This is a genomic window from Streptomyces sp. NPDC101132, from assembly GCF_044759225.1.
GTDB lineage: Bacteria > Actinomycetota > Actinomycetes > Streptomycetales > Streptomycetaceae > Streptomyces.
This window is the reverse complement of the sequence record NZ_JBIVYX010000014.1, coordinates 1-112833: the sequence shown is the minus strand read 5'-3', so window position 1 is coordinate 112833 and position 112833 is coordinate 1. Positions and strand designations below refer to the sequence as shown.

Here is a 112833-nt window from a genome sequence, read left to right as displayed (position 1 = left end):
TGCGCGGCCTCAGCCTGGACACCCACTGGTACGAGCGCAGCACCTGGCTGTGCATCATCAGCTTCGGCAGCGACTGCTACCCGAGCGACGTGTACCTGTGCCACGGCGACTGCAAGACCTTCGCCGGAGCCACGTACGCCCTGCCCCGGCAGTCGTTCCACGGCACCATGCAGACGGTGGTGGACTTCCTCGCCACCCACCCCCAGGAGGTCGTGACCGTCTTCCTGGAGGACTACGTCAGCGCCGGGCAGCTGCAGAACTCGCTCGGCCGGGTCCGCGGGCTGAACGAGCTGCTGTTCCGGGCCGACGACTGGGGCGTACGGGAGAGGGGCTGGCCCAGGGTCGCCGACCTTGTCACGGCGGGCAAGCGGCTGCTGGTCTTCTCGGACCGCCCCGACCGCGAGCACCTGGGCGTCATGTACGACAGGTCGTGGACGGTCAGCAACTACTGGAGCCTCGGCGACCTCGGCAACGACCTGGCCTGCGTCACCCGCTGGGCCGACGTGCCGCTGGACCGCCGGGAGCCGGGCTTCCGGCGGCTGTTCACGATGAGCCACCACCGCAACGTGCCCACCGTCCTCACGGCCGCCCTCGACAACGGGGCGAAGCTGCGGGACCGCATCGCCGGGCAGTGCCGGACCGCCACCGGGGGCCGCGACCCGAACTACGTCTCGGTCGACTTCCACCGGCTGTCGGACAACAGCGGGCACACGCCCGCCTCGATCGTGGCGGAGCTCAACGCGGGCCCCTGAGCCCGGGCGGTCAGAAGTGGTGGAGCTGCCAGGTGAACTTGCCCCCTCCCACCCAGCGGACGGTCTCCAGGTCGTCGAGGTCGTGGATGTGGACCCCCGCCTCCGCGGCGATGAGGATCACGTCCGTCATGGACCTGGCCGTCCCCACCACCTCTCCGTCGACCTCGACGATGCGGAAGGGCGGGTCACCGCTCTGCACTCCCAGAACGGTGACCCTCGGGCTTGAGATGAACGGGCTCGCACCTTCGGTCATGCAGTGACGGGTTCCACGCGGCGGCCTCCGCCAATCGCGTTGCGGAAAGAGACCGTCCGGTCACGCGGCGGACCCGCCCGGGATCCCCGGCGGATCCGCCCGCCGCCGTGCCCTTTCCCCCCGCCCGGCCGGGCGGGCGCGCGGTCAGGTCGGGGTGAGCGCGGCGGCTGCGGCGAAGAGGCGGGCGCAGCGCGCGGCCATGGCCTCGGAGGACTCCTCGGGGTGCTTGACCCACCAGCGCACCAGGGTGGCGACCAGGTCGCGCCAGACGTACTTGAGGGCGTCGGCGTCCAGCGGGTCCGCCGATCCGGTGGCGCGCAGCAGGTCGGCCGTACCGCCGGCGGCCATGGCGTCGACGGCGGACCAGTACGCGGCGGCCCGGCGGGCGGCCTCGCCGCCGGGCGGCAGCGTGGTGTCGTACAGCACGAACCACGCCTCCCGCTGCCCTTCGAGGGCGTCGAAGATCCCGCGCAGCACGCGCAGGGGCGTGCCCGGCCCCGTCCCGCGGTCGCCCATGCCGGTGCGGATCGCCGCCACGAGGCGGTCGCCGACCGGCGTCAGGCAGGCGACGTACAGGTCCTCCTTGGTCCCGAAGTACTGGTGCAGCAGCGTCTTGGTGACCCCCACGCGGGCGGCGATCGCGGCGAGTGACGCCGCCGCGTAGCCGTGCGTGCCGAACTCCTGCGTGGCGGCCGCGAGGATCTGCTGTTCGCGGTCCCGGCGGGGGACGCCCTTGGTGCCGGCTCTGGATCGGGGGGTTGCCATGCGGCGATATTATCAGTAGGTAATTTACCGCTAGGTAAGTTACTGCTATCCCTGGAGCGACAGCCATGGCAGGCACCGCGACGCAGCCCACCTCACGCACCCGTTCCTGGTGGGGCTGGGGGTGGACGGACGCCCACCCGGACGACGCCGAGTGCGTCGCGATGGGCGCCTTGCTCCCGGGCACGCTGGCCCGGCCGCTGCCGGTGCCGCGCGTGGCGGACCTGCGCATCGGGGCCCCCGCCGTCGAGCCGCCCGCCGCCCTGGCGCACGTGGTCCGCACGGACCCCGGGGACCGCGCGGCCCACGCCATGGGGAAGGCCTACCGCGACGTCGTCCGCGCCCTCCGCGGCCGGCCCGGGCGCGTCCCGGACCTCGTGGCCCGCCCGCGGGACGAGCGGGAGGTGGCGGACCTGCTCGACTGGGCCGCGGAACGCGAGGTCGCGGTGGTGCCGTACGGGGGCGGGTCCTCGGTGACCGGTGGCGTGGAGTACCGCGGTGACGCCCACCGCGCCGTGCTGTCCCTCGACCTGACCGCGATGGACCGGGTCCTGGAGGTGGACGAGCTCGGCCGGGCGGCCCGTATCCAGGCCGGCACGCTCGGCCCGGCCCTGGAGGCCCAGCTGCGGCCCCACGGGCTGACGCTCCGGCACTTCCCGCAGAGCTTCGAGTTCTCCACGCTGGGCGGCTGGCTCGCCACCCGGGCGGGCGGGCACTACGCCACCGGGCCCACGCACATCGACGACTTCGTCCAGTCGCTGCGGGTGGTCACCCCGGCCGGCGTGAGCGAGTCGTGGCGGCTGCCCGGCTCGGGGGCGGGTCCGTCGCCCGACCGGCTGTTCCTGGGTTCCGAGGGCGCGCTCGGGGTGATCACGGAAGCGTGGGTGCGGCTCCAGGAACGCCCCGTCCACAAGGCCTCCGCGGCGGTGGACTTCGCCGACTTCCACGCCGCGCTGGAGGCCGTACGGCTGATCGCCCAGTCCGGTCTGATGCCGGCCAACTGCCGCCTGCTGGACGCCGGCGAGGCGGCCCTGTCGGGCGCCTCTCACGACGGCAGCGCCGTACTGGTCCTGGGCTTCGAGTCGGCCCACTCACCGGTCACGTCCCGGCTGGCCCAGGCACTCGACCTGGCCCGCTCCCAGGGCGGCCGGGCGGACGGCACGCCGGGGGGCGGGGCGTCCGTGGCGGGGGGCGGGGCGTCGCCGGCGGGCGGAGGCGGGGCGGGAGGCGGGAGCCGGGCGGGGGCCGGGAGCGGCACGGCGGGCGGGAGCCGGGCGAGGGCCGGGGAACGGAATCCGGACGGAACCGGTGACGGGGCGGTGGACGCCTGGCGCTCGGCGTTCCTCCGGATGCCGTACCTGCGGGACGGGCTGGCCCGGATGGGCGCCGTCGCGGAGACCTTCGAGACGGCGGCCACCTGGGACCGGATCCCGGGGCTGATCGAGGCGGTCCGCACCGAGGTCGGCGCGGCGGCCCGGAAGGCCACGGGCCACCCGGCGACCGTCAACTGCCGCCTCACGCACGTCTACCCCGACGGGGCGGCCCCGTACTTCACCGTGCTGGCAGCGGGGCGGCCCGGCGACGAGGTGGCCCTCTGGGACGACCTCAAGGCGGTGGCGAACGACGTGCTGCACCGGCACCGGGCCACCATCACCCACCACCACGCGGTCGGCCGCGACCACCGCCCGGCGTACGACCTCCAGCGCCCGGCCCCCTTCGCCACCGCCCTGCGCGCCGCCAAACACGCCCTGGACCCGGCGGGCATCCTCAACCCGGGCATCCTGATCGACTGACCACCGCCCGGGACAGCGAGGCTCGTCAGCACGGGCCGACCGCCTTCGGCGGGCGCCGAACGCCGACCATGCAGGGGCAGCGGACGCCAAGGCTGCGGGCCCGCACACCGGCCGCAGCCGCCAACGGCCGGCCACCTCGGCCGGCAACGGCCAGGGTCACTCCCCCGGGCCCAGGCCGCGCCTGTTGCCGCTCGGCCGACGACCTTTGCACGGCGACGGCCAGGTCCCGTACAGGACACCGGGCCCACGACGGTGGCTCGGGCAGCCACGAGACCCAGGCCGTGGGCAGATTGCAAGGCAACCGAAGGGGGCGCGACTCGACGGCCGAGTGGCGGCGGCCAGCCGGCCTCGGGACGCGGCCTCTGACCGGGGCGATTCCGGCCGCCAGCCGGCCACGGCCGACCGCCGGCCGGGCGACGCGTGACAGTCAGGCTCCCGCTGACAGCCGGCGGGCGCCTGGGTCCCTCCTGCGTTCAGGTCTGCCCGCGTGCCTGCAGGCGGGCGAGGGTGCGGGCCGCCTTGTCCGCCTCCTTCCGTGCGGTGCGGGCGGTGCGGGCGGCTTCGCGGTGCTGGGTCGCGGCGCGGTCCGCCGTGGTGCGGGCTTCCGCGAGGTGGCGCTCCGCCTCTGCCAGTTGTTCCTGGCGTTCCCTGAGCGCCGTACTGGTCCGGCGGAGTTCCTCTTCCGCGTCGCGAAGCTCCTGCCGGCCGCGTTCGGCCTCCCGGGCTGCCGCGTCGGCAGCCTCCTGCGCCTGCTCAAGGGCACGCACATGCGCGGGGTCGGGGGCGGACGCGGGGGCCTCCGGCTCAGGGACAGGCTCAGCCGAGCGGCGGGCCCGTGCCGGGGCCGGCTTCCGCTCCGAGGCGGATTCGGGCTTTGCCCGGCGGGTGGCCGAGGGGCCTCCGGGCTGTACCGCAGCAGCATCCGGTTCCGTCGGCTGGGCGGGCTTCGGTCGCTGGCGGGGGCGTGCCGCGGCCGTGTCCGGATCTGTCCGCGGGGCTTGCTCCAGCGGGCCTGAGCTGGCCGCGGCAGGATGCGGGGCCGTCGGCTGGGCGGGGCTCGGCGGGCGGCGGGGGCGTACCGCAGCCCCCGGCTCCGCCGCCGAGGCCGCGGCGGGGTCGGGCTCGGGCTCGGGCTCGGGCGGGCGGAGGGCTCGTACCGCCGTGGGGTCCGGTTCGATGCCGAAGCCTGCCGGCGGGGGCGGGGTTCTGGCCAGGCGGGCGGCCAGCCACTCCCGGGCGACCTCCGGGTCGGCCAGGGCCGCGTGGAGGGTCTGCTCGATCTCCCGCAGGCCCGGCTCCGAGACCGGCCGGCCCTCCTCCGCGGCCAGCGCGGCGGCGTCCCGCGCGAGGGCGGTGACCAGTACGTGCCGCTGGTGGGACAGCTCCCGCAGCTCCTGCCCCGCCAGCGTCCGCTGCGCCTCGCCCAGGGCGCGGCCCAGCTCGACCAGCCGCTCCGCCTCGCCAGGCCTGCGGCGGGCGAGGAGGTTCGCGGCCCACGCCGCCGCCGTCGGCCTGCGCAGGGCGGCGATCCGCTTGGCCAGGGCGCGGTCGCCCTCCTGCCGCGCCCGGGCGGCCATCGCGTCCCGGGCGGCGGTGAACCCGGCCGGGTCCAGCCCGTACAGTTCGGCGGCCGCCGACTCCAGTTCCACTCCCCCACTCTCGCGCACTCCCGCGTGCGGGGGCGGGGTCCGGCGGCCACCGGAGCGGGCGGGTCCTCCGTACGGGGCAGGGACCCGGACGGAGGACCCGTATGGGGCAGGGACCCGGACCGGTCGGGGACCGGTCCGTCAGGGACCGGTCCGGTCAGGGCTTCACGGCGATGCGGCCCTCGTCCATGCGGGTCAGCAGCAGCCGGGCGCCCGTCTCCTCCAGGAACTCGTCCACGGCCTGGCGGGAGCCCTGCCAGTACCCGTAGTCGTCCAGCAGCAGGACGCCGCCCGGAACGAGCCGGTCGTAGAGGTGCTCCAGCTCGTGCTTGGTCGAGGTGTACCAGTCGGTGTCCAGGCGGAGGATCGCGATCTGCTCCGGCGCCTGCTCGGGGATCGTGTCCTCGACCTTGCCCTGGACGTAGTGCAGCCGCTCCGCCGGGTAGTCGATCCGGGAGAAGCCGTCCTGTACGTCGTCCAGCGTGGCCAGCGCCCAGATCGGCCGGTCCTTGCCCTGGGTGGCCAGCAGGTCGGCGGCGCTGGCGCCGTCGACGCGCTTGTCCTCCTCGGTGGGCTCGGTCATGCCCTCGAAGGTGTCGAAGAGGTACAGCTCGCGGTCGGTGACGTCCAGGGACAGCAGGGTGCGGGCCACGGCCTGCATGCTGCCGCCGCGCCAGACTCCGCACTCGACGATGTCACCGGGCAGCTCGTGCCGGGTGATGTAACGGACGGACTGCACCAGCGCGTTCAGGCGCTCGACCGAGGTCATCGTCCACGGCTTGACCGCGGTGATGATCTCCTTGGCCCCGTCGTCGTAGTCCGCCGGGAAGCGGAGTCCGGCCGGCTTCGGAGCCGCCGGCTTCGGGGCCGCCTTGGGGGTCGGGGTCGCCTTCCCCGCGGGGCGGGCCTTGCGCAGCTCATAACCGGTGAGCTGCGCCAACTTCTGGTTCACACTCGAACGCCACGTCATGCCGCCCGAGCGTACGTTCCAATCCCGCGCCTGTCTGCCGTTCGGACCAAGATCGGTCCGCGGGTGTGCGGCCGGGCCGGCGTGCCGTCGTTCGCGGGGTCGGCAGAGGAGGAACTGCCGGGCGGCGCGGGTGCCTTCACCGGTGCGGCTCCGCGGCTGTACGGCTACGCGGCTCGGCGGCTCTGGGCGAAGCGTCCGGCGCCGGGTACGCCGACCGGCCCCCCGCCCGCGGAGCGTGCCCGACCTCGCCCGCGCCTGCTTCCGGGGCCACAGCCGGCGCTCCCGGCGAGCAGCAGCACGGGCACGGGCACGGGCAGGATGCGGTGAGGGGCAGCCGGGAGGCCGGGGAAAAGCCAGGGCAGGCAGGGGCGCGACGCCCTGGGCGTCGGCGGTCTCAGGGGAAACGGCACAACGCCGGTCAGCCGGATGCGCCGCACCGCGATCCGCGCGCGACCGCCACGGCGCCGGACCGGTTTCCTCGGTGGGGCGACACCGCCGGAGGTCGCGGCCCGTCCGGGCTGCGGCCTCGGTGGGGCGACACCGCCGGAGGTCGCGGCCCGTCCGGGCTGCGGGTGTGCCCGCGCACACCGCGACCCGTTCCCGGGCCGGCCCGGAGCACCAGCACCGCTCGCCGGGGCCGGCAACCGCACGAAGGCCGCGGATCGCGGCAACGGTAGCGCCCAAGACACCCGGGGAGCGGCCCGGGCCGCCGCGTGCGGCCATCGCCCCTCCCCCCTGCCGAGCCTGGCTCAGGCTCGGGATGGGCCCGGGGCAGGTCAGGCAGCGCCTGCCGGGCCGGTGTCGCCGTCGGGGAAGTCCTGGCCCCAGCCGTCCGGGGACGCGTCGGCGGTGCGCATGGTGCCCCACCTGCCGCCGTCCTCGGACGAGGCCGGCTGGACGTCGATGCAGTTCGGGCAGACGGGCATGGGACGGGCCTGGGCCACGGGGAGGGTCAGGGCGGTGACCGCGGCGGCCAGCGTGAGGGCGACAGCGGTACGGGTGAGGAACCTGGTCATGGCCGGATGGTCGCAGGGGACGGGAGGCGGACGACAGAGTTCAGCCGGGTGCGGTGGCGGGGGCGTGGCGGAACCCGTGTGGACGCGGGGCTCGCCCAACGCACCTGCTGCCGGCCGGCGACGGGTGGGGCCACGCCGGCACGGCGTACTCGTCCGCCCGGCGGGCAGGCGAGAACGGCGGACGCCGCCGGACCCGCGCCTCTGCCCAGCACGGGCCAGCAGGCCGCAGGCGCAACGGCGGTGCGGCGGTGCGGCGGTGCGGCGGGGAGGGTCCCGCTCGCGGGTGCCGGGGGGCGCCGAGGCGCGCGGTGCTGGGCAGGTGGGGGGCTCGGGGGCGGCGGTGGGGTGGGGGTGGTGCCATCCCGGTGGGGCGTGGGGCGCTGTGCCCGGGTGGCCGGTGCCTACGCCCCGTACCGCCGCCTCCTTTGCCGGGAGCCGCGCGGCGGGGAGGGGCGTTGGCGGAGGATGGGGGGATGCGACGCATCGTTCTTCTCGACGCCCCGTCCAACCTCGGGCTCCGGCCGCCCGTGCCCGGGGCCGTGCCCGGTGTGTACAAGCTGGCCGGCGCGCTGCGCGAGCAGGGGCTGCTGCGGCGGCTCGGTGCCGTCGAGGGCGGGGTGGTCGTGCCGCCGCGCTACGACCGGGGTGACTGGCGGGAGGGGGACGGCGTGTTCCACGCCGGGCCCCTCGCCGCGTACACCGTCACGCTCGCCGACCGGATCGAGGCGCTGCTGCGGGCGACTTCCCCGTGGTCCTCGGCGGCGACTGCTCGATCCAGCTCGGCGCGTCCCTCGCCATGCGCCGGCTCGGCCGGTACGGGCTGGCGGCGATCGACGGCTCCGCGGACTTCCGCCACCCGGGCAACGAGGCGGTCAACGGCCCCGTCGGCGCGGCCGGCGGCGAGGAGCTGGCCCTCGCCACCGGCCGCGGTCAGTCCGACCTCTCGGACCTGGAGGGCCTCGGCCCGTACCTGCGCGACGAGGACGTACGCCTCTTCGGCCTGCGCGACGGTGACGGGGACCTGCCGGAGCTGCGCGCCGCGGGCATCACCGCGGCCACGGTCGGGGAGATCAGGGAGCGCGGGGCGGCGGCGGTGGCCGAGGCCGCGCTGAACGGGCTGCACCCGCCCGTGACCGACGGGTTCTGGGTGCACCTGGACGCGGACGTGCTGGATCCGGCCGTCATGCCGGCCGTCGACAGCCCCGATCCGGGCGGCCTGCTGCCGGCCGAACTCGCCGGCCTGCTGCGGGTGCTGGTCGGTTCACCGCGGTGCGTGGGCCTGAACGTGACCATCTACGATCCCGACCTCGACCCGGACGCGAAGGCGGGCGCGCTGCTGGCCGACCTGGTCGTCGAGGCCTTCGCCTGACCTGTCCTGACGTACCGTCAAGCCGTGCCGGCGGGCGGGTGGTGCCGGAAGTGGGCGTGGGCGGTCGGCAGGTGGAGCGGTACGACGGCGGCCGCGCCGAGCAGGTCGGGGAGGGCGGCGAGCAAGGCCCAGCCGCCGGGCACCGTCCCGGCCATGCCGAGGTCGGTGGCCCGGGCCGACAGGGCGACGGCCGCCGCGGCGGTGAGCACGATCCTGGCCCAGGCCCGGCCCGCCCGTACGTACGCGGCCACGGTGATCCAGGCGGCCAGGAGTACGCCCGACACCGCGCCGGACAGGGCCAGCTGCCGGGCGGCGGCACCGGCCCCGACGGCCGCGGTCATGTCGTCCAGCCCGGTCGGCTCGACCACGAACGCGCCCAGCACCCACACCACCGCCTCACCGGCGCACGCCGCGAGGGTCAGCCGCCAGGCCGCCTCGACCGGCCGGGGCCGCCGCCCCGCACCGCGCCAGCTCCCGCTCCCCGTACCAGACATCCGTCCATCCCTCGCGTGGCTCGTGTGCGACGCCTTGTCAGATGGGCTGACCGGCCTGCCGGTTCCTCGTGCGGGGCGCGAAACCGGCCGCGCGGATCCGGTGGCCGGTCCGACCGTGGAATTCAGGCGAACCACGGAACGCGGCAGGCGTGTGGTTCCGTGGCCGGCGGGCACATCGTGCGGAGCACGGTCGTGCGGATGGCGCGCCAGGTGCGCAGCGAGCAGACGAGCCGGACCCGCAGCTCCACCGGCTCACGGGTGCCCGGGTCCTGGCCGGGGTGCTCCCAGGCCCACTGGTCCGCCAGGACGTCGTACATCTCGGCCGTCGTCACCTGGCCCCCGGGCAGCGTGTGGGCGACCGTCGTGTCGACGAGCCGGGCGGTCCGCGCGCGTACCGCGTCCTCGACGAGGCCGACGGTCCACTCCAGTCCTTCGGCGTCGGCGTACAGGCCGAGGCGCAGCGTACGGGTCCTCAACGGCATGGGCGGGTCCTCAGGGGGAACGGGCGGGTCGTCAGTGGCATGGGCGGGTCCTCAGGCGGCATGGGCGGGTCCTCAGTGGCACGGGCGGGTCTCCCGGTCGGGTGGTGCGTCGCGGCCGTCGCGCGGGCCGAAGGCCGCGAGCGCGGCCGCGTCGGTCGGTGGGGTGCGGAGGTACGCGTCCGCCCAGCCGGCGATGCCGGGGTACGCGGAGTCCCCGGTCAGCCTCGCCACGGCGGCGTCGGCGTCGAAGTCCGTGGTGCGCAGCGCGACGCCGGGGCCCAGCAGGGCCCAGTGGGCGCCGGTGCGGCCGTACGGCATGCCGACGCTGCCGGGGTTGACGACGAGCCGGCCGTGGGCGAGGCGTACGTACGGCATGTGGGTGTGGCCGAGTACGACGGTCCGCACGGCGGGATCGACACCCGCGAGGACCTCCCGCCAGCGGTCCGGGCGGGAGTCCACCAGCACCGTCTCCTCGTCGTCGCGCGGCGTGGCGTGGCAGAAGAGCACCTCGCCCAGGCCGTCCAGCGGGAGGGTCAGCGAGCGGGGCAGGGCGGCCAGCAGGGTGAGGTGGTCCTCGCGCAGCTGCTCCGCCGCCCAGGGGGCGATCGGGTCGGGGATGGTGTCGCGCTGCCCGCGGCGATACTCGACGAGTTCGCGGTCGGCGTTGCCGGCGATCCGGAGCGCGCGGTCGCCGAGACCGGTCAGCAGGTCGAGGACCTCGGCGGGCTGCGGGCCCGCCGCGATGTCGCCGGTGAGCACGATGCGGTCGGCGGCCCGTACGTCCGGCTCGTCGAGCACCGCCTCCAGGGCGGGCAGCACGCCGTGGACGTCGGAGAGGACCGCGACGGTCCGGATCTTCGGCATGATCACCACTGTGGTGGGGGACGCGGCCGGGGGAAAGGGTGTTCGCTCGCCGCTGAGCGGCGGGTAGGGTGGCGATCTTCGGCCGGCGGCAGCCCGCCGGAGTCCTGAGAAGGCGTGACGCCGATGAACCCCCCGTCCACTCCCCCGCCGCCGCCCTCCCTCGGCCGTGCGCTGGACCGCGTCGCCGAAACGTTCCGGGGGATGACCGCCCGGGCCGACGAGACCCAGTGCGACTGCCACTGGGGCAGCGCGGAGGAACTCGCGCTGCTGAAGGTGCCGGACGTGGAGCTCGACGGCGACCTCCTGGACCGGACCTGGTGCGCGCCGGACTGGGACGACCACGGCGCGGTGCTGCGGCGCATCCTGCCCCAGCTGGCGCGGGAGCTCGCCGCGGGACGGGTCGACCTCGTCGGCCGGCAGAACGTCGGCACGTCCTTCGCGCGCGGCGGGTGGCGGGACTGGCCCGCCGGGCAGGCGACGGTGGTGTGGGAGTTCCTGCACGCGTGGTGGGCCCGGGTGCTGACCGACCCGGAGTCCCCGTACCCGGCGCACGAGGCGCTGGTCGTGTGCGCCCAGGCGTCCGGCACCCTCACCCCGTGGCTCGCGGCCTGGGAGGCGCTGGACGGCCCCGTGGCGGACCGTCACCTGGCGGAGGTGGTGCGGGGGTGGGACTGGGACCTGCTGCGTGACGAACTCCCCTGGCGGCCCTGGGAGGACGAGGAGGAGGACGCGCTGCGCACCGAACTCCGCGGCTGGCTCGTCCGGCACGTGCCCGCCCGGCTGCGCGGCACGCCCGGCCACGAGGAGGTGCTCCACCGCGCCCGGCTGCTCGGGCTGACGGGTCCGGCCCGCTGGGAGGATCCGCACTGGCCGGCCGACCTCGGCTGAGCCGGCGGTCGGCGGGACATCCGGGTCCGGGTGCGGGGCGGGGTCCGTAGGCTGCCGTCCGCACCCCGAGGGCGGGTGCGAGCAGGCGTACGGACGGACGGAGGGCGCGCATGGGCGACGACGAGACGGTGTACGCGGAACTGGACCGGCGGGCCGCGGAGGCGGCCGCGGACGTGGTCGCCTGGCGGCACCACCTGCACCGGCACCCCGAGCTGCCCAACCGGGAGGCCGGCACCGCCCGGTACGTCGCCGACCACCTGCGCGCGCTCGGGCTCGACGAGGTGCGGACCGGGATCGCCGGGCACGGCGTGGTCGGCGTGCTGCGCGGCGGGCTCCCCGGGGAGCGGGTGGCCGCGCTGCGGGCCGACATGGACGCCCTGCCGGTGAAGGACCTCAGCGGGGTGGAGTTCGCGTCGGCCGTGGTCGACCCGGACTACCCCGGCGGCCCCTTCCCCGTCTCGCACGCGTGCGGGCACGACTGCCACACCGCCATGCTGATGGGCGCGGCGACCGTGCTGGCCGGGATGCGCGAACGGCTCCCCGGCACCACCCTGTTCGTCTTCCAGCCCGCCGAGGAGGGGCCCGCCCGTCACCGAGCCGGGCGGGGCGCGGCAGATGGTGGCGGAGGGCGCGTTCGCGGATCCGGAGCCGACCATGGCCTTCGGGATGCACGTCACGCCCTATCCGAAGGGGTACGTGGGGTACCGGGTGGGCAACCAGTACGCCGCGTCCTGCCTGGTCAGGATCGTGATCACCGGCCGGCAGGTGCACGGGTCCACCCCCTGGCAGGGCATCGACCCGATGCCGGCGGCCGGCGCGGTCCTGACCGGGATCGGGCAGCTCTACCGGCAGGTGCGCGCCTTCGACGCCGTCACGGTCACGATCGGGCACGTCGAGGACGTCGGCCGGTTCAACATCATCGGCGAGACCGTCACCCTGTGGGGCACGATCCGCTGCGCCGTGGAGTCCGACATGGGCGCCGTGCGGGAGCGGCTCACCCGGCTCGTCGAGCACTCCGCGGCCGCCTACTCCTGCACCGCGACGGTGGACTACCTCCAGGACGTGCCGCCCGTGCACAACACCGAGGGGTGGATGACGGCCGCGCTGCCGACGCTGCGGCGCGTCGTCGGGCCCGGGCGGGTGCGGGAGACCTCGCCGACGATGGGCTACGACGACGTGTCCGAGCTGGTCGGACGGTACGGCGGGCTGTACGTGATGCTCGGCGTCCAGGACGCCGAACTGGACGCGCAGGGCACGCCCGTCCCGGTACCCGGCGGCCGGGGCCTGGTCACCAACCACCACCCCGGCTTCTACGCGGACGACGCCACCCTCGTCACCGGCGTCCGCCTGCACACCCACACGGCGTACGACCACCTCACGGGCACGCTCGTCGAGGGCCGCCCGGACGCCGCGGCAGCGGCCGAGGCCCCCGCACGGGGCTGAGGCGGGCGCTCGTCAAGGTTTCGCCGCTGCGTGCCGTGCCGGCGTTCCGGCGGTTGTGCGTCGGGCAGACCCTGTCGGGGTTCGGGAGCCAGATGACGCTGGTCGCGGTCGTGGTCCGGATCTGGCAGACCACGGGCAGCACCGCGTGGACGGGCACGGCCGGGCTGGCCCTGCCGGCCGGGCCGGCCCTGGGCGGGCTGGCCCCCGGCGGCCTCGGGCTCGGCGTCTGCTACCTGGTGGACACCCTCACCTTCCTCGCCGCCCTCGCCGGCGCGTACCGGCTGCCCCGGATGCGCCCCGGGGACCGACCGGCGCGGCCCGGGGTCCGCGGGCTGCTGTGCCTCGCCGCCGTCGCCGCGGTCGCGGCCGGCACCCGCGAGCTGCGGGGCGCGCCGGACGGCGGGCGCGGCCCGGCGGTGCCGGCGGGGTCCTGAGGGGGCGCAGCCAGGGTTCTGTGAGGGGCGGGTACGGACTCCCCCGCGCCCGGTGCGTCCGTACGGCTCTCCCGGGCGGAAGGGATGGGTGGGGGAAGAGAGGATGGTGCCGTGAGTCCACGACCGACGGAGGACACGGAGCCCGGCTCCGGCGAGGGGCCGCTGTGCCTGGTGACCGGTGCCGGCGGCTACATCGGCGGACGGCTCGTCCCCGAGCTGCTGCGCGCGGGGTACCGGGTGCGCTGCCTGGCCCGCACCCCCGCCCATCTGCGGGACCACCCCTGGGCCGGGCAGGTCGAGGTGGTGAAGGGCGACGTCACCGACGCCGGGAGCCTGCGGGACGCCCTGGAGGGGGTGCGCGTCGCCTACTACCTGGTGCACTCCATGAACTCCGGCCCCGGCTTCGAGCGCACCGACCGCCTCGCCGCCCGCTGCTTCGCCGACACGGCCGCGGAGGCGGGCGTGCGGCGCATCGTGTACCTGGGCGGGCTGACGCCGCGGGACGTGCCGGAGGCGGAGCTCTCGCCGCACCTGCGGTCCCGCGCCGAGGTCGGGCGCATCCTGCTCGCGTCCGGCGTGCCGACGACGGTGCTGCGGGCGGCGGTGGTGATCGGTTCGGGCTCGGCGTCGTTCGAGATGCTGCGCTACCTCACCGAGCGCCTCCCCGTGATGGTGACGCCCAGCTGGGTGGCCACCAAGGTGCAGCCGATCGCGATCCGGGACGTGCTGCGCTACCTGGTCGGCAGCGCCGGGATGCCCGGCCACGTCAACCGCGCCTTCGACATCGGGGGTCCGGACGTCCTGGACTACCGGACGATGATGATCCGTTACGCCGAGGTCGCCGGCCTGCGGCGGCGGCTGATCCTGTCCGTGCCGATGCTGACACCGGGGCTGTCCAGCCACTGGATCGGCCTGGTCACGCCGGTCCCCCCACGGCTGGCCCGGCCGCTCGCCGAGTCGCTGCGCCACGAGGTCGTCTGCGCGGAGCACGACATCGCCGACTGGGTGCCGGACCCGCCGGGCACCCCGGTCACGTTCGACCGAGCGCTGCAACTGGCCCTGCAGAAGGTGCGGGAGGCCGACGTCGCCACCCGCTGGTCCTCCGCCTCGCTGCCCGGCGCGCCGAGCGACCCGCTGCCGACCGACCCGGACTGGGCGGGCGGGAGCCTGTACGAGGACGTGCGCGAGCGGGACGTGGCCGCCGGGAGCCGGAACCTGTGGCGGGTGGTCGAGGGCATCGGGGGCGAGAACGGCTGGTACTCGTTCCCCCTCGCCTGGGCGGTACGCGGCTGGCTCGACCGGCTCGTCGGGGGCGTCGGCCTGCGCCGCGGGCGCCGCGACACCGCACGGCTGCGGGTCGGCGACTCGCTGGACTTCTGGCGGGTGGAGGAGATCGAGCCGGGCCGCCTGCTGCGGCTGCGGGCGGAGATGCGGCTGCCGGGACTGGCCTGGCTGGAGATGTCCGCGGAACCGGACGGGGACGGGCGTTCCCGCTACCGGCAGCGGGCGCTGTTCCACCCGCGGGGGCTGGCCGGGCACGTGTACTGGTGGAGCGTGGCGCCGTTCCACGCCGTGGTGTTCGGCGGGATGGCCCGCCGGATCGCGCGGACGGCGGAGGAGGGGGCGGGCGGCGGCGCAGGCGCTGCGGGGGCGGCGGAGGAGGGGACGGCCGAACCGGCGGCGGCGCCGGGGGCGGACGCCCGTAACAGCGGGCACGGGACCGCGTAAGAGCGGGCACGGGAGCCCGTAACGGCGGGGACCGCGCCCGTGGCCGAGGGGCGGACGCGTCTCGTGGGCCGTCACCCCACGGTACGGGTGGGCGGCGCGCCAGATTGGCCGCCGTCCGCCCGTACCGGGAGGGCGGGTTACTTCAGGGCCGCGAGGGCGGCCTCGTAGTTCGGCTCCTCGGCGATCTCGGCGACCAGCTCGGAGTGCAGGACCTGGTCGTTCTCGTCGAGGACGACGACGGCGCGGGCGGTCAGACCGGCCAGCGGGCCGTCGGCGATGGCGACGCCGTACGCCTCGTGGAACTCACGGCCGCGCAGGGTCGACAGGCTCTGGACGGCCTCCAGGCCCTCGGCGCCGCAGAAGCGGGCCTGGGCGAAGGGGAGGTCGGCGGAGATGCAGAGGACGACCGTGTTGTCGAGCTTGGCGGCGTTCTCGTTGAACGTGCGGACGGAGGTCGCGCAGGTGGGGGTGTCGACGCTCGGGAAGATGTTGAGCAGCTTGCGCTTGCCGGCGAAGTCCGCGAGCGAGGCGTCCGCCAGGCCGGCGCCCACCAGGGCGAACGCGGGGGCCTGGGTGCCGGGGGCCGGGAGGGTGCCGTTGACCTGCACCGGGTTGCCCTTCAGCGTGACCTGAGCCATGTGGTGTTTCCCCTTCGAACAGAGATGCTGATTCCGCTCGCGATCTTAATGCTTTCGGGTGAAAGCACCGCAGCCCGCTGCCGGGGACCCCGTCTCCCGGCCCCGCCCTGATGGCCGCAGACGACGCCCGAACGGGCCCGGCCGGGGAGCCGGTCGATGCGGAGAGTGCTCACCTGATGACAGAACGTTGTGTCCCGGGGCGTCGTGCTCGCCACGTCCCCCGGGTCCCCGACTGGAGTGCGCCCGGCACGGGAGCCTCCCGCGTGGTGAAGGAGAGCCTCTGATGACTTGGCAGGACTCCCGGGCGACGGATCCGGTCGGCCGCGTCAGGAAGACCCGTCCGGCCCGCGGGCTGGCGCTGGCCGGCCTGGCGGCCGGTGCCGCGGTGGCGTTGCCCGCCCCGGTCGCCCATGCCGCCACCCTGCCGGTGGCGTGCTCGGCCCCCGCCCTGGTGGCGGCCGTCAACACGGCCAACAGCCGGCCGGGCGCCGACACGCTCAGCCTGGCCGTGGGGTGCACGTACACGCTGGTGGCCGCGGACCACGCCGCGAACGGGCTGCCGGCCATCAGCAGCGAGATCACGGTCGACGGCAACGGTGCGACGATCACCCGTGCCCCGACCGCCCCGGCGTTCCGCATCCTCTTCGTGGCCGACGCGGGCAACCTGACGCTGAACAACGCCACGATCAGCGGCGGACGGGCGGAGAGCGACTGCCAGGAGATCCCGGGCATCTCCTGCGGCGGCGGCATCTCCAGCCTCGGCACGCTGACGGTCAACAACAGCCGGGTGCGCGACAACACGGCCACGTCCCCCGAGTTCGCGCAGGGCGGCGGCATCGACAGCGCCGGCACGGGCACCCTGAACAACGTCGAGGTCAGCGGCAACACCGCCGCCTACACCGGGGACGCCCCGCAGGGCGCCGCCGCGGGCGCGGGGGTGGCCAACGACGGTCCGCTGACCGTCGTCAACAGCCGGCTCCACCACAACGCGGTCACCGTCGCGAGGGAGGGCAGCGTGGGGTTCGGCGCGGGCCTCGCGGCCTTCGCCGCGACGACGGTCACGAACGCCACCGTCAACGACAACCGCGTCAGCGCCCCGGACGGCATCGCGCGCGCCGCCCTGACCAACGCCGCCCCGATGACGGTCACGGGAACGGTCGTGCGCAACAACACCGCCAGCGCCCCCGGCGGCGACGCCCAGGGCGGCGGGGTGGCGACCAACACCACGCTGTCCCTGAGCGCGACCCAGGTCAGCGGCAACCTCTCCAGCGCCCCGGGCGGCACCGCGCTGTCCGGCGGCATCCAGGTCGGGGCATCGGGGGCGCTCACGCTGAACCGCAGCATCGTGCAGGGCAACACCGCCAGCGGCGCGACCGCCCGGGGCGGTGGCATCTCCAACGCCACCGGCGGCACGGTGACGGCCACCCAGTCGACGATCGGCGGCAACACCGCCGTCGCCACCGGCGGCACGGCGCAGGGCGGCGGCATCTTCACCGGCGTCGGCACCACGAGCCTCAGCCTCAGCAGCGTCACCGGCAACCGCGCCGGCGACGGGGGCGGCATCCACGAGGCGTCGGGCGCGGTCACCCTGAGCGGCACCTCGGTCAAGACGAACGTCCCGAACAACTGCGCCCCGCCCGGCAGCGTCCCCACCTGCGTGGGCTGAGCGGACCCGGCGCCGCCCGGCGGTCGCCCGCGGCCGGTCAGGGGGCCGTGGCGGCGCGGCGGACGGCCTCCAGCGCGCGGGCGACGTCGGCGTCGGTGGTGGACCAGTTGCTGACCGAGATGCGCAGGACGCGGCGGCCGTGCCAGGTGGAACCGCTGATCCAGGTGGTGCCGTCGGCGAGCAGGCGGTCGATGACCAGGTCGGTGCGCGCGTCGCTGCCGAAGTGGGCGCAGACCTGGGTGAACACGACGTCGTGGAGGATCGTGGCGCCCTCGATGCCCGCGATGCCCCCGGCGAAGGCGGCGGCGTGCCGGCAGAGGCGGTCGACCAGGTCGCCGACGCCGGACCGGCCCAGGGAGCGGAGCGCCGCCCAGACGGTGAACGCCCGGCCACGGCGCGAGAGTTCGGGGACCTTGTCGATGGGGTCGCCCTCTTCGTGGTGGATGAGGTACTCGCCGTGCAGTCCCATAGCCGCCCGCATTGCTGCCGGGTCGCGGACGACGGCGAGGCCGCAGTCGTAGGGGACGTTCAGCGTCTTGTGGGCGTCCGTGGCCCACGAGTCGGCGTCGCCGCAGCCCGCCATGAGGGGTGCGTACGCCGGCGACGCCGCCGCCCAGAGGCCGAAGGCGCCGTCCACGTGCACCCAGGCGCCGGCCTCGCGGGCGGCCCGCACGGCCTCGGCGAAGGGGTCGAAAGCACCGGAGTGGATGTCGCCGGCCTGCAGGACCACGATCGTGGGCGCCGGCCCGGCGTCGCCTTCCGCGGCCAGGGCCTCGCGGAGCGCGTCGGGCCGGATGCGGCCCTGGCCGTCGGCGGGCACGAGGCCGGGACGGCCGAGGCCGAGGTAGCGCAGGGCCAGGTCCACCGCCATGTGCCGGTCCTCGCCGGCGAGGACGCGGACGCGCGGGCCGCCGTACAGGCCGTCGCGGTCGGTGTCCCAGCCGGCGCGTCCGAGGACGGCGTCGCGGGCGGCGGCGAGGCAGGTGAAGTTGGCCATGGTGGCGCCGGTGGTGAAGCCGACGGCGCTCCCGCCGGGGAGGCCGAGCAGGTCAAGCACCCAGGCGCCGGCGATGTCCTCCACGGCCGCGTACGCGGGGGTGACGGCGCGCATGACGCTGTTCTGGTCCCAGGCGCTGACCAGCCAGTCGACAGCGAGGGCGGCGGGTTCGGTGCCGCCGACCACGAAACCGTAGAAGCGGCCGCTGGGGAAGGCGGTGAGGCCCGGCTCGCAGGCGGTGGCCAGCAGGTCGACCACCTCGGCGGGGGTGCCGGGGCCGTCGGGCAGGTCGGGGCCGAGCGCGCGCACGATCTCGTCGACCGAGGCGCGCGCGGGTACCGGGCGGTCGGACAGGCTCGCCAGCCAGCGGACGGCGTGACCGTACGCCTGTTGGAGCGCCGCCTCGCGCGCGTCCATACTTCGGACTATGGGCCGGGACGGGCGGCCGCGCAAGCGGCGGCCGGTCCGGCGGGCAGGAGCCGGGGATCGTGCCGCTGTGCCGGGGAGAGGGCTCTGGATGATCGTCCGCGCGTGCCCGGGGGACGGCACCGGCGGGAGTCCCACCGTGGTGCTGCCGGACGACGGGCGGCGGGGCGACGCGGAGCGGTGCGGGTGCCGGGTGCCCGTGGAACACGGCACGCCGCACGCGGTGCTCGTCGGCGCGGGGACGCCCCCGCCCACCCTCTAGCGGTGCTGGTCGTCCCAGTCTTCGTCCCAGTCGTCGTCCTCGTCCGGCTCCTGGTGGACGTAGGGCAGCGGCTCGGCCACCCAGCCGGCGGCGAGGACCAGCCGGGACGTGCGGTGGACGGCGAGGAAGCCGAAGGGCCGGTCGAGGGTGACGCCGATCCGGCGGATCACGTACGGGGGCAGGGTGGCCGCGCAGCCCGCCGCCGCGTAGAACGCGGTGACGGCAGACGCCTCGAACCCCTCGGCATGGAATCGCGCCATGGCGGACTGTCTGCCCCGGTGGACGGCGAGCGGGACGGCGCTGATGCCGGGGAAGTGGCCGGAGCTGCTGTCGGAGGCGGCCTCCAGGCCGAACAGCCGGGCCCGCTCCAGGAGGTCGTGGTCACCCTCCACCTCGAAGGCCGCCGTCGCGACGTCGAGCCGCGGCTCGCGGCTGTACGAGCGCCGGGCACCGACCGCCAGACCGGGCCCGGGAGCTCCGTCGGGCAGGGCGTACCCGTCGACGGACGCGACGGCCCGCGTCACCACGTCGACACCGCCGCTCAGCAAGCCGCCGGGCGCGGCACCGGGTTCGCCCAGCACCAGGTGGACGTCCACCCCGCCGTCGCCGACCACCTCCAGCACGGTGACCCGGCCGCCGGCCGTGTCGGCGACCCGCACCCGGTCCAGGAGGGAGGTGGAGCGGCGCAGGCACAGGAACTCCCGGCCGGCCCAGGGGCCTTGGGACGCATCGCCGGATCCGGCCTTGAACGGCCGGATCCAGCGCAGGCGCAGGGCGAACGCCGACGCCAGCACCAGCAGCGTCGACGCGTCGACCTCCCCGGGCATGCGGTCGATCCGGCCGCCGGTGTGCTCGGCGGCCCACGCGTCGAGCGCCGCGCGGTCCTTCTCGGGGTCGCCCGAGAGGGTGCCACGGGTCCCCTCGGGGAGCCGGGCACTCCACTCCGGATCCAGCGGCAGGTCCTGGTGCGCCCACAGGCCGGTCGCCGCGTCCAGGCCCCGGACGCGGCCCAGGGCGTCGAGCAGTTCGAGGGCCGCGGCGGCGGCGCGCTCCGGGGGGATCCCGAGCGCGCCGGCCAGCTCTCCACGGGCCGGGCCGCCCGCGCCGTCGGCGAGCTGCGCCAGGAGCGGCCAGACCCCGGCCGCCGTCAGTACGGTGCTCCCGGCACCGTCCACCGCGGTCTCCACCCAGCGGCTGGTCAGCCGGTTCACCGCACGTATCGTCGAATCCCTCATGCGGGGAGGGTATGCGGCCGGCGGCGGACCGCCCTCCCCTTTTCCGTCCGCCGGGCCCGCGGGGCGGCGGCCACCCGGCCACCCCCACCGGGAATACCCCATGGTCCGGCCGGAGTTGGCGGGGAAGGAAACCACGGATCACCAACCCGCCGTGGGCGGTCCGGGCCACGACGCCCCGGGGCGCCCGGCGGGTGACCGAGAGCGGAGCAGACCTGACCATGGACACGATCCCGACCACCGGCCGCTCGTTCCTCTTCGTCCTCGCGAGCTCCCGGCCGGGGGGCAACACCGAGGCCCTGGCCCGGGCTGCCGCCGAGCAGTTGCCGGCCGGTGTCGCGCAGCGGTGGGTGGACCTGTCGAGGACGCCACTGCCGGACTTCCAGGACGGGCGGCACGACGACGACAGCTGGACCGCCGGCGCGGACGAGGAGGCCCTGCGGCACGCCACGCTGGAGGCCACCGACGTCGTGATCGCCTCGCCGCTGTACTGGTACAGCGTGTCCGCGCAGGCCAAGCGGTACCTCGACTACTGGTCGGGCTGGCTGTCCGTACCCGGTTCGGACTTCAGGGAGCGGGTGGCCGGCCGCACGCTGTGGGGCGTGACGGCGATGGCCGACCGCGAGGAGGTCCGGGCCGATCCGCTGGTCGCCTCGCTGCGGCACACGGCGGCGTACCTGGGCATGCGGTTCGGCGGGGTGCTGCTCGGCAACGGCTCCCGTCCGGGCCAGATACGGAACGACGAGCGGGCGATGGTCCGCGCGAAGACCTTCTTCGCGGGCGAGGCCCCCCTGGCCACGTTCCCGACCGCGTTGCCGCCCGCTTCCGTCTAGACCGCGGCCCCCTGACTGTCGCCGAACTCCCGCGCCTGGGGCCCGCGTTCACGCCATAATCGAGACGCTCTGCCATCCTTCGACCAGCGACCGCGGGGAGCCCCATGGACGCCACGCTGACCGTAACGGGCACCGATCTCCGCGAGGGCGGGGAAGCCACCGCTTCACTCCTCACCTGGCTGTCCCGGGACTCGGAGGTACGCAGGCACTGCCGGCCCGTGGCGGTGCACGCGGCGCCCGAGCCCGGAGCCATGGGGTCGGCCCTGGAGGAGATCAGCCTGGTCATCGGGAACGTCACCGCCCTCGGCGGCCTGACGGTGGCGGTCGCGGTCTGGCTGCAGGGGCGTGCGGACCGGCGGCAGGCGACGACCGTGCGGATCAGCCGGGGCGACACCACCGTCGTGATCGACAGGGCGTCGCCCGGGCAGGTGTCCGAGATCGCCCGGGCCCTGGGGATCCCGGACCCGGCGGTCGTCCCGGGCGCGGCGGTCGTCCCGGGCGCGGCGGTCGTCCCGGGCGCGGCGGTTCCGGCCACCACGCCGCCGGAGCCCGGCCATACCGGCGACCCCGCTCCCGCCCCGGACAGCAGCACGTAGCCGGGCCGGGCCGATCGTGGCCGTGCTTCCGGACCCGGCGCGCTCACGCTGCCTGCTGGTCGGAGTCTCCCGCCTCGCGGCGAACGACCTGGCGGACCTGCCCGCGGTCGACAACAACCTCGAAGCCCTCCGGGCGGTTCTGACGGACCCGGAGGTGTGGGGTCTGGCCGCGGAAGACTGCGTCGTCATGCGGCCCCGCTTCGCCGAAGAGGTGATCGACCGGATCCACTCCCTCACGCAGGAGGCCGAGGACACCTTCGTCCTGTACTTCGCGGGGCACGGTCTCGTCGACCCGGCCGGCGACGAGGGCCTGCGGCTGGCGATGCCGAGGTCCACGAGGCGGTGGTCGCACTGGTCCCTCCTCTACGCGTCGGTGGTCAAGGCCCTCAAGCACAACGAGTCCAGGGCCGAGCGCAACATCGTGATCCTGGACTGCTGCTACAGCGGGACGGCGGCGTCCGAGCCGATGGGGGCGCGGCGGCCGACGCGCGAGGAGCCGCCCGTGGACGGCATCTTCCTGCTCACCGCGACCAAGCGCCACGAACAGGCGATCTCGCCGGCCGGGCAGCCGCTGACGGACTTCACCGACGAACTCGTGTCCGTCCTGTCGGAGGGGCTTCCCGAGGGGCCCCGGCTGCTCGACCTGGACACCCTGTACCGCGAGCTGTACGGCAGGATGGTCCGGCGCAACGGGACCCACCCCGACCTGGCGGCCACCCGGAGCAGCGCCGCGCGTCTGGCCCTGGCCCGCAACCGGGCGTACCGGGAACCCCAGGACGGTCGGGAAACCGGCCGGAGCCGGCCGCGCCGGGGCAGGCTGATCGCCGCTCTGGCGGTGGCGGCCGTGGTGGCGTTCGCCGCGCTCGCGGTGGTGCTGCTCGACCCGTTCGGCGGCGCCGGGGGCTCGGCGTCCCCGCCCGCCGTGGGGGGCCTGCTCCGGGGCAGCGGGAGCGCCCTCACCGGGAACGTCGACCTGTCGTCGGAGGGCCGGACCGACTGGGTGCAGTGGGGGTACCTCCCCGAGGACGAAGACGCGACGACCGAGTTCGCGGGCGGCGGGCCGGCGGCATCGGAGTGCGCCCACCTGAACGTCTACTGCGTGACCCGCAAGGCGGACGCCTTCGTCATCGGGGACTTCACCGCACTGGGCACCGAGGAACCGACGAGGCTCTACGCGAGCGGGCAGCCCGTGACGTTCTCGTGGACCGGCGGCGCCTCCCCCCACCAGGCGGCGCGCAACGTCCGTTCGGTGGTGTACCAGGGCGGACCCGGCGCGGGCTTCCGCATCCTCGTCCCCTCGAAGAGCACGACCCGGGTGTTCCGCCTGTACGTCGGCTACCGCCAGGGCGCCATGCGCTTCACCGCGGCGCTCGGCAAGGACGCCCGCCCCGCCTACCGCGACCACGCCGACACCGCGTCCGGCCCTCTGAACAAGGACTACTTCCGGGTCTACGAAATCACCTTCCGCACCCCCGAGCCCTCGCTCCTGGACGTGAACATCACCCTCGAACGCAACCACGGCGGCGGCAACGTCACGCTGCTGGCGGCGACCCTGGCCTGAGCAACCGGAACCGGCGCCGCCGGGGGTGATCCGCGCGCCAAGGGTGGCGCGTTGACGCGGTGTCGGGGCCTCGGTGCCAACGCGACGGCTGACTTTCCGGCGGTGGGCTGCCTAGAGTACGAGGCCTCGGACGGGTCGGGGGGATCCATGGGACGGGTGGGCGGCAGAGGGAGAGTGGTGCTCCTGTGCGCGGTCCTGGTCGCGCTGGGGAGCCCGTGGAGCCACGAGCTGCTGCTGGAGTGGTGGCCGCACGACCAGGCGCTCTGGCTGCTCTACCGGTCCCTGTTCGTCCCCCGGTGGAGCCTCGCGGAGCAGGCCGGCCGCCTCGAGTCCGGGATGCCCTGGCAGGACGACGTGGGGCCGGTCGGCCTGCTGCTCGGCATCGTGCTGCTCGTACCGCGCCTGGTGGGCCGGGCCCCCGCGGCCGGGGGTGTCCGGTGGGCGGCCGCCCTCGGGACCGGCGAACTGGTCTCCGTACTCTCCACGCTCCTGTGGTGGGCGGTCGCCGTGCTCACCGGCCCCGGCAGCTCCGTCCTGCTGCGCACGGCCCCGTCCGAAGCCCTGGTCCCGTTCCTCTTCGACGCCCTGGTCTTCGGCCTCGTACTGGGCCTGCTCATCGGCGTCGTGTACGCCGGGGCGCCGGCGGCGCCGGGCTCCGGGCGCGGGGCCCCCACCGCCTTCCGCACGCGCATCCGTGAACGGAGCACCGCCATGGCCGACCCCACCGCGAGCGTCACCGAGCCGGTCGCGACCGGCACCACGCCCGGCGACATCACCCGCTACCTGAGCGCGGGGGCCTACCTGGATCCGGCCTTCGCGCGGCGCGTGGTGGACGGCGTGCTCGGGGACCGGCTGGGCGCGGTCGCCGTCTCGCCCGGCGTCGACCTGGTGCCGGTCGCCCGGCACGCGTTCGCCGCCCGGCGGCTGCACCGCCGGCGCGACCGGCGGCTGGCCGCGGCCTTGGGCCTGGTGCTCGCGGCCGCCCCGCTGTGGGTGTTCGCCGCCCCCTTCGCACTCCGGGTGCTGGGGGCGGCGGCCACGCCGCGGGCGTCGCGCCGGGTGGCCCGCGGCCGGGGCGTGCCGCTCACCTCCGAGGTGGCGTGGCGGCTGGCCGGTACGGCCTTCGGCCTGGTGGTGGCGGGCGTGCTGGTGGGGGCCGGGCTGTCGGCCGTACCGCTGCCGGGAGCGCTGGGCTGGCTGGTGGGCGGCTACCTGCTCGGCGTCCCCGCGGTCCTCGCGGTGACGGCGGCCTGCGCGCTGGCGCTGCGCGCGCTGCTCGACGAGGAGACCGAGATCGACGCACGGCTGGCCGGGCCGCTGCGGCGCGGCGTCTTCGACGCCGCCCGGCTGCCGGACGCCGGCGCCGTCGAGCCGTGGGCGGCGGCGGGGATCGCCGCCGTGGCCGAGGCGCAGCGCGGCAACGTCACCTGTCACAGCACCTTCTCACCGTTCATCGGCTACGGCGGGCAGGAGTCGGCCTGGGACCTGACGGTGCCGCTGCTGCCCGCCCGGCCGGGCGCCGGGCCGTCCGGGGACGGTGGCGGGGGCGCGCCCGCCGCGGTGGCCGCCTTCGACGCCTGGGACGTACTGGAACGCCTGCGGAGCGGACTGCGCGCGACGGCCGCCGTCACCGTGGCGGCCGCGGGGGCGGGGGCGACGGCGACGGCCGGGGCGGACGCGGGTGGGTCCGGAGGGGCGGGCGGTACGGGTGATGTGGTCGGTGCGGGTGGTGCGGGCAGCGTCGCCGGTACGGGCCGTGCGGCCGGTGGGGTCGGTACGGACGGTGCCGTCGGTACCGGCGGCGCCGGCACCGGTGGCGTGACCGGTACGGACGGCGTCGCCGGCAGGGTCGGCGGTGCCGGGGACGGGGCTCCGTATCCGGCCGGACTCCGCGTCGAGCACCGGGTGTTCGTCAGCGGCCGCGAGCTCGTCGCCGGCAGTCCGCTGCTGCCCGATCCGCTCCGCGCCCCCGCCACCCGCCTGCCCGACGAGGCGCTGCGCCGGATCGCGGGCCGTCCGGACGGCGTGGCCCGGCTGTGGCTCGCCACCCATCTGCCCCTGTGGGGCGGGGAGGTGGTTCCCAGCCATTTCGTCCACGCGGCGGTGACCGACCGGACCCTGCACCTGCGCTGCGAGCGGTTCGTCCTGGACCCCGCACCCGCCGGGTTCCACGTGATGGACCTGCTGCCGCCGGACGCGCGGCGCGGTGCGGCCGCAGCGGCCGGGGACCGGCGCCGCCTCCTCGCCCTCCAGGCCGTACGCCGGGGCGCCGGCGCCCTGCGGCGGGCCCCGCGGGCCTTCCTGGCGGACGTCGTGGCCGAGCGGCGCAGGGCCGGTGCGCTCCGGCGCGAGCTGCGGGCCGCGGCCGAGGACCCGGCGTTCGACCGGGGTGCCCGGATGAGCGTCCGGGAGGCGGGTACCGGGCCCGTCTACTCCCACCACTTCCAGCGGCTGGACGCCCAGCGCACGCTGAACGCGCTCGACCGGCACGCCCTGGCCGCCGTACGGGACTTCCTGGACGAACACGGCGTGGACACCTCCGACTTCCGGGCCCAGAGCCAGACCATCCTCAACCACGGCGTCCTGCAGACCGGCGGCGTGAGCGTCGTGGGCAACCAGGCCGTGGGCCCCGGCGCGCGGGCCGAGGCCCGGTCGGCCACGGCCAGTGCCGGTGGGCCGCCGGGGCCCGGCGGCCCGCCGAACCGCTGAACCGCTGAACCGCTGAACCGCTGAACCGCTGAACCCTGACCCGCCGCACCGCTGAACAGGAAGACAGGAACCGACATGTCCCAGCAGCCCGGCCCCTCTCCCGACGGCGCCCGGCCCGTCGTGAACCTCGGGATCCAGCAGTACGGGGGCCACAGCCACGTCGCGAACCAGGCCGTGGGCCCGAACGCCCGGGCCGTGGCCGGCCAGGTCTTCATGCAGGCCCCCACCATCGACCAGCGCGCCCGGCTGGACGATCTGCTCCGGCAGGTCGAGCGCCTCCTGGAGGAACACCGGAGCGCGCTGCCCGACCAGGAGGCCCCCCGCGCGGAGCTGCGGCGCCTGCGGGAGGAACTCGACGAGGACCAGCCTGAGCCGGGCGTGGTGCGCCGGGCCCTGGACCGCCTGACCGCCTTCGCCCAGCCCGCGGCCCCCCTGGCCGCCGCCGTAGCCGAGCTCACCCGTCTGTTCCAGCCCTCCTGAACCCCACCGGCCCCGGGCGGCGGCCCGCCACGCACAGCCCCGGCCGCATCGGGCAGCGCTCGCCCCAGCCGGCGGCCTTAGCCCGGGAGGTGGCCGGTGGAAGGGTCGATCTGGGCGAGGAAGTCGCGGGCGGACTCTTCGAGTTCGGCCGGCGTGAGGGAGTCGGCGCCGTGGACCGCGGTCGTGAAGCCGTAGCCCTCGTTCGGGCCCGAGTCCCAGGTGAAGTCGTAGACACCGCGCGCGTCCTCGCGCGCGGTGACGGTGAAGCGTTCCCCGTCCACGATCAGCTGCATGCCCTGCTCTCCCCCGTTGCGACGGTGTTGTCGGACCCATCATGGAGCATGGCGGTGACGTGTGCTGAGGGGGCCGTCAGGTGGGTGGGGTTCGGGGGTGGGCCGTGCGGCGGAAGGTGTGGGTGTGGGCGCTCGTGGTCTGGGGGGTGCTCGTGGCCGCGGGCGGCGTCGCCACCCTGTGGCTGGACGGGCCGGGGGGCGGGGCCGCGCCGCGGAAGGTCTGGGAGCCGGTGGCGACGCCGTCCGCCCTGCCGACGCTGGATCCCGCCGACTGCGAGGGCCACGGAGCGGACCCGCTCGGGCCCAGGGCGATATGCGCCGAGGCGCGTGAGTGACGGGGGAATGCGGCTGGAATGCGGGGCACGCTTGATCACTTGGGGTGGCAGCATGGGGGGTTCACGACGGTGACCGGCGGTGCCGGCGGAGGAGAGGGGTGGGGGCCGATGAGCGGTTTCCGCAAGGGTCCGGCGAAGGTCGAGGTCGCGCTGAAGTGGGATCCCGCGCCGGCCGGGCGGCCGCCGCACGACCTCGACCTGGTGGCGGCCACGTACGCGGCCGGGGACCCGCACGGCGAGCCGGTGTACGTCGTGCACTTCGGCAGCCGGTCGCCCGACGGCACGATCACCCTCGACCGGGACAGCCGCACCGGCCAGGGCTTCGGCTACGACGAGGTGATGACCGTCGAACTCGACCGGATCCGGCCGGAGCTGGGCCGCGTCGTGGTCGGCGTGTCCGTGCAGGACCAGGGCGGCCGGGTGACCTTCGGCGAGATAGCCAATGCCGGTTTCCGGATCCGCGAGGGGCACACGGTGCTGGCCGAGGGCGGCTTCGCCGAGGTGGGCGACTGCCCGGCCGCGCTGGTGGCCGAGTTCGTGCGCGACGCGGCCGGCGCCTGGACGTTCGTGGCGGGGCTGCGCGGCTCCCAGTCCGGACCCGCCGAGTTCGTACGGGCCATGGGCGCGCTCCGCGCCGGCTGAGCGCCGGCACCCCGGTCAGGCCAGGCTGACGGGGGTGGCGCCGTCCGGGCGGACCGTGATCCCGAAGACCGTCCCGGCCGGGGTGGTGCGGAAGCGCGGCCGGTGGGCGGGCAGCAGGTGCTCCAGCAGTGCGGTGGCCTCGCGCAGGGCGAACCGGAGGCCCAGGCAGGCCCGCGGGCCGATGCCGAAGGGCAGGTGGCTGCCGGGCTCGGACGGGCGGCGGCCCGGCGTGGTGAACCGTGCCGGGTCGAACCGCTCCGGGTCGGGCCACAGCTCCGGGTCGCGGTGGGTGAGGTACGGGCAGACCAGGACGTCGGTGCCGGCCGGCACCGCGTGCCCGGCGAGCAGGCCGTCCTCGACCGCGTGGCGCGGCAGGATCCAGGCGGCCGGGTACAGGCGCAGCGCCTCCTGGACGAGCGCGCCGAGGGCCTGACGGCGCTCCGGCGTGCCCTCGCCGCCCGCGGCCAGGGCCTCCTCCCGTGCCTCCGGGTGGCCGTCCAGCAGCAGGTACAGCCAGGTCAGGGTGGTGGCCGTGGTCTCGTGGCCGGCCACCAGCAGGGTGACCAGCTCGTCCCTGAGCAGGTCGTCGGTGTACTCGGCGTGCTGGCCCGCCGCGTCGAGCAGCACGTGCAGCAGCCCCGGGCCGTCCGGCCCGGCCTCGCCGCGGCGGGCCGCCGCGATCGCGTGCCGGGCGACGGCGTCGATCCTGGCCAGCTCGGCGGCCACCGCCGCACCCGGGGCACGGGCGGGCAGGGTGGGGAGGGCGCCCATCACCGTGGAGACGGCGCCCAGTTCGCGCTCGGTGTCCGGGTCGAGGGGGTGCCCCGTCAGGGAGCGCCAGATGGTGTCCAGGGCGAAGCGCCGCATCTCGTCGCCCAGGTCGAACTCCTCGCCGGTGCGCGCGTACGCCGCCCAGCGCCCCGCGGCCGTACGGGCGGCCGCCTCGATCCGGTCCTCGTAGCGCCGCATTCCCTTGCCGGTGAACTGGCCCTGGAGCACGCGCCGCTGCCCGCGCCAGGCGTCGCCGGTGGCGGAGAGCACGCCGTCGCCGACGAGCAGGCGGGCACGGTGGGAGCGTTTGACGTACCGGTCCGGGTGGAGGGCGAGCACCTGCTGGACGGCCCGGGGGTCGGTGACGAGCACGGTGGGGTCCGGGCCGAGGCGGAACGCGGCCACGCCGCCCAGGAGTTCACGCGTCCGGGTGAGCAGGTCCACCAGTTCGCCGCCGTCCGCGCGCCAGCGCGCGACGAGCGCGGGGTCCAGTTCGGGCACCGGCACCCCGTCCCCGGCCGGCGGGGAGGGCACGGGCGAAGGGGCCGGTACGGGGCCTGACTCGGCGTGGGTGGCCACGGGGCTGCTCCAGGTGCGGGGGTGGCGTGGGGGGCGGGGTGGTGTGGGGGGCGGCGCGGGCCGGCCGGCACGGACGACGGGGCACGGCGGCACGCACAAGGGCACGGGCCCGAACACGGGACCAAACCCGGGCACGGGCACGGGCACGGGCACGGGCACGGGCACGGGCACGACGGACTGTACGGGAGCGCGTGCGGGGGGTGAAAGGGCGCATCGCGCCGTCCGTCCGACCCCCCGAAGCGTCACCTCTCCCCCATTCCATCCAAGCCTCAACTGTCGCTTTTTGAAGCAGTTCTGAGGATCCGTCGATTACGAGAGAGTCGCGTGCTCATGTCATGATTCCGCTGCCGCATTACTTCCCAGTAGGGATCTTGCCGGCACCCACCCCCCTCATCCTCGAACCGCGGAGGACGCCCCCGTGCGCAGGCCCGCCAGGACCATCCTCGTCCCGTTACTGACCTCCCTCGCCCTCGCCGCCACCGGCTGCTCGGCCACCGGCACGGCACCCGGGGCCGCCCCCGCCGCCCCGGTGGCGGCCGTCACCCCCACCCCCGCGGCCGGCGGGGAGCTGCTCGCCGTCGCCGCGGCGCCGCGCTCCACGCCGACGGCCGTGGCACGCCCCGACGCCAAGGGCGGCGCGCCCGCGGCGAGCGGCGCCCGGCGGAGTGCCCTGAAGGTGGCGTCGTACGACAAGCGCACCCGACGCGCCGTCATATCCGGCCCGACCACGCCCCTTCCGCCGCCGAAGGGCACACCCGGGACACCTGATCCCACCCGGCCCGGCGCGACGGCCGGACCGAGCGCCGCCCCCTCCGCCGGGCCCCCGGCCGGGAACGCCCCCGTACGGGCCGGTGACGTGATCGCCAGCCCGCCCGCCCCCGGCGCGCCGGACGGCCTCCTCGCCGAGGTCACCGAGGTCGTACGGACCACCGGCCGCGGCACGGAGGTCGTCACCCGCCCCGCCGCCCTCAGCGCGCTCCTCGGCGACGACAAGGCCGCCGGCCAGGTGCCGGTCGACCCGTCCACCATCGGGGTCGAACCCCTCGTGGACGGCGTGGAGTTCTCCTGGACGAAGCCCGACGGAGTGCACTTCGGGCCCAACGGCGCGAAGGTGCCCGTGGGCCGGCTCCGGCTCGACGTCGGTGCCGCGCTCGCGACCGCCGAGGGCGCGCCCGTGTCGGCCGCCGCCTCCGTCTCCGGCTTCGTGGAGCTCGCTCCGGAGGTGGAGTTCTCGTACGACGGCGGCGCACTCGGGTCGCTGGGCAGGTCCGGCCCCGGCACGGCCTTCCTCGGGATGAGCGGCGACTGGTCCGCGCAGTGGGCCCTGAAGGGCCGGGCGGCGGCCACCGCCTCCCAGCGGATCCCGTTCGCCAGGCTGCACGCCGACCCGGTGATCCAGGTCGGACCGGTGCCCGTGGTCGTCAACCTCGACCTGACCGTGTACCTGCTGCTGGAGGCCGACGGCCGGATCACCCTGGACGTGCGCCAGGACGTGAAGGGCGACTTCCGCGTCGGCGGCAGCTACGCCCGCGGCCAGGGCTGGACCCCGGTCAGCAGCTCCGAGGTCAGGAGCACCCCGGTGACGGCCACCGTCACGGCGGCCGGCCGGGCGAAGGCCGCACTGGGCGCGGAGGCGTCCGTCGGCCTGTACGGGATGGCCGGCGTCGGCGCGGACTTCGCGCCGTACCTCCGGGCCGGCGCCGAGGCCACCGGCACCGCGTCCACGGACGGCAGCGCGACGCTGACCGGCTCCTGGTCGGTGCACGGCGGGTTCGACCTGAGCGGGCACCTGCAGCTCCAGCTCTCGGTCTTCGGCACGCCGGTCTTCCGGAAGCGGATTCCGCTGGGCTCGCTGAACCGCGAGTGGCCCCTCGCCTCCGGTCAGGGGAAGACGTCGGTCTGAGTGCGCCCGGAGGCCGGCCGGACCCCGGTCCGGCCGGCCCCGAAGCGTCCGCGGCCCCGAAGCGTCCCCGGCCCCGAAGCATCCGCGGCCCCGAAGCATCCGCGGCACCGTCAGTCCGGCCGGCCGGCGGTCCACGGCGCGGGTCAGAGGACGACGATCCCCAACGGCCGCTCCCCCGCGGGCAGACGGCGGGTCCCGCCGCTCGCGAGGTCGACGACGGTGAGGCCGTCCCAGTGGCCGTCCCGCGTGAACCCGCCGGTGACGTACGCCGTCCGGCCGTCGCGGGACACCGCCACCGACTCGTGCGGCCCGTCGAGGGGGACGACGCGCTCGCGGCCGTCGGGAGCCCGGACCGTGAGCGAGGGGCCCGCGTCCTCCTCCGGGTCGATCGGGCCGGTGCCGACGACCAGCAGGGTGCCGTCCGGCGCGACGGCGGCGCCGTGCTGGTGCGTATCGGCCGTCATCGGCTCCACGGTGGACCTCCCGGTCCGCGGGTCCAGTACGACCAGCCGCTCGCCCTCGAAGGGCAGCAGCAGTCTGCCGTCCGAGGGCCGTACGGCGGCGTAGTGCGGCTTCAGCCAGGAGCCGAGCCCGCCCTCCGTGCCGTACGGGGCGACCTCGACGCGGCGGGGGCGCAGCGAGCCGGCGTCCACCACGGTCACGTCGAAGGAGTCGTGCCCGGTGGCGTACACCTCGCGACCGTCGGCCGAGACGTCCACGTCGAAGGGGCGGCGCCCGACCGGGACCGCGTGCGTGACCTCCAGGCGGGCGGTGTCCAGCACCTCCAGGACGCCGGTGCGGCCGGGCACGTTCACGCCCACGTAGGCGCGGCTGCCGTCGGGCGCGAGGGCGATGCCCATGCCGCCGCCGCGGTACTCCCCCGTGTCCGGGCGGCCGGTGGCGGTGCGGTACGGGACGAGGGCGAGCCGGGTGCGCTTGCGGGTGTCGACGACGGCGACGCCCTCGGCCGTGGCGACCCAGGCCCGCCCGTCCGGGCCGAGAGCCAGGCCGTACGGGGCCGTGCCGACCCGTACCGAGCCGGTGGCGCCGCGCACCGGGTCCACGAAGGTGACGGTGTCGGCGCCGAAGTCGGCCACCAGCAGCGTGCCGGGGGCCGGCGGCGCGGCGGGGGCGGTGACGGGGCGGGTCGGTTCCGGGGCCGCCGCGCCGGCCACCCCGTCGGCGGGCGTGCAGGCGGAGAGCAGCGCGGCCGCGGCCAGGACGGGGAGCAGCGGGACGCGGGCGGGACGGCGGGCGCTCACCGGCCGGCTCCGGCCGTGGGGTCCGCGGGATCCTCGGGATCCGCGGCATCCGTGAGGTCGGGTGGGCCGACGGCGTCCCCGGCGCCCGTCATACCCGCAGTACCCGCAGGACCCGCAGGACCCGTACGGTCCACGGCGCGGTCCGGGCCCGTACGGCGGGCGGTGACGGCGCGGAGGAAGTCCGCGATGCCGGTGAACCCGCGCCGCTCGGCGTGTTCGAGGGCGGTCACGCCGTCGCGGTCGGCGAGGAGCGGCTCGGCGCCGGCGGTGACCAGCAGTTCCACGATCTCCTCGTGCGCGGGTCCGCCGTCGCCGAGGATGACGGCCTCCAGCAGGGCGGTCCACCCGAGCCGGTTGACGTGGTCGACGTCGATGTCGGTCTCGCGTACGACCGCGCGCACGTAGGCGACGTGACCGCGCTCGGCGGCCGGGATCAGGCTGACGCCGCCGTAGCGGTTGCGCAGCCGCAGGTCGGGGCCGGCCGCCAGGAGGGTCCGCATCATCGGGACGCTGCCGGTGACGCCGGTGACCAGCCAGGGGGTGTCCGACCGCAGGTCCTGGGCGTCGGGGTCGGCTCCCGCACCGACCAGGGCCCGGGCGGTGCCGACGTGGTCGCCGAGCGCGGCCAGCAGCAGGGCGGTGCGGCCGTGCGGGTCGCGGGCCTCGATCGCTGCGCCGTCCCGCAGGGCGGCCGTCACCGCGGCCGTGTCGCCGTCGGCGGCCGCGGCGAGCAGGCGGGCGTCGTGTGCGTTCATGGTGGTCGTCCCCGGTGCTGTCGACGGTCGGCGGCGCGCCGTGGGCGCGCGGTCCGGGCGGGTGCCCGCAGCAGCCATCCTCGGGGCGAGCGCGGTGTCCGGGGCTCACCGGACCGGCTGGAGCCCGTGTGCGGTCCGGTGGATCCGGGGGTCATCCGATCGGCTGACCCGGGCCGCCCCGGGCCCGGCGGTGGCCACATCCGAAGGCGCGGGCCGGACCGGCCGCTCGGCCCGTCCCCTTCCCCTCCGCCCCTCAGCGGCTGCGCGGCGGCGCGGTGGCCTTCAGCTTGGCCCAGACGGCGTTCAGGGCGTCGATGTCCGATCCTTCGAGGCGGTCGTCGAAGGCCTCGGCCAGCGCCTGGCGGCGGGTGGCGTCGGCCTCCGCGAAGGCCTTGCGGCCCTCGGCGGTGAGGGCGATGCCGACCGAGCGGGCGTCGGTCACCGAGGGGACGCGCTCGATCAGGCCGCGCGCCTGGAGGGCGTCGAGGACACGGGAGACCTGGCTGCGGCTGAGCAGGGTCCGGGCGCCGAGCGAGGAGGGCGCGACCGGGGCCGTCTGGGCGTTCAGCCAGAGCATGACCTCGAACCAGGAGAGCGGCAGGTCGTGCGCGCGGGTGAGTGCCTGGTCCACCCGGGTGGTGAGGGTCGTGCCCGCCCAGACCAGGCCGTAGAAGGCGTGGTCCCGGTCGGAGAGTTCTCCCATGGCGATGTCCTCGCGGCTCATGATCCTCAGTTTACCGGCTTGCGTGCGCGTGCACACAAACCTAAGATGTGTGCGTGTGCACGCAAGTAGCGATTGCATGCGGTATGCCCCTGTCTGTTCGTCATGACGGCGAGCCGAATCCCTGAGGAGTCTCCGATGACCCGCACCCCCGACAGCACCGACAGCACCGACAGCACCGACAAGGTCGTCCTGATCACCGGCGCCTCCTCGGGCATCGGCCTGGCCGCCGCCGTGGCCGCGGCACAGGCCGGCTGGCGGACCGTCGCCACCATGCGCGACCCGGGCAAGGCCACCGCGCTCCGCGAGGCCGCCGAGGCGGCCGGCGTCGCGGACCGGGTGGACGTGAAGCGCCTCGACGTGGTGGACACCGACACCGTGACCGCCTGCGTCAACGCGGTGATCGCCGAGTACGGGCGGCTGGACGCGGTGGTCAACAACGCCGGGGCGGGCCGCGTCGGCACCCTGGAGCAGGGCTCGCTCGGCGACGTCCGCGCCACCATGGAGGTCAACTTCTTCGGCGTGGTCAACGTCAGCCACGCCGCGCTGCCGCACCTGCGGGCCGTCGGCGGCCGTCTGATCACCGTCACCAGCGTGGGCGGCGTGGTCGGCCAGCCGTTCAACGAGGCCTACTGCGCGGCGAAGTTCGCGGTCGAGGGGTTCATGGAGTCGCTCGCGCCGGTCGCGGCGACCGTCGGCGTGCACGTCACCGTGGTCGAACCCGGCGCGGTGGCCAGCGAGTTCGTCAACAACATCGGCGTCGACGTGCCGGAGATGCTGAAGGCCGCCGGCCCGTACGCCCCCGCACTGGAGGCGTACATCAACCGGACGATGCAGACCTTCACCGGTGCCCAGACCTCGGCCGAGGCGGCCGCGCCCGTCATCGAGGCGCTCACCGCCGAGCGGCCCGCCTTCCGCGTCCAGACCTCCGACTGGGCCCGCGAGTTCGTCTCCGGCAAGCTCGCCGACCTGGACGGCTCCGCGGTCGTCGGCATGACGCGGGGTTGGGTGGCCTGACCGCCGGGGAGCCATCACCCGGCGGGCGGCGGGGGCCGCCGGCGGGAGGGTGACGGGAGTTCCGTGGACGAGGACCGGCGGCACCGGTGGGCCATCGGCGAGCGCGCGTACGAGCGGCACGAGCGCCGGCGCGGGCGGCGCTTCGTGTACGAGGAGCTGCGCCCGGAGCGGACGGCGCTGGTGGTGGTCGACGTGGTCCGGTTCTTCGTGGCGGCCGGCCCGTACGCCGCCTCGGTGGTCCCGCGGGTACGGGAGCTCGCCGGCGCGACGCGGGCGGCCGGCGGGACCGTCGCGTGGGTGCTGCCCGCCGTCGCGGCGCGTCCCGACCCGTGGGCGGTGGAGTTCTACGGGGCGGACGCGGCCGAGGCGTACCGGCGGGCCGGCGGCACCGGCACGCCCGGGGAGCGGCTGGCCCCCGGGCTGGTGCCCGGGCCCGGTGACGCCGTGGTGGAGAAGAGCGCACCCTCCGCGTTCTTCCCGGGGCGCTGCCCGCTGCCCGGCGTGCTGGAGCGGCGCGGGGTGGACACGGTCGTGGTCTGCGGGCTGGTCACCGACGTGTGCGTGGCCGCCACGGTGCGGGACGCGGCGACGATCGGGTACCGGGCGGTGCTGGTCGCCGACGCGTGCGCGACCCGCAGCGACGCCGCGCACAACGCCGTACTGGAGACGGTCTACCGCAGCTTCGGGGACGTCCGGTCGACGGCCGAGGTGGTGGCGCTGCTGTCGCGCGGGGCCGCGGGGAACGTGTAGTACCAGCCCTCCTGCCACCGGAAGGGCGCGTCCACCAGGTCCTCGATGGCGCCGCCGCCGAGCAGGCACTGGAGCGCCCAGCGGTTGGCGGAGTGGGCGATGAGCAGGACGCGCTGCCCGTCGTGGCGCTCCTGGAGGTCGGCGAGGAGACCGGCCGTGGCCGCGATGACCTCGCGGTAGCTCTGGCCGCCGCCGGGGAAGGGGGTGTCGATGTGCCGGGCCCGGACCGCGGCGACCTCCGCGACGGGGCGGCCGTTGAGTGCGCCGTAGTCGCACTCCCGCAGCCGCCGGTCCTGGCGGAGGGGGATGCCGGTGTCCGCGAACGCGATCCGGGCGGTCTCCACCGCCCGGTGCAGGTCGGAGGAGTAGACCGCGGCGAGGCCGTCGTCGCGGCGGCGCTCCCCGAGGCGGGCGGCGAAGTGGCGGCCGCGCTCGGAGAGCCGGCCGGGCAGCCAGCCGGTGGCGATGCCGCGCTCGTTGTCCTCCGTGATCGAGTGGGTCTCGTAGACGATCTCGACGGCCATGACGGTCTCCCCCAGGAGTCGCGGGCGGGCGCCCATCGTCCCGCGGCCGGCCCGTCCCGGAACAGACCGCCCGTCGACAGACCGCCCGTCGACGGACCGCCCTGCCGCGGACCGCTCCGCGGCGCGCCGAACGGGTCAGCGGCGCCGGTCCAGGGTGCCGGGCGCGCCGGCCGACTGGGCCCCTTCCGATTCGAGCTTCACGCGGTCGGGGGCGGTCAGGGTCACCACGTACAGGTTGCCCTGGGGGCAGGTGAACGGGGCGGTGCTGTCGGTGGGATGGCTGGTGGCGGCCTTGAGGAACACGGTGTCGCCGCGGACCTGGCGGAGTTCGAGCGCCTCCGTACAGCCCAGGTTGCGGCCGGTGCCGACCTCCTCCAGGTTGCTGACCTGACGCCCCACCACGTCGCCGACGGCGCCGCCCTGGAGGGTGACCGTCACCTCGAACCGCCGCGTCCGGGCCTGGGTCAGGCCGTCCGCCTTCGGCGTGCCGGGGCCGACCCCGGTCCAGGTGCCGACCCAGGACGCGGGGAGGGAGGCGTTCGCCCCCGGCCCCGCCACGGAGGGGGTGGGCGACGTCCCGCCCTTCGCGCCCTTCGCACCGTCCCCGCCGTCCTCGCCGCTCCAGGGAGAGGTGACGGCCAGGGTCACCGCCACCGCGAGCGCGGCGGCTCCCGCCACCGCCGCGGTCACCCGCCCCCGGGAGGACCGGGGCCCGGTGCCGACCGGGGTACCGGGGACGGGCGGGGCACCGGGGACGGGCGGGGCACCGGGGACGGGCGGGAGCGGGGGCGCCCCGTGGGCGGGAGCGGGCGCCGGAGTGCCGGGGGCCGCGAACGGCGTGGCGGGCCCGGGCGGCGGTGTGCCGGGGGCCGTGGGCATGCCGGGTCCGGGAGGGGGCCCGGGTGTGCCGGGGGCCGTCGGGGTCGGGGCCGGGGTCGCCGTGTCCGCCCCGGCGTCCGGTGCGGTCGCCGGGGCGTCCGCACCCCGCCGCAGCGGCGTCGTGAGCAGGTGCCCCAGCTCCCGCGCCCGGCGCGCGGCCTCCGCCGCCAGCGGGGGCGGAACCGCCTCGGCCCACGCCCCCTCGGCCGCCGGACCGCCCAGCCGGGCCGCCAGTTCCTCGGCGGTGGGCCGGTCCGCGGGTGCCTTGGCCAGGCAGTCCCGTACCAGCGGGAGCAGGTCGTCCGGCACGCCCGTGAGCCCGGGTTCGTCGTGCACGACGCGGTACAGCAGGGCCGGCAGGCTCGGTTCCTCGGCGCCGGCCAGGAACGGCCCCCGGCCGGTGGCCGCGTACACCAGCACGGCGGCCAGCGAGAACACGTCCGCCGGCGCCCCGGCCACCTCCCCGGTGGCCTGTTCCGGCGCGAGGTAGCCGGGCGTGCCGAGGACCGTGCCCGTGCGGGTGCGGCGCGGGTCGCGTACGGCGCGGGCGATGCCGAAGTCGATGAGGTACGGGCGTTCCGGGCCCAGCAGCACGTTCCCCGGCTTGATGTCCCGGTGCACGACTCCGACCGCCCGTACGGCGACCAGCGCCGCGGCCAGTTCGCGCGCCAGCGCGTGGACGGCGGGCCCGGCGAGGGGCCCGTGCCGGCCCACCCAGTCGCCCAGCGAGGGCGCGGCGACGTACTCCGTGGCCAGCCACTGCGGTGCCGCGCCGGGCGGGCTGAAGTCGACCACCGAGACCGTCCACGGGGAGCGCACGCGGTCGTTGGTGCGGATCTCCCGGGCGAACCGCTCGGCGAAGCCGGGCTCCCGGCTCAGGTCCCGGTGCACGGTCTTCAGCGCCAGGGGCCGCCCGGACGGCGTCCTGGCCAGGAACACCTCGCCCATGCCCCCCGCGCCGAGCCGTGCCAGCAGGCGGTACCCGCCGATCTCCGACGGGTCGCCGGGCTCCAGAGACTCCACCAACTCCGCCCGCCCCCATGCTCCTTGCCGGCCCGCGCGGTACGTGCCGTCCGGTGGTCACCCTAGAGGACGCCCCGGACGACGCGGGCCCGTGCGCCGCGGCCGCTCCCCGCCGGACGGCGCACGGCCCGGGATTCGCCTACGTTGGACGTGTGGGTCGGCCCAAGACCGCCCTGGCGCTGCTGGTCGTGCTGTGTTCGGCCGCGCCCGGGTGGGCACCGTCGGCGCACGCGACCGCGGGGTCCGCGCAGCAGGCCGCCGCCCGCGTGGGCGACCCGGCGACGCCCGTCCTCGCGGCCCGGGTGACCGCGGTGCCGCCGGAGCTGATCGGTGCCACGTACCGGCCCGGCTGCCCGGTGCCGCCCGGCCGGCTGCGGCTGATCCGGATGAACCACTGGGGCTTCGACGGCCGGGTGCACCGCGGGGAGATGGTGGTCCACGAGGACGCCGTGCGCCCGGTGCTGCACGCCTTCGGCGCGGCGTTCCGGGACCGGTTCCCGATCCGCCGGATGCGTGTGATGGCGGCGTACGGGGGCGACGACCGGGCCGCGATGGCGGACGACAACACCTCCGCCTTCAACTGCCGGGCGGTGACCGGGCGGCCCGGGCGGCGGTCCCAGCACGCGTACGGCGACGCCGTGGACGTCAACCCCGCCGAGAACCCGTACGTGGACCGGAACGGGACCGTCCACCCGCCTGCCGCCGCGGGCCACCTGGTGGACCGGGAGCCGGCCGGGCCCGGGGTGATCCTCGCGGACGGTGCCCTGGCCACCGCGTTCCGTGAGGCCGGGTGGGAGTGGGGCGGGCACTGGAGCGACCCCGACTACCAGCACTTCTCCGCGAACGGGCACTGAGACGAGGGCCGTGCTCCCGCTCTCCGGCGATCGTGAGAACGCGCACATTTATCCCCTATTTCGGACTATTCGCCTCATGCTGGTTCCTGGTCCGGCGCACGGGGAGGTGCGGGGGTGGGCCACCGGACCCGTGCCGTCGTGCCCGCAAGCACCAGGAGAGACATGCGACCCGTACCCCGTTGGGCGAACAACTGGCGGATCACCCTGCCCCTGGTCGGCGGGGCCGCCGTGCTCGGTTTCGGCGGCCTCTACGGCGCCGGCCTGGCGTTCGGCGCCGACGGCATAGCCGAGGGCACCACCGTCCGGGGCGTCGACATCGGCGGCATGAGCCGCACGGAGGCCGAGACGGCCCTGCGCCGCGGCCTCGGCGGGGCCGCGACCGCGCCGATGGCCCTCAAGGTCGGCGACCGGGTCGAGAGCGTCTCCCCCGCCGCCTTCGGCCTGTCCTTCGACCCCCGCGCCACGGTCGACCGCGCCGCCCCGTCGGGCTCCGACCCGGTCTCGGTGATCGGCCGCGTCGTCTCCCCGCCGCGCGGCGGGGCCGTGGAGCCCGTGGTCCACGTGGACCGGGCCGCCGGTACGGCCGCCGCCGAGCGGCTCGCCGCCACCGCCCGGCCGCCCCGTGACGGCGCCGTCACCTTCGTGGACGGCACGGCGCGCGCGGCCGCCCCCGTCACCGGCGTCACCCTGCGTGCCGACCACGCCGCCGACGCGGTACGGGCCGCCTACCTGCGCCCCGGCACCGGCCCGGTGGCCCTGCCCGTGGACGAGCGGGCACCGAAGGTGGGCGCTCGGGAGACGCAGCGGGCCCTGCGGGAGTTCGCCCAGCCCGCGATGTCGGCCCCGGTGACCGTGCGCCTCGGCGACAAGCCGGTCACCCTCACCCCCGCCGTGCTGGGCAGGCACCTCACGTTCCGCGCCGACGCCGCCGGCCGCCTCGTGCCGCAGCTGGACACCGCCGGGCTGCTGGCGGAGCGCGAGGTCGCCCGCCAGGTGGCCGCGGCCGCTCCGGAGCCCCGGGACGCCACCTTCCGCGTCGACGCGAAGGGCCGCGCGGTCGTCGCCGAGCCGGGCCGTGCCGGTGTGCGCTTCACCGAGAAGGCCTTCGGCGACACCGTCCTGGCCCTGCTGACGCGGTCGGGCGACGCCCGTACCGGCACGGTGGAGACCACGAGCGTGGAGCCCCGGCTGACGACCGCGGAGGCGCGGCGCCTGGGCATCCAGGAGAAGGTCTCGTCCTTCACCGTGCACTTCCCGGCGGCGCCGTACCGGATCACCAACATCGCGCGCGCCGTGGAGCTGATCAACGGCTCGGTCGTCATGCCCGGCCAGACCTGGAGCTTCAACGACACGGTGGGCGAGCGGACCGAGGAGAACGGGTTCGTCGACGGCATCATGATCAACGACGGCCGGTACGTGAAGTCGCCGGGCGGCGGCGTCTCCGCCGTCGCGACGACCATGTACAACGCCGCGTTCTTCGCCGGCGTCAAGCCGGTCGAGCACGGCGCCCACTCGTTCTACATCGAGCGCTACCCCGAGGGCCGCGAGGCGACCGTCGCCTGGGGCACGCTCGACCTGCGCTGGCAGAACGACACCGGGCACGCGCTCTACGTGAAGGCGGAGTCGACGGACACCTCGGTGACCATCTCCCTGCTCGGCACCAGGAAGTACGACGAGATCCGCGCCACCAAGAGCGAGCGGACCAACGTGGTGCCGCCCGGCAAGCGGACCGGCACCGGCGAGACCTGCGAGGTGCAGACGCCGCTGGAGGGCTTCGACGTCAGCGTCGACCGCGTCTTCGTCCAGGGCGGCCAGGAGGTCAAGCGGGAGACCTACAAGACCCACTACACCCCGCGCGACGAGGTCACCTGCGGACCGGAGGCCACCGAAGCGCCGAAGACCGGCGGCCAGGAGACCGGAGCCCCGGCAGCCGGAGCCGTGGAGCCGGCGGCCGAAGCCGTGGAGCCCGGCGCGCCGCAGGCCTAGGGGGGCCGCCGCGCGGGCGGGACGGGGCCGCCGGGTGAGACGCGTCTCACCCGGCGGCTCACGCTTGTCTATGCAACGAGTTGCATAAGAAGATCGGCGGCATGGCGCTTGAGCACGCGATCCTCGTCTCCCTGCTGGAGAAGCCCGGCTCCGGCTACGAGCTGGCCCGTCGCTTCGACCGGTCCATCGGCTACTTCTGGACCGCCACCCACCAGCAGATCTACCGGGTGCTCAAGCGCATGGAGGGGGACGGCTGGGTCGACGTCCGGGACGTTCCGCAGCAGGCCAGGCCGGACAAGAAGGAGTACTCCGTCGCGCCGGCCGGCCGGGAGGCCCTCGCGGCCTGGCTGCACGAGCCGGTCCAGCCCGACAGCGTCCGCCACGAGCTGGCCGTCAAGATCCGCGGCGCGGCCTTCGACGACCCGGCGGCGCTGATCCGCGAGGTCGAGCTGCACCACCGGGCGCACGCCGACCGGCTCGTGCACTACCTCGCCGGAGAGCTGCGCGACTTCACCGGACCCGACGCCCCGGCGGCGCCCGGAGCCGCCCACGAGCTGCGGCCCGGGGCCGCGCGCGAGCTCCAGCACGTCGTGCTGCGCGGCGGCATCGCGTACGAGCGGATGATGCTCGCGTGGCTCGAGGACGTGCTCGCCACCCTCCACCGGCTCACCGCGAGCTGACCCGCAGCGCCCCTCCCCCCACCGCTGCGCCCCCGATCCGCACCTCGAACCCGAAAGGCGAAGGTCCATGACCGACCCGCTGCTGTTCAACCCGCGCACCTACGACCCGGCGCACTTCGACCCGGAGACCCGCAGGCTGCTGCGCGCGACCGTCGACTGGTTCGAGGCGCGCGGCAAGCGCCGGCTGATCGAGGACTACCGCTCGCGCGCCTGGCTGGCCGACTTCCTGGCGTTCCAGGCGAAGGAGGGGCTGTTCGCGGCCTTCCTGACGCCGGCCGCCGCGGCCGGCGAGGGCGAGCAGGACAAGCGCTGGGACACCGCGCGCATCGCCGCCCTCAACGAGATCTTCGGCTTCTACGGGCTGGACTACTGGTACGCCTGGCAGGTGACCATCCTGGGCCTGGGCCCGGTCTGGCAGAGCGGGAACGCGGAGGCGCGCGCCCGCGCCGCCGAACTCCTGGAGTCGGGCGAGGTGTTCGCGTTCGGCCTGTCGGAGAAGACCCACGGCGCGGACATCTACTCCACCGACATGCTGCTGGAGCCGTCCGCCGACGGCGGTTTCCGGGCCACCGGCTCCAAGTACTACATCGGCAACGGCAACGCCGCCGGCCTGGTGTCCGTCTTCGGCCGCCGCACGGACGTCGAGGGCCCGGACGGCTACGTGTTCTTCGCCGCCGACAGCCGCCACCCGGCGTACCACCTGGTGAAGAACGTGGTCGACTCCTCGAAGTACGTCAGCGAGTTCCGCCTGGAGGACTACCCGGTCCGCGCGGAGGACGTGCTGCACACCGGCCGCGCCGCCTTCGACGCGGCGCTCAACACGGTCAACGTCGGCAAGTTCAACCTGTGCACGGCGTCGATCGGCATCTGCGAGCACGCGATGTACGAGGCCGTCACCCACGCGCACAACCGCATCCTCTACGGCCGCCCGGTCACCGCCTTCCCGCACGTGCGGCGCGAGCTGACCGACGCGTACGTCCGCCTCGTCGGCATGAAGCTGTTCAGCGACCGCGCCGTCGACTACTTCCGCACCGCCGGTCCCGAGGACCGCCGCTACCTCCTCTTCAACCCGATGACGAAGATGAAGGTGACCACCGAGGGCGAGAAGGTCATCGACCTCATGTGGGACGTGATCGCCGCCAAGGGCTTCGAGAAGGACAACTACTTCGCGCAGGCGGCCGTGGAGATCCGCGGCCTGCCCAAGCTGGAGGGCACGGTCCACGTCAACCTGGCGCTGATCCTGAAGTTCATGCGCAACCACCTGCTGGAGCCGGTGGAGTTCGCGCCCGTGCCGACCCGGCTCGACGCCGCCGACGACGACTTCCTGTTCCGCCAGGGCCCGGCCCGCGGGCTGGGGTCGGTGCGCTTCCACGACTGGCGGGCCGCGTTCGACGCGTACGCCGAGCTGCCGAACGTGGCCCGGTTCCGCGAGCAGGCCGACGCCCTGTGCGACTTCGTGCGGACCGCGGCGCCGGACGAGGAGCAGAGCCGCGACCTGGACCTGCTGCTGGCCGTGGGCCAGCTGTTCGCGCTGGTCGTGCATGGCCAGCTGATCCTGGAGCAGGCGCGCCTGACCGGCCTGGACCAGGACGTGCTGGACGAGCTGTTCGCCGTGCTCGTACGCGACTTCTCCGCGCACGCGGTCGAGCTGCACGGCAAGGACTCGGCCACCGGGGCGCAGCAGGAGTGGGCGCTGGGCGCGGTCCGCCGCCCGGTCGTCGACGCCGGCCGCTCGGAGCGGGTCTGGGCGCGGGTGGAGGCGCTCTCGGGCGCGTACGAGATGGCGGAGTAACCGCGGCACCGAAACGTGCGGGCCGGCCCTCGGAGGGCCGGCCCGCACGTCGTGCCGGGTGGGGTCCGCGGTTCAGCGGACCCCGTCCGCCGGGATCAGACGAGGTCGAAGCGGTCCAGCTCCATGACCTTCGTCCAGGCGGCGACGAAGTCGTTCACGAACTTCGCCTTCGCGTCGTCGCTCGCGTAGACCTCGGCCAGGGCGCGCAGCTCGGAGTTCGAGCCGAAGACCAGGTCGGCGCGGGTGCCGGTCCACTTCACCTCGCCGGTGACGTCGTCGCGGCCCTCGAACGTGGTCTGGTCCTCGGAGACCGGGGTCCAGGTGGTGCCGAGGTCGAGCAGGTTGACGAAGAAGTCGTTCGTCAGGGTGCCCGGGGTGTCGGTGAAGACGCCCAGCCTGCTCTGCTGGTGGTTGGCGCCCAGCACGCGCAGGCCGCCGACGAGGACGGTCAGCTCGGGGGCGGACAGGTTCAGCAGGTTCGCCTTGTCGACGAGCAGGAACTCGGCCGGCAGGCGGTTGCCCTTGCCCAGGTAGTTGCGGAAGCCGTCGGCGGTGGGCTCCAGGGCGGCGAAGGACTCGACGTCCGTCTGCTCCTGCGTGGCGTCCACGCGGCCGGGGGTGAAGGGCACCACGACGTCGTGACCGGCGTCCTTGGCGGCCTGCTCCACGGCGGCGGAGCCGGCGAGGACGATCAGGTCGGCCAGGGAGACCTGCTTGCCACCGGTCTGGGCGGCGTTGAAGGACTCCTGGATGCCCTCCAGGGTGCGCAGCACCGTGGCGAGCTGGTCGGGCTGGTTGACCTCCCAGCCGGCCTGCGGCTGGAGGCGGATGCGGGCGCCGTTGGCGCCGCCGCGCTTGTCGCTGCCGCGGAAGGACGAGGCCGAGGCCCAGGCCACGGAGACGAGCTGGGACACGGTCAGGTCCGAGCCGAGGATCTGCGCCTTGAGGGCGGCGACGTCGGCGTCGTCGACCAGCTCGCCGGTGCGGGCCGGCAGCGGGTCCTGCCAGAGCAGCGTCTCACTGGGGACCTCGGGGCCGAGGTAGCGGACGACCGGGCCCATGTCGCGGTGGGTCAGCTTGAACCAGGCGCGGGCGAAGGCGTCGGCGAACTGCTCCGGGTGCTCCAGGAAGCGGCGCGAGATCTGCTCGTAGGCCGGGTCGAAGCGGAGCGACAGGTCCGTCGTCAGCATCGTCGGGAGGTGCTTCTTCGACGCGTCGTAGGCGTCGGGGATGACCGCCTCGGCGTCCTTCGCGACCCACTGGTGGGCGCCGGCCGGGCTCGTGGTGAGCTCGTACTCGTAGCCGAACAGGTTCTCGAAGAAGTTGTTGCTCCAGCGGGTGGGCGTCGTGGTCCAGGTGACCTCGAGGCCGCTGGTGATGGCGTCGGCGCCCTTGCCGGAGCCGTAGGTGCTCTGCCAGCCGAGGCCCTGGGCCTCCAGCGGGGCGGCCTCGGGGTCCGCGCCCACGTGGTCGGCGGAGCCGGCGCCGTGGGTCTTGCCGAAGGTGTGGCCGCCGGCGATCAGCGCGACGGTCTCCTCGTCGTTCATCGCCATGCGGCGGAACGTCTCGCGGATGTCGCGGGCCGCGGCGACCGGGTCGGGGTTGCCGTTCGGGCCCTCGGGGTTGACGTAGATGAGGCCCATCTGGACGGCGCCGAGGGGGTTCTCCAGCTCGCGGTCGCCGGTGTAGCGCTCGTCGGCGAGCCAGGTGGTCTCGGGGCCCCAGTAGACGTCCTCGTCGGGCTCCCAGACGTCCGCGCGGCCGCCGGCGAAGCCGAAGGTCTCGAAGCCCATCGACTCGAGCGCGACGTTGCCCGCGAGGATCATGAGGTCGGCCCAGGAGAGGCTCTGGCCGTACTTCTTCTTGACCGGCCACAGCAGGCGGCGGGCCTTGTCGAGGTTGGCGTTGTCCGGCCAGCTGTTCAGCGGGGCGAAGCGCTGCATGCCGGCGCCGGCGCCGCCGCGGCCGTCGCTGATCCGGTAGGTGCCGGCGCTGTGCCAGGCCATCCGGATGATGAACGGGCCGTAGTGGCCGAAGTCCGCGGGCCACCAGTCCTGCGAGGTGGTCAGGGTCTCGGCGATGTCGCTCTTGACCGCGGCGAGGTCGAGGCCCTTGAAGGCCTCCGCGTAGTCGAAGTCCTCACCGAGCGGGTTGGCCACCGCGGGGTTCTTCGCGAGGATCTTGAGGTTGAGGCGCTCCGGCCACCACTGCCGGTTGCCCCCACCCTGGGTCGGGTGCGCGGCACGGCCGTGCGCCACCGGGCAGCCCCCTACGCCCTCCGGCTTCGGGTCGGTGACGATTGCGTCATGGTTCTCAGGCATGGGAATCCTTCCGGATCTCAGGCGGATCGCTGTGCTCAGGAACTGCGGGCCGTGGAGCAGTCAGGGGCACTGGCCCGGTCTCCTGAACCGTCACGTGCACTCCCCTGCTGTTGTCCTGTCCCTCTTGTTTGCGCCGGAACAGATCCTACGATGGACTCTGTCCAAGTCAATGCGATGACCAGATCCGTACGGATTCATAGGCCAGAAGTCATGCACAGTTAGGCTGGGTGGGGATGAGCGATCTACTGGGAAGGCTCCGGGAGCGCGGCTGGCGGATGACGGCGCAGCGGCGGGTGGTGGCCGAGGTGCTCGACGGGGACCACGTCCACCTGACCGCGGACGAGGTGCTGGCACGGGCCACCGCACGGCTGCCCGAGGTCTCGCGGGCGACCGTCTACAACACGCTCGGCGAGCTGGTGGCGCTCGGCGAGGTGGTCGAGGTGACCACCGACGGGCGCGCCAAGCGGTACGACCCGAACGCCCACCGCCCCCACCAGCACCTGGTCTGCTCCGGCTGCGGGAAGATCCGGGACGTCCATCCCGAGGGCGACCCGCTGGCGGCCCTGCCCGCCTCGGAGCGCTTCGGCTACAGCGTGTCCGCGGCCGAGGTGACGTACCGGGGCCTGTGCCCGGACTGCGCCGCCGGTCCGCGGTGACCCGTTCGGGCCGCCCCGGGTGTGCGCCCGCGCCGCCTGGTGTGGACTCGGGGGTGCCCGGGGGGTCCGTCCAGTGGAGGAACGCACCGATGTCGCCGAGCAAGCCCAGCATCGTCTTCGCCCACGGCCTGTGGGCCGACGGCTCCTGCTACAGCAAGCTGATCCCCGTCCTCCAGCAGGAGGGCCACGAGGTGGTGTCCGCGCAGAACACCCTGGACTCCCTGGAGGGCGACGTCGACGCGGTCCGCCGCGCGCTCGCGCGCGTGAGCGCGCCGGCGATCCTCGTCGGCCACTCCTGGGGCGGCTTCGTGATCACCGCCGCGGGCACGGACGACCGGGTGGCCGGCCTCGTGTACATCGCGGCGCTCGCCCCGGACGCCGGGGAGACCCCGCAGGACCTGATCGGCCGGTTCGACACCCCGCCGCTCTTCGGCCACCTCGACGACGAGGACGGCCGGCTGTGGATCGCGCGCGACGGCATCTCGCACTTCTGCGGGGACCTGACGGAGGCCGACCAGCAGCTGGTCTGGGCGACCCAGGGCTCCGCGAACGCCGCCGTCCTCGGTTCCACGACGGACGAACCGGCCTGGCGGTCCAAGCCCAGCTGGTTCGTCGTGGCCACCCGGGACCACGCCGTCAACCCCGACCTCCAGCGCTTCGCCGCGGAGCGGATGGGCGCGACCGTGGTCGAGACGGACTCCTCGCACGTCCCGATGCTCTCCCAGCCGGAGGTCGTGCTGGACGTGATCCGCAGCGCCGCCAAGGCCGTCTGACAGCCGCGCGAGGCCCGATCCCGCGCCCGCCCCGAGGGGCGGGCGCGGCCGCGCGTCCGGTGTCACACCTGCGGGGCGCGGTGGGTGAGGCGGCCGTCGACGGCCGTGAGCAGCACCGGAAGGCCGGGCAGCTCGGTGGCCGGGGTGGTGAGCGGGTCCCCGGCGAAGACCGTGAGGTCGCCCCGGTGGCCGGGGGCGAGGCGGCCGGCCCGGTCCTCCTCGCCCGCCGCGTAGGCCGGCGCCGTCGTCATCCCGCGCAGCGCCTCCAGGGCCGTCAGGGCCTGCTCGGGGCCGTGCGGCGGGAGCGTCAGGTCGCGGCCGGGGCGGCGGTGCCGGGCACCGGCCATCACGCCCAGCGGCGGGAACGGCGCGATCGGCCAGTCGGAACCGAGGACCACGGTGGCCCCGGAGTCCCACAGGTCCCGGCAGCGCCAGGCGCGGGCGGCCCGCTCCTCGCCGAGCCGGCGGGACCAGTTGTCGGTGTGGTCGGCCCGCGTGAAGTCGCAGCAGTGCGTGGGCTGCATGGACGCGATCACACCCAGCTCCCGGAAGCGGCCGAGCGTGTCGTCCGGGACGGTCTCGATGTGCTCCACCCGGTGCCGTACGCCCGGCACGCCGCCCGTCGCCCGGGCCTTCTCGATGCTGTCGAGGACGTGGCGTACGGCCGCGTCGCCGATCGCGTGGGTCGCGGTGGGCACACCGGCGCGGTGCAGCTCGCCCACGATCGCGGTGTAGACGGCCGGGTCGGGCCAGAAGGCGTGCGTGGACTCGCCGTGGCAGTCGGGGCGTTCGAGCCACGCGGTGCCGTTGTCGATGGTCCCGTCCATGAACAGCTTGACGCCCGCGACCTGCCAGAGGGCACCGCCGGCGCCCTGCCCGGCGATGAGTTCCCGCACCCCGTCGGCGTCGGTGCCGGGCTGGCACCAGGGGGCCACCCGCAGCCGCAGCGGCAGTTCGCCGGCCGCGTCGAGTTCGGCGTACAGCGCGAGGCTCTCGCCGTTGGCGTCCATGGCGTGACCGCCGGTCAGGCCGGCCGCGGCCATCGCGCGCAGGGCGGCGGCGAGGCGGTCGCGGCGCTCCTCGTGCGTGGGGCGGGGGGCGGCCCGCTCGACGAGTTCGCAGGCGGCGTCCTCCTGGAGGAGGCCGGTGGGGCGGCCGTCGGCATCGCAGACCACCTCGGCGGAGGCCTGGCCGAAGGTGCGCGGCCCGTCGACGCCGGCGAGTTCGAGGGCCCGGCGGCTGGCCAGGGCCGAGTGGGCGTCGAAGAGGAGCAGGAACGCCGGCACGCCGTCGAGTACCGCGTCGAAGGGCTCGACGGCGACGGGCCGGTCGCCGAAGACGTTGGGGTCGAGGCCCCAGCCGAAGAGCCACTCGCCGCGCCCGAGGGAGCGCACGCGCTCCGCCAGCGCGGCCCGTACGTCGTCGAGGCCGGCGCAGCCGGAGAGGTCGAGGCCGTGGGTGAGTTCGGCGCCGGACACGGGGTGGACGTGGCCGTCGACGAGGCCGGGGGTGACCACGGCGCCGTCGAGGCCGACGACGGTGGTCGCGGGGCCGGCGAGGGCGCGGACCTCCTCGTCGTCGCCGAGTGCGGCGATCCGGCCGTCCTCGCCGACGGCGAGCGCGGTCTCCGGGAGGAACCCGCCCGTCGCGGGGTCGAGCAGGCGGGCGGAGTGCAGGACGAGACGTGGGCGCACGGGTGCTCCTTGGAGGGGGCGGTGGCGGGAGGGCGGGGTTACGGGGCTCCGGACGGCGGCGCCGGGGCGGCGGGGGCGTCGAGCGTGCCCGGGGGCAGGCCGAGTTCGCGTTCGGCCGTGGTGACGGCCATCCGGAGGACGGCGCCGGGGCGGTCGCCCGTCGGGGTGTTCACGTGGGAGCCGAGGCCGTCGAGCACGACCAGGATCGCGATCGTGGCGACGTACGGGTCCGCCGTGCGGAACTCGCCCCGCTCGACGCCCTCGCGGACGAGCGCCTCCAGGCGGCCGCGCCAGGCGGCCTGCTGGGTGGTGACCCGGTCGCGGAGGACGGGGCGGTAGCGGCTGAGGTGGCGGGCGTTGATCCAGAGGCGGCTGATGTCGTCGTACGCCTCCCCGGTGGTCTGCGCGAGGAAGCGGGCGAGCCGGCGTACGGGCGTCTCGGCCGGAGCTCCGGGCGCGGCTCCGGCCGGGGCTCCGGGCGGGGCCCCGGCACCGGCTCCGGCGGCCGCCGCACCGGCTCCGGCCGGGGCCGCGGGAGCCTCGCCGGGGGCGTCGCCGGGGGCCGCCGCCGCGGTCACCTCCGGTACCAGCCGGTCGAGTTCGGCGGTGGCCGCGGTGCCGAACGCCTCGGCCACCAGCTCCTCGGCCGACGGGAAGTAATGGCTGATCAGCCCGGGTCTGACGGTGAGTTCATCGGCGATCCGGCGGAGGGTGACGCACTCCAGCCCCTCGGCCAGGGCCACCGCCGTGGCGGCTTCGACGATCTCCGCCCTGCGGGCCTCCGGGGACTTTCGAACTCGTTTGCGCGGGACGCTTGACGACATACCGGCGATGCTATTGAGTGTGCGACCAATAAGCAAGCAGGTGGGATCCGAACCGCACCCCGGAGGACCGCATGACGTCCACGTTCCCCGATCCGCACACCGTCCCCGGCCTGGCATGCGAGACGGCCCGGCCGGACTCCGGGCGGGCCGGCCGCATCGAGCCCCACGGCATCGACCACATCCCCGACGCGGAGCGCCACGGCCGGCCCCGGGACCTGTTCTCCGTGTGGGCGGCGGCGAACGTCAACTACCTCAGCCTGGTCATCGGCGGCGCGCTGGTCCTGATGGGGCTCGGCCTCTGGCAGGCCCTGGCCGTGATCGTGGCCGGCAACCTCTTCTGGGTGCTCACCGGACTCCTCGCCACCTCCGGCCCCGCCGCCGGCGCACCCAGCGAGGTGATCACGCGGGCGCTGTACGGCGTCATCGGCAACCGCGTGAACAACGCCGTCGGCGGCTGGCTGGTCTCCGTCTGCTACTTCGCCCTCAACCTCGCCGCCGCCGCGACCGCCGCCTTCGCCCTGGTCGAGAAGACCGGCATCACCGCCACCACCGGGGTCAAGGCGACCGTGATCGTGGTCATCGCCGCCCTGACCCTCGCCATCAGCGTCTACGGCCACGCGATGATCATGAAGCTGTACCTGCCGATCACGCTGGCCCTGACCGCCGCCTTCGCGGTCGTGGCCGTCGCCGTGGTCCGGCACGCGGACTTCTCCTACCGGCCGGCCGAACCCCTCACCGGCACGGGTCTGTGGGCCGTGCTCCTCGCCGGCGTCACCCTGATCGCCTCGGGCCCGCTGTCGTACACCACCAGCGCCGACTTCTCCCGCTACCTGCCGCGCTCCGCGTCCCGCCGGGCCGTCGCGGGCTGGACCGCGCTGGGCGCCTTCGTGCCCAGCGTCCTCGTCAGCTCCCTGGGCGTGCTCGCCGCCACCGTGGTCGACATGAGCGACCCGCAGAGCGCCCTCCAGCGGCTGCTGCCCGGCTGGTTCGCCCCCGTCTTCCTGCTGGCCCTGGTCCTCGGCACCATCTCCATCAACGCCCTGACCGCCTACAGCGCCGGCCTCGCGCTCCAGGCCGTGGGCCTGCGCATCCGCCGCACGGTCAGCGTGCTGCTCGACGGGACCGTCGCCGTCGCCCTCACCCTGTACGGGCTGCTCGCCTCCGGCTTCCTCGACACCGTCAGCAACGCCCTCCAGGTGATCGTGGCGCTGGTCGGCCCCCTGATGGCCGTGTACGCCACCGACGTGGTGCTGCGCCGCAACCGGTACGACGGCCCCGCCCTCGCGGACGAGAGCCCCGCGAGCCCCTTCTGGTACACCGGCGGCGTCAACCGGGCGGGCGCGACGGCCCTGTGTGCGGGCGTGACGGCCGCGGCCCTCTGCGTGAACACCCTCTACACCGGCCCCGTCGCCGCCGCCCTCGGGGGCGTGGACCTGTCCCTGCCGGCCGGGATGCTGGTCGCGGCCGGCCTGTACGCGCTGCTGATGCGCCACGACCCCGCGCTGCGGGCGGCCAGGTCCGGCGCCTGACCGCCCGTGCGCCCAGGACCGCCCCGCGGGCGGCCCTCCCCCGGGGTGATCCCGTTCGTCATGGGCGCGTCACGGAACGGCCACAGCGGCGTGCGGCGGGAACCTGTCCCCGGCGGGGCGCCGTGTCCCTGCACGCGAGTGCCGGTGTGGGACCGGTCGTGAACCTCGGGGAGCACCCAATGCAGTACACAGCGCGCGTCGGCCGGTCCGCGGCGGCCCTGGTGACGGCCCTGGCGGCCGCCGCCCTGGTGACGGGCTGCACCCCGTCCGGGGACGACGGGACGGTCGATCCGTCGACGCCGCCGGCGGCCTCCGCGCCGTCGGCGCCGGGGCCGACGGGCGGCGGCGACAAGGGCGGCACGGCCAACGGGGGCCCGTCCACGGCCGGTTCGACCGGCGGCGGCGCGTCCACCGGCGGCTCCGGTACGGGCGGGGGCACCGGCGGCACGACGGGCGGCTCCTCCTCCGGCGGCTCCACCGGCGGCACCGGCGGCACCGGCACCGTCGCGAAGCCGTGCGCGTCCGACGCCGTCGAGGTGTCGGAGGGCCACCAGGCCGACGTCCGCCCGCCCGGTACGGGCACGGGTGCCGCCGTCGTGTCGGTCACCAACACCTCCGCGTCCGCGTGCCGGGTGTACGGCCACCCGACCGTCGCGGCGGCCGGCAACGGCTCGCCCGACAAGAACAAGCCGCTGGCCACCACGCACGCGGGCCCGGCCGCGGCGAACGTGCTGCTGGCTCCGGGCGCCCGCGCCTGGACGAAGCTCACCTTCGTGCAGGTCCAGGGCGAGGCGGACGGCTACTGCGAGTCCGGCGCGACGCCCGCCACGTACCCGACGCTGGTGATCGGCGTCCTCGGTGCCGGCAAGCACCAGATCGCCATGGACGACGGGGTGTTCGCCTTCTGCGACGACAAGGTGACCGTCACCGCCTGGTCCTCCGTCAAGCCGTCCTGACCCCCGCCTGAGGGCCGACCGGGGGTATTCCGGCCCCGGCTCGGGCGGCGCGGCGCGGCATCACGGAACGCCACCTAAGCTCACTCATCGTCACCGGCCCGGAGGTGTGGCGGGCCGCATCGAGTGATCGGAAGGACGTCCAGATGCTCAAGAAGCTGCTGATCGGTTCCGTGGGCGCGGTGCTCGCCGCCGGGGCGCAGGCCCCCGTCGCCGGGGCCGCGCCCGCCGCCGATCCGGTACCCGCCGCCCGGGTCACGGTCGATCTGGTCCAGGTCAACGGCTCGGGCTGCCGCCCCGGCTCGGCCACGGCCTCGGTCGCTGCGGACAACAGCGCCTTCACGGTGACCTACAGCGAGTACCTGGCCCAGGTCGGCAAGGGGGCCAAGCCGACGGAGTTCCGCAAGAACTGCCAGCTCGGGCTGCGGGTGAACGTACCGCAGGGCTTCACGTACGCCATCGCCCGCGCGGACTACCGGGGCTTCGCGAGCCTGGAGGAGGGGGCCGTCGGGAAGCAGCTGGCGAGCTACTACTTCCAGGGCATGTCCGGTACGGCCGTCCGCACCCACATCTTCAAGGGGCCGCAGGAGGGCAACTGGCAGGCCAGCGACACCACGGCGGTCCAGGCCCTGGAGTTCGCGCCCTGCGGAGCGCAGCGGAACTTCAACATCAACACCGAACTCCGCGTGGACGGCGGGACGTCCGACACCGAGAACACCACCAGCTTCATGACGATGGACTCCACGGACGGCAGCCTGGAGACCGTCTACCACTTCGCGTGGAAGCAGTGCCCGGCCCGGCGCTGAGCCGGTGCGGGGGGGGGACCGGCCCGGCGGGGTGGCGGGCGGTACGGGCACGGGTGGCAGGGCGGGCGGGCCGAGTGGTGGTCAGCGCTCGGAGAGTTCGGACGGGGCTTCCTGGACGATCCAGCCGTTGCCGTCCGGGTCGGCGAAGGTGAGGAAGGAGTTCCAGGTCTCGCCCTTGCCGTCCGCCCAGCCGTCGGCGCCGACGTGGCGCACGGGCGACACGTCGACGCCGCGCGCGGCCAGCCGCTCCCGGGCGGCCTCGATGTCGGTGACGCACAGCTGGAGGCCGTGCAGGGTGCCGGGGGCCATGGTGCGGGTGCCGGGGGCCGGCGGGATGCCCTGCTCCAGCACGACGGAGCAGCGGGAGCCGGGCGGGGTCAGCTGGACGATCCTGGCTCCGGGCGTCACCTCGGCGTCGAGGTCGACGGCGAAGCCGAGCCGGTCGGCGTAGAACTCCTTGGCCCGGTCCACGTCGGTGACGGGGACCGGGACGACCTCGAGCGTCCAGTTCACGAAAGCGGCTCCGATCGGTGTCGGGGGACGGTTGCGGCCGGGTGCGGAGCCCCGTACCGGCGGACCGCCCCGGCCCATTAGAGCGGATCCCGGACGCGGAGACCGTCGGATCCGGCGGGGAATGACCCGCGAGGTGGCGTACGCGCGCCGGCCGGACACCGGGACGGTGCGGCTCGATCGTCACGGCGCCGCTCGCCGCGCCGGTGTCCGCCGACGAGCCCTGTCCCAGCTCCGATCCGGTCGTCTGCCGCATCCGCGTCCTGGCCTGGGGCGAGAAGGTCGAACCCGCTCGGCCCGGCGGCGGACCAGCCGTTCGCCAAGTACGGCAGCTGGCAACAGGTCGCCGACGCCGCCATGCGGACCAGTTACGCCGTCGACCGCGAGCTGAGCCTGGAGTACCGCCCCTGCCCGGTGTGACGGCCCGCCGGCACGTTGCGGTAGTGGGTGGTGAGCCGGCCGGTGTCGTCGAGGACGTGGAAGGCGAGGGCGGGCGGCAGGTCGAGGTGGACGTGGTGGCCCGGGTGCTCCTGCCGCTCCCAGGGCAGCCGGAGCGCGGAGACCACGCCGGGGGCCACCAGCAGGGGCCGGCCGGCGAAGGTGGTGGCCGCCGCGGTGTGCGCGTGACCGCAGAGGAACGCCGCCAGGTTCGGGTGCCGGCGGGCCAGTTCGGCGAGCCGCTCCTCGCCGAACTGGCGGATGCCGTCGACGTACGGGGTGTGCAGCGGGACCGGCGGGTGGTGGAAGCCCACCAGGACCGGCCGGTGCCGGGGCGCGGCCGCGAGGACCCCCGCCAGCCACTCCAGCGTCTCGTCCTCCAGGTACCCCTCGTCCTTGCCGGGCACCGAGGAGTCGCAGAGCGCGAGCGTGAAACCCGCGGCGTGCAGCACCTGGTTGACCGGTTCTGCCGAGCCGGGCGCGCCGAGCAGGTGCTGCCGGAAGGCGGCCCGGTCGTCGTGGTTGCCCGGGCAGACGAGCAACGGGTGCCGGCAGGCGAGGAGTTCGCGCGCGGTCGCGTACTCCTCGGGCAGCGCGTGGTCGGCGATGTCCCCGGTGACCACGACGGCGTCGAGGTCGTGGGGCAGGGCGTCGAGGTGCTCCAGGACCGCCCGGGTCCGCGCGGCGCTGCGCTCGTCGGAGATGTGGATGTCGCTCAGGTGGGCGATGACGGCCACGGCGGTCCCCTGCTTCCTGTCGTGCCGCGCCCGTGGGCGGCGCGGGTCTTCCGGTCACCGAACCTAGGCGGGCGGCAGACCGCACGTAAGATCCGGTTCCATGCCGGAAGAGTGGTCCAGTTCCGCCGCCGACCTGCGGGGAGAGGGGTCGGGTTCCGACGCCGAACCGGGCGGGGAGGGGCCGCGTTCCGCCGCCGACCTGCGGGGTGGGCCGTCGGGCCGCACGGCCGACCTGCACCTCGATCTCGACCTCGACCTCGACCTCGGCGGGAGGGGGGCGGGCCGGCGCGCCGGCCTGGAGTCCGCCCTGCGCGAGGCGGTCCGTACGGGACGCCTGGCCGCCGGTGCCCGGCTGCCGTCCACCCGGGCGCTCGCCGCCGGGCTCGGCCTGTCGCGCGGCACGGTCACGGCGGCCTACGCGCAGCTCACCGAGGAGGGGTACCTCGCGACGCGGCCCGGTTCCGGCACCACCGTGACGGCCCTGCCGGCCACCGGGACCCGGCCGTCCGCGCGGGCCGCCTCCGCGGCGCTCCCCCGGCACGACCTGCGTCCGGGCCTCCCCGACGTACGGGCCTTCCCCGCCCGCGCCTGGCTGGCCTCGACCCGGCGGGTGCTGGCCGCCGCCGGACCCGACGTGCTGGGCGCCGGCGATCCCCGGGGACGGCCGGAACTGCGGGCCGCGCTCGCCGGCCATCTGGGCCGGACCCGCGGGGTGCTGGCCACGCCCGACCAGGTCGTGATCACCTCGGGCTTCTACCAGTCGGTTCGGCTGCTCGGCGGCGTGCTGGCGGCCCGCGGCGCCACCGCCGTGGCCATGGAGGACCCCGGGCACGACCTCTACCGCGAGGCGGTGCGGCGGTCGGGCCTCGCCACGGTGCCGCTCGCCGTGGACGGGCGCGGGGCCCGGGTCGGGGACCTCGGGCCGGAGACGGACGCGGCCGTCCTCACCCCCGCCCACCAGTACCCGACGGGCGTTCCGCTGCACCCGGAGCGCCGCGGCCTGCTGTGTTCCTGGGCGCGGGATACCGGCGGGCTGGTCGTGGAGGACGACTACGACGGCGAGTTCCGCTACGACCGCCGGCCGGTCGGCGCGCTCCAGGGCCTCGCGCCGGACCGGGTCGTGTACTGCGGTACGGCGTCCAAGTCGCTGGGCCCCGCCCTGCGGCTGGCCTGGATGGTGCTGCCCCCGGACCTGGTGGGGCCGGTGGTGGCCGCCAAGCGGGAGGCCGACCTGTACACCGAGACGCTGGGGCAGCTGGTGCTGGCCGATCTGATCGCCTCCCACGCGTACGACCGCCACCTGCGTGCCGCCCGGCTGCGGTACCGGCGGCGCCGGGAGCTGCTGACGGACCGGCTGGCGGAACTCCCGGCCCTCACCCCGCACGGAGTGCCGGCCGGTCTGCACACGCTGGTCACCTGGCCCGGCCGGGGTCCCGGCGAGCCGGAGGTGCTGGGCGCGTGCGCGGAGCGGGGCATCGCGCTGCGGGGTTCCGCGGAGCTGTACCACCGGGCGGCCGGCGCGCGGCCGGGCCTGCTCGTCGGCTTCGCCGCGGCTTCCGGGCACGGCTTCCCCCTCGCCCTGGACGCGCTGACCGGCGTACTGACGGACGTACTGGGCTGAGCCCACGCTCGCCGTGCTGCCGGGCACGGCGCGGCGGGGCGTCCGGCCCGGGACCGCCGCGCGGCCGGAGTACGCGGCGCGCCCGGCCTCGGGGACGTGCCGGGGGGCGGGCGGGCGGCCGGGTTACACAGGTGCTACGGCCGGAAGCGCAGGGGGCCTTAGCACCGAGGTGATGCACATGCTGGACGCCACAGATCCGGGTGGGCCCGTGGGAGACGGCCGGGCTCCGGACGGAACCGTCTCGGCCCCCTCCGGTCCGGCCGGGACCGGAGAGGCCCGCTCGGGTCCGGACGGGAGCGGCGGAGCGCGCTCCGGTCCGGACGGGTCTCGTGGAGGGGGGCCGGGGGCCGGCGGGGCCGGATCCGACGGTGGGGGTGCCGGGGCGGGCCGGCGCGGGCCCGGCCGCCGGCGGGTGCTCGGAATCGCGGCCGCCGCGCTCGCCGTGGCCCCGCCGGGCCGGCTCGGCACGGCCGTGGCCGCGCCCGCGCCCCGGCCGGCGCCGCCCGCCTGCCCACTCGACGTGTGCGCCGAGAACGCCCGGCCCGGCGCCACGGACTGGCGCATCACCCGGGCCGGGCCGGCCGCCGCCGTCGAGGGGTTCGCGGACCGGGTCAGCGTCCGCGCCGGCGAGACCCTGGGCCTGCACGTGTCGACCACGTCGGCCGCGTACACCGTCTCCGCGTACCGCATCGGCTGGTACGGCGGGGCGCGCGCCCGGCTGGTGTGGCGCTCCGGGACGATCCGGGGCGAGCGGCAGGCCGGGCCGGTGCACGACCCGGTCACCCGGATGGTGCGGACGACCTGGCGGCGGACGGTGGAGCTGGACACGTCCGGCTGGCCCGAGGGCTGCTACCTGCTGCGCCTGGCCACCACGGACGGCAAGGGGCGCCGCTTCGTGCCGGTCACCGTGCGGGGCGCGTCGGCCGCCGGGCGGATGGTGGTGGTCAACTCGGTGGCCACCTGGCAGGCGTACAACCCGTGGGGCGGCGCCGACCTCTACAAGGGCCCCGACCTCAGGAACCGCACCCGGTCCCTCGCGGTCAGCTTCGACCGGCCGTACCGCAGCGGTTCGGGTTCCGGCCAGTTCCTGCGGTACGAGGCCCCGCTGATCGCCCTCGCCGAGCGGCTGGGCCTGCCGCTGGCCTACGCCACGGGGGTGGACGTGGCCCGCGAACCGGGGCTGCTGGACGGGGCCCTGGCCGTGCTGTCCCTCGGGCACGACGAGTACTGGAGCCCGGAGCAGCGGCGCCACGTGACGCGGGCCCGGGACGCGGGGACGAACCTGGCGGTCTTCGGCGCGAACTGCTGCTACCGGCGGGTGCGCTTCGACTGTTCACCGGTCGGCCGAGACCGGGTGGTCGTCTGCTACAAGGCCGACTACGCCGCGGACCCCGGCTTCCGTCGCGGGGGACCGCCGACCAACGACTTCCGGAGCCGGCCGCTGCCCGAGCCGGAGAGTTCGCTGCTGGGCGTGCTCTACGACGGCTTCCCGGTGGACGCGCCGTACGTGGTGTCGGAGGCCGGGCACTGGCTGTTCGCGGGGACCGGGGTGCGGCCGGGCGACGCGTTCGCGCACCTGGTGGGCGTCGAGTTCGACCGGGTGCCCACGAGCCGGCCCACCCTGCGGCCCGTGGAGGTGCTGGCGCACTCGCCGGTGGTCTGCAAGGGCCGGGCCTCGTACGCGGACACCGCGTACGCCACCCTGCCGGGCGGCGCCGGGGTGTTCGCGACCGGCACGATGCGGTGGGTGGAGGCGCTGGACGCGCAGGGTCCGGGCGGCGGGAAGTCGAACCACGGGCTCGGGGCCGAGGCCGGCCGGTTCACCCGCACCGTCACCGAGAACGTGCTGCGGGCCTTCGCGGCGGGCCCGGCGGGCCGGGTCCGGCCCGCCCGCGACAACCTGACGGCGCATTACGCGGACGCGACGCCGCACCGGGACGGGGCGCCGCCGGTGCGCACGGAGGCGTCCTGCCCGCCGGCACCGGCCGCTGCCCCACCGTCCCCTGCCGCCCATTACGGGGAGGCGCGTGCGGCAGCCGGGGGGCCGCCCGGCGTGTAGCCGGGCACACCCCCCACGAGTCGTTACGGTCTGATTTGCCCCAGATTCGGACGATCCCGGGAGTGTGCGGTGCGCCGTCTCACGCTTGCCCTGACCCTGCTCGCCACCCTCGCCTCCGGCACCCTGCTCGGCACCGGGCCGGCCGCCTCCGCGGAGGGCGCCCCCTCCCCCACGTCCGACCGGGGCACGAACATCCTGGTCGTCGGCATCGACAGCCGGGCGGGCCTGTCGGCCGCGGAGAAGCGCCGGCTGCACGTGGGCGGCGAGGGCTGCAACTGCACCGACGTGATGCTGCTCGTCCACCTGGCCGCGGACGGGAACCGGGCCAGCGTCGTCTCGATCCCCCGGGACTCGTACGTCGAGTACGCGGGCGGGCCGGGCGCGGGCCGGTGGGGCAAGATCAACGGCGCGTACAAGCTCGGCGGCGGCGCGATGACCGTCAGCACGGTGGAGAAGGTCACGGGTCTGCACGTGGACCACTACCTGGAGACCGGCTTCACCGGCTTCGAGCGGGCGGTCGACGACCTGGGCGGTGCGACGGTCTGCACCGACCGGCCGCTCCAGGACGAGAACTCCGGGCTCGACATCACCGCGGGCGTGCACCACACCGACGGCAACACCACCCTGCGCTACGTCCGCGCCCGCCACATCCTCCGGTCCGGCGACCTCGGCCGGATGCGCCGCCAGCAGCGCACGGTCGGCGACCTGCTCGGCCGGCTGACGGCCGAGGGGGCGCTCTCCAATCCGGGGAACGTCGCCAGGACGGCCCGCGCGCTGCTGAAGTCGGTGCGCACGGACGCGGGGACGGACCTGATCGACCTGGTCCGCATCGGGTGGGTGCTGGGCCGGCTGCGGGCGGACCAGACGGAGTTCGCGACCGTGCCGATCACGGACTTCGACCACCGCGTGCCCGGGGTCGGCTCCACCCTCGTGTGGCACGCGTCCCGGTCCGCCGCGCTGTGGGCCGCGCTGGCGGCGGACCGGCCGATCACCGGCGACACCCGGATCCAGCCCGCGCCCGAGACCCCGGCCCTGACGAACCCGGCCGGCATCAAGGTCCGGGTGGACGACGCGAAGGTGGCCGCCGCGCTGCGCGGCAACGGCTTCGTCGTCACGGACACCTCCGCCACGGCTCCGGCGGTGCGTCCCGACGCCCCGCCGGTGATCCGCCACGCCCCGGGCGCGGAGGACGACGCCGCCACCCTCGCGGCGGCGCTCCCCGGCGCGCTCCTGCGGCCGGCCCCGGACCACGGCCCGGTCTTCGACGTCACGATCGGCCGCCGGCAGCCCCAGGTCAAGCACGTGACGTACGACCGCAACGTGGCCGAGGGCGCCCCGGTGCGGGGCGGTACCCTCCGCTGCCCGGCAGCCTCCTGACGCTCCCCGCCCGCCCGGCGGGCCGGCTCCGATCCCGGGGGACGGCGCGTCCTAGGCGTCCAGGACCAGGTCCGTCGTGGGGACCGACTGGCAGGTGAGGGCGGTGGAGTCGGGAAGGTCGGGCGAGGTGGCCGTCAGGTGGGTGACCTCGCCTTCCAGGACCGCGCAGGCGCAGCTTTCGCACTGGCCCACCCGGCAGCCGCTGGGCAGGCGAACGCCTTCGCGTTCGGCGAGTTCCAGCAGGGTGCCGGCCGACCTGGTCCAGGTCAGCTCCCTCCCGCTGCGGGCCAGGCGGACGGTGTGCCGGGCGTCGTCCGGGATCGAGGTCACGCGCGGTGCGGCCCGGAACCGCTCGGCGAAGATCTCGAAGGGCGGTACGCCCCGGGCCGTCAGGCCCTCGGTCAGCGCGTCCAGCATCGGGGCGGGGCCGCACAGGTGGAAGCGGGCCCGGCGGGCGAGCAGGCCGTCCTCGACGTCGGCGGCGGTGATGCGGCCGCGGCGGTCGTAGTCGCGGCCGGGCAGGTCGCCGGGGGCCGGGTCCGCGTAGTGGGTGACGGTGCGCAGGACCGGCAGGCGGCGGGCGAGTTCGGCGAGGCGGTCGCGGAACGGGTGGTCGGCGCCGTTGCGGACCCCGTAGTGCAGGACCACCTCGGGGACGGTGCCGCCGCTCGTGGCCAGGGTCTCCAGATAGCCGAGGAACGGCGTGACGCCGATGCCGCCGGCCAGCAGCACCACGGGGGCGTCGGTGTCGGCCGGGATGCGGAACACCCCTGCGGGCGCGGTCGCTTCGAGCCGGTCGCCCGGCCGGAGCCCGTCGTGGATCCAGGGCGAGAGCCGGCCGCCCGGCTGCCGGCGCACGGCCAGCGCGTACGCGGTGCGGGCCGGGTCGGTGGCCGGCGAGGTCAGGGAGTAGCTGCGGGCCTCCGACGGTGCCGCGCCCTCGCGGCGCACGGTGAGGTACTGGCCGGGCAGGTGGTCGGGCAGGGGGCCGCCGTCCGCGGGGGCCAGCCGGAGCGTCCGTACGCCGTCGCCCTCCGCCCCCGTCGCGGCGACGGTGAAGGTGCGGGTGCCCTGCCAGGTGCCGTCGGACGGCTCCGGGGCGACCTGGCAGGGCACCGAGCGCAGCGGCGCGGAGCCGCTGAGCGGGTCGGTGGTGGTGTGGTCCACCAGCCGGTTGTAGTTGCTGCCGGCCGGGGTGAGCGGGTCGGCCCCGGGCAGGGCGAGGTCGGGGGCGTCCTGCCACCAGCCGTACTCGCCGACCACCACGCCGGGGTGCAGGGAGTCGTCGAAGCGGGCGCGCAGCCGGACCGAGGCGAGCGGGGTGGAGACGCGTACCCACTGGCCCTCGGTGATGCCCCGGGCCGCGGCGGTGGCCGGGCTGAGGTCCAGGCACGGGTCGGCGGCGCGGCGGCGGAGCGCGGTGATCCCGCGGTGCTGGCTGTGCACGTAGTGGCCGTGCTTGGCACAGGTGAGGACCAGCGGGAAGGCGTCGTCCACCGGGGCCGGGTCACGGTGTTCGGGCACGGGCGGGTAGCCGTAGTCGCGCAGGCGCTGGGAGTACAGCTCCACCCGCCGGGTGGGGGTGGCGAAGCCGGTGACCGTGCCGTCGGGGGCGGTGGCGGCGTACCGGCGTTCGGCGCGCTCCCGCGGGACTTGGATCCCGCCGGGGGTCGCGCGGAGCGCGTCCGTGGTCAGGCCCAGCGGCTCCAGCTGCCAGTTCCAGGCGGCTTCCAGGTCGCCGTCGAAGAACGCGTCGCCCAGGCCCGTGCGCCGGGCGAGTTCGAAGACGACCTCGGTGTCCGAGCGGGTGCCGGGCAGCGGTTCGACGATCCGGGGGCGGAGCTGGACCTGCTCCTGGGCGCGGTGGCCGGTCTCGAAGCCGAAGCGCAGGGCCTCGTGCTCGTACGCGCTGTTGACGGGGAGGACGATGTCGGCGGTGGCGCTGGTGGGGTTGTGGAACAGGTCCAGGTGGACCTGGAACTCCAGGGAGCGCAGGGCGCGGGCGGTGCGGTCCGAACCCGGCTGCGCCACCACGAGGTTGGAGCCGAAGCCGACCAGCGCCCGCACCCGGTACGGGTGGTGCTCCTCGATGGCCCGGCACAGGTCGCCGGCGTTGACGTACCCGGACGCGGGCGGGCCCAGGGGGTGCCGGTCGAGGCCGAGGGCCTTGGCACGGGCGCCGGGCGGGAAGTCGGCCGGGGTCGAGGCGGGCCGGTAGGGCGGCGGGGGCGCGGGGCGGTTGCCGCCGGGGGTGTCGAAGGAGCCGGTCAGGGCGTAGAGGGTGGCCAGGGCGCGTTCGGTCTGGGTGGCGTTGGCACTCTGGCCGACGCCGGTCCAGCCGTAGTACGTGACGGCGCGGGCGGCGCCGATCCGCTCGGCCAGGGCGCGGACCTCGCGTTCGGGGATCCAGGTGGTGGCGGCGACCCGGTCCGGGGGCCACGCGGCGCAGGCCTGGGCGTACCGCTCGAAGGCGGGGACGCAGTCGACGGTGGTGCCGTCCGCGAGGCGGACGCGGCGGGTGCCGCGGAGGGCGAGGCGCTCGGGGTGCGGGGTGGCGCGGGCGGTGTCGCAGGGGACGGCGGTACCGGCCGCCTCGTCCCAGACGGCGAACCGGGTGCCGCCGTCCGGGGTGCCGCCCGGGAGTTCGGCGGCGGTCAGGAAGCGGCCGTCGTCGAGGCGGAGGAGGAGGGGGCCGTTCGTCCAGGCGCGCACGAAGTCCTCGTCATACGTGCCGTTCTCGATCAGCAGGTGGGCGAGGCCGAGGGCGAGCGCGGCGTCGGTGCCGGGGCGTACGCGCAGCCAGTGGTCGGCGCGGAGGGCGCTGGTGGACCGCCGGGGGTCGACCACGGCGAGGCGGGCGCCCCGGGCCTGGGCGGCGGAGAGCGCGGCGGACTGGGCGAGCCAGGTCTTGGCCGGGTTGAAGCCCCAGAGCAGGACCAGGTCCGCGTGGTCGTAGTCGGGTGGCGGGAGGGGGCCGCCGAAGGTGAAGGCGTGGGCGGAGTCCTTGTGCCAGTTGCAGATCTCGGCGCTGTAGACCGTGTTGGGGCTGCCGAAGCGCCGGACGAAGCGCTCGATCCACTCGGTGGCGTCCGAGACCATGGTGCCGCTGGGGGTGGCGACGCCGAAGGCGACGGCCTCCGGGCCGTCCTCCGCGGCGATCCGGGTGAGGCGGGCGGCGATCTCGTCCAGGGCCTCGTCCCAGCCGATCGGCTCCCAGCCGGGGTCGGGGTCGGTCTTGGGGCGGGTGCGGCGCAGCGGCGTGGTGAGGCGCCGGCTGCCGTGGGCGATCTCGGCCGCGGCACGGCCCTTGGGGCACATGGCCGCGCCGGTGGGGTGGTCGGGATCGGGACGGACCGAGGTGATCCGGCCGCGCTCGACGGTGAAGACGGCCCCGCACCGCGACTTGCAGAGGGTGCAGAACCCCCGCTTCTCCTCAACCACCGCCCGGCCTCCGATCCGCTCCGGCGCCCGGCCGGAAACGCCGGGTACCCGCACGTCCCATTGCACCTCCGGGGACGGGGCCCCGGGGGCGGCAGAGGTCCCGTGACGCCGGGCCGGAAGACCTCGGGTGCGGGCGCAGGCCGGTTGCGGGGTGCGGAGGAGCCGGCGGGGGCCGGGGAGCTGCCCCTGGGCACCCAGGGACGCATGGGGTGCCCAGGGCTCCGCCAGGGGCGTCCGGGGCTCCCGCGCAGGTCGCGGCGCCCGTGGACGGGGTCCGGACGGGAGCCCAGGAGTTGCTTAAACATTCAATCGTGGCGTTTTGGGCAGGGGCGGACGTACATTCATGTGATCCCGCAAGCCCCTCTGGAGGCGGCGATGCCCGCTCCCCCTCTGCCACACCCCCGCACACCGGTGCGCTGGACGGACCACCTCACACCGGACCCCGCGCACCGGACCACCTGGTCCGCCTGCACGCGCCGGCCCGAGCTGGTCGCCTGCGGCACCGCGTGGGACGCGGTCGTCGCGCCGCTGGCCCGCGGACTGGCCGGACTCGACCACCTGCGCCTGCCCCTGGCGGGGGGCTTCCCGGTGCTCGCGGACTACGTGCGGCTCGAACTGATCGTCCAGGTGCCCGCGGGCACCGGGCACCGCTGTGCCGCCCCGGGCAGCCGCGTGCTGCGGAAGGGGACGTGGCTCCTGGTCCCGGTCGGCACGCACAGCGCCGCCTCGGCGACCTGGCTGAGCCGTCCCGACCCGGCCAGCCCGCGCTACGTCGACGCCGACCGCCTGCACCACGCGCTGCTGGCGGTCGACGCCGTCCCGCAGGACTAGGCCCTGTCTTTCGGATCAGGTCTCGGGGCACTCCTTCCACGCCAGGTGGTAGATGGTGCTGATGTTGCCGTCCGTCGAGTCCATGGTCATGTAACTCGTGGCGCCGGGCGCCGAGTTGCCCCTGGCCACGCGCAGCTCGGTGTTGATGTTGAAGTTGCGCTGCACGCCGCAGGGCGCCCAGACCAGCTGGGCCCAGTCGGTCTCGTCCGTGGCCTGCCAGTTGTCGTCGAACGGGCCGCCGAAGTCGTGCTGGCGCGCCGCCGTCTGCGGGGAGCCCTGGAAGTAGTACGAGGCCTTCTCGGTGCCGGTCGCGCCGGGGGCGAGGGAGGCGTAGCCGCGGTAGTCGGCGCTGGCGATGGCGTACGTGAAGCCGTGCGGCACGTGCACGACGAGGCTCAGCTGACAGTTGCGGCGCGCGGCGGTCGGCGGCGCACCACCGCCGACCTGGGCGATGTACTGGCTGTACGTGACGGTGAACGCGGTGTTGTCCTCGGACACCGCGAGGGCGGTGGTGTCCTTGGGGCAGCCGGATCCGTTGACTGTCGCGACGTCGATCACGATCCGGTCCGGCGGCGGGTCCACGATGCTGGAGGGGCTGGGCTGCGCGGGCAGGGCGGCGGTGAGCAGGGCGCCGATCGCGCCGCTCACCAGGAATCCACCGGCCATGGTCTCTCCCATCCGTTGCTGCGGTTCCGGGCGGCACGCGGGCGGCTGCGGGCGTGCCGTGGGAGTGGGGGGTGCGCCCGGCCGCGCAGGCGGCCGGGCGTCGCGGTCCTGTGCGCGGGACCGGAAGCGGAACTCGAAACGGAACTGGAAACGGCACTGGAACGGGCATGGCTGTGTGCGCCATGGGGGACACCGGCCCGCGAGGGCCGGTGCCGGAATCGTAGGGAGGCCGGGCACGCCGGAACAGGGCGACGTCCGGCCAAAGCGCGCGCGGACGACGGCCGTTCGGCGGCCGGAATACGGTCCAGAGCGCCCGGCAGGTCCTCGGCGGGCCGTTCGCGGAGCGTGGCGGCGGCGTGCGGCGCGCCCCGCTCCAGCCGGGGCCAGTACCGGCAGCGGAGTGCGGCCGGCATCACGACCAGACCGGCTCCCCGGCCGGCGGCACGCGGCCGTCCGGCCCGTACGGGAACGGCCGGCGGAACCGGACCTCGTCGTCCTCCCGGGTGCAGACGGGGCGGCTGCCGTACGCGCCGGGCCGGCCGTCCTCGGCGTCGCGGACGAGGTGACCGCGGCAGGGGCAGGGGCGCCGCGTATCCAGGATCCGCGTCTCGCCGGCCGGCGGGCCGGCGGCGCGGCTACCCCTCGTGCCGCGGCAGATGCGTCTTGGCGTCGTCGTAGCTGCCCGTCCCGGGGGCCGCGGCGGGGGCGTAGACGAGGTTGAGCACGCCGGTGGTGAACGTCTCGGCGGATTCGAGCTCCAGCGGTACCGCGGGGCCCCCGTCCTCGAACAGCCGCATGCCCGAGCGCACGGCGATCGGGTGCACGAGCAGGTGCAGCCGGTCCAGCAGCCCCGCGGCGAGCAGCTGGCGCACGACCGACACCGAGCCGCTGATCCACACGGGGCCGCCCGGCTCCGCCTTCAGGGCCGCGACCGCCTCGGTGAGGTCGCCGTCGAGCTGTTCCGAGTTGCGCCAGTCGAAGGCCGGGCGGCCGCGCGAGACGACGATCTTGCGGGCGTCGCCGAGGACCTTGGCGAAGGGCGCGTCCTCGCCGCCGGCCGCCTCCCGCTCCGGCCAGGCGCCGGCGAAGCTGTCGTACGTACGGCGGCCCAGGAGCAGGGTGTCGGCCCGGCCGAGGGTGGCGTCGACGGCCCGGCCCATCTCGTCGTTGAAGTAGGGGAAGTGCCACTGGTCCGGCGCCTCGACCACCCCGTCGAGCGAGATGAACAGCTGGGCGGTGATGGTCCTCATGCGGGCTCTCCCTGGGTGTGGGGTGGCTGGCTCCTTCCAGTAGACGACGGGAAGGGGGCCCGCACGACTTCCCGCGCGGGCCCCCGGGGCGGGGCCCGGCCCGGAGGGCCCGTCCTAGGTGTTGGCCTCCGCGGCCGAGATGTCGGCGAGGGCCGAGGACGGGTCCTTGTCGAGGGCGAGGTCGCCGATGGAGACGATGCCGACGAGCTTCCCGTCCTCCGTCACCGGCAGCCGCCGCAGGGCGTGTTCGCGCATGAGGGCGACCGCGCGGTCGATGCCGTCGTCCGGCCCCACCGTGACGGGCTCCCCGCTGCAGACGGTCTCGACGTCCGTCGTCGCCGGGTCCTTGTCCTCGGCCATGGCGCGGACGACGAGGTCGCGGTCGGTCAGGATGCCGCGGAGCATGCCGTCGTCGACGACGAGGACGTCTCCGATGTCGGCGTCGCGCATCTTCCGGGCGGCCTCGCTGAGCGAGACCTGGGGTGCCACGGTCACCGGGCGCTCGGTCATCACCTCGTGGATGAGCTGGGACATCCTGTCGCCTCCGGTGCTGGGAATCGGGTGGGTCTCCCGCGCGGGTACCCGGGCCCGCCCCGGCCACACCCCGGCCGGCGGCGCCGGTACCCGGTGGTTTCCGGACATCCTCCGGCGGGTGGCCGGGCCGCACGGCGGCCCGCCCGCGCGGGGCGGAGCGGCGGCCGGGAGCGTTTTCGGTCAACCGGGAGGCCCAGGCACCCGAGAGGTATAGACCACTGCTAGAGTGGTAGCACTCCCCACACGTCCGATCACCCCCGGTCACCGGAAGGTCCGCCGTGTCCACCACGCATCTCTCCGGCCCTCGCGCCGACTCCACGCCCGCGTACCAGCGCATCGCCGCGGCCCTGCGCGCCGAGCTCGGCGGCTCCATCGCGCCCGGCGCGCGGCTGCCCGCCGAGCGGGCGCTGTCCGTCCGCTTCGGCGCCAACCGCCAGACCGTGCGCGCCGCGCTCCAGCTGCTCCGCGCGGAGGGCCTGGTCAGCACCGACCGCCGCGGGACGTACAACGCCGCGGCCGCCGCCCCGCCCGTACGCCGCCCCAGCGCGCCGGACTTCCCCGGCGGCCTCGCGCCCCGGCCGGGCACGACCACCCGGTCCCTGCTGCGCGTCGCCGGCCTCCCGGCCGCTCCGGCCGCCGCGATGGGCCTGGCGGCCGGCCGGCAGGTGCTCGTCCACCAGCACCAGCTGGTCGACGGGGACGGCGTGCTGCTCCAGCAGGCCCGCACCTGGTTCTCGCCCACGGCCGTGGACGCCGTCCCGGAACTGCGCCGGCACCTGCGCGAGGCGCCCACCGACCACGCCGAGCTGCGCCACCTGCACGCGTGGTTCGAGCGCGAGGGGCTGGCCGCCCGGGTGACCGACACGATCAGCATCCCGGCACCCCACCGCTCGGGCCACCAGCCCGCCCCGGCGGTCCGGCGGACCGTGCACGACCAGGACGGCCGCCCGCTGGCGATCACCGATCTCAGCTACCCCGCCAGCCGCCAGCTCGTCTGGCACCACACCCGTCCCACGACCACCAGCGCGCCCTCCATCCACCTGGCCTGAGGCCCGGCGCCCCGGACCGGGCCGCGGGACGCGGCGCGCCCCGCGCCGCTCAGCCCGGCGACGACGTATCCGCCAGGGCCCGCCGCAGGGTGGCCGTACGCCGCAGCATCGCCGCCGGTACGAGCCAGCAGCCCCCGAACCACAGGAGCAGGGCGGCGTCGGCGAGCAGGGCGGCCCCGGGGCTGAGGACCAGCCGCAGCACCAGGAGCAGCGCGAACGCGACCATGGCCAGGAACAGGACGAGGCCGGCCACGGTGAGCCGCGCCGCCCACACCACCGCCTCCGGCTTCACCCCGAGGCCGGTGACCAGCCGGTGCACGCAGACCGGGGCGGTCAGCGCGCCGGTGGCCGCGGCACCGAAGACGACGCAGGCCACGTACAGGTGGTGGTCGGTGGCCGCCAGCCGGGCGAAGGCCGGCGTGAACGCGGCGGTGAGCAGGAAGGCCAGCAGCAGCTGGACGCCGGTGAGCGCGACCCGTACCTCGTGGAGCAGCTCGCACCAGAGCCGGTCGGCGCGTTCGTCGGGGCTCTCGCTCCGCTCGCCGGGGCCCGGTGCCCGCACTCCGCCCCGGAGCGGGGCGCCACTGCCCCGGCCGGTCTGCGGGGCGGCCGTCCAGCGGATGCGCATGGCGGTCACCTCCGGGTCGGGCGGCTCGCGGTGCGAGCCCGTGCACCCGCTGCTACCCGGGGCCGGTGCGGCTAGCCCCGGTGCGGCCACTCACGTCCCCCACCCGCGCCGTTCCCCGCCCCGGCCGTTCCCCACCCGGGCCGGCCCCCGCGCCGACGGCTGTGCCCGCGCCCGGATAATCGGTTGCCCGGACGGGCGGCGGTCCCCGACGATCGACGGCTGTGAGCAAGACCCTTCTGTCCTCGGTGGTGCCCGATCTGAGCCCCTGGCGTTCGAGCCGCGACTTCCGGCTGCTCTTCTACCAGGGCACGGTGAACTTCTTCGGCTCGTTCATGGCGATGATCGCGCTGCCGCTCCAGATCAAGCACCTCACCGACTCGCCGCTGGCCGTCGGCGCGATGGGCGCCGTCGAGCTGATCCCGCTGGTCGTGTGCGGCCTCTACGGCGGGGCGCTCGCCGACGCCGTCGACCGGCGCCGGCTCATCCTCCTCACCGAGGCCGGTCTCGGCCTGCTGGCCGTGGTGCTGCTGGTCAACGCGCTGCTGCCGGACCCCATGCTGTGGCCGCTGTACGTGGTGGCGGCCGGCGTGTCCGCGCTGGCCGGGCTCCAGCGTCCGGCCCTGGACTCGCTGATGGCGCGGATCGTGCCGCACGACCAGATGACCGCCGCCGCGGCCCTCAACGCGGTGCGCTACCAGATCGGCGCCATCGCGGGCCCGGCGCTGGCCGGCCTGGTCGTCGCGTACGCCGGCTACGCCCCGGCGTACGCCGTCACGGTGGCCGGCTTCGTCCTGTCGGTGCTCCTCTGCGCGCGGCTGGCCCCGGCGCCGCCCGCGCGGGACGCGGAGCGCCCGTCGCTGCGCGGCATCGCGGAGGGGGCGCGGTACGCGTGGAGCCGGCCGGTGCTGCTCGGCACCTACGCCGTCGACCTGGCGGCCATGTTCTTCGCCTTCCCGAACACGATCTTCCCGTTCCTGGCCGACGAGCTGGACGCCACCTGGGCGCTCGGCCTGATGTACGCGGCGGGTGCCGTCGGCTCGCTGCTCCTCGGCCTGACCAGCGGCTGGACATCCCGGATCCGGCGGCACGGGCTGCTGGTGGTGTGCGGTGCGGCGGCCTGGGGCCTGGCGGTCGCCGCCGCGGGATGGGTGTCCGGCATCTGGCTGGTGCTGGTGTGCCTGGCGGTCGCGGGCGCGGGCGACATGCTCAGCGGGCTGGGCCGGGCCACCATCTGGAACCAGACGATCCCGGACGAGCTGCGCGGCCGGCTGGCCGGCATCGAGGTGCTCTCGTACAGCGTCGGCCCGCAGCTGGGCCAGGTGCGGGCGGGCACGATGGCGGGCTGGACCGGCACCCGTGCCGCGTTCTGGACCGGCGGGCTGGCCTGCGTGGCGTCGGTGGCCGCACTGGCCGCGCTGCTGCCGAAGCTGATCACGTACGACGCGCGGACGGACACCGACGCGCTGCGCCGGCGCGCTGCGAAGGAGCCGGCCGGCGCCCCCACCGGGCCCGCCTGACCGTCCGCCGGGAGGCGGCCGTCCGCGCGGCGGGCCCCTCCCGGTGGGTGGCAGTCCTGGGCCGTTCGCGTGAGCACCGCGCCCTGCGCGCGGCAGGGGGCGTACGACGCGACGATGATCGGCACGTGTCGACCGGAACCGGACCCTCCCCCCACGCGCCCGGCGGCGCCGATCCCGTGCCGAGCCTGCCGGAAGCCGCCGCGGAAACCGAGCCCACCGCCACGGACCCCGACCCCGCCACCGGGCCGTCCGTGCTGACCATCGGCGTGGAGGAGGAGTACGTCCTCCTGGACGCGTCCGGCATGCCGGTGCCCCGGGCGGACGTGGTGATGGCCGAGGCCGGCCTGGAGCCGAGCGTGGAGGGCGCGGAACTCCAGCACGAGCTGCTCCAGTGCCAGATCGAGGTCGCCACGCCCGTGTGCACCCAGCTGGCCGAGGCCGCCGGGCACCTGCTGCGGCTGCGGCGGGCGCTCGGGCAGGCCGCCGAGGACCACGACTGCCGGCTGGCCTCCTGCGGCACGCCGCCGCGCAATCCGCGCTCCCCCGACGTCACGGACGCGCCCCGCTACCGCGACCTGTCCGTCCGCGCCCCGCAGCTGGTGGCGGAGCAGCTGGTCTGCGGCACCCACGTGCACGTGGCGGTGCCGAGCCGGGACGTCGGCGTGGCGGTGCTCAACCGGATCCGGCCCTGGCTGCCGGTCCTGGTGGCGGCGGCCGCGAACTCACCGCTGTGGAACGGCCGGGAGACCGGCTTCGCGAGCTGGCGCACGGTGGTCTTCGGGCGCTGGCCGGTCAGCGGCCCCCCGCCGCTGTTCGCCGACGCGGCCGACTACGACCGGCGCGCCCGCGACCTGCTGGCGGCCGGTGTGGCGCGCGACACCGGGCAGCTGTACTGGCAGGCCCGGCTGTCGGACCGGTACCCCACCATCGAGGTGCGCTGCGCCGACGCGCAGTTGTGCGTCCACGACACGGTGATGCTGGCCGGTCTGGTACGCGGCCTGGTCGGCCGGGCCATCGCGGACCACGACGCCGGGCGGCCGGTGCCGCACTGGCCGCCGGAGCTGATCCAGGCGGCCAACTGGCACGCCGCCCGGTACGGGCTGACCCACACGCTGCTCTCCCCGCACGGTTCCGCGCGCCCGGCGCGGGCGGTGGTCCGGGAACTCCTGGACCACACCGCGCCGGAGCTGGAGCGCTCCGGCGACCTCAGGGAGGTCGGGCGGCTGGTGGAACGTCTGCTGGAGCGCGGCACGGCGGCCGAGCGGCAGCTCCGCGCCCACCGCGAGGGCGGCCTCGCCGGGCTGCTGGAACTGCTCACCGCGGACGCCGATTCCGCACCCTGACGCCCGCGGGCGCCGGCGTCACCCTCCGGGAGGGCGGGCCGGAGAGGGTTCGGCGGCGATCGGTGGCGGGACCGGTGGCGTGGGGGCGGGCACCGTACCGCCATGGGCGGGCACCGTACCGCCGGGGTCGGGCACCGTACCGCCGAGGTCGGGCACCGTACCGCCGGGGACGGCAGCCGGATCCGGAGCGGCAGCCGGATCCGGCGCGGCGCCGGGCCGGGGGTGCGTGCCGGAACCGGGGTCCGCGCCGGAGGGGCGGGGGGCCTTCCTGGCGACCAGCGCGTGGACCAGGGCGAAGGTGACGCTGATCAGCAGCGCCCAGGACGCCCACTTCGAGAGCGGGACCGGCTCCCAGGCGCCCAGCTGCGAGGGATAGCTCCAGGCCCCGAAGTACGTGGCGATGTTCTCGGCCACCCACAGGAAGAACCCGATCAGGGTGAAGGCCAGCGCGAGGGGCATGCGGCACCACCGCTCCCCCACCCGGTAGTGCACGGTGGTCCCGGCCGTCACGGCGAGCAGCAGCAGGCCCAGCACCCAGCGCAGGTCGGGCAGCCAGTGGTGGGTGAGGAAGTTGGCGTACAGCGCGGCCGCCACCAGCGCCGTCGCACGCACCCGGTAGCCCGTGACCCGCAGGCCGAACAGCCGCCAGGCGCGGCACACGTAGCTGCCGACGGCCGCGTACATGAAGCCCCCGTACAGCGGCACCCCGGCGACCTTGGTGAGGGCCGGCTCGGGATAGCTCCACGAGCCCACCCGCACCTTCACCAGTTCGAAGGCCAGTCCGAGGAGGTGGCAGACGGCGATGACCGCCGCCTCGCGGCGCGTCTCCCACCGCAGGACCAGGAAGGCGGCGGTCAGCAGGATCCCGTACCCGAGCAGGAGGTCGTAGCGCGCCACCGGAAGCCCGGGCAGCACGGTGGACAGGGCCATGCCGCAGAACAGCGCGGCGGCGAAGAGGCAGGCGCGGACCTGCGTCCAGCCGAACAGCGCCAGCCGCCTGAGGAACCGCGCGGTACTCGCCGTGATCGGGTGCATGCCCTACGGGACGGGCCGGACCCGTGTGTGGTTGCCGGGCGGAGCGGGTAGATAGAGGAAAAGTTTTCCGACAGACCGTCGGCAAACCGTTGACTTAGGTATACCTAAGTCGGAGGATCGGAGGGTCGGCGCGTCGCCCTGAACGGGCAGCGGCCGCGCCGCTTCCGCATGCCCGTTCTTCTTCCTGGAGGCCCTCTTGGACCCCGCCGGCACCCCCGCCGCCCCCGCCGCCCCGTCCGCCGCCCCCGCCCCGGCCGGGCCGGCGCCGTTCTCCGAGCTCATCCGGACCGCCTCGCACGCCCAGCACACCGAGGCGGAGAACTCCGGATTCATGAGCGACATGCTCGGCGGGCGCCTCGGGGTGGACGCGTACGCGCGGTACACCGAGCAGTTGTGGTTCGTCTACCGCGCCCTGGAGGACTCCGCGCGGGAGCTGGCGGCGGACCCGGTGGCCGGCCCCTTCATCCGCCCCGAGCTGTTCCGGGTCCCGGAGCTGGAGCGGGACCTGGCCCATCTGCGCGGCGCGGACTGGCGGTCCGCCGCGCACGCCCTGCCGTCGACGCGCGCGTACGCGGCCCGGGTCGAGGAGTGCGCGCGGGACTGGCCGGCCGGTTACGTCGCGCACCACTACACCCGCTACCTCGGGGACCTGTCGGGCGGTCAGATCATCCGCGGTACCGCCGAGAAGACCTGGGGCTTCGCCCGCAAGGGCGACGGGGTGCGGTTCTACGTCTTCGAGCAGGTCGGGAACCCGGCGGCCTTCAAGCGCGAGTACCGCGCGCTGCTGGACGCGATAGCGGTGGACGACCTGGAGAAGCGGCGGATCGTGGAGGAGTGCAACAGCGCCTTCTCCCTCAACACGGCCGTCTTCCGGGAGCTGGGTGAGGAGTTCCGGCCCGCGGCCTGAGCCCCGGCCCGTACGCTCGCGGTGAAGGCCCCCGTCCGGAGTCCCGTCCGGACGGGGGCCTTCGGCCTCGGCGGGCCGCCCTGCGGTCACGCCCCGTCGGCCGCCGTACGGCGCTTCCGGCCGGCCAGGACCAGGCCCGCCCCGGCGCCGACGACCAGGACGGAGGCACCGGCCAGGGTGGTGGCGGGCACGGAGGCGCCGGTGGTGGCGAGGCTGCCGCCGGCGGTCCCCGTCCCGCCGGTGGTCCCCGTCCCGCCCGTGCTCGCCATCCCGCCCGAGGTCCCGGCACCGCCCGTGGCCCCGGCCGAGCCGCCGCCCGCGCCCGCGGCCGTCCCCGTGCCGCCCGGGACCGCGCCCGGGGTGAGGGCGACGGACAGGCCCACCGGGTCCAGCGCGGTGCCGGCCGGGTAGAAGTCGCCGAACGCCTTGGCGCCGGCCGCCGTGACGGTGGCCTCCACCCCGGTCACGGTCAGGGTGCCGCTCTTCGCCCTGAGGTCGGCGGTCGGGGCCTTCAGGTCGGCCAGGGGCACGTCGTCCGTCTTCTTGCCGAGGCTGTTGACGTCGGCGGTCAGCACCCCCTTGCCCCGGTCGAGCTTCACCCTGAGGTCGCTGAGGGTGAGGTCGAGGCCGTACGTGCCGCCCTGCCGGTGGCCCTTGAAGGTGACGGCCCCGCGGAAGGCCGCGTCGAGGGTGTCGGCTGTGGTGTCGTACCGGCCGCCCTTGACGAAGGTGAACGCCCCGTTGCCCGCCGCGCTGGTGGCGCCGCCGGAGACGGTGATGGTGCCGGCCGCCGGCCCGGTCACGTACGCGCGGAAGGACTGCTTCACGCCACAGTCGAGCCTGCCGCCGGAGATCTTGCCCTCGGCCGGCACCGCCGGGGGCGAGGCCGGGCGCGTGGGCGCCGGCGTGCCCGGCGCGGCGGACGTCGTCGGGCGCGGCGCCGTGGTGGAGGCGGGCGCCGAGGGGGTGGGCTTCGTGGTGGGGGTGGTGGGCTCGGCCGTCGGCGTCGGGGAGGGCTTCGGGGCGGTCTCCTTCGGGGCGACGGTGAGCGGGGAGCCGGGGGCGCCCTCGTACCCCGGGCTGCCGAGCGCGTCGGCGGCCTCCTTGGTGAGGGTCGTGGGCATGTCCTTCATGGCGCGGTTGACGGTGACGACGGCGAGCGGGACGTCGTCCCGGACGGCGCCGTTCCCGGTGACGTCCGCGGTGAGGCGGCCGTGGGTGCCGTCGAAGGCGAAGCGGACTGGCTGCTCCGCCGCACGCGCCGGACCCAGGGAGGCTGGGCATGAGGTTCCCGTTCACCGCCGCCCACCGGCGCACGGCGCCCGAACCGTACGCCCCCGGGGCGGCCGTCGCCGAAGCGCGGCGCCTGACCGTGCGCCGGGGATCCCGCCCGGTGCTCGCCGGGGTGGACCTGGCCGTGCGGGCCGGGGAGGTGCTGGCGCTGGTCGGCCCCAACGGCGCGGGGAAGTCCACCCTGCTGGGCGCGCTCGCCGCCGATCTGCTGGCGGACGCGGGCGACGTGCGGATCTGCGGCCGGCCGGCCCGCGCCTGGCCGGCCGCCGAGCTGGCGCTGCGCCGTGCCGTGCTGCCCCAGGCGGCCGCGCTGGCCTTCCCGTTCCGGGTCGAGGAGGTGGTACGGATGGGCCGCGCGCCCTGGTCCGGCACCCCGCGCGCGGACGAGGACGACGCGGTGGTGGCCCGGGCGCTGGCGGTCACGGACACCTCCGGCCTCGCCGGGCGGCCGTTCCCCGCGCTGTCCGGCGGCGAGCGGGCGCGGGTGGCGCTGGCGCGCGTACTGGCGCAGGAGGCACCGCTGTTGCTGCTGGACGAGCCGACCGCCGCGCTGGACCTGCGGCACCAGGAGCTCGTGCTGCGGCTCTGCCGGGAGCGGGCGGCCGCCGGGGACGCCGTCGTGGTGGTGCTGCACGACCTGGGCCTCGCCGCGGCGTACGCCGACCGGGCCGCGGTGCTGCACGGCGGCCGGGTGGCCGCCGACGGGCCGCGGGCCGCGGTGTTCGGGGCGGAACTGCTGAGCCGGGTCTACCGGCAGCCGGTGGAGGTGCTGCCGCACCCGCGCACGGGAGTACCGCTGGTGCTGCCGGTGCGCGTGCCGTGACGCGTGTGGCCCCCTTCAGGACTCCGTGCTGTCGAGGCCGCTCGGGCGGTCGGTGCCGCTCGGGCGGTCCGTGCTCCTCGGGCGGTCCGTGCCTCCCGTACCGCCCGTGCGGTCCGGCGGTGCGACCGCTTGCGGTGCCCCGTCCGGCGCGTCGTGGAGACGGGCGGCGAGCGGATCGGCGGTCAGGCGGAGCGGGTGGGCGAGGGAGTGCTCGTACCCGGCGCGGTCGAACACGTACGGGCCGAGGGGCAGTTCGCCCCACTGCTCGCGCCGGTACGGCTGGAGGAACCGGGACCAGGTCACCGTGTCGTCGGCGACCTCGATCCGGGCGCACAGCGGCCAGCACTCCCAGACCCCGCACGGGCAGCCCAGCAGCACCGACCGTCCGCCGACGACCTCCCGGAACGCCGCGGAGGGCCGACCCGTGAAGTGCTCGAACGGGCGGGGCACGTCGTGCCGGTCGAGCCCCCGGTGTTGACCGAGGACGAACCGGGCGCGCCCCTCGGCGGTCCGTTCGGGCTCGCCCTCCAGCAGCTCCGGCTCCCAGAGCGGGCCCGTGACGCGGGCCACCAGCTCCCGCAGGTCCACCCCGTCCACGCGGATCCCCCACACCTCCAGGGCGCCGTGCGGGTGGGTGAAGAACTCGACCTGTGCCATCGGTGCCTCCCGTTTCGTCTTCCCGCACGGTGGGCCCGGCCGTGCCGTCGGAGATCCTCCGGGGCCGCCTCCCGCTCCGGGCACCGGTTCCCGCGGCTCGGCGCCCGCGGGGCCGGGCTCGGCGCGACCGGCCCGCCGTGCGCGGCGTACCCTCGGCGAATGGCGAAGTACTTCGACGTGCACCCTGAGAACCCTCAGCCGCGCACCATCAGCAGTGTCACGGACCTGGTCCGCTCCGGGTCGCTCATCGCATACCCGACGGATTCGTGTTTCGCCCTGGGCTGCCAGCTCGGCAACCGGGAGGCCCTCGCGCGGATGCGGACGATCCGGCGGCTCGACGAGCGGCACCACTTCACCCTCGTCTGCCAGAACTTCGCCCAGCTGGGGCAGTTCGTGCACATCGACAACGCGGTGTTCCGGGCCATCAAGGGCGCCACGCCCGGCGCGTACACGTTCATCCTCCCGGCCAGCTCGGAGGTGCCGCGCCAGTTGCTGCACCCGAAGAAGAAGACGGTCGGCGTCCGGATCCCGGACCACGTGGTGACCCAGGCCCTGCTCGCCGAGCTCGGCGAGCCGCTGCTGTCGACCACGCTGCTGCTGCCGGACGAGGACGAGCCGATGACGCAGGGCTGGGAGATCAAGGAGCGCCTGGACCACGTGGTCGACGCGGTGGTCGACTCGGGCGACTGCGGCACGCAGGCGACCACCGTGATCGACTTCTCCGGCGGCGGCGCGGAGATCGTGCGGCGCGGCGCGGGCGACACCGAGCGCTTCGAGTAGGCCGGGCGTTCGCCGGCCCGGAGCCGGCCGTGGCCCGGGGTCCCGGCCCGGGGGCCCGGGCACCGGCGGCCCGGGGGTCAGGCCCGCTGGCCCGCCCGGGCCGACGGGCCGCCGGTCGTGGGCGGGACGGTCGGGTCGAGCGGGGCCGAGGCGGTGGTGGTCGGGGCGGGCGACGGCCGGCCGTCGCCGCGTTCGACGAGGGTGAGCCGGGCCGCGGCCATCTTGAAGAGCGGCTGCTTGGACACCGGGTCCCAGTCGGTGGCGGTGGTCTCGTTGGCGGCCCGGCCCGGGGCGTCCCCGCCGCCGGTGCCGCCCGGCGTGTCCCAGTAGCCGTAGTGGAAGGGCACGAAGAGCACCCCGTCCCGGATGGCGGTGACCCGCAGCCGCCCGCGCAGGGCGCCCCGCCGGGTGGCCACCTCGACCAGGTCGCCCTCGGCCAGTCCGCGTCCCGCCGCCTCCCCCGCGGACAGTTCCACCCACACCTCCGGAGCCGCGGCGCTGAGCTGCGGGGCACGGCCCGTCTTGGTGCGGGTGTGGAAGTGGTAGAGGGTCCGCCCGGTGGTCAGCCGGAGCGGGTACGCGGCGTCCGGCTCCTCGCGCGGCGGCTCGTACGCGGCGGACCTGATCACCGCCCTGCCGTCCGGGTTGAGCGCCCGGTACGCGTCGGCGTCGTGCGGGTCGCCGGTGGCGAGGTCCTTGCCGTACGTCTCGCAGGCGTCGGGGTGCGCCCAGGTGAAGCCGTCGGTGTACAGGCGCTCGGTGCCGTCGGGGTGCTCCGCGTCGCAGGGCCACTGGATGCCGGAGGCGCTCCCGCGCAGCCGGCGGTGGCTCAGTCCGGTGTAGTCGCAGGGCCGTCCGGCGCTGCACCGCTTCCACGCCTCGAGGGCCGACTCGGCGTCGTCCCAGCCCACCAGCGGCGCGCCGGCGCGGTCGCGGAAGTCCATGCGCCGCGCGTAGTCCAGGAAGACGTCGAGGTCGGGGCGGGCGAGGCCGGGCGGGGCGACGGCGCGTTCGCAGAGGTGCACCGTGCGGTCCGCGTTGGTGATGACCCCGGTCTTCTCGCCCCAGGTCGCGGCCGGCAGGACCACGTCGGCCAGCCGGGCGGTCTCGGTGAGGAACAGGTCCTGCACCACCGTGACGAGGCCCGCGCGGCCCAGGACAGCCCGGACGCGCGCGAGTTCGGGCAGGGACACGGCCGGGTTGGTGCCGCTGATCCACAGCAGTCCGATGCCGCCCTCGCCGGCCAGCCGGAAGATCTCCAGGGCGTGGGTCGGCGGCCCGTCGTGCGGGATCCGCTCCGGGTCGACGTTCCAGATCCCGGCCAGTTCCCGTACGTGGACCGGGTTCTGCCAGTTCCGGAAGCCCGGCAGGTCGCCGTCCGTGCCGGTACGTCGCAGATGCCGGCGGCCCACTCGGGCGTGCAGGGGGCGACCCGCTCGGCCAGCTCCCCGAAGCCGACGGTGTGGGCGTCGAGGTAGGCCCGGTCCGCCCGCCCGGTGCGGACGGTTTCGTGCAACAGGGCGTTCAGCAGGGCGAGGTTGGTGCCCGGCAGGGGCGCGAGGTGCACGGCGGCGCGGGCCGCCGCGGCGGTGGGGCGCGGGTCGACGCAGACCAGCCGGGGCGGGTCCGGGCCGGTGAGCCGGTCGAGGATCCGCATCCACAGCACCGGCTGGGTCTCGGAGACGTTGTGCCCGAACAGCGCGAGGGTGTCGGCGTGGTCGACGTCGGTCCGGCCAGCAGGTCGCGGGTGCGGGCGACGATCCGGTCCATGGCGGTGTCCCAGGAGCAGGGCACGAGCCGGCCCCCTTCGCGGACCAGCGGGCGGGTGAGCCGGTCGGGGGCGTGGCAGGCCTGCCAGCCGAAGAGGTCCTTGGGGCCCAGTCTGCCGTGGTTGACGCGGTCGGCGGCGCGGCCGCGGACGCCGACGATCCGGCCGTCGCGGACGGCGACGTCCATCGCGTCGCCGTTGGAGTGCAGGACGGACGCGGCCTTCACCCAGCGGTCCACGTCCTCCGGAAGCAGTCCCCCGGCCAGGTGGGTGTCGGTCCTGGCCGGCCAGGTGCCGCCGGCCGGGTACGGGGTGCGGTCGCCCCAGGGGCGGGCGATGCGGTCGGGGTCCGGCTCCACGGGTCACCTCCGGGCGGTCGCCGCCGGTGGTGCGCGTGTGCCCTGGCGGGACGGGGCGAAACGGGCGCCGCGGGAGTCCCGGCGCCGCAGGGCGTGTCACCCGGACGGACGCGTCCACCTGCGCGCACGGGGGGCCATCGGGGTTTGCTGGTCGGTACCAGCAAGTCCCGCGATCAGGGAGGCGACATGTACGTGATGTGCGCGGGCACTGCCCTCACCGACACGCACCCCGTCTGGCACGTGGTGGCCAAGAACGACACCCGCACCCTGTGCGGCCAGCCGGTGCCCGCACCGGGCCAGGAGCACACCACCGAACGCCACTGCCCGGAGTGCATGGCGAACTTCCGCGAGACGATGCAGGTCCGCACCGCCTGACCCGGCCCGTCACCTGCCGGCGACCGCGCGCTCCGGACCGGAGCGCGCCAGGACCCCGGCCGCAGGTGACTGTCGGTCCTGGCCGGGGTCCTGAGTGCGGGGGCGACGCGTCAGTGGTCGTCGCGCATGTCGCGGTGGTCCTCGCGCATGTCGCGGCGGTCGTCCATCTCGTCGCGCATCATGTCCTCGTCGCGGTCCCGGGAGACCTCGCCGGGCCTGCGCTGGCGCTGGCCCTGGCCGGTGTCCCGGTCCTGCTGGCGGTCACGCCCGGAGCGCACCTGCTCCTCGCGGCCTATGCCGGGCTGCTGGCGTTTGTTCTGCATTCCACCCATGACGGGGTCACTCTCCTCGTGAGCTTGAGCGAGCGGGACATCGTCGTCCCGCCCGCTCCACGACGCTGACACGTACCGTCACGTTCCGCATCTTTTCGGCACGGAGGGTGAGGCCGGCCGGGTCACCGCGTACTCGCGGCGGCCGCCCGGCCCCGGGGTGGCGTGCGGGTGGGTGTCAGCGCTGGAAGGAGACGTCGTAGTAGGTGTCGGTCAGGGCGCCGGCGACGGTGTAGCAGCGGACCTGGACGCCGTCGGTGGGGTTCCAGCGCTCCACCTTGCAGTACTTGGTGTCGCTGCCGTACGCGGTGACCTGGACGTTGCCGTTGGTGAGCTGCTGGTTGGGCGGGTGGAAGCGGTAGACGCCCTGGCTGACGCGCCGGATCCGGTTCACCACGCCGGAGGAGTTGTACGAGTACGCGGCCGAGGGGTTGTACGCCGCCGAGGCCGGCAGGTTGGCCCACGCGTACGCGGCCGGGGTGGCGCGCTGCACGCCGGTGCCGCGGGCGTAGGTCAGGGTGTAGCGCTGGTCCGCCGGATTGCCGAGCCGGTCGTTGCAGCGGACGTTGACGAGCTGGTCGGCGCCGGAGACGAACCAGTTGCCCACCTTGCAGCGGGCCGAGGTGTCGCCGTACGCCGTCACCTGGACGTGTCCGGACGCCGAGCCGATCGCGCGCAGCCGGACGGTGTACCGGCCGGTGCCCGAGCGGGTGATGGTGTTGAGCGCGCCGGACGAGTTGAACTGGTACGTGGTCGAGGGCGTGTACGCGGCGGCGGCCGGGCTGTTGGCCCAGAGGTAGGCGAAGCGCGCGCCGCCGGAGCCGGCGGTGTTGACGAAGCTCGCCGTGAACGGGGTGTTCACGCGGAGGCCGGTCCGGGTGAAGCAGCTGACCCGGACGTCGAGCCGGTTGCCGACGGGGTTCCAGTCGCGGACGGCGCAGGTGTTGCTGGTGGCGCCGTACGCGGTCACGTGCACCGTGCCGCCGGTCCGGCCGAGGTTGCCCAGCCGGACGGTGTAGAGGCCGGTGCCGGTGCGGACCACGCTGTTGGCGGCGCCGGTGGAGTTGCGGCTGTAGGCGGCGGAGGGGGCGTACGGGGTGTTCAGGGCGTGGGAGGGCGAGTGCGCCCAGACGTAGGCGCGGCCCAGGCTGCCCACCGCGTGGGCGGGCGTGGCCGTCACGGCGGCCGTGCCGCCGGCGAGGGCCAGGGTGGCGGTCAGGGCCAGGGCGCGGGCGCGCCAACCGGCATGCGGTCGCGTTGCGTTCACGTGGATCTCTCCCCCTCGGGTCACCGCGGTCCGGCCGACGGCGAGGACCGGCGACGGGGAAGTTAGTCGGCCGCCGGACGGTCGGCTACGGGGTGTTCCGCACGGGGGGGAGGTGCGTGGGGGCGCGGTGGCGCGCTCGGCGCAAGCGGAGCGCCCCCTTGGTCCTGACCTGGTGCCGGGCACCCGACTGCGCCGCCGGGAGCCGGGCGGCCGGTCTACTGGAGGTCGGAGAACTCGATGGTGTCGGCCGGGGCCGGGGTCTTCGCCGGCACCGGCTCGTTGAAGTCGCCGAAGCTCGCGACGTCCCGCTTGCCGGGCTCCCGCACCTCGGCCTTCAGCAGGTACGGGGTGTCCTCGGTGGACACGTAGTAGGTCCCGGTCTGGTCGTCGTGCCGGCTGGTGACCGTGATCGCGGGCGCGCCGTCGACGGTGGTGCGCTGACCCTTGGTCAGCTGCTCGTTGACCGGCCGCCCGGCGAAGGTGTTCTTGAAGTTGGAGAGGTCGCAGAAGTCGGTGAAGTCCCGGAGCAGCGCGTTCTGGACAGTGCCGTGGATGTAGCGACCGTTGATCAGGGCGATGGCCGCGTCGCCGGCCGGGCCCGGGACCTGGGACCTGAGGAGGGTGTCGTCGAGCTTCATCCAGACGTCCTGGCCTCGCTTGACCAGGTCCGCGTGGCCGCCGTTCCCCGGCAGTCCGACGGTCCCGGCGCAGTTGCCGTCCACGTCGAGGTGGAGGTCGAGCGTCGTGGTGCCCGTCGCGTCGGTGATGCGCGCGTCGAGGGTCATCGACTGGGCGTCGGCCATGGCCTCGCGGGCCTTCTCGGCGATCGTCGTCGCACTCTCGTCGGCGATGCCGTTGTCGTCCGCGGCCGCCGGACCGGCCGCGAGCCCGCCGAGGAGCCCGCCGAGGGCACAGGCTCCGATACCGGCTGCCACACCCCGGAACAGGGACATCGCGCCACCTCCTGGAGGGACCGGCTCACTCGAAAAGCGTAGTTCCGCACCGCCGGGCCCGCATGTCGCCGCCGTCCGGAATCCAGAATTCCGCACCGTCGACCAGGAGTTATCTACGCGCGTCGTCTACGCGCGTCATCCGCGCCGGGTGTCTACGCGCGGTGTCTACGCGCGGTGCACTGCTGTGACCTGGGGGATTCCATGGCCGGAAATCTCCGTGTACCTTCACCTCGCAAGCTCGTCATGTTCATGTCGCGTGAGCTTCACGTGAACGGCATGACGCGGTGTGAGCCTCCCCCTCGACGACGACATCCCGCCGGGTCCCGCCCGGGCGGGACCTCTGCGTGCCGAAAGGTTTCCCCCACGTGAAGACCACCCCTCGCCGCTCGCGCTGGGCCGCCGCCGGAGCGGCCCTCGCCTCGCTGGTCCTCCTCGCGCTCCCGGCGCACCAGGCCACCGCCGCGGACTACTACGCCGCCGCCCAGGGCAAGACCGGTGCCGAGCTCAAGTCGGCGCTGCACGGCATCATCAAGAACCAGTCCAAGATCTCGTACAGCGCGGTCTGGGAGGCCCTGAAGGTCACCGACCAGGACCCCGCGAACAGCGCGAACGTGATCCTGCTCTACTCGGGCCGCTCGCAGTCGAAGTCGACCAACGGCGGCAACCCCAACGACTGGAACCGCGAGCACGTGTGGGCCCAGAGCCACGGCGACTTCGGCACCGGCGCCGGCCCGGGCACCGACCTGCACCACATCCGCCCCGAGGACGTCACGGTCAACAGCATCCGCGGCAACAAGGACTTCGACCTCGGCGGCAGCCTGGTCCCCGAGACCACGGACAGCTACACCGACTCCAACTCCTTCGAACCGCGCGACGAGGTCAAGGGCGACGTCGCCCGCATGATCCTGTACATGGCCGTCCGCTACGAGGGCGGTGACGGCTTCGCGAACCTCGAGGTCAACGACTCCGTCAACGGCTCGGTGCCGTGGCACGGCCGCCTCAGCGTGCTGAAGCAGTGGAACGACATCGACCCGCCGGACGCGTTCGAGCAGCGCCGCAACCAGATCATCTTCGACAGCTACCAGCACAACCGGAACCCGTTCATCGACCACCCGGAGTGGGTCGAGGCGATCTGGTAGGACTCCCCGCAGGGGAACGCGCGGCGAGGGGTCCGCGGACGGAGTGCGTCCGCGGGCCCCCTCGCCGGCTCACGGGTTGTGGAACACCACCTCGGGGTGCGCCGCCGACGGACCGTCGAGCAGCGGCTGCGCGGTGCCCTTCAGGTGCAGGTCGAAGAAGGCCGCCAGGTAGGCCCGGGTGGTCCCGAGCGCCCGGTCCGCCGGGAGCGGGGCGCGCGGCACGCCGTAGTGGTCGAGGAAGGCCGGCGCGTCAGAGAAGGTGAAGTGGTCGGATCCGGCGACCGTGAGCCAGCGCTTCCAGCCGCCGAAGCGGTCCCAGGCGGTGTCCCAGGTGTGGTCCGTGCCGCCGGGCCGGTGCATCGCGTCGTCCGTGCCCACGAGCATGAACGGCCGCCCGCCCAGGCCGCCCTCCGGCAGCTCGCCGTGGAACGCCCCGTCCATGTTCACGCCCGCGCGGATCCGGCCGTCGGCCACCATCGCCGTGGCGGCGCTGGCACCGCCGATGGAGTGCCCGGCCATGCCCACGCGCTTCCGGTCGACGGTGGTCCGGGCGTACTTCCACGCCGGGTGCCGTCCCGTCAGGCGGTCGAGCACGTACGACACGTCCCGGGCGCGGCCCGAGGTGATCTCGCTCTCCGGGACCTGCCCCTCGCTGACCGGGAGGCACACCGCGCAGCCGAGCAGCCGGCCGTCGGGGGTCCGGATGCCGAGGGACTCGTACGCGTGGTCCACGGAGGCCACGACGTAGCCGCGGCTCGCCAGGTCCTCGGCGAGGGCGGTGAGCGTGTACCGGGAGACGGTGAAGCCCGGCGAGAGGACGACCAGCGGGTACCGGCCGGGTGCGGGCCGGACGTCGGTGCGGGCGTACGTGCGCATCGCGGCGAGCTCCGCCGCGGGGACCGCGTCGGCGAGGCCGTACCCCTCCAGCATGGCCCGGACCTCGTCGGTGCTCGCGTACGGGGCCGACGCCCCCGTACCGGCTCGCGCGGCCGGGTAGTTGACGGTGACCATCAGCTCCCGGGCTCCGGCGGCCGGCACCCAGGGGTCGGGGCGCGAGCGGTCGACGAGGTGGAGTACGGAGCGGCCCACGGCCCACCGGCCCGTCGGGCGCGGCAGCTCCGGACCGCTCCCGGCCCGCCGCGCGGAGTCCGGGTACGCGGGGAGCGCGGAGGGCGGGGCGGGCACGGAGAGCGGGGCGGGTGCCCCGAGGGGGCCCGGGGCGGCCGGGGATGCGGCCGGGCGCGGGGCCCGGGCGGAGGCGGCGGCCGGCGCCGAGGCGGCCGCCGGGCCCGCGAGGACCAGCGGCAGAGACAGCGACAGGGTGAGTGCGGCGGCAGCGGCCGCCCTGCTGAGGTGAGCCATGTCCCGAGCGTGCCCGCCGGCGCCGCGGGCGCGCGTCAGCCCGGGGTCTGGCGCTCCGTCGGCCCGGAGGATGGCTCCGGATCAACTCGCGGCATGACGCGTGGTGCTGACGGGGCGACAGGCGCGCGGCGGGGGCGTCCGCGCTCAGCGGCGTTCGAGCAGGCCCCGGACGTACGCGGCCTGGCCCACGTGCTGGAGGTCGTCGGCCAGGATGCTGACGAGGCGGACCCCGAGGGTGACGGGCGGGTCCCAGTGCCGGTCGACCACCCGCTCCAGTTCGGCGGCGGTCAGGGTGCCGAGCCAGCCGAGGGACTGCTCGTGCACCGCGTCGTAGTAGCCGCCGAGCAGTTCGCCCGTGGCCCGGACCTTCCCGGCCTCCTCCGGGCCGTGACCGTATCCCGTCGAGTCGGCCGGCAGCGGGAGGCCGAAGCGCTCGTCCCAGCCCTGGGCGTGCCAGACCTGCTCCAGGCCGGCGGGGACGGCGACCTGGACGTCCTGGACGCGCGCCAGGTGCCACACGAGCCAGGCGATGGAGTTGGCCGCCGGATCGAGCCGGGCGTGGAGCTGCTCCTCCGAGAGGCCGTCGAGGACCTGGTGCACCTCCTCGCGGATCCGTCCGAAGCCGTCCGCCAGTACGTCCGTCGCCTTCATGGCCCGGTCCTCGCCCCTTCGCCCGTGTTCCGTGTTCCGTGTTCCGTGTCCGCCGGCTACGGGCTCCACGATGCCGTTCCCCGCGGCGCCCGGCCGGGAAGCGGGGGGCGACACGCCACGTCCGGTCCGGCCGCGGCTCGAATCACGGGGGAGCCGGTGGCGCGGGCCACCGCGGTGTGCGTCACGGTCGAGGCGGACACCGGCGCGGCCCGGCCGACGACGCCGGGGGTCGGCTGGGTCGGCGTCCCGGCCGAGCCGCCGCACGACGCACCGCCGCCACCGGCCGACGACGCCGACGACAACGAGGAGCCGTACGACGGGTTCTGACGGGGTGGCGCGGCGTCCGGCTTCGGCATCGCGCTTCGGCATCGCGGGCTACCGGCCCGCTTGGCTGCCCGGCGACCAGGTCGTACGGGAGCACGGGCACCGCCCCCGCCGCCGTCGCAGTCGAACAGGACCGGGCGGTCGGCGAACCACTGGTCGTCCCGGCGGTTCCCAGACCAGCCAGGGCCCGCAGGTCAAGCGGTCCCGCCGCATCCGACGGGGCGGGCGGGGCGGGACCCCGCGGGGGTTGCGCCGGGTGATCATGCTCCGCGAGGCTGGCCGGGCGTACGCACCGACGGCTTGGGGGAACAGGGATGCTGACCGGAATCGTGATCGACGCGCTGGACCTCGGCCGCATGGACCGCTGCTGGCGGGAGGCGACCCGGGGCGGTACCGGCGGCCTGCGGCTGCGGTGCGCGCCGACCGCCACGCCGAAGACGGGCAAGAACCGGCTCCACCTCGATCTGGCCGGCGGCCCGGACTGGGAGGCCGAGGTGTCGCGCCTGCTCGCGCTCGGCGCGACGCGGGCCGACATCGGCCAGGGGGACGTCCCGTGGGACGTGCTGGCCGACCCGGAGGGCAACGAGTTCTGCGTGCTGCGCCCCGGGCACCCCGGCGTGCTCGCCGACTCCGGGCTCGTCGCGATCTGCCTGGACATCGCCGAGGAGGACCGCCCCGCGCAGCCCTCCTTCTGGGAGGATCACGCCGGCTGGCACGCGGTGGAGTCCCACGACTGGGGCGTCCGGCTCCGGCCGGAGCCCGCCGCCCCGGTCTCCCTGGTGATGGGACCGCCCGCGGCCCCGAAGGCCGGGCGCAACCGGCTCCGCCTGGAGGTCGCCCGCCCCGACGCCGTACCGGGCGAGTACCTCGACGCCGCCGGCAACGAGTTCCACGTCACCCGCTGACCCCGGCCCGGAGCCTCACCCGCCGGCCTGCGAGGATGCTGCCGTGTATCCCGACTGGTACGGCTCCCCGGCCGCCGCCTCATGATCGCCGCCCTGAGCCGGCTGGCCGCCGACGCCGCGGCGCAGCGGCGGTGGCTGGAGTTTCCGTTCCCCATCTGCACGGACGAGCTGCTGTTCGACTTCGACGACGCCTTGCCGATCTACGCGCGCGAGGAGGCGGACGAGATCGACGCCATCGCGGTGATGGACGAACTCCGGATGATCGAGGGTCACTTCGAGGAGATGTGCGGTGACCGGCCGACGGATCCGTGGACCTACGAGGCCCTGGCCGGCGACCCGGCCTGGGCGGCGGTGCGCGAGCTGGCGCGCGAGGTGCTCTTCGTCCTCACCGGCGACCGCACCCTCCCCCTGGGCCGTCATTCCGCCATCCCCGCCGCCCCCGCCGGAGCGGCGGCCGGCGGCGCCGGCGGGCCGCTCCAACTCCCCTCCCCCGTAGCACAGTCCGGGACGGAGGCACCACGTTGCGGAGGGTCTCCGGCGGGGTGATCATGCCCCCCATGACCTCAGAAACGATCACAGCAGCGGCTTCGGGCACCTGGACGTTGGGAGACCTGAAGGTCAACCGGATCGGCTTCGGCACGATGCGCCTGCCCCAGAGGGGCGAGGCCTTCGCGCCGGACGCGCTCCCGCGGGACCGCGACGAGGCGCTGGCCGTGCTGCGCCGCGCGGTCGAGCTCGGGGTGAACCACCTGGACACCGCGGCGTTCTACTTCTCCTCGCTGCGTTCGGCCAACGAGCTCGTCAACCGGGCGCTCGGCGGACCGTACCCCGAGGACCTGGTCATCACGACCAAGGTCGGACCGGCCCGCGACGCGTCCGGCGCGTGGGCCGACCACGCCGGTCCCGGCGAACTCCGCGGCCAGGTCGAGGAGAACCTGCGCCAGCTGGGCCGGGACCACCTCGACGTGGTGAACCTGCGCGTCCTCGGCACCGCGTCGATCGCCGAGCGCTTCGGCGCGCTGGCCGAACTCCGCGAGGCCGGGCTCATCCGGCACCTCGGGATATCCAACGTCACGCCCGCGCACCTCGCCGAGGCGCAGGCGATCGCACCGGTGGTGTGCGTGCAGAACCGGTACGGGATCGGGCTGCGGCCGGAAGAGGACGCGTTCCTGCGCAGCTGCGGCGAGCAGGGCGTGGCGTACGTGCCGTTCTACGCCATCGCCGGCGCCGGCCGCGAGGCGGGAGCCGGCGCCCACGAGACCCCGGAGGTGCTGGCGGTCGCCGAGGGACGGGGCGCGAGCCCCGCACAGGTGCGGCTCGCCTGGACGCTGCACCGCGGGGACCACGTGCTGGCCATCCCGGGCACCGGCGATCCCGCGCACCTGGAGGCGAACGTGGCCGCCGGTGCGCTCCGGCTGACCGACGAGGAGCTGGCGCTGCTGGAGCGGGCGCACCGGCGCGGCCCGGAGCCGGCCGCCGCCTGAGCCGTACTCCCGGGCGCCGTCCGCCCGTTCCGGTCCGCACCGGAGCGGAGCGGGCGGAGCCGCGGGCGCACGGCCGCTCTGCCGTCCCCTCCGGTCTGCCGTCCCCTCCGGTCTGCCGTCCCCTCCGGCGCAAAACGCGTTGAACGCACGCCGCCGCGGCCGCTAGCGTCACGCCACGCGGTGCGTAGCTCAGCAGAAGAGCGCCGGGCTTCCATCCCGGAGGGCGCAGGGGCAGAACCTGCCGCACCGGCTTATGGACGATCACGCTGACAAGCAGCTCTTCAGCCCCGGCCGGTCCTACGCGACGGGCCGGCTCGCCGCCGCTTCCGCCACCGCGCTGACCCACGAGGACGCAGCCACCCGGGCGCGCGCCGAAGACCGGGTGGCGCGCTGGCGCGCGGTGCTGGACGGCATGTCCGCAGGACGGATCACGGTCGGCTCGCGGACCCCGGTCTCGGGTCTGCCCGCCTGGGTGACCCCCGAGGTGGTGCAGGGCGGCTTCGCCACCGGCGCGGCCCGCGCGGGCGGCCCGCTGGAGCCGTACGAGGAGCAGGCGGCCCGGCGGGCCGGCGTGCCCGCGACCCGCGCCGCCCTGTTCGACCACTGCCTGACCGGGCCCGGACTCGCGTGGCTGTGGGAGCTGCTGGACAGCGGCCGGTACGAGGTGACCCTGCCGGAGGAGGCCGCGCTGCCGACCGTGGCGTGGCTGGTGCGTGCCGGCGACCTGGCGGCCGCCCGGGCCCTCGTGGCCGAACTCGCGCCCTTCGCCGACCGGCTGCGCTTCCTCCCCCGTCCCGCGGCCGAGCCGTTCCCCGACTCCCCCGCCGTGCACCGGCGTACGGCCGGCGAGGCCCGCGAGGCCCTGGCACGCCGCCGGCCGCACCCGCGGGTCGAGGCGCAGCGGGAGGCACTGACCGTCTGGGCGCCGTTCGGTGACGCGGTCCTGGCGCACTGGCTGGAGACGGCCGGCGAGGAGCGGGAGCCGCAGGCGGTGTCCGACCGTACGCCCGTTCCCGGCTGGGCCGCGCGGGGTGACGCGCTGCTGCGCCGGTACCGCGAGCTGGCCACCGCGCACCCGCTGTGCGGCAAGCACCGGAACCCCAAGGAGAACCTGGGCATCCTGCTGGGCGCGCTGGAGGAGTGCGTCGCGGGCCGGCCCCTGGACCGGAGGCGGCTCGGCCTGCTGCGGCACGCCGTGGGGTCGATGGTGCGCCGGCGCGGGCTGCCCGGTTCCACCCCGCACACCGCGCTGCGAGGGGCGCAGGCAGCGCAGGCCGCGCTGCCCTCGCACCGGGCGTTCGCGCAGCTGGTGCTGGGACGCATGGCGGACCTCCCGCAGGGGACGGGGGTGGCCGACCCCGCGCCGCTGGTCGCGCCGGTGGGCGAGGAGGAGGCCGCCGCATCGGGCCTGCCGGCGGGGGCTCGGGTGCCGGACACGGTGCGGCGGCCCGTGGAGGCGGCGCTGAGCGCGCCGGTCGCCACGCTCGTCGCACGCGGTGTGGTGCCGTCGGCCGAGGTGCTCGCGCAGCTGGTGCCCCAGCTGGTGGCGGCGACCACGGCCCGCGCGTACCGGGACCCGGCCCTGCGGACGCTGATGGCGGCCCACCACCGGGCCTTCGGCAACCGCCGGTCCCTCCTGCTGCTGAACCTCCAGCACCAGGTGCGGGCCGAGGAACTGCCCTGGGTCCGTGCGGTCGCCGGCCGGCGCGACGACGCCGCCGCGAGCGACGGCGCCCGGGAGCTGCTGCGGGAGCTGGGCGGACTGGCCGTGCGGGCCTTCCCGGCGACCGTGCTGCCCAATCCGCTGGTGCGGGAGCTGTCGGTGCTCGCCCGGCAGGCCGAACTGGGCGCGCCGCTCGTGGAGGAGCTGGCGGCGGACATCTTCACCGGCAGGTTCACCCCGAAGTTCCTGACCGCGGCGCGGATCGCGGGCGAGCTGCTCGCGGGCAGCGTGTACGAGCGGTACTACGGCATCGACTACGCGGCGGTGCGCGACCTGGCGGTCTTCGAGGCCGCCGAGGCCGCGGGCGCCTCGAAGCGGAGCCCGCGGCCGCGCAGCTCGGCCGGCTTCGGGGAGCTGTGCCACGAGCGGGCACGCGTCACGGGCGGTCGGTGGTCGGTGGCGGCCAACGGCAAGGTGATCGAGCAGGCGCAGATCCTGACCACGCACAACCTGGCGGTCCTGGTCGCCAGGGCCGGCATCGAACCGGGGCCCGGGGCGGGCTGGGACGACCTGGCCCGGCGGTGCTTCACGACGGTCTGCCGGCTGACGGCGCGGGTCCAGGGCCACCGGTGGCCGCTGCCCGTGATCAAGGACGCGGCGTACGCGTGGCGGCAGATGGTGTTCCACCTGTCGCTGTGCGGGCCGGAGGAGCGGGAGGCCGTGCTGTGGTGGCTGACCGAGGAGGTCGTACGGCATCCGTGGCACGTGTCGGCCCGGCTGGCACCGGCCCTGGCGGGCCTGCGCCTGGTCTGCGCGGGCGGCACCTTCGGCTCCCGCGGCACGGCCCTCGACGGCCGGGCCCGCCGCCTCCTGGGCTGGACCACGGAGGAACACTGGCTCCGCCCGTCTCCGGAGCCCGCCCCGGGCCGGCGCTGACCACCGCCCCCACCGGTCCCGTACGGACCGCGGGGCCCACCCATGGAGCGCCCGGGGGGGGACGGTCCTCCGACCGGCCGCGGCCGGGGCGGCTGTCGGCCCGGCCAGCTGCGGGGCGGGGCAGCTGTTCCCTCCGGCCGGGGGCGGGGCAGCAGTTCCCCCTGGCCGTAGGCCGCGGGAGGGGCGGGCGGTGTCCGGTTCCCCGTAGCACGGCCACGGGCAGGGCCCAGGCCCCCCGCGGGCCCGCCGACCTTGGGGCGCGTCGGGCCACTCCGGATACGGAGCGCGCCTGGCAGGCACACGTACACGGCCCACCCTGGTGATGGCCCCGGCCTGCGCGCGCGGGGGCCGTCCGGCGCGGCGGCGAAGGGGCGCCTCCCTCGGACGGCGCGCGGGGGCGAGCCGTAGCCGAGGGGGCCCCGGACGTGGCGGTGTGGACGCGTTGGCGCGCGGGAAGGCGGCCACGCTCGGGATCGGCGCCCGGCGCCAGGGGGCCGCGTCGGCGAAGCCAGGCGTGCGCGAGGGCCGGGCCACGCGTGGGCCTCGGCCGTCTCCCGGGGTGCGGCTACTCGGGGAGTTCCCGGGCCTGGACGCCCGCCGGCGGGCTCTGGTGGCCGCCCGACGCCAGGACGCGGACCTCGCCGCGGTCGCTGATCTCCGCCCGGACGATGCCCGTGGCGTCGGCGTAGACGGGGTGCCCGCCGGGGCCCGACATCTCGGTGCGGGTGACCACCACCGAGTCGTCGCCGTCGCCGGTACCGCCGGGGAAGACCAGTTCGTAACGCTGTACGTGCATCGGATGCCTCCGCTCGGCCTCCCCTCGGCCTCCCCTACCGATCCTCCGGCGTCGCGGGCTCCGGCGCCACCGGGCCCCCGGCGGGATCCGGCGCGGCCGAGCGGGCGGCGCCGCGGCAGCACGGCGAGGACGCGGCCACGCGCGGAGACGGTGCCGGGTCGTTCGCGCCGGCTCCGGCCGGGAGGACCGCGGCCCGGAGCGCCGCGACGGCCGGCCGCCGGGCGGGCGGGGCGACGCCCCGCCGGGGCATCGCCGCCAGGTGGCCTGCCCCCTCGGCACGGCGGGGGTGTTCGCGAGCGGCCTCCGTCAGACCGCGCCGCCCGGATCAACGGGGGCCGTGCGGGGGTGTACCCAGCCCGGCGGGGGCAGGCGTGTCCCCCTCGCCGGCCCCCGCACCCGCCACGGGCACGGCGCCGCGCGGGCGGCGGCGGCCGTCAGAAGTTGCCGTAGTTGACCTGCCAGGTCGGCAGGCCCATCCGGCGCCACAGGGCGACCACCCGGTCGCGGTCGTCCAGCGAGACGCGGACCGCGTAGCGGTGCCGTACGTGCCGGTCGAACAGCTCCGCCTTCACGATGTCGTCGCTCCGGCCGTCGCCGGAGGCCCGCATCCACAGCTCGTCGTACGGGACCTCGTGCCGCGCCAGCCAGGCCTCGGTGATCTCGCGGTGGTCCTCGCTGCGCCCGGACAGCAGCACGACGGTGTCGCCGTCCGCCTGCCGGAACGACCGCAGCGCGCCCCGCACCGAGACGTTGAGCAGGTCCTGGTCGCAGCGGGTGAAGTCGTACGGGCCCCGGTCGCCCCGCAGGGCCAGCGTGCCGTCGATGTCGCACAGGACCGCCGACGGCAGCGCGGGGTCGGCGGTGTACGGCGCGCCGGCCGCGCCGGCCCCGAGCCACTCCGCGGTCAGCCGCCAGCCGCCCCGGGTGGCCTTGGCGTGCTTGTCGGCCAGGATGCGGATGATCTCCTCGCCGACCGGCCGCTCCCGCGCGGCGTCCCGCCGTACGCACTCCTCCACCGGCACGCCGGTGAAGTCGTGCACGACGAACGACGCGCCGAGGCCGGTGACGGCCGCCTTCAGCCGCCCGGGGATGTGCGGGGTGAGGTGGGTGTTGTCGACCACCACGTCGAAGCCGCCCTCGACGGCCGACCTGACGGCCGCGTCCTGGACGTCGAGCACGGTCCGCTCGTGCGCGTGCGAACGGCCCCGCTCGAGTGCCGGGACGTCCAGCATCCTGCGCAGGTCGTCGAGGTTGACGCGGCGCATCCGGCCGTCGGACTCCTCCTGGAGCCGGCGGGCCTCCGTGGTCTTGCCCGAGGCGGGCAGACCCGTCATGACGTGTACTACGGGCACTGCTCAGTTCTCCTGGTCGGTGGTGAAGGGATCGGCCTTCTCGGGCCGTACGGAACGCCACACCAGCACGTCCGTGGGCCGCCCGTCCAGCCGGAGGAAGAGGGCGGACCTGATCTCCGGGTCGACGGGCAGCGTCTTCACGGCCCGCGCGAAGGAGCCGCGGTCGGCGGCGAGGTGGGCGACGCGAGCGTACGCCTCGTCGATCGCCCGCTCGCGCGCTGCCGCCGCGTCCTCCAGGCGGGCGATGACGCCGCGCACCCAGGCGTCGAACTCGTCCGGCACCTGCTCCAGCAGGGCGTCCAGCGGCCGGCCGCCCGTGGAGCGGATGCCGCCGAGTTCCGCGACCGGGTAACCGAGGCCCTGCGCCAGGCGCTTGACGGACATGCCGGCGAAGCGCTGGACGCCGTGGCTGCGCCAGATGTCCCGCTCGGTGACGCCGGTCAGCACCTTGTGCAGCCGCACGTACTCGGCGATCTTCACCTTCGCGCGCACGCCCGAGGCGAAGCGCAGCACGTACCCCTCGGCATCGGTGCCGGTCGCGGCGGACCCGTCGGGCAGCGTGTTGTTCTGGGTGAGCTTCAGCAGGTCGGCCAGCGGCATCGCGGGCCAGGTCCGTACGACGGAGCCGATGCCGTCCCAGGCCGGTGCCGCGTCCGCCAGCGGGAGTTCGGTGCCGTCGGTGCGGAAGGCGGCGAGGAGCACCAGGTCCCGGCGGTCGCCGTAGTCGACGACGATGCGGTTGCCGGGGTACAGGATCTCGGCGAGGTACGTCACGCCGGGGAGCAGCGCCGCGGTGTCGGCGCGGTCCAGCCGGCGCTGCGCCCAGGTGGCCTGCTCGCTGGTGAAGGAGCCCTTGGAGGCGACGTGCCAGCGGCCGCCGTGGTGGAAGACCACGGCGAGGCTGCCGTCGACCTTGTCGTACACCTCGAACGGCTCGTCGGGGAGCGGCGGGGCGTACGGGCGGCCCGACTCGTGCTCGCCGACGTTGAAGAACTTGGGCAGCGGCAGGGCGACGATCTCGCCGGTGGAGTCGTCGGCGACGAGGCCGCGGCAGCGGGTGGTGACCCGGTTCCAGATCTGCTCGTACTGGCACGCCCGCGTGTACGTGTAGAGCGAGAGCGGCAGTTCGGGGTGGCGTTTGCGCGTGACGTGTCCCGCGTCGACGGCGGCGGACAGCTCGTCCGGCGGCAGCAGTTCATGGAGAGTCAGGCGGTCCTGGCTCATGGGTCCCTCCCTCGGGTGATGCGTCATCGTCTCCCGGGGCGGTCTCCGGCCACCAGCGAATATCCGCAGGCCAAACGCGCGGGCGTGGTGCCGGATCGGGGGGCGGGCCGGTGGGTTGGACCGGCCGGGTGTGTTCGCGGGTCCCGTTCGGAGCAGCGGGCGAGGCGGCCGCCACCGGCCGGTACAAGATCGTTTCATACTGCCATCCGGCTACGAGCGAGTGCAGGAGGGCAGCGTGACGGTGTCACGGGCACGACGACGGCTGGTGTGGCGGACCCTCACGGGGGTGACGGGGGTCCTGCTGGTCACGGCGGCCGCGCCGGACGCGGCACCGGGGCCGCCCGCCGCCCGGTCGGCCGGTTCCCCCTCCGTCGCCGTGCTGGTCGGGCGGGTACTGGACGGCTCGGGACCGGGGTGTACGGCCGGGAGCCTGCGGAGCAGGGAGTGCGGGGGCTGGCACGAGCAGACGGTGCGGGCCGTCCCGGGCGGCGAACGCGCCCTGGGCGCCGCGCAGCTGGCCGCCCTGGCCGCCGCGCCGGGCCCGGACGGGCCGCTGACCAGCGCCGGCGGGCCGCTGCGGATCGCCGTCGCCGAACCGGCGCGGCTCACCGACGTGACCGTGCAGGACGCCCACGGGCGGCGGATCTCCGGCACGGCGGGCGAGGGCGGCGCGGTGTGGCGGACCGCGGCCCCGCTGCGGGCGGGCGAGCCGTACGCGGTGCACGTCCGCGCGCAGCACCCGGCGGGCGGACCGGTGGGGGTCACCCTGGCCTTCCGGACCGCGCCGGAGGAGCGGCGGCCGGACGAGCGGTTCACGGTCGCCTTCGGGCCGGGCAGCGGGACGTACGGGGCCGGGCAGGTCATCACCGCGGCGCTGAGCCACCCCGTCCCCGCCGCACTGCGGCGCCGGCGGGCGCTGGTCGAGGGTGCGCTGGAGGTGACGTCCCGGCCGCGGGTCGAAGGGTCCTGGCACTGGGTGGACGACCGGACGCTGCACTACCGGCCCCGGTCCTTCTGGCCGGCCCACACCGAGGTCGCGGTGCGCAGCGGCCTGGACGGGGTGGCCCTGGGGGACGGCCGGGTGGGCGGCCCGTCGGAGCCGCTGCGCATCGGGATCGGGGACCGGGTGGAGGCGGTGACCGACTCGGCGCGCCACCGGATGACGGTACGGCGCAACGGCCTGCTGCTGCGCACGCTCCCGGTGACCACGGGCAAGGAGGGGTTCCGGACCCGCAGCGGCATCAAGGTGGTGCTGCGCAAGGAGCGGAAGGTGCGGATGCGCGGGGACTCGATCGGCATCAAGCGCGGCACCTCCGAGTTCTACGACCTGCCGGTCCACTGGGCCACGCGCGTCACGTGGAGCGGCGAGTACGTGCACGCGGCGCCCTGGTCCGTGGAGGCCCAGGGGGAGGAGAACGTCAGCCACGGCTGCACCGGGATGAGCACCGAGGACGCCCGGTGGTTCTTCGGGACGGTGCGTGAGGGCGACATCGTCACGGTGGTCAACAGCGGGGGCGCGCGGATGACCCCCTTCGACAACGGCTTCGGCGACTGGAACCTGGACTGGGCGCGCTGGCGCGCCGGCAGCGCCCTGTCCCCCGAGGGCCGGAACGCCGCCGGCGCGCCCTCGCCGCTGCACCCGATGGTCTGACGGCGGCGGCGCGGTACGGGGTGACGGCGCCCGGCGCGGGCCCCGCCCCGGCCCCGACCTCCCGTCAGACCGTCAGCCCGTCAGCCCGTCAGCGGGCCCGGCCGGCCCCGTCCCGCCCCGATGCCGGGGCGGGACGGGACGGACGGGTGCCTCAGCCGGTCAGCAGCGTGGCGGCGACCGACGCCGGGACCGGCGCGGGCGGTGCCGGCCGGGTGGTGAACGTGCCCCGGCCGCTGGTCCGGCCCCGCAGCCGGGACGCGTAGCCGAACAGCTCGGCCAGCGGCACGGTCGCGGTGATCACGGCCGTGCCGGCGCGGGCGGTGGAGCCCGTGACCCGGCCGCGGCGGGCCGCGAGGTCGCCGAGCACCCCGCCGACCGCGTCGTCCGGGACGGTGACCGTCACTTCCGCCACCGGCTCCAGCAGCTCCAGCGCACAGCGGCGCAGGGCTTCGCGCAGCCCGAACCGGCCCGCGGCGCGGAACGCGAGCTCCGAGGAGTCCTTGGCGTGGGTGGCGCCGTCGGTCAGCACCACCCGCACCCCGGTCACCGGGTGGCCGCCGAGGGGGCCCTCGACGAGGGCGTCCCGGCACCCGGCCTCCACGGCACGCGCGTACTCCTGCGGTACGCGGCCGCCCGTCACGGCGGACCGGAACTCGAAGCCGGGCTCGCCCAGCGGCTCGACGTCGAGGACGACGTGGGCGAACTGACCCGCGCCGCCGTCCTGTTTGACGTGCCGGTGGACGAAGCCGGCCAGCCCGCGCACCACCGTCTCCCGGTAGGAGACCTGCGGGCGGCCCACAGCGACCTCGACGCCGCCGCTGCGGAGCTTCTCCACGGCGACCTCCAGGTGGAGTTCGCCCAGACCGGAGAGGACCGTCTGCCCGGTCTCGGGATCCGAGCGCACGGACAGCGACGGGTCCTCCTCCGCGAGCCGTGCCAGGGCCGTGGTGAGCCGGCCGGTGTCGGTGCTCCGGCGCGCCTCGACCGCGACGGACACCACGGGCTCGGCCACCACCGGCGGTTCGAGCAGCAGCGGCGCCGCCGGGGCGCACAGGGTCGTGCCGGCGCGGGCCGCCTTCGGGCCCACGACGGCGACGATGTCACCGGCCACCGCTTCCTCCCTCTCCTCGTGCCGGTCGGCCTGGACGCGCAGGATGCGCGCGACGCGTTCGGTGCGCCCCGTGCCGGCGTCCCGCACCTGGTCGCCCTTGCGGACGGTGCCCGCGTAGACGCGCAGGTAGGTCAGCCGGCCGGTGGGGGTGGCGGCCACCTTGAAGACCAGGGCGGTGAAGGGCTCCGCCGGGTCGGCGGCGCGCTCCCGCTCCTCGCCCCCGTACGTGCCGCGGACGGGCGGCACGTCGAGGGGCGAGGGCAGGTACGCCACGACCGCGTCCAGCAGCGGTTCGACGCCGCGGTTGCGGTAGGCCGAGCCGCAGAGGACGACGACGCCCTCGCCGGACAGGGTGAGGTCGCGCAGCGCCCCGGTCAGCGTCGGGGCGGACAGCTCCGACGTGGCGCAGAACTCCTCCAGCGCGGCCGGGTGCAGTTCCGCCACCGTCTCCGCCAGCTCCCGGCGGCGGCGCACGGCCTCCTCCCGCAGTTCCGCCGGCACCTCCTCCGTCGTGTACGTGCCGTCGTCGCCGGTCCACAGCAGCGCGCGCATCCGGACCAGGTCCACGACGCCCGTGAAGGCGTCCTCGCGGCCGATGGGCAGCTGCACCACCAGCGGTACGGTGCCCAGCCGGTCGCGGAGGGAGGCGACGGCGGAGTCGAGGTCGGCGCCCGCCCGGTCGAGCTTGTTGACGAACGCGATCCGCGGGACGCCGTAGCGGTCGGCCGTGCGCCACACGGACTCGCTCTGCGGCTCGACGCCCGCGACGGCGTCGAACACGGCGACCGCGCCGTCGAGCACCCGGAGCGAGCGCTCGACCTCGTCGGCGAAGTCGACGTGGCCCGGCGTGTCGATGAGGTTGACCCGGTGGCCCGACCAGGAGCAGCTGACGGCCGCGGCGAAGATGGTGATGCCGCGGTCGCGTTCCTGGGCGTCGAAGTCGGTGACGGTGGTGCCGTCGTGGACCTCGCCGCGCTTGTGGACGGCGCCGGTGGCGAACAGGATGCGTTCGGTGACCGTGGTCTTGCCGGCGTCGACGTGGGCGAGGATGCCGAGGTTGCGGACGGCGGCGAGGGCGGGGACGGTCGTGGTGGTGCGGATGGTGCGCATGGCCCGGGGCCTTTCGCGAGATGAGGAGCGAGGGCGGCGCGATTCCCGGACGCGGCGGACCGCCAGGGCCCCGCGGGTGCGCGCGTCGGACCTGCTCCTCCGGAGGCTCCGGGGAGTGGCGGGACGGGCGGGGCGGGACGGGCGGAACTCAGACGTGCGTCACGGGCGTACGGTGGCGGCCGCGCAGCCGGCACCGCGCGCCCCGGGACACCGGGATCACGTCGAACCGCGACGGGGGAACGAAGGCGGCGGTGCGGTTGCGGCACATGGCCCCGTTCCCCTTTCTCTTCACTCGACGACGGGCGCGCGGCGGTTCACTCAGCGGCGCGCGAGCCGAGTGTAGGCAGCCCGTCCGTGCCGCGGCACCCGAATTACTCCCCCGCTGCACCGAGTTGCCCGGTCCTCCTCCCTGCCGGCGTGCACGGGCCCGCCACGCGCCCCCGCCCCGCTTGGATCTTCCGTCAACCATCCCCATCCGGACTGATGATGTGATCTGATCACCACCTTCCTGCCGCTCCGCCCGCTCTCCCGAGGAGAGCGCTGTCGTCGAGGAGTCCTCTCCGTGCTCTCGCACCGCCTTCCGTCCCGCCCCCGCCGGCTCCCCCGGGCCGGCCTGGCCGTCGCCGCGGTCTGTGCCCTCGCGGCGGGGCTCCCCGGTGCCGCCGAAGCGGCCGGCGAGCCGGAAGCCGCCGCGGCCTCCGTGACCCCGCCCCGGGGCAACTCCGGCTTCGACTACCAGCTCGGCGGCGCCTACCCGCCGCCGCGCCGGGTCGGGGTGGTGGTCCGCGACCGCTCGGACCGCGTCGCCGCCGGTGCCTACAACGTCTGCTACGTCAACGCCTTCCAGGCCCAGGCCGAGGAACTGCGCTGGTGGAAGCGCAACCACCCGAGCCTGCTGCTGAAGGACGCCAACGGCCGGTACGTGGTCGACGAGGACTGGAACGAGGTGCTGCTCGACACCTCCACGGCCGCCGGGCGGACCCGGCTGGCCGCCGTCGTCGGCCGCTGGTTCGACGGCTGCGCCCGGGACGGCTTCAAGGCCGTGGAGCCGGACAACCTGGACTCGTACGAGCGGTCGAAGGGGCTGCTGTCCAAGGCCGACAACGTGGCCTTCGCCCGGCTCCTCGCCACCCGCGCCCACGCGGCCGGCCTGGCCATCGCCCAGAAGAACACCGTCGAACTCGCCCCGCAGGGGCGGCGGATCGGCTTCGACTTCGCCGTGGCCGAGGAGTGCGGGCGGTACGACGAGTGCGGTGGCTACGTGAACGCGTACGGCTCCCGCGTGTTCGTCGTCGAGTACCGCGCGCGTGACTTCGGCAGGGCGTGTGCCGCCTGGGGCGACCGGCTGTCCGTCATCCAGCGCGACCGCGACCTCCGGCCCCGGGGCACCACCGGGTACGTCCGCAAGGCCTGCTGACGGCCGGCCCCCGGCACCGGCGGGTCAGAGCGCGGCGTCCACGAGGGCGACGACCCGGTCCCGCTGGGCCTCGGGACCGGCCTGGGCATCCGGACGCAGCGCGTAGGCCGCCGGCCGCGGATGCTCCGCCGAGGCGAACACCCCGCTGGTCCAGCCGCCGAGGGAGCCGGTCTTGCCCCAGACCCGGCTGCCGTCCGACAGCCGCACCCGCATCAGCCCGCCCGCGCTGAAGCACGCGGTCCGGTCCGGACAGCTGGTGTTCCCCGCAGCCCCCGGCACGTCCGGTATCTCGAAGAGGTGCCGCTGCGCCGCCGGGGGCAGCAGTTCCCCGCCGAGCAGTGCGGACAGGAAGCGGTCCAGGTCGGCGGTGGTCGACTCCAGGCCCCCTTCCGCCCAGGCCCAGGCCACGTCCCGCTGCGCCGACATGCCGGTCCGGGTCAGCCCCAGGGGCGTCAGGATCCGGTCGGCCAGCACCTCGGCGTACGGGCGGCCGGCCAGCCGCTCCACCAGGAGGCCGGCGAGGAAGCTGTTCAGGCCGTTGTACTGCTGGGCCGTGCCGGGTGCCGGTATGCGGCCGGACCGGCCCGCCGCGTCCCGCGCGAAGGAGGCCCGTACCAGCGCCTCGGGCCCGAGCCGCACCCGGGCCGCCCGGGGCAGGTCGCTGGTGTGGTCCAGCAGCCGGCGGATCGTCACCCCGTCGTACGCGGCGGGAACCAGGTCCGGGAGGTACCACCGCACCGGCTGGTCGATGCCGATGCCCTGCTCGGCGGTCAGCCGGAGCACCAGCGTGTCCGTGAAGACCTTCGTGACGCTGCCGACGGGGAAACGGGCGTCCCCGGCCACCGGACCGGCCGCGCCCGTGAAGGCGGCGGCCCCCGGGCCCTCGCCGGACACCCGCACCACGGCGGCATCCGTGACGTCGTCGGGGAGCCGGGCCAGTAAGGACCTCAGCGGCGTGTCGCCGGGTCCTGACGACAGCGTCCCCCGGACCGGGGCCGAGGGCCCGCTGCCGGCCAGGGCGCCCGTGGTGCTCAGGCCCAGCGCCAGCGTGGCGCAGGCGAGGCCGGCCACGGCGAACCGGCCGACGGGGACCCGGCGCCGGGCCGTGGCCGGGCCGGCGGCCGAGGCGGTGGCCGTCAGGGCGGTCGTGCGGGTGGCCGGCAGGGCGGTCGGGGCCGTGCGGGTGCTGCTGCGGGGACGAGCGGTCATCATGGGCTCCAGGTTCGGGGTGCGGTGCGGTCCGCCCCTCCGGGCCGGTCCGCGCGGTTCTTCACACACCAACTGTGGCCCCGACCAGCCCCGTTGCTCATCCGTGATCACCCTGACCCGGCCCTGACCCCACCCTGGGGTCTCCCCAGGGGTTCCCCCCGAGCCGGCCGCCCCTCAGCCCCGCCGGTTCTCCTTGCGCCGCACGAACTTCAGCCCCGACCAGTCCTCCCCCAGGGCCGCCACCTTGACGTCGACGACGCCGAGCGGCAGGAACAGCTCCCGCAGCCCGTTCTCGGTGACGTCGCTCCCGTGACCGGCGGCCCGGCGGGGCCACGCGATCCACAGCATCGCCGCGTCGTCCAGGTCCCGTACCAGCGCCTCCGCCTCGGCGGCCAGGGTGGCGAACTCGCGGTAGAAGGCGACGGTGACGGCCGCGCCCCGGGTGGCCCCGGCGGCCACCCGGCTCCCCTCGGGCAGCCCGGGCAACGGCCAGTCGGCCGGCCCGTGGCGCAGGTGCACCACGTCACCGGCCCTGATGCCGAGCTTCCCGGCCAGGGGCGTGCCCGAGTGGCCGCCGGACCCGGCGCTCACGGCCGTCCGCCCACGTCGGCCGTGCCGTCCACGTCGTCCACGTCGTCCACGAACATGCCGCCATCCTCCGCGCCCCGCGCCGCGACCGGTCCGCCCGCCACTCCCCCGCCGGCACCGGTCACCCCCACGGCCCACCTCTGCACGACGCCCGTACGGCACGCCCTGCCGCAGGCCCCTACGGCACGCCCGCGCGGCACGCCCGTCACCCCACACCCCAAGGACCAGTGCCATGCTGAGCCAATGACCGAAAATGGTATGAAACAGGGTCAGATCATTGCCGCGGTGGACGGTTCCGAGCACAGCCTCAAGGCCCTGGAGTGGGCCCTCGCGACCGGCGCCGCCACGGGCTCCGAGGTGGTCGTCGCGCACGTGCTGCCGGACCACGCGCAGGTCTGGCAGGCGCGCCGCACGGCCGTCGTCGGCGAACCCCCGGAGACCCCGGACCCCGTCACGGCGCACGTCCGGCTCTCCCTCCAGGGCCGCGAAGGGCTCCCCCGGGTCCGGTTCGAAAGCCTCGGCGGCGAGGTGCCGGGGGCCCTCAACAGGGCCGCGGAAGGGGCCGGGATGCTGGTGCTCGGCTCCCGCGGCCGGGGCGGCTTCACCAGCCTCCTCCTCGGCTCCACCAGCCGGGCCTGCACCGCTACCGCGCCCTGCCCCGTGGTCGTCGTCCCCCACACGGCCCGCGTGGCCCCGCCGGGGTCCGCCGCGGCGGAGGGCGCTGCGGCGGAGGATCCCGGAGCGGCCGGATCACACCGGGTCCTCCTCGGCCTCGAACCCACCGAGACCCCGGACGAGGTCATCGACTTCGCCTTCCGGCAGGCCGTGGCCGGTGCCCACGCCCTGACCGCGCTGACCGCCTTCCGGGACCCGGTCGCGCCGCTGCCCCTGCTCGGTGCCCCGATGGCCGGCCTGCCCGAGGACACCGCGCCGCTGCTCCGCGAGATCGAACGGGCCCAGCACGAGCGGCTGGACCCGTTCTCCCGGCGGTACCCGCAGGTCGTGCTGGACACGCTGGTCGGACCGGGCGACGCGGCCGGTCAGCTGGTGGGCCAGTCGGAGACGGCCGCGCTGCTGGTCGTCGGCCGGCACCGCTCCCGGCTCCGCGCCGACTCCCTGCTCGTGGGGTCGGTGACGAACGCGGCACTGCTGCACGCGCACTGCCCGGTGGCCGTCGTACCGGCGGCGGCCTGACGGACCGGGGAGGCCTCCGGGTGGCGTAGCCCGGCGAGCGCGGCCACCGGGCAGTTCCTAGCGTGTGGTCATGGCGATCGGTCTCTGGTACACCGTCAGAGCGCGCGGGGGGATGGCCCTTTCCCTCTCGTGCGCGGTCCTGCTCTGCGCCGCGCCCTCCGCGCCGGCCGCCCCCGACCCCGCCGTCCGCACGGCCGCGGGGGTGCCCGCGCCGCCCCGGGTGTCGGCGGCGGCGTGGATGGTCACGGACGCGGAGAGCGGCGCGGTGCTGGCCGCCCGGGAGGCCCACCGCCCGCTGCCGCCGGCGAGCACGCTCAAGACCCTCTTCGCCGTCACCGTCCTGCCGCGGCTGCGCGGCGACCTCGCGCACACCGTCTCGTCCGGGGACCTGGCCGGCGTGGCACCCGGCAGCAGCCTGGTGGGCGTCAAGGAGGGGCACACGTACACGGTGGCCGACCTCTGGCGCGGGGTCTTCCTCAGCTCGGGCAACGACGCGGTGCGCACCCTGGCCGGGCTCAACGGCGGCTGGCGGCACACGATCCGCGAGATGCAGACCACCGCCGAGCGGCTCGGCGCCCGCGAGACGGTCGTGAGGTCCCCGGACGGGTACGACGCGCCGGGGCAGACCTCGTCGGCGTACGACCTCACGCTCTTCGCCCGCGCGGGGCTGCGGAACGCCGACTTCCGGACGTACGCGGCCACGACGGCCGCGCGCTTCCCCGCCGCCGGCGGCCCCCGCTCATTCGGCATCCGCAACACCAACCGGCTGCTCGTCGGCTCCCACGGCGTGGCCCCGTACCCCGGTCTGATCGGGGTCAAGAACGGCTACACCAGCCGGGCCGGGAACACGCTGGTCTCCGCCGCCCGCCGGGGCGGCCGCACGGTACTGGTCACCCTCCTGCGGCCGAGGAGCAACCGCTCCAACGCCGTGTACGAGGAGAGCCGCGCCCTGCTCGACTGGGGCTTCGCGGCGGCTCCGCGCGCCCGCGGGGCGGTGGAGCGCCTGCCGGACCCGGCCGACGCGCCCGGCGACACGGGAGCCGCGGGGCCGCCCGCCGCGTCCGGCACACCGGGTGACGAGGAATCAGGGGGCCTGGCCTGGCCCGCGACGGCGGGCGGCGCGGCCCTGCTGCTGGGCGCCTTCTTCCACCGCCGCCGCACGGTCGCCCGCCGCATGGCAGCCCGCCGCGCCACCCACGAACCCTGACCACCCACCCACCCACCCCGCACGAGATCCCCTCCCCGCCGCCCGGAGGTCCTGCCGCTCTGCCGCGTGCGGCGTCAACTCCGCAGGCGGTCTTGCTCGTTGAGCACACGCGCCCCAACAATGCACATGACAATCGGAGGACCTCCGGTTGGCCTGACATCAGAGGGGAACCCCCACATGAAGAAGCCTCTCGCCAGTGCCCTGCTCGCCCTGCTCCTCACGGGAGCGGCGGCGGCACCGGCCGTGGCCTCGGCGCCTGCGGACGCGGCCACCCGCGCCGGCGCGTCGGCGGCCGCCCCGGCGGCCCGGGACACCGCGGCGGCGGCCGTCGCGGTCAACTTCGCGGGCACCGTCGCGCTCAGCAACTGCTCCGGATCCCTCGTGCGCATGCCGTCCTCGCTGCCCGGCGACCCCGCGCTCGTCCTGTCCAACGGCCACTGTCTGGAGACCGGCTTCCCGGCCGCCGGCGAGGTCGTCAAGGACCGGGCGTCGAACCGTTCCTTCACGCTGCTCACCGCGTCCGGCGCCCGGGCCGGCACCGTCCGCGCCAGCAAGATCGCGTACGCGACGATGACCGACACGGACATCTCCGTCTACCAGCTGACCAGGACCTACGCGCAGATCCAGAGCCAGTACGGGATCAGCCCGCTCACGCTCAACGACGCCCACCCGGTCCAGGGCACCGCGATCAAGGTGGTGTCGGGGTACTGGAAGCGCATCTACAGCTGCAACGTCGACGGCTTCGTGTACCGCATGAAGGAAGGCGAGTGGACCTGGAAGGACTCGGTCCGCTACACCTCCTCCTGCAACACCATCGGCGGCACCTCCGGCTCCCCGGTCGTCGACACCACCACCGGCAAGGTCGTGGCCGTCAACAACACCGGCAACGAGGACGGCCAGAGCTGCACGGTGAACAACCCGTGCGAGATCGACCAGAACGGCAACGTGACGGTCCGCCAGGGCATCAACTACGCCCAGCAGACGTACACCATCGTCGCCTGTGTCGGCCCCGGCAACGTCTTCGACCTCAACCGCCCCGGCTGCGTGCTGCCCAAGCCGTAGCGGACGCACCGCCCGGTCCGTACGTCCGTTCGTCCGTACGGCGGCATCGTGGCGTGGCGGCCGGGCCGCGGGGACGGGGCGCTGTGGAGTATGTCCATGGCGACTCATCCCCTGCGGCCCGGCCCCCCTCCCCCGGCCCGCTCCGACGCACCGCCCGCCGACCCCCGCCGCTGGTGGATCCTGGCGGTGATCGGACTCGGCCAGCTGATGGTCGTCCTGGACGCGACCATCGTGAACATCGCCCTGCCCTCCGCGCAGGCCGGCCTCGGCTTCTCCGACGCCCAGCGCCCCTGGGTGGTCACCGCGTACGCCATGGCCTTCGGCAGCCTGCTGCTCCTGGGCGGCCGGCTCGCGGACCTCTTCGGGCACCGGCGGGCCTTCCTCACCGGCCTGTGCGGCTTCGCCCTCGCCTCCGCGCTGGGCGGGGCGGCCGGCGGGTTCGGGGTCCTGGTCACCGCCCGGGCGCTCCAGGGCGTGTTCGCCGCGCTGCTCGCCCCCGCCGCGCTGGCCCTGCTGACCACCACGTTCACCGAACCCGCGGAGCGCGGCCGGGCCTTCGGGGTGTTCGGGGCCCTGGCCGGGTCGGGGGGCGCGGTGGGGCTGCTGCTGGGCGGCGTCCTCACCGAGCACCTGAGCTGGCGCTCCACCCTGTACGTGAACCTGCCCCTGGCCGCCGCCGGTGTCGCCGGCGGTCTGCTGCTGCTCCGGCACCGGCCGCCCGGACCGCGTCCCGTGCTCGACCTGCGGGGCGCCGCGCTGGCCTCGTGCGGGGTGTTCTGCCTGGTCGAGGGGCTGGGCCGGGCGGGCTCCGGCGGCTGGACGGCGCCGCGCACGCTGCTGCTGATGGCTGCCGGGGTGCTGCTGCTGGGGGCGTTCGCCGCCTGGCAGCGCCGTGCGGCGCACCCGCTGCTGCCGCCGCGGGTGGTGCTGGACCGGGTGCGCGGGGCGGCGCTGCTGTCGGTGTTCGCCACCGGGGTGGGGATGTTCGGGGTGTTCCTGTTCCTCACGTACTACCTGCAGGAGATCCGCGGGTACGGGCCCGCGCGGACCGGCCTGGCCTTCATGCCGATGTCCGTGTCGATCCTGCTGAGCGCGCTGGGGAGCAACCGGGGCGTGTTCACCCGGCTGGGCGCCCGGCCGCGGATCCCGGTGGGGATGCTGCTGGCCGCGACGGGGCTGGCCGGCATGACCCATCTGGAGGTGGACAGCCCCTACCTGACGCGGATCGTGCCGCCGCTGGTGGTGATGGGGCTCGGGATGGGGCTGATCATGTCGGCCTCGATGAACCTGGGGACCGCAGGGATCGAGCCGCGGGACGCCGGGGTGGGTTCCGCAGCGGTCAACACGATGCGGCAGGTGGGCGGCTCGGTGGGCACGGCGCTGATGAGCACGCTCGCCGCCGGTTCCGCGGCGGCGTTCCTGCGGGGCCGGCCGGCCACCGGCGAACTGGCGGCCGAGGCCGCGGTGGCGGGGTACCACACGGGGTACGCGGTGGCCGCCGGGATCTTCGTCCTCGGGGCGGCCGCCGTCTGGTGGCTGCTGCCGGCCGGTCTGGTGATGCGTCCGAAGGGGCACGGGCCGGGCGGCCCGGGGCGGGGGCCCGCCGGGGCCGGAGTCGCCTCCGGCCCCGGACGGGGCCGCACCGCCTCAGGGGCAGCCGGCGACTGAGCTGCGGATGCGCTCACCGGTCGAGGCGTGGGCGAACTTGCAGGTGTCGGCGCCGGGTCCGCCCTCCAGCTGGCCGTAGCCGGGGCCGATGGTGAGGACGGTGTCGGCGACGCCGCGGATGGTGTCCTTGCCGGGGCCGCCCTGGACGATGCCCGCGGACTCGGCGCCGACCGACTTGGGCTCGATGACGTCGTCCTCGCTGCCGCCGAGCACGCGGCCGCCGAGGTCGACGTTGCCGGTGCGGATGACGTCGGCGCCGTCGTTGCCGTGGACCTGGCCGCCGCCGCGCTGGTACTCGCCCGGCTGGCCGAGCACGCTGCCGGTGGTGATCTTGTCGTCGCCGTGGTCGCCGTGGACGGTGGCGCCGTGCTCGGCGGTGCCCACCACGAGGGCGGTGATGATGGTGTCGTTGCCCGCGCCGCCGCGGACCATGGAGTCGCCCTTGCGGGGGTAGAGGTTGTTCACCTGGAGGGTGTCGTCGCCCTCGCCGCCGAGCAGCGAGCCGTCGACGAGGAGGCCCTTGATGCGGATGTTGTCGTTGCCTGCGCCGCCCCAGATGATGACGTTCTCGACGTCGCCCTCGCACATGATGGTGTCCGGGCCGGAGGTGCCGTTGACGTTCCCGGGGGGCGCCTCGACTCCGTTGACGTAACACCAGTGGGCGGGCAGGGCGGCGGCAGCCTGGGCCGGGGAGGCCGCGAGCGCCGCCGTGACGACGACGCAGGCGGCCAGGGCGGGCAGGGTGGTGCGGATCGCGCGATGCTGACGCGGCACGGTTACTCCCGTACGTGGGGGGTGTGGGGCCCGGTCAGTGTGGACCGTCAGGCCCGGCCGGTCGGGGGAGGCACACCGGGGAAACGGAAGCTCGTACTCCGAAAGACCGGACCGGGCCCGTGCCGCGGCTCAGTGGTGGGGGCGGGAGCGCCAGGAGTGGCAGGGGTGGAAGGGGGCGCTCAGCGGGGTGTCCCAGCGTGCCCGGGGGGTGTGGTGGGCGCGGGCGCCCCGGTGGTGGTGCCGGGACGCCTCGCGTGAGCGGGCGAGCAGGGTCAGCGCCAGCAGCAGGGCGGCGAGCTCCGCCTCGCTGGGTGTCCCGCGTACGACGCGTACGTGCGCGTCGCCGTCGGGTATCACCAGGTCACCGGCAGGGCCTTGGGCCCCCGGATCAGGGCGCCCTCCTGCCATTCGAGCCGCTCGGGCGGTACGGCCAGGGCGAGGCGCGGGTACCGGTCGAGCAGCGTGGCCAGCATGAGCTCCGACTCCATGCGCGCCAGCATCGAACCCACGCAGTGGTGGGGGCCGTTGCCGAACGACATGTGGGCGCTGGGGCCCCGGTCGAAGTCGAGGGTGTCGGGGTCCTCGAAGACGGCCGGGTCGCGGTTGGCCGCGAGGAACGAGGTGTAGACGGCCTCGCCCTCCCGGATGAGCACGCCGCCGACCTCCACGTCCGCGACGGCGATGCGGGGGATGCCGACGCCGCTGCGGTGCGGGATCCAGCGGATCAGCTCGTCGACGGCCTGCGGGATCAGCTCCCGGTCGGCGCGCAGCCGGGCCATCTGCTCCGGACGGGTGAGCAGGACGTACACCATGTTGGCGCTGTTGTTGCGCACCGCGTGGGCGCCGCTCACCAGGATGGCGGTGGCCAGGGACACGGCTTCCTGCTCGCGCAGTTCACCCGTCTGCGTGGCGTGGGCCAGGACGCCCGCGAGGTCCTCGTCGGTGGGGTGGGCGCGGCGCTGTTCGAGCAGGTCGACGATGGCGGCGCGCACGGTGGCCATGGCCTTCTTGCTGCTCTCGGGGGCCGGCCCGGGGGACATGATCAGGTTGGCCCAGCCGGTCATCTCCGCGCGGTTCTCCTCGGGGATGCCGAGCAGGTCCGCGACCACCGCCAGGGGGAACGGGCCGTGCAGGTGTTCCACCAGGTCGGCGGGCGAGCCGTGCTGCTCCATGGCGTCCAGCAGCCGGTCCGCGGTCCGCTGGGCCAGGGGCTGGAGGCGCTGCATGCTGCGGCCGGTGAAGGCCCGGGCCACGACCCGGCGCATGCGGTTGACCTCCGGCGGGTCGGCGTAGTTGAGCGCGGCGTGCTTGGAGGCGATGGCGTGCGGCGAGGAGCTGGTGACCGCGCGCTCGACCAGGGCCTTCCGGCTGAACCTGGGGTCGGTGGTCACGAGCTTGACGTCCGCGTAGCGGGTGACCAGCCACGCGTCCCCGTCGCCGTACGGAAGCCTGATGCGCGCGATCGGCTCCTCGCGCATCAGACGGCTCAGGAAGGGGTCGAAGTCCAGCGCCTGGAGGTCCTCCAGCGGCCAGAAGTGCGCGTTCTCGCCGACGGCGCCGTCGACGGTCTCGGAAGTCGTCATGGGGTGGGGCTCCCACGGTTGCAGTTACGAGCGGTGAGCGCCTTCGAGCATTCCACCGCGGGCGGCACCCCACCCGTCCGGCTGAGCCAGCCGGGTGCACCGGCGGATCGCCCCCGCTCCGGGGGGAGTTCTCCAACGAGCGGGATTGCGGAAGGTCGGTGAGCCTGTGGGGAGGAGCAAGAGAAAGGCACCCCCATGGCCACTCTGTGTAGACCTGCGGTGTCCGTGCCCGAGCACGTGATCACCATGGAGCAGACCCTCGAACTGGCCCGGGAGGTCCACAAGGACCACCCGCAGCTGGAACTGGCCCTGCGGCTGATCCGCAACACCGGTGTGGAGAAACGGCACATCCTCCAGCCGATCGAGGAGACCCTCCGCCACCCGGGGCTGGACGAGCGCAACGCCCTCTACGAGGTGCAGGCCAAGGCGAGGGTTCCGGCGGTCATCCGCGAGGCGCTGAGCGCCGCGGAACTCGAACCCGCCGACATCGACGTGATCATCTACGTGTCCTGCACGGGCTTCATGATGCCCTCGCTGACCGCGTGGCTGATCAACGAGATGGGCTTCAGGACCGACACCCGGCAGGTGCCGATCGCCCAGTTGGGGTGTGCGGCCGGCGGGGCCGCGATCAACCGGGCGCACGACTTCTGCACGGCGTACCCGGGGTCCAACGCCCTGATCGTGGCCTGCGAGTTCTGCTCGCTGTGCTACCAGCCGACGGACCTGACGGTCGGGAACCTGCTCTCCAACGGCCTGTTCGGGGACGGTCTCGCCGCGGCGGTGGTGCGCGGCGAGGGCGGTCACGGCATCCGGCTGGAGCGCAACGGCTCCCACCTGGTGCCGCACACCGAGGACTGGATCGCGTACGACGTCCGCTCGACGGGCTTCCACTTCAAGCTGGACAAGCGGGTGCCTGGGACCATGGAGCCACTGGCTCCGGCCCTGCAGGAACTCGCGGGCCTGCACGGGTGGGACGCCGCCGACCTGGACTTCTACATCATCCACGCCGGCGGGCCGCGGATCCTGGACGACCTGAGCAAGTACCTCGGCGTCGCCCCGGAGGCGTTCCGCTTCAGCCGGGCCACGCTCACCGAGTACGGCAACATCGCCAGCGCGGTGGTCCTGGACGCCCTGCGCCGCCTGTTCGACGAGGGCGGCGCCGCGCACCAGGCCCGCGGTCTGATGGCGGGCTTCGGCCCGGGCATCACGGCCGAGATCTCGCTGGGCCGCTGGCAGATCCCCGACCCGACCTTCGCAGCGCAAAGGAACTGAACACATGCTGGAGGCGACCGCTCCCCCGACCGGGCCCGTGCCGTTGCGCTCGTGGCCCGCGCAGCACCTGGCCGGGGTCGACTTCGACCCGGTGCTGGCGGAGCTGATGCGCGAGGGGCCGATCACCCGGATCCAGCTGCCCAACGGCAGCGGCTGGGCCTGGCTGGTCACCCGCTACGAGGACGTGCGGATGGTGACCAACGACCCCCGGTTCAGCCGGAGGGCGGTCGTCGCGGCCGACGTCACCCGGCTGGCCCCGCACTTCATCCCCGCCGAGGGGGCGGTCGGCTTCGCCGACCCGCCCGACCACACGCGGCTGCGCAGGGCCATCGCGCCCGCCTTCACCACCCGGGGTGTGGAGGCCCTGCGCACGCGCGCCCAGGAGATGCTCGACGAGCTGGTGGACGGCATCCTCGCGGACGGACCGCCGGCCGACCTCACCGAGCGGCTGCTGGCCCCCTTCCCGCTCGCCGTGGTGTGCGAGCTGATGGGCGTGGCCGAGCGGGACCGGGCGATGGTCCACGAGTGGACCGCGCTCATCCTGTCCTCGACCGCGGGCGCCGAGGCGAGCGAGGCGGCCAAACGGAGCATGTGCGACTACTTCGAACGGCTGGTGCGGGAGCCGGGCGACACCCCGCGGGAGGGCGTCATCGCGCTCCTGGCGGCGGCGGTCGCCGCGGGCGAGGTCACCGAGACGGAGGCCGTGGGGCTCGCCCTGCTGCTCCAGATCGGCGGCGAGGCCGTCACCAACAACACCGGCAACATGGTGTACATCCTGCTGAGCCGGCCCGGGGTCTGGGACCGGCTGCGGGCGGAGCCCGAGCTGCGGCCGACGGCCGTCGACGAGATGCTCCGCTACATCCCGCACCGCAATTCCGTGGGCCTCTCCCGGATCGCCACCGAGGACCTGGTGCTGGCCGGCCAGCCGGTCAGGGCCGGGGAGGCGGTGTACGTGTCCTACCTGGCCGCCAACCGGGACCCGGAGGTCTTCGAGCGGCCGGAGGAGCTGGTCCTGGACCGCACCCCGAACCCGCACGTGGCCTTCGGCTACGGGCCGCACTTCTGCCCGGGCGCGATGCTGGCCCGGCTGGAGCAGGAGCTGATCGTCTCCGCCCTGCTGGAGCGCTTCCCCGGGCTCCGACTGGCCGTGCCGGAGGACGAGCTGCGCTGGCGTCCCGGAGCACTGATCCGGGGCCCCGAGGCCCTACCGGTGGTCTGGTGACCGGGCTGCTGGTGCCCCCCGGGCACGGCCGGAACCTGCGTTCGGCCGTGCAGGAGGTCACCTTCAAGGTCACCGGGGAGCACTCGAACGTGGCCTCGTGCTTCGAGGTCGTGGTGCCGCCCGGCTTCGACGTGGGCGCCCACGTGCACACCAACAGCGAGGAGTTCTTCTACATCCTCGACGGCGAGCTGGAGGTGATGGCCTTCGAACCCCGGGTGCGCACGTCCACCGACTGGCGGACCTGGGACTCGGCCGACGGCCGGCGGCCCGTGCGGGCCGGCGAGGGCACCGTCATCGTCGTGCCGCCGGGCTGCCCGCACGCGTTCGCCAACCGCTCGGACACCCCGGCCCGGATGTTCTTCCAGGCCTCGCCGCCGCCGGACCACGAGCGGTACTTCGAGGAGCTGTTCGCCATCCTCAATTCCCCCGGACCCATGGACCACGAGGCCATCGCGGACCTGCGGATCCGGTACGACATCGAGCAGCTCACCCCGATGCGGCACGCCACCTGACCGCCCGCCGCGCTCGCGGGGCCCCGCGAGCGCGGCTCGGCTAGGGTGATTCGAGAGATGTGCGCCTCCGGCGTTAGGTCGATGCATTGGACACTTACCGGTCGACGAGTGAGGTGCCGGAGCAGCCCCTGACAGCGGTCGGCTACGCGGGCGTGCTCCGCGAGCTGCTGCCCATCGCCCTGTGGCGGGAGGACGCCGAGGGGCGGGTGGCGGAGTGGTCCCTGGCGGCCCAGGACCTGCTCGGACACCGCCCCGAGGAGGTGCTGGGGCGGCCCGCCGCGGAGGTGCTCGTACCGGAGGGCAACTGGCAGCTCGCCCAGGAGCTGACGCGCCGCGTGCACGCGGGCGAGACCGTGGTCGGCACCCTGTCCGTGCGCCACCGCGACGGCCACCCCGTGACCATGGAGATGTGGATCGTCCCGGCCGTGGACCGCGGGGGCCGTCCCGGCGCCCTGCTGATCGCCGTGGAGACCTCCGAGGTCCTGCGCATGCGGGACTCACTGGCCGCGCTGGAGAGCCTGTTCACCCAGTCCCCCATCGGCCTGGCCACACTCGGCCCCGACCTGCGGTTCCTGCGGGTCAACGACGCGCTCGCGCGGATGAACGGCGTCCCCGCCGTGGAGCACCTCGGGCGCCGGCTGACCGAGGTGGTGCCCGGGGTGAACGCGGCCGCCCTGGAGGCGATGATGCAGCGCGCCCTGGACCGGGGCGAGGCCGTGGTCGACGCCCGGCGCACCGGGCGCACGGCGGCCGACCCCGACCAGGACCGGACCTGGTCCTGCTCGTACGCGCCGCTGGTCGACGGTGCCGGACGCCGGCTCGGCGTGATCGCCTCCCTGATCGACATCACCGAGGGCCAGCGCGCACTGGTCGAGGCCGAGCGGGCCCGGCACCGCTTCGCCCTGCTCGCCGAGGCGGGCACCCGGATCGGCACCACGCTGGACCTGCGCCAGACCGCCGAGGAGGTGGTCCAGGTGCTGGTGCCGCGGCTGGCCGACTCCGCGGACGTGCTGCTGCTGGCCTCCGTGCTCGATCCGGACGACGCCGGCGCCACCCGCGGCCTGCTGCGCCGCCTCGCGGTGTCCTTCCCCGACCCCGCGGCGCCCACCGCGAAGCTGGCGGCCGGCCAGACCTTCCAGATCCCCCTCGGCTCGGTCTACGAGGAGGGCATCACCGAGGGCCGGCCCATCAACCTGTTCCGGGCCGACGTACGGGCGCTGATCAAGGACCCGCGCGCCGACGAGCTGCGGAACTACCTGATGGAGCGGATCGGCGCGGCCCGGCTGATCCCCCTGGTGGCGCGGGGCCGGGTGCTGGGGGCGGTGACCGTGACCCGGGTGGTGGAGCGCGAGCCGTTCGACGAGCAGGACTACGTCCTGCTGGACGAGCTGGTGGCGCGGGCGGCACTCAACATCGACAACGCCCGGATGTACATGAGCCAGCGCGAGGCCGCGCTGACCCTCCAGCGCAGCCTCACCAACAGCGCCCTGCCCGAGGTGACCGGCCTGGAGCTCACCGGCCGCTACCTGCCCGCCAGCGACCACGACGTGGGCGGCGACTGGTACGACGTGATCGGCCTGCCCGGCGGCCGGACCGGACTGGTCATCGGCGACGTGATGGGCCACGGCATCCACGCGGCCGCCGTGATGGGGCAGCTCCGCACGGCGGTGCGCACCCTGGCCCGGCACGACATCCCGCCGGAACGGATGCTCAGGTCCCTGGACGCGGTGGTGGCCGATCTGGGCGAGGACGAGATGGCCACCTGCGTGTACGCAGTCCACGACCCGGCGACCGGGGAGTGCGTGATCGCGCGGGCCGGCCACCCGCCGCCCGCCGTGGCCCTGCCGGGCGGCGCGGTGACCTTCCTGGACGGTCCGCCGGGGACGCCGCTCGGCACCGGCGGCCAGGACTTCCGCACCCAGCGCGTCCAACTGCCGCCCGGCAGCGTGCTGGTGCTGTACACCGACGGCCTGATCGAGAGCCGGGACCGGGACCTGGACCAGGGCATGCTCCAGCTGTCGCGGGCGCTGCGCGACCTGGAGAGGCCGCTGGAGGAGGTCTGCGACGGCATCCTCGGACGCCTGCTGACCGGGGTCGCGGGTGACGACGTGGCGGTCCTGCTGGCCCGCACGCCGGTCTCGGGGGACCCGGACCCGGCCTAGTAGTGCTTCGTTAGGTTCTGGTTCTGTTGGTCGGTAGGGGTCGACCGCAGGTGGTGCAGGTGCCGGTCCAGCAGCGCAACAGGTCCTGCAGA

At 75.4% G+C, this 112833-nt stretch carries 98 protein-coding genes, 1 tRNA gene and 4 pseudogenes (1 of these 103 only partly in view); 56 read left to right on the top strand and 47 right to left on the bottom strand.

All coding sequences use genetic code 11. From position 1 onward, the window contains the following. A protein-coding gene (locus ACIQUR_RS28290) for a PI-PLC domain-containing protein (protein ID WP_403669971.1) crosses the window boundary here: on the top strand, positions 1-752 show its 3' portion. 358 nt of this gene lie to the left of the window's left edge; 752 of the gene's 1110 nt are visible here — the last part of the coding sequence; the start codon falls outside the window, past its left edge; it ends in the stop codon at positions 750-752. Between the two features lie 10 nt (positions 753-762). On the opposite strand, the gene ACIQUR_RS28285 is transcribed toward ACIQUR_RS28290, so the two are convergent. Then, positions 763-1005: a hypothetical protein gene (locus ACIQUR_RS28285; protein WP_403669968.1), complete on the bottom strand. Its 243-nt coding sequence runs from the start codon at positions 1003-1005 to the stop codon at positions 763-765. Between the two features lie 144 nt (positions 1006-1149). Further along, positions 1150-1770, bottom strand: coding sequence for a TetR/AcrR family transcriptional regulator (locus tag ACIQUR_RS28280; RefSeq protein WP_403669965.1), 621 nt, complete (start codon positions 1768-1770; stop codon positions 1150-1152). A gap of 65 nt (positions 1771-1835) precedes the next feature. Between ACIQUR_RS28280 and ACIQUR_RS28275 the strand changes: the two genes are divergently transcribed. Further along, on the top strand, positions 1836-3560 hold the full coding sequence (locus ACIQUR_RS28275; RefSeq protein WP_403669963.1) for an FAD-binding oxidoreductase: 1725 nt from the start codon (positions 1836-1838) through the stop codon (positions 3558-3560). A gap of 473 nt (positions 3561-4033) precedes the next feature. Here ACIQUR_RS28275 and ACIQUR_RS28270 read toward each other — a convergent pair whose 3' ends face one another. From ACIQUR_RS28270 to ACIQUR_RS28260, 3 genes are all read right to left on the bottom strand, one after another. Beyond that, the gene (locus ACIQUR_RS28270; protein WP_403669960.1) at positions 4034-5209 is read right to left on the bottom strand and encodes a hypothetical protein; all 1176 of its coding nucleotides are present in this window, start codon (positions 5207-5209) and stop codon (positions 4034-4036) included. 154 nt (positions 5210-5363) lie between these two features. Continuing rightward, positions 5364-6176 (bottom strand): TylF/MycF/NovP-related O-methyltransferase, encoded by an 813-nt coding sequence (locus ACIQUR_RS28265; RefSeq protein ID WP_403669957.1) that lies wholly within the window; start codon positions 6174-6176, stop codon positions 5364-5366. Between the two features lie 776 nt (positions 6177-6952). Further along, the gene (locus tag ACIQUR_RS28260) at positions 6953-7192 is read right to left on the bottom strand and encodes a hypothetical protein (protein ID WP_403669954.1); all 240 of its coding nucleotides are present in this window, start codon (positions 7190-7192) and stop codon (positions 6953-6955) included. A 473-nt stretch (positions 7193-7665) separates the two neighbouring features. On the opposite strand from ACIQUR_RS28260, the pseudogene ACIQUR_RS28255 reads away from it, so the two are divergent. Continuing rightward, a pseudogene (locus ACIQUR_RS28255) lies at positions 7666-8561 on the top strand (arginase family protein). Positions 8562-8578: 17 nt separating this feature from the next. Here the strand turns inward: ACIQUR_RS28255 and ACIQUR_RS28250 are convergent. The 3 genes from ACIQUR_RS28250 to ACIQUR_RS28240 all read right to left on the bottom strand — a co-directional run bounded on the left by ACIQUR_RS28250 (position 8579) and on the right by ACIQUR_RS28240 (position 10401). Then, positions 8579-9055: a hypothetical protein gene (locus ACIQUR_RS28250; protein WP_403669951.1), complete on the bottom strand. Its 477-nt coding sequence runs from the start codon at positions 9053-9055 to the stop codon at positions 8579-8581. A gap of 122 nt (positions 9056-9177) precedes the next feature. Then, positions 9178-9537 carry a hypothetical protein gene (locus ACIQUR_RS28245; RefSeq protein ID WP_403669948.1) on the bottom strand — a complete coding sequence of 120 codons (360 nt, stop codon included), beginning with the start codon at positions 9535-9537 and terminating at the stop codon, positions 9178-9180. 72 nt (positions 9538-9609) lie between these two features. Beyond that, complete coding sequence (locus ACIQUR_RS28240; RefSeq protein ID WP_403669945.1) at positions 9610-10401, bottom strand: metallophosphoesterase family protein; 792 nt, start codon at positions 10399-10401, stop codon at positions 9610-9612. A gap of 123 nt (positions 10402-10524) precedes the next feature. Here ACIQUR_RS28240 and ACIQUR_RS28235 point away from each other — a divergent pair, with 123 nt between their 5' ends. From ACIQUR_RS28235 to ACIQUR_RS28220, 4 genes and pseudogenes are all read left to right on the top strand, one after another. Then, positions 10525-11289, top strand: coding sequence for a hypothetical protein (locus ACIQUR_RS28235; protein WP_403669942.1), 765 nt, complete (start codon positions 10525-10527; stop codon positions 11287-11289). A gap of 110 nt (positions 11290-11399) precedes the next feature. Further along, a pseudogene (locus tag ACIQUR_RS28230) lies at positions 11400-12732 on the top strand (M20 family metallopeptidase). Between the two features lie 92 nt (positions 12733-12824). Further along, positions 12825-13166: a hypothetical protein gene (locus ACIQUR_RS28225; protein WP_403669939.1), complete on the top strand. Its 342-nt coding sequence runs from the start codon at positions 12825-12827 to the stop codon at positions 13164-13166. Between the two features lie 84 nt (positions 13167-13250). Next, the gene (locus ACIQUR_RS28220) at positions 13251-14894 is read left to right on the top strand and encodes an SDR family oxidoreductase (protein WP_403669936.1); all 1644 of its coding nucleotides are present in this window, start codon (positions 13251-13253) and stop codon (positions 14892-14894) included. Between the two features lie 137 nt (positions 14895-15031). Here ACIQUR_RS28220 and tpx read toward each other — a convergent pair whose 3' ends face one another. Further along, on the bottom strand, positions 15032-15532 hold the full coding sequence (gene tpx, locus ACIQUR_RS28215; RefSeq protein WP_403669934.1) for a thiol peroxidase: 501 nt from the start codon (positions 15530-15532) through the stop codon (positions 15032-15034). A gap of 283 nt (positions 15533-15815) precedes the next feature. Here tpx and ACIQUR_RS28210 point away from each other — a divergent pair, with 283 nt between their 5' ends. Continuing rightward, entirely contained in the window at positions 15816-17198 is a 1383-nt protein-coding gene (locus ACIQUR_RS28210; RefSeq protein WP_403669931.1) for a hypothetical protein, read from the top strand. A gap of 37 nt (positions 17199-17235) precedes the next feature. Here ACIQUR_RS28210 and ACIQUR_RS28205 read toward each other — a convergent pair whose 3' ends face one another. Further along, positions 17236-18612, bottom strand: coding sequence for a pyridoxal phosphate-dependent decarboxylase family protein (locus ACIQUR_RS28205; RefSeq protein ID WP_403669929.1), 1377 nt, complete (start codon positions 18610-18612; stop codon positions 17236-17238). Positions 18613-18712: 100 nt separating this feature from the next. Between ACIQUR_RS28205 and ACIQUR_RS28200 the strand changes: the two genes are divergently transcribed. Next, positions 18713-18883: a hypothetical protein gene (locus ACIQUR_RS28200; protein ID WP_403669926.1), complete on the top strand. Its 171-nt coding sequence runs from the start codon at positions 18713-18715 to the stop codon at positions 18881-18883. On the opposite strand, the gene ACIQUR_RS28195 is transcribed toward ACIQUR_RS28200, so the two are convergent. Continuing rightward, on the bottom strand, positions 18880-20118 hold the full coding sequence (locus tag ACIQUR_RS28195) for a serpin family protein (RefSeq protein WP_403669923.1): 1239 nt from the start codon (positions 20116-20118) through the stop codon (positions 18880-18882). The two genes, ACIQUR_RS28200 and ACIQUR_RS28195, sit on opposite strands and share 4 nt — an antisense overlap. Before the next feature lie 218 nt (positions 20119-20336). Between ACIQUR_RS28195 and ACIQUR_RS28190 the strand changes: the two genes are divergently transcribed. From ACIQUR_RS28190 to ACIQUR_RS28170, 5 genes are all read left to right on the top strand, one after another. Further along, a complete protein-coding gene (locus ACIQUR_RS28190; RefSeq protein WP_403669920.1) occupies positions 20337-20948 on the top strand; it encodes a flavodoxin family protein in 612 nt (203 codons plus the stop codon). Positions 20949-21052: 104 nt separating this feature from the next. Further along, the gene (locus ACIQUR_RS28185; RefSeq protein WP_403669916.1) at positions 21053-21544 is read left to right on the top strand and encodes a hypothetical protein; all 492 of its coding nucleotides are present in this window, start codon (positions 21053-21055) and stop codon (positions 21542-21544) included. Positions 21545-21560: 16 nt separating this feature from the next. Beyond that, on the top strand, positions 21561-23105 hold the full coding sequence (locus tag ACIQUR_RS28180) for a caspase family protein (RefSeq protein ID WP_403669913.1): 1545 nt from the start codon (positions 21561-21563) through the stop codon (positions 23103-23105). A gap of 177 nt (positions 23106-23282) precedes the next feature. Further along, a complete protein-coding gene (locus ACIQUR_RS28175) occupies positions 23283-25814 on the top strand; it encodes a hypothetical protein (RefSeq protein WP_403669910.1) in 2532 nt (843 codons plus the stop codon). A gap of 75 nt (positions 25815-25889) precedes the next feature. Beyond that, positions 25890-26294: a hypothetical protein gene (locus ACIQUR_RS28170; RefSeq protein ID WP_403669908.1), complete on the top strand. Its 405-nt coding sequence runs from the start codon at positions 25890-25892 to the stop codon at positions 26292-26294. 77 nt (positions 26295-26371) lie between these two features. Here the strand turns inward: ACIQUR_RS28170 and ACIQUR_RS28165 are convergent, their stop codons facing one another. Further along, complete coding sequence (locus ACIQUR_RS28165; RefSeq protein WP_403669905.1) at positions 26372-26587, bottom strand: hypothetical protein; 216 nt, start codon at positions 26585-26587, stop codon at positions 26372-26374. Between the two features lie 104 nt (positions 26588-26691). On the opposite strand from ACIQUR_RS28165, the gene ACIQUR_RS28160 reads away from it, so the two are divergent. Then, positions 26692-26922 carry a hypothetical protein gene (locus ACIQUR_RS28160; RefSeq protein WP_403669902.1) on the top strand — a complete coding sequence of 77 codons (231 nt, stop codon included), beginning with the start codon at positions 26692-26694 and terminating at the stop codon, positions 26920-26922. Positions 26923-27030: 108 nt separating this feature from the next. Further along, positions 27031-27564 carry a TerD family protein gene (locus tag ACIQUR_RS28155; protein WP_403669899.1) on the top strand — a complete coding sequence of 178 codons (534 nt, stop codon included), beginning with the start codon at positions 27031-27033 and terminating at the stop codon, positions 27562-27564. Positions 27565-27579: 15 nt separating this feature from the next. Here ACIQUR_RS28155 and ACIQUR_RS28150 read toward each other — a convergent pair whose 3' ends face one another. Further along, entirely contained in the window at positions 27580-28836 is a 1257-nt protein-coding gene (locus ACIQUR_RS28150) for a cytochrome P450 (protein ID WP_403670176.1), read from the bottom strand. A gap of 496 nt (positions 28837-29332) precedes the next feature. Here ACIQUR_RS28150 and ACIQUR_RS28145 point away from each other — a divergent pair, with 496 nt between their 5' ends. Further along, on the top strand, positions 29333-30817 hold the full coding sequence (locus ACIQUR_RS28145; RefSeq protein ID WP_403669896.1) for a hypothetical protein: 1485 nt from the start codon (positions 29333-29335) through the stop codon (positions 30815-30817). 143 nt (positions 30818-30960) lie between these two features. Here the strand turns inward: ACIQUR_RS28145 and ACIQUR_RS28140 are convergent, their stop codons facing one another. The 3 genes and pseudogenes from ACIQUR_RS28140 to ACIQUR_RS28130 form a co-directional block, all read right to left on the bottom strand. Further along, on the bottom strand, positions 30961-32079 hold the full coding sequence (locus ACIQUR_RS28140; RefSeq protein WP_403669894.1) for a hypothetical protein: 1119 nt from the start codon (positions 32077-32079) through the stop codon (positions 30961-30963). 167 nt (positions 32080-32246) lie between these two features. Further along, a pseudogene (locus tag ACIQUR_RS28135) lies at positions 32247-32834 on the bottom strand (ankyrin repeat domain-containing protein); the annotation flags it as partial. A 253-nt stretch (positions 32835-33087) separates the two neighbouring features. Continuing rightward, the gene (locus tag ACIQUR_RS28130) at positions 33088-33558 is read right to left on the bottom strand and encodes a MarR family winged helix-turn-helix transcriptional regulator (protein WP_403669891.1); all 471 of its coding nucleotides are present in this window, start codon (positions 33556-33558) and stop codon (positions 33088-33090) included. Positions 33559-33693: 135 nt separating this feature from the next. On the opposite strand from ACIQUR_RS28130, the gene ACIQUR_RS28125 reads away from it, so the two are divergent. Together ACIQUR_RS28125 and ACIQUR_RS28120 are read left to right on the top strand one after the other, a co-directional pair. Next, positions 33694-34572: an SDR family NAD(P)-dependent oxidoreductase gene (locus tag ACIQUR_RS28125; protein ID WP_403669888.1), complete on the top strand. Its 879-nt coding sequence runs from the start codon at positions 33694-33696 to the stop codon at positions 34570-34572. A 63-nt stretch (positions 34573-34635) separates the two neighbouring features. Beyond that, on the top strand, positions 34636-35322 hold the full coding sequence (locus ACIQUR_RS28120; RefSeq protein WP_403669885.1) for a cysteine hydrolase family protein: 687 nt from the start codon (positions 34636-34638) through the stop codon (positions 35320-35322). Here ACIQUR_RS28120 and ACIQUR_RS28115 read toward each other — a convergent pair. Both ACIQUR_RS28115 and ACIQUR_RS28110 read right to left on the bottom strand, forming a co-directional pair. Then, complete coding sequence (locus ACIQUR_RS28115; RefSeq protein ID WP_403669882.1) at positions 35244-35846, bottom strand: histidine phosphatase family protein; 603 nt, start codon at positions 35844-35846, stop codon at positions 35244-35246. The genes ACIQUR_RS28120 and ACIQUR_RS28115 overlap by 79 nt on opposite strands. 135 nt (positions 35847-35981) lie before the next feature. Beyond that, a complete protein-coding gene (locus ACIQUR_RS28110) occupies positions 35982-37748 on the bottom strand; it encodes a serine/threonine-protein kinase (protein ID WP_403670173.1) in 1767 nt (588 codons plus the stop codon). Between the two features lie 152 nt (positions 37749-37900). Here ACIQUR_RS28110 and ACIQUR_RS28105 point away from each other — a divergent pair, with 152 nt between their 5' ends. The 4 genes from ACIQUR_RS28105 (at position 37901) to ACIQUR_RS28090 (ending at position 43060) form a co-directional block, all read left to right on the top strand. Further along, entirely contained in the window at positions 37901-38602 is a 702-nt protein-coding gene (locus ACIQUR_RS28105; protein WP_403669879.1) for a M15 family metallopeptidase, read from the top strand. A 162-nt stretch (positions 38603-38764) separates the two neighbouring features. After that, entirely contained in the window at positions 38765-40588 is a 1824-nt protein-coding gene (locus ACIQUR_RS28100) for a VanW family protein (RefSeq protein WP_403669877.1), read from the top strand. Between the two features lie 101 nt (positions 40589-40689). Beyond that, positions 40690-41268: a PadR family transcriptional regulator gene (locus tag ACIQUR_RS28095; protein WP_403669874.1), complete on the top strand. Its 579-nt coding sequence runs from the start codon at positions 40690-40692 to the stop codon at positions 41266-41268. Positions 41269-41335: 67 nt separating this feature from the next. Beyond that, entirely contained in the window at positions 41336-43060 is a 1725-nt protein-coding gene (locus ACIQUR_RS28090; RefSeq protein WP_403669872.1) for an acyl-CoA dehydrogenase family protein, read from the top strand. A gap of 95 nt (positions 43061-43155) precedes the next feature. Here ACIQUR_RS28090 and katG read toward each other — a convergent pair whose 3' ends face one another. Next, entirely contained in the window at positions 43156-45381 is a 2226-nt protein-coding gene (katG, locus tag ACIQUR_RS28085) for a catalase/peroxidase HPI (protein ID WP_403669869.1), read from the bottom strand. A gap of 233 nt (positions 45382-45614) precedes the next feature. On the opposite strand from katG, the gene ACIQUR_RS28080 reads away from it, so the two are divergent. Together ACIQUR_RS28080 and ACIQUR_RS28075 are read left to right on the top strand one after the other, a co-directional pair. Continuing rightward, positions 45615-46037 carry a Fur family transcriptional regulator gene (locus ACIQUR_RS28080; RefSeq protein ID WP_403669866.1) on the top strand — a complete coding sequence of 141 codons (423 nt, stop codon included), beginning with the start codon at positions 45615-45617 and terminating at the stop codon, positions 46035-46037. Positions 46038-46126: 89 nt separating this feature from the next. Next, entirely contained in the window at positions 46127-46810 is a 684-nt protein-coding gene (locus ACIQUR_RS28075) for an alpha/beta fold hydrolase (RefSeq protein WP_403669863.1), read from the top strand. Between the two features lie 62 nt (positions 46811-46872). Here ACIQUR_RS28075 and ACIQUR_RS28070 read toward each other — a convergent pair whose 3' ends face one another. Together ACIQUR_RS28070 and ACIQUR_RS28065 are read right to left on the bottom strand one after the other, a co-directional pair. Next, positions 46873-48504, bottom strand: a complete 1632-nt coding sequence (locus tag ACIQUR_RS28070) for an amidohydrolase (RefSeq protein ID WP_403669860.1) — start codon at positions 48502-48504, stop codon at positions 46873-46875. Between the two features lie 38 nt (positions 48505-48542). After that, positions 48543-49328: a TetR/AcrR family transcriptional regulator gene (locus ACIQUR_RS28065; RefSeq protein ID WP_403669857.1), complete on the bottom strand. Its 786-nt coding sequence runs from the start codon at positions 49326-49328 to the stop codon at positions 48543-48545. A gap of 71 nt (positions 49329-49399) precedes the next feature. Between ACIQUR_RS28065 and ACIQUR_RS28060 the strand changes: the two genes are divergently transcribed. The 3 genes from ACIQUR_RS28060 to ACIQUR_RS28050 all read left to right on the top strand — a co-directional run bounded on the left by ACIQUR_RS28060 (position 49400) and on the right by ACIQUR_RS28050 (position 52616). Continuing rightward, positions 49400-50857: a purine-cytosine permease family protein gene (locus ACIQUR_RS28060; protein WP_403669854.1), complete on the top strand. Its 1458-nt coding sequence runs from the start codon at positions 49400-49402 to the stop codon at positions 50855-50857. Positions 50858-51036: 179 nt separating this feature from the next. Then, on the top strand, positions 51037-51813 hold the full coding sequence (locus ACIQUR_RS28055) for a DUF4232 domain-containing protein (RefSeq protein ID WP_403669852.1): 777 nt from the start codon (positions 51037-51039) through the stop codon (positions 51811-51813). Positions 51814-51956: 143 nt separating this feature from the next. Beyond that, complete coding sequence (locus ACIQUR_RS28050; protein WP_403669849.1) at positions 51957-52616, top strand: DUF4360 domain-containing protein; 660 nt, start codon at positions 51957-51959, stop codon at positions 52614-52616. Between the two features lie 81 nt (positions 52617-52697). Here the strand turns inward: ACIQUR_RS28050 and ACIQUR_RS28045 are convergent, their stop codons facing one another. After that, positions 52698-53129: a VOC family protein gene (locus ACIQUR_RS28045; RefSeq protein WP_403669847.1), complete on the bottom strand. Its 432-nt coding sequence runs from the start codon at positions 53127-53129 to the stop codon at positions 52698-52700. Between the two features lie 365 nt (positions 53130-53494). Continuing rightward, on the bottom strand, positions 53495-54301 hold the full coding sequence (locus ACIQUR_RS28040; RefSeq protein WP_403669844.1) for a metallophosphoesterase: 807 nt from the start codon (positions 54299-54301) through the stop codon (positions 53495-53497). A gap of 100 nt (positions 54302-54401) precedes the next feature. On the opposite strand from ACIQUR_RS28040, the gene ACIQUR_RS28035 reads away from it, so the two are divergent. The 3 genes from ACIQUR_RS28035 to ACIQUR_RS28025 all read left to right on the top strand — a co-directional run bounded on the left by ACIQUR_RS28035 (position 54402) and on the right by ACIQUR_RS28025 (position 59358). After that, positions 54402-55922 (top strand): PLP-dependent aminotransferase family protein, encoded by a 1521-nt coding sequence (locus ACIQUR_RS28035; protein WP_403669841.1) that lies wholly within the window; start codon positions 54402-54404, stop codon positions 55920-55922. A 412-nt stretch (positions 55923-56334) separates the two neighbouring features. Next, positions 56335-57981 carry a N,N-dimethylformamidase beta subunit family domain-containing protein gene (locus tag ACIQUR_RS28030; protein ID WP_403669838.1) on the top strand — a complete coding sequence of 549 codons (1647 nt, stop codon included), beginning with the start codon at positions 56335-56337 and terminating at the stop codon, positions 57979-57981. Between the two features lie 69 nt (positions 57982-58050). Further along, positions 58051-59358 (top strand): LCP family protein, encoded by a 1308-nt coding sequence (locus ACIQUR_RS28025; protein WP_403669835.1) that lies wholly within the window; start codon positions 58051-58053, stop codon positions 59356-59358. A gap of 51 nt (positions 59359-59409) precedes the next feature. On the opposite strand, the gene ACIQUR_RS28020 is transcribed toward ACIQUR_RS28025, so the two are convergent. Next, positions 59410-62799 carry a molybdopterin-dependent oxidoreductase gene (locus tag ACIQUR_RS28020; protein WP_403669832.1) on the bottom strand — a complete coding sequence of 1130 codons (3390 nt, stop codon included), beginning with the start codon at positions 62797-62799 and terminating at the stop codon, positions 59410-59412. Positions 62800-63174: 375 nt separating this feature from the next. On the opposite strand from ACIQUR_RS28020, the gene ACIQUR_RS28015 reads away from it, so the two are divergent. Further along, a complete protein-coding gene (locus ACIQUR_RS28015; RefSeq protein ID WP_403669829.1) occupies positions 63175-63630 on the top strand; it encodes a hypothetical protein in 456 nt (151 codons plus the stop codon). Between the two features lie 15 nt (positions 63631-63645). On the opposite strand, the gene ACIQUR_RS28010 is transcribed toward ACIQUR_RS28015, so the two are convergent. The 3 genes from ACIQUR_RS28010 to ACIQUR_RS28000 form a co-directional block, all read right to left on the bottom strand. After that, positions 63646-64296: a DUF4360 domain-containing protein gene (locus ACIQUR_RS28010; protein ID WP_403669827.1), complete on the bottom strand. Its 651-nt coding sequence runs from the start codon at positions 64294-64296 to the stop codon at positions 63646-63648. A gap of 635 nt (positions 64297-64931) precedes the next feature. Then, positions 64932-65546 (bottom strand): dihydrofolate reductase family protein, encoded by a 615-nt coding sequence (locus ACIQUR_RS28005; RefSeq protein WP_403669824.1) that lies wholly within the window; start codon positions 65544-65546, stop codon positions 64932-64934. Positions 65547-65660: 114 nt separating this feature from the next. Further along, positions 65661-66080 (bottom strand): CBS domain-containing protein, encoded by a 420-nt coding sequence (locus ACIQUR_RS28000; RefSeq protein ID WP_403669821.1) that lies wholly within the window; start codon positions 66078-66080, stop codon positions 65661-65663. A gap of 278 nt (positions 66081-66358) precedes the next feature. Between ACIQUR_RS28000 and ACIQUR_RS27995 the strand changes: the two genes are divergently transcribed. Further along, positions 66359-67129 carry a GntR family transcriptional regulator gene (locus ACIQUR_RS27995; protein ID WP_403669818.1) on the top strand — a complete coding sequence of 257 codons (771 nt, stop codon included), beginning with the start codon at positions 66359-66361 and terminating at the stop codon, positions 67127-67129. Between the two features lie 49 nt (positions 67130-67178). Here ACIQUR_RS27995 and ACIQUR_RS27990 read toward each other — a convergent pair whose 3' ends face one another. Continuing rightward, positions 67179-67757 (bottom strand): DUF6328 family protein, encoded by a 579-nt coding sequence (locus ACIQUR_RS27990; protein WP_403669815.1) that lies wholly within the window; start codon positions 67755-67757, stop codon positions 67179-67181. 221 nt (positions 67758-67978) lie between these two features. Between ACIQUR_RS27990 and ACIQUR_RS27985 the strand changes: the two genes are divergently transcribed. Continuing rightward, complete coding sequence (locus ACIQUR_RS27985) at positions 67979-69274, top strand: MFS transporter (RefSeq protein ID WP_403669812.1); 1296 nt, start codon at positions 67979-67981, stop codon at positions 69272-69274. Positions 69275-69525: 251 nt separating this feature from the next. Then, positions 69526-70617, top strand: coding sequence for a glutamate--cysteine ligase (locus ACIQUR_RS27980; RefSeq protein WP_403670170.1), 1092 nt, complete (start codon positions 69526-69528; stop codon positions 70615-70617). An 18-nt stretch (positions 70618-70635) separates the two neighbouring features. Here the strand turns inward: ACIQUR_RS27980 and ACIQUR_RS27975 are convergent, their stop codons facing one another. Beyond that, complete coding sequence (locus ACIQUR_RS27975; protein ID WP_403669809.1) at positions 70636-71652, bottom strand: DUF817 domain-containing protein; 1017 nt, start codon at positions 71650-71652, stop codon at positions 70636-70638. A 196-nt stretch (positions 71653-71848) separates the two neighbouring features. Here ACIQUR_RS27975 and ACIQUR_RS27970 point away from each other — a divergent pair, with 196 nt between their 5' ends. Continuing rightward, positions 71849-72559, top strand: a complete 711-nt coding sequence (locus ACIQUR_RS27970) for a heme oxygenase (biliverdin-producing) (RefSeq protein ID WP_403669806.1) — start codon at positions 71849-71851, stop codon at positions 72557-72559. An 86-nt stretch (positions 72560-72645) separates the two neighbouring features. On the opposite strand, the gene ACIQUR_RS27965 is transcribed toward ACIQUR_RS27970, so the two are convergent. After that, a complete protein-coding gene (locus ACIQUR_RS27965; protein ID WP_403669802.1) occupies positions 72646-73683 on the bottom strand; it encodes an HtaA domain-containing protein in 1038 nt (345 codons plus the stop codon). A gap of 158 nt (positions 73684-73841) precedes the next feature. Between ACIQUR_RS27965 and ACIQUR_RS27960 the strand changes: the two genes are divergently transcribed. Beyond that, complete coding sequence (locus ACIQUR_RS27960; protein ID WP_403669799.1) at positions 73842-74675, top strand: heme ABC transporter ATP-binding protein; 834 nt, start codon at positions 73842-73844, stop codon at positions 74673-74675. Positions 74676-74690: 15 nt separating this feature from the next. On the opposite strand, the gene ACIQUR_RS27955 is transcribed toward ACIQUR_RS27960, so the two are convergent. Further along, positions 74691-75332, bottom strand: a complete 642-nt coding sequence (locus tag ACIQUR_RS27955; protein ID WP_403669796.1) for a hypothetical protein — start codon at positions 75330-75332, stop codon at positions 74691-74693. Between the two features lie 159 nt (positions 75333-75491). On the opposite strand from ACIQUR_RS27955, the gene ACIQUR_RS27950 reads away from it, so the two are divergent. After that, complete coding sequence (locus tag ACIQUR_RS27950) at positions 75492-76112, top strand: L-threonylcarbamoyladenylate synthase (protein WP_403669794.1); 621 nt, start codon at positions 75492-75494, stop codon at positions 76110-76112. Positions 76113-76189: 77 nt separating this feature from the next. On the opposite strand, the pseudogene ACIQUR_RS27945 reads toward ACIQUR_RS27950, so the two are convergent. After that, positions 76190-78239: pseudogene (locus ACIQUR_RS27945) on the bottom strand (molybdopterin oxidoreductase family protein). A gap of 186 nt (positions 78240-78425) precedes the next feature. Between ACIQUR_RS27945 and ACIQUR_RS27940 the strand changes: the two are divergent. Continuing rightward, entirely contained in the window at positions 78426-78614 is a 189-nt protein-coding gene (locus tag ACIQUR_RS27940; protein ID WP_403669791.1) for a hypothetical protein, read from the top strand. A 110-nt stretch (positions 78615-78724) separates the two neighbouring features. Here the strand turns inward: ACIQUR_RS27940 and ACIQUR_RS27935 are convergent, their stop codons facing one another. From ACIQUR_RS27935 to ACIQUR_RS27925, 3 genes are all read right to left on the bottom strand, one after another. Further along, entirely contained in the window at positions 78725-78946 is a 222-nt protein-coding gene (locus tag ACIQUR_RS27935; protein ID WP_403669789.1) for a hypothetical protein, read from the bottom strand. Between the two features lie 175 nt (positions 78947-79121). Next, a complete protein-coding gene (locus ACIQUR_RS27930; protein WP_403669786.1) occupies positions 79122-80210 on the bottom strand; it encodes a hypothetical protein in 1089 nt (362 codons plus the stop codon). A gap of 215 nt (positions 80211-80425) precedes the next feature. Then, a complete protein-coding gene (locus ACIQUR_RS27925) occupies positions 80426-81163 on the bottom strand; it encodes a hypothetical protein (protein WP_403669783.1) in 738 nt (245 codons plus the stop codon). Positions 81164-81528: 365 nt separating this feature from the next. Between ACIQUR_RS27925 and ACIQUR_RS27920 the strand changes: the two genes are divergently transcribed. Continuing rightward, positions 81529-82302 (top strand): endonuclease I family protein, encoded by a 774-nt coding sequence (locus tag ACIQUR_RS27920; RefSeq protein ID WP_403669780.1) that lies wholly within the window; start codon positions 81529-81531, stop codon positions 82300-82302. A 69-nt stretch (positions 82303-82371) separates the two neighbouring features. Here the strand turns inward: ACIQUR_RS27920 and ACIQUR_RS27915 are convergent, their stop codons facing one another. Beyond that, positions 82372-83664, bottom strand: a complete 1293-nt coding sequence (locus ACIQUR_RS27915; protein WP_403669777.1) for an alpha/beta hydrolase family protein — start codon at positions 83662-83664, stop codon at positions 82372-82374. A gap of 144 nt (positions 83665-83808) precedes the next feature. Next, entirely contained in the window at positions 83809-84315 is a 507-nt protein-coding gene (locus tag ACIQUR_RS27910) for a DUF664 domain-containing protein (RefSeq protein WP_403669774.1), read from the bottom strand. Between the two features lie 156 nt (positions 84316-84471). Here ACIQUR_RS27910 and ACIQUR_RS27905 point away from each other — a divergent pair, with 156 nt between their 5' ends. The 6 genes from ACIQUR_RS27905 to ACIQUR_RS27880 all read left to right on the top strand — a co-directional run bounded on the left by ACIQUR_RS27905 (position 84472) and on the right by ACIQUR_RS27880 (position 89627). Then, positions 84472-84642, top strand: coding sequence for a hypothetical protein (locus ACIQUR_RS27905; protein ID WP_403669771.1), 171 nt, complete (start codon positions 84472-84474; stop codon positions 84640-84642). 311 nt (positions 84643-84953) lie between these two features. After that, complete coding sequence (locus ACIQUR_RS27900) at positions 84954-85544, top strand: VOC family protein (RefSeq protein ID WP_403669769.1); 591 nt, start codon at positions 84954-84956, stop codon at positions 85542-85544. Between the two features lie 81 nt (positions 85545-85625). Then, positions 85626-86090, top strand: a complete 465-nt coding sequence (locus tag ACIQUR_RS27895; RefSeq protein WP_403669766.1) for a hypothetical protein — start codon at positions 85626-85628, stop codon at positions 86088-86090. 11 nt (positions 86091-86101) lie between these two features. Then, positions 86102-87028: an aldo/keto reductase gene (locus tag ACIQUR_RS27890; RefSeq protein ID WP_403669763.1), complete on the top strand. Its 927-nt coding sequence runs from the start codon at positions 86102-86104 to the stop codon at positions 87026-87028. Positions 87029-87206: 178 nt separating this feature from the next. Next, positions 87207-87278, top strand: a tRNA-Gly gene (locus tag ACIQUR_RS27885). 3 nt (positions 87279-87281) lie between these two features. After that, a complete protein-coding gene (locus tag ACIQUR_RS27880; protein ID WP_403669760.1) occupies positions 87282-89627 on the top strand; it encodes a hypothetical protein in 2346 nt (781 codons plus the stop codon). A 565-nt stretch (positions 89628-90192) separates the two neighbouring features. Here the strand turns inward: ACIQUR_RS27880 and ACIQUR_RS27875 are convergent. The 3 genes from ACIQUR_RS27875 to ACIQUR_RS27865 form a co-directional block, all read right to left on the bottom strand. Beyond that, positions 90193-90423, bottom strand: coding sequence for a DUF6296 family protein (locus tag ACIQUR_RS27875; protein ID WP_399942691.1), 231 nt, complete (start codon positions 90421-90423; stop codon positions 90193-90195). A gap of 434 nt (positions 90424-90857) precedes the next feature. Then, a complete protein-coding gene (locus ACIQUR_RS27870; protein ID WP_403669756.1) occupies positions 90858-91775 on the bottom strand; it encodes an AAA family ATPase in 918 nt (305 codons plus the stop codon). A 3-nt stretch (positions 91776-91778) separates the two neighbouring features. After that, complete coding sequence (locus ACIQUR_RS27865) at positions 91779-92999, bottom strand: T4 RnlA family RNA ligase (RefSeq protein WP_403669753.1); 1221 nt, start codon at positions 92997-92999, stop codon at positions 91779-91781. Between the two features lie 235 nt (positions 93000-93234). Between ACIQUR_RS27865 and ACIQUR_RS27860 the strand changes: the two genes are divergently transcribed. Then, the gene (locus tag ACIQUR_RS27860) at positions 93235-94650 is read left to right on the top strand and encodes an Ig-like domain-containing protein (protein WP_403669750.1); all 1416 of its coding nucleotides are present in this window, start codon (positions 93235-93237) and stop codon (positions 94648-94650) included. A gap of 151 nt (positions 94651-94801) precedes the next feature. On the opposite strand, the gene fusA is transcribed toward ACIQUR_RS27860, so the two are convergent. Continuing rightward, positions 94802-96871, bottom strand: a complete 2070-nt coding sequence (gene fusA / locus ACIQUR_RS27855; protein WP_403669747.1) for an elongation factor G — start codon at positions 96869-96871, stop codon at positions 94802-94804. Positions 96872-97433: 562 nt separating this feature from the next. Here fusA and ACIQUR_RS27850 point away from each other — a divergent pair. Next, the gene (locus ACIQUR_RS27850; RefSeq protein ID WP_403669744.1) at positions 97434-98288 is read left to right on the top strand and encodes an endo alpha-1,4 polygalactosaminidase; all 855 of its coding nucleotides are present in this window, start codon (positions 97434-97436) and stop codon (positions 98286-98288) included. 24 nt (positions 98289-98312) lie between these two features. On the opposite strand, the gene ACIQUR_RS27845 is transcribed toward ACIQUR_RS27850, so the two are convergent. From ACIQUR_RS27845 to ACIQUR_RS27835, 3 genes are all read right to left on the bottom strand, one after another. Continuing rightward, on the bottom strand, positions 98313-99500 hold the full coding sequence (locus ACIQUR_RS27845) for a serine hydrolase domain-containing protein (RefSeq protein WP_403669741.1): 1188 nt from the start codon (positions 99498-99500) through the stop codon (positions 98313-98315). Positions 99501-99671: 171 nt separating this feature from the next. Further along, positions 99672-100088, bottom strand: coding sequence for a DUF3052 domain-containing protein (locus tag ACIQUR_RS27840; RefSeq protein WP_403669738.1), 417 nt, complete (start codon positions 100086-100088; stop codon positions 99672-99674). Continuing rightward, a complete protein-coding gene (locus ACIQUR_RS27835; protein ID WP_403669735.1) occupies positions 100085-100210 on the bottom strand; it encodes a hypothetical protein in 126 nt (41 codons plus the stop codon). The genes ACIQUR_RS27840 and ACIQUR_RS27835 overlap by 4 nt, the downstream gene beginning before the upstream one ends. A gap of 160 nt (positions 100211-100370) precedes the next feature. Between ACIQUR_RS27835 and ACIQUR_RS27830 the strand changes: the two genes are divergently transcribed. The 4 genes from ACIQUR_RS27830 to ACIQUR_RS27815 all read left to right on the top strand — a co-directional run bounded on the left by ACIQUR_RS27830 (position 100371) and on the right by ACIQUR_RS27815 (position 105216). Further along, positions 100371-101279, top strand: coding sequence for a universal stress protein (locus tag ACIQUR_RS27830; protein WP_403669732.1), 909 nt, complete (start codon positions 100371-100373; stop codon positions 101277-101279). Between the two features lie 70 nt (positions 101280-101349). Next, positions 101350-102486 (top strand): D-alanyl-D-alanine carboxypeptidase family protein, encoded by a 1137-nt coding sequence (locus ACIQUR_RS27825; RefSeq protein ID WP_403669729.1) that lies wholly within the window; start codon positions 101350-101352, stop codon positions 102484-102486. A 177-nt stretch (positions 102487-102663) separates the two neighbouring features. Next, complete coding sequence (locus tag ACIQUR_RS27820; RefSeq protein ID WP_403669727.1) at positions 102664-103548, top strand: serine protease; 885 nt, start codon at positions 102664-102666, stop codon at positions 103546-103548. A 90-nt stretch (positions 103549-103638) separates the two neighbouring features. Further along, positions 103639-105216, top strand: a complete 1578-nt coding sequence (locus ACIQUR_RS27815; RefSeq protein ID WP_403669723.1) for a DHA2 family efflux MFS transporter permease subunit — start codon at positions 103639-103641, stop codon at positions 105214-105216. Here the strand turns inward: ACIQUR_RS27815 and ACIQUR_RS27810 are convergent. The 3 genes from ACIQUR_RS27810 to ACIQUR_RS27800 form a co-directional block, all read right to left on the bottom strand. Then, positions 105196-105990, bottom strand: coding sequence for a hypothetical protein (locus ACIQUR_RS27810; protein ID WP_403669720.1), 795 nt, complete (start codon positions 105988-105990; stop codon positions 105196-105198). The two genes, ACIQUR_RS27815 and ACIQUR_RS27810, sit on opposite strands and share 21 nt — an antisense overlap. A 129-nt stretch (positions 105991-106119) precedes the next feature. Next, positions 106120-106347, bottom strand: coding sequence for an acyl-CoA carboxylase epsilon subunit (locus ACIQUR_RS27805; protein ID WP_403669717.1), 228 nt, complete (start codon positions 106345-106347; stop codon positions 106120-106122). Next, the gene (locus ACIQUR_RS27800) at positions 106344-107573 is read right to left on the bottom strand and encodes a cytochrome P450 (RefSeq protein ID WP_403669715.1); all 1230 of its coding nucleotides are present in this window, start codon (positions 107571-107573) and stop codon (positions 106344-106346) included. The genes ACIQUR_RS27805 and ACIQUR_RS27800 overlap by 4 nt, the downstream gene beginning before the upstream one ends. A 195-nt stretch (positions 107574-107768) precedes the next feature. Here ACIQUR_RS27800 and ACIQUR_RS27795 point away from each other — a divergent pair, with 195 nt between their 5' ends. The 4 genes from ACIQUR_RS27795 (at position 107769) to ACIQUR_RS27780 (ending at position 112741) form a co-directional block, all read left to right on the top strand. Next, the gene (locus tag ACIQUR_RS27795; RefSeq protein ID WP_403669712.1) at positions 107769-108845 is read left to right on the top strand and encodes a type III polyketide synthase; all 1077 of its coding nucleotides are present in this window, start codon (positions 107769-107771) and stop codon (positions 108843-108845) included. Positions 108846-108849: 4 nt separating this feature from the next. Beyond that, positions 108850-110067 (top strand): cytochrome P450, encoded by a 1218-nt coding sequence (locus ACIQUR_RS27790; protein ID WP_403669709.1) that lies wholly within the window; start codon positions 108850-108852, stop codon positions 110065-110067. Then, on the top strand, positions 110064-110579 hold the full coding sequence (locus ACIQUR_RS27785; RefSeq protein WP_403669706.1) for a cupin domain-containing protein: 516 nt from the start codon (positions 110064-110066) through the stop codon (positions 110577-110579). Before ACIQUR_RS27790 ends, ACIQUR_RS27785 begins: the two co-directional genes overlap by 4 nt. Positions 110580-110665: 86 nt before the next feature. Beyond that, positions 110666-112741 carry a SpoIIE family protein phosphatase gene (locus tag ACIQUR_RS27780; RefSeq protein WP_403669703.1) on the top strand — a complete coding sequence of 692 codons (2076 nt, stop codon included), beginning with the start codon at positions 110666-110668 and terminating at the stop codon, positions 112739-112741. The last annotated feature ends 92 nt before the right edge of the window (positions 112742-112833 follow it).

Bases quoted from the DNA above. Each gene is read 5' to 3' on its own strand.
- ACIQUR_RS28285 (WP_403669968.1), bottom strand. From the start codon at position 1,005: ATGACCGAAGGTGCGAGCCCGTTCATCTCAAGCCCGAGGGTCACCGTT.
- ACIQUR_RS28280 (WP_403669965.1), bottom strand. From the start codon at position 1,770: ATGGCAACCCCCCGATCCAGAGCCGGCACCAAGGGCGTCCCCCGCCGG.
- ACIQUR_RS28275 (WP_403669963.1), top strand. From the start codon at position 1,836: ATGGCAGGCACCGCGACGCAGCCCACCTCACGCACCCGTTCCTGGTGG.
- ACIQUR_RS28265 (WP_403669957.1), bottom strand. From the start codon at position 6,176: ATGACGTGGCGTTCGAGTGTGAACCAGAAGTTGGCGCAGCTCACCGGT.
- ACIQUR_RS28260 (WP_403669954.1), bottom strand. From the start codon at position 7,192: ATGACCAGGTTCCTCACCCGTACCGCTGTCGCCCTCACGCTGGCCGCC.
- ACIQUR_RS28250 (WP_403669951.1), bottom strand. From the start codon at position 9,055: ATGTCTGGTACGGGGAGCGGGAGCTGGCGCGGTGCGGGGCGGCGGCCC.
- ACIQUR_RS28245 (WP_403669948.1), bottom strand. From the start codon at position 9,537: ATGCCGTTGAGGACCCGTACGCTGCGCCTCGGCCTGTACGCCGACGCC.
- ACIQUR_RS28240 (WP_403669945.1), bottom strand. From the start codon at position 10,401: ATGCCGAAGATCCGGACCGTCGCGGTCCTCTCCGACGTCCACGGCGTG.
- ACIQUR_RS28235 (WP_403669942.1), top strand. From the start codon at position 10,525: ATGAACCCCCCGTCCACTCCCCCGCCGCCGCCCTCCCTCGGCCGTGCG.
- ACIQUR_RS28225 (WP_403669939.1), top strand. From the start codon at position 12,825: ATGACGCTGGTCGCGGTCGTGGTCCGGATCTGGCAGACCACGGGCAGC.
- ACIQUR_RS28220 (WP_403669936.1), top strand. From the start codon at position 13,251: ATGGGTGGGGGAAGAGAGGATGGTGCCGTGAGTCCACGACCGACGGAG.
- tpx (WP_403669934.1), bottom strand. From the start codon at position 15,532: ATGGCTCAGGTCACGCTGAAGGGCAACCCGGTGCAGGTCAACGGCACC.
- ACIQUR_RS28210 (WP_403669931.1), top strand. From the start codon at position 15,816: ATGACTTGGCAGGACTCCCGGGCGACGGATCCGGTCGGCCGCGTCAGG.
- ACIQUR_RS28205 (WP_403669929.1), bottom strand. From the start codon at position 18,612: ATGGACGCGCGCGAGGCGGCGCTCCAACAGGCGTACGGTCACGCCGTC.
- ACIQUR_RS28200 (WP_403669926.1), top strand. From the start codon at position 18,713: ATGATCGTCCGCGCGTGCCCGGGGGACGGCACCGGCGGGAGTCCCACC.
- ACIQUR_RS28195 (WP_403669923.1), bottom strand. From the start codon at position 20,118: ATGAGGGATTCGACGATACGTGCGGTGAACCGGCTGACCAGCCGCTGG.
- ACIQUR_RS28190 (WP_403669920.1), top strand. From the start codon at position 20,337: ATGGACACGATCCCGACCACCGGCCGCTCGTTCCTCTTCGTCCTCGCG.
- ACIQUR_RS28185 (WP_403669916.1), top strand. From the start codon at position 21,053: ATGGACGCCACGCTGACCGTAACGGGCACCGATCTCCGCGAGGGCGGG.
- ACIQUR_RS28170 (WP_403669908.1), top strand. From the start codon at position 25,890: ATGTCCCAGCAGCCCGGCCCCTCTCCCGACGGCGCCCGGCCCGTCGTG.
- ACIQUR_RS28165 (WP_403669905.1), bottom strand. From the start codon at position 26,587: ATGCAGCTGATCGTGGACGGGGAACGCTTCACCGTCACCGCGCGCGAG.
- ACIQUR_RS28155 (WP_403669899.1), top strand. From the start codon at position 27,031: ATGAGCGGTTTCCGCAAGGGTCCGGCGAAGGTCGAGGTCGCGCTGAAG.
- ACIQUR_RS28130 (WP_403669891.1), bottom strand. From the start codon at position 33,558: ATGAGCCGCGAGGACATCGCCATGGGAGAACTCTCCGACCGGGACCAC.
- ACIQUR_RS28125 (WP_403669888.1), top strand. From the start codon at position 33,694: ATGACCCGCACCCCCGACAGCACCGACAGCACCGACAGCACCGACAAG.
- ACIQUR_RS28115 (WP_403669882.1), bottom strand. From the start codon at position 35,846: ATGGCCGTCGAGATCGTCTACGAGACCCACTCGATCACGGAGGACAAC.
- ACIQUR_RS28100 (WP_403669877.1), top strand. From the start codon at position 38,765: ATGCGACCCGTACCCCGTTGGGCGAACAACTGGCGGATCACCCTGCCC.
- ACIQUR_RS28095 (WP_403669874.1), top strand. From the start codon at position 40,690: ATGGCGCTTGAGCACGCGATCCTCGTCTCCCTGCTGGAGAAGCCCGGC.
- ACIQUR_RS28090 (WP_403669872.1), top strand. From the start codon at position 41,336: ATGACCGACCCGCTGCTGTTCAACCCGCGCACCTACGACCCGGCGCAC.
- katG (WP_403669869.1), bottom strand. From the start codon at position 45,381: ATGCCTGAGAACCATGACGCAATCGTCACCGACCCGAAGCCGGAGGGC.
- ACIQUR_RS28080 (WP_403669866.1), top strand. From the start codon at position 45,615: ATGAGCGATCTACTGGGAAGGCTCCGGGAGCGCGGCTGGCGGATGACG.
- ACIQUR_RS28075 (WP_403669863.1), top strand. From the start codon at position 46,127: ATGTCGCCGAGCAAGCCCAGCATCGTCTTCGCCCACGGCCTGTGGGCC.
- ACIQUR_RS28065 (WP_403669857.1), bottom strand. From the start codon at position 49,328: ATGTCGTCAAGCGTCCCGCGCAAACGAGTTCGAAAGTCCCCGGAGGCC.
- ACIQUR_RS28060 (WP_403669854.1), top strand. From the start codon at position 49,400: ATGACGTCCACGTTCCCCGATCCGCACACCGTCCCCGGCCTGGCATGC.
- ACIQUR_RS28055 (WP_403669852.1), top strand. From the start codon at position 51,037: ATGCAGTACACAGCGCGCGTCGGCCGGTCCGCGGCGGCCCTGGTGACG.
- ACIQUR_RS28050 (WP_403669849.1), top strand. From the start codon at position 51,957: ATGCTCAAGAAGCTGCTGATCGGTTCCGTGGGCGCGGTGCTCGCCGCC.
- ACIQUR_RS28035 (WP_403669841.1), top strand. From the start codon at position 54,402: ATGCCGGAAGAGTGGTCCAGTTCCGCCGCCGACCTGCGGGGAGAGGGG.
- ACIQUR_RS28015 (WP_403669829.1), top strand. From the start codon at position 63,175: ATGCCCGCTCCCCCTCTGCCACACCCCCGCACACCGGTGCGCTGGACG.
- ACIQUR_RS28010 (WP_403669827.1), bottom strand. From the start codon at position 64,296: ATGGCCGGTGGATTCCTGGTGAGCGGCGCGATCGGCGCCCTGCTCACC.
- ACIQUR_RS28005 (WP_403669824.1), bottom strand. From the start codon at position 65,546: ATGAGGACCATCACCGCCCAGCTGTTCATCTCGCTCGACGGGGTGGTC.
- ACIQUR_RS28000 (WP_403669821.1), bottom strand. From the start codon at position 66,080: ATGTCCCAGCTCATCCACGAGGTGATGACCGAGCGCCCGGTGACCGTG.
- ACIQUR_RS27990 (WP_403669815.1), bottom strand. From the start codon at position 67,757: ATGCGCATCCGCTGGACGGCCGCCCCGCAGACCGGCCGGGGCAGTGGC.
- ACIQUR_RS27975 (WP_403669809.1), bottom strand. From the start codon at position 71,652: ATGCACCCGATCACGGCGAGTACCGCGCGGTTCCTCAGGCGGCTGGCG.
- ACIQUR_RS27965 (WP_403669802.1), bottom strand. From the start codon at position 73,683: ATGCCCACGACCCTCACCAAGGAGGCCGCCGACGCGCTCGGCAGCCCG.
- ACIQUR_RS27960 (WP_403669799.1), top strand. From the start codon at position 73,842: ATGAGGTTCCCGTTCACCGCCGCCCACCGGCGCACGGCGCCCGAACCG.
- ACIQUR_RS27955 (WP_403669796.1), bottom strand. From the start codon at position 75,332: ATGGCACAGGTCGAGTTCTTCACCCACCCGCACGGCGCCCTGGAGGTG.
- ACIQUR_RS27950 (WP_403669794.1), top strand. From the start codon at position 75,492: ATGGCGAAGTACTTCGACGTGCACCCTGAGAACCCTCAGCCGCGCACC.
- ACIQUR_RS27940 (WP_403669791.1), top strand. From the start codon at position 78,426: ATGTACGTGATGTGCGCGGGCACTGCCCTCACCGACACGCACCCCGTC.
- ACIQUR_RS27935 (WP_403669789.1), bottom strand. From the start codon at position 78,946: ATGGGTGGAATGCAGAACAAACGCCAGCAGCCCGGCATAGGCCGCGAG.
- ACIQUR_RS27925 (WP_403669783.1), bottom strand. From the start codon at position 81,163: ATGTCCCTGTTCCGGGGTGTGGCAGCCGGTATCGGAGCCTGTGCCCTC.
- ACIQUR_RS27915 (WP_403669777.1), bottom strand. From the start codon at position 83,664: ATGGCTCACCTCAGCAGGGCGGCCGCTGCCGCCGCACTCACCCTGTCG.
- ACIQUR_RS27910 (WP_403669774.1), bottom strand. From the start codon at position 84,315: ATGAAGGCGACGGACGTACTGGCGGACGGCTTCGGACGGATCCGCGAG.
- ACIQUR_RS27900 (WP_403669769.1), top strand. From the start codon at position 84,954: ATGCTGACCGGAATCGTGATCGACGCGCTGGACCTCGGCCGCATGGAC.
- ACIQUR_RS27895 (WP_403669766.1), top strand. From the start codon at position 85,626: ATGATCGCCGCCCTGAGCCGGCTGGCCGCCGACGCCGCGGCGCAGCGG.
- ACIQUR_RS27890 (WP_403669763.1), top strand. From the start codon at position 86,102: ATGACCTCAGAAACGATCACAGCAGCGGCTTCGGGCACCTGGACGTTG.
- ACIQUR_RS27880 (WP_403669760.1), top strand. From the start codon at position 87,282: ATGGACGATCACGCTGACAAGCAGCTCTTCAGCCCCGGCCGGTCCTAC.
- ACIQUR_RS27875 (WP_399942691.1), bottom strand. From the start codon at position 90,423: ATGCACGTACAGCGTTACGAACTGGTCTTCCCCGGCGGTACCGGCGAC.
- ACIQUR_RS27865 (WP_403669753.1), bottom strand. From the start codon at position 92,999: ATGAGCCAGGACCGCCTGACTCTCCATGAACTGCTGCCGCCGGACGAG.
- fusA (WP_403669747.1), bottom strand. From the start codon at position 96,871: ATGCGCACCATCCGCACCACCACGACCGTCCCCGCCCTCGCCGCCGTC.
- ACIQUR_RS27845 (WP_403669741.1), bottom strand. From the start codon at position 99,500: ATGATGACCGCTCGTCCCCGCAGCAGCACCCGCACGGCCCCGACCGCC.
- ACIQUR_RS27825 (WP_403669729.1), top strand. From the start codon at position 101,350: ATGGCGATCGGTCTCTGGTACACCGTCAGAGCGCGCGGGGGGATGGCC.
- ACIQUR_RS27820 (WP_403669727.1), top strand. From the start codon at position 102,664: ATGAAGAAGCCTCTCGCCAGTGCCCTGCTCGCCCTGCTCCTCACGGGA.
- ACIQUR_RS27815 (WP_403669723.1), top strand. From the start codon at position 103,639: ATGTCCATGGCGACTCATCCCCTGCGGCCCGGCCCCCCTCCCCCGGCC.
- ACIQUR_RS27800 (WP_403669715.1), bottom strand. From the start codon at position 107,573: ATGACGACTTCCGAGACCGTCGACGGCGCCGTCGGCGAGAACGCGCAC.
- ACIQUR_RS27795 (WP_403669712.1), top strand. From the start codon at position 107,769: ATGGCCACTCTGTGTAGACCTGCGGTGTCCGTGCCCGAGCACGTGATC.
- ACIQUR_RS27790 (WP_403669709.1), top strand. From the start codon at position 108,850: ATGCTGGAGGCGACCGCTCCCCCGACCGGGCCCGTGCCGTTGCGCTCG.